Raw genomic sequence first — 112,231 nt, forward strand, 5'->3', positions numbered from 1 at the left:
TTTGGGCCACCCACTCAATCGCCTGAGGCGAGAGCTTGGTTCGTGTCCCGGTGGCCGCCCGGTTTCCCTGGCGACTTGGAGAACTTTACATGGCCGAAAACCCCCCAAAACAGGGGGGTCCCTTAACTCGATCTTCCCAGGTCAAACCCCGTGTTATCTCCGGAAACGGCCCGCCGCGGCCCCGAACACCTCGTCCAGCCGCCTCGTCGGCCGGCGGAAAACATTGCTCCGACCACATTGCGGCGTATTGCACCGATCCAAAGCTCTGCCTACCGTCAGCCCCATGCCCACCCTCCACACCGGCCACGGCACCGTCCTCACCTACGACGACCGAGGCACCGGCGACCCGGCGCTGCTCCTCGTCCACGGCCACCCCTTCAACCGCTCCATGTGGCAGCCCCAGACCGAGCACTTCGCCGAACGGGGCTTCCGCGTCGTCGTTCCCGACCTCCGCGGCTACGGCGAGAGCACCGGCCCCGCAGTGACCGGCCTCCGCGACTTCACCCGCGACCTCATCGCGCTGGCCGACCACCTCGGCCTCGCCACGTTCGTCCTCGGCGGCCTCTCCATGGGCGGCCAGATCGCCATGCAGACCGTCGCCGACCACCCCGAGCGCGTCCAGGCGCTCCTCCTGGCCGACACCTTCCCCACCGCCGAGACCCCCGAGGGTCGCCAGAACAGACGAGCCGCCGCCACCAGGATCGAGCGACAAGGGATGAGCGACTACGCCGACGAGCTCCTCCCGAAGATGGTCTCCCCGCAAACTCGCGCGAAGAACCCCGAGGTCACCCAGCACGTCCTCACGATGATGCGCACCACGCCACCCGCCGGCGCCGCCGCGGCGCTTCGGGCCCGTGCGCTGCGCCCCGACTACCGGGTGACCCTCGAACAGGTCGACGTCCCCACTCTGGTGACAGTCGGCAGCGAAGACGAGTTCACCCCCGTGTCCGACGCCCAGCTCATGCACGGACTCGTGGCCGGTTCCGCACTGGCGGTGCTGGAAGGCGCGGGCCACCTGCCTAACCTGGAGTCCGCGGCCGGGTTCAACGACGTGTTCGGCCGGTTCCTGAACGCACTCCGGCCCCGGCCGGACCACCAGGCGGAAGAACGGTGACCCACCCCATGAAGACCGTATTCGTGACCGGCGCGAGTGCCGGGTTCGGTGCCGCGATCACGCGCCGGTTCGTGGCCGAGGGCTCGCGGGTCGTCGCCACGGCCCGCAGCGCCGACCGGCTCGCCGCGCTGACCTCGGAGCTCGGCGAGTCCGTGCTGCCCGTGGTGCTCGACGTGCGCGACAGCGACGCGATCGTCGCGGCCGTCGGCGCGCTGCCCGGCGACTGGGGCCGGATCGACGTGCTCGTGAACAACGCGGGCCTGGCCAAGGGCCTCGAGCCGGCGCAGGAGGCCAAGCTCGAGGACTGGGACCAGATGATCGAGACCAACGTGACCGGTCTCGTGCACCTCACCCGCGCGGTGCTGCCCGGCATGGTCGAGCGTGGCAGCGGCCACGTGATCAACATCGGCTCCATCGCCGGCACCTACCCCTACCCCGGCGGCAACGTCTACGGCGCGACCAAGGCGTTCGTGCACCAGTTCAGCCTCAACCTGCGCAGCGACCTGCGCGGCACCGGTGTGCGCGTGACCAACATCGAGCCCGGCATGGTCGGCGGCACGGAGTTCTCCAACGTCCGCTTCGGCGACGACGACAAGGCGGCAGGCGTCTACGCCGGCACCACCCCGCTCACGGCCGACGACATCGCCGAGTCCGTGTTCTGGGCCTCCGCGCAGCCGCCGCACGTGAACGTGAACGTCATCGAGATCATGCCGGTGGTGCAGAGCTTCTCGGCCCTGACCATCCACCGCGAGAGCTGAGCCTCGAAAATCTAGGGCGCGAATCGCTCCAGCCCGAACAGGTCGAACAGCGCCTGCTGGGCCGGGTCGCGGTCGGTGAGGATGCGGCGGCTGCGCGGCCGCCCGCCGGTGGACGGGTAGCGCAGCACCGTCTCGCCGATCCCGCATAGCTGATCGAGCAGCTCGCCCACGGACAGGTTCATCCCGTCGCGGTCGGCCTCGCGCCGCATGAGGTGCGTGACGGTGGCGGCGAGCACCGAGACCAGCGCGTGCACGGCGACGCGGTGCGGGGTCCACTCCCACCGCGGCGTCGGGCCGACCGCGGCGGGGCCGGTGAGCCAGCGGAACGTCGACTCCAGGTAGGTCCGCGCGCGGTAAGCGGTGACGATCTCGGCCACCGGCCAGTCGCGGTCGGTCACGAGGATCTGCTTGCCGAAGTACTCGTCCACCAGCCGCGCGACGGCCGCCTCGTCGACCCGGCGCGTCAGCCGGATCTCCCCCGGCCGGGTACCGGTGAGCGTCGCTTCCAGGACCCGGCCGACGCGGCGGCCGCGCGTGACCCGCGAGATCTCGGCGTGGACCTGCGTGCGGTCGCCGCGGTGGGTGCCGGCTTCCAGGGCCGCGGCCAGGCCGTCGAGCTCGCGGATCGCGGTGCTCAGCTCGTCGGTGAACGCGCGGTACTGCGCGGCGTACAGCGTGGCCGAGTGCGTGAGGATGACCCGGCGCCGCACGCCGTCGACGGTCGCGCGGGTGTCGATCGCGGTCAGCCCGGCGAAGCGTTCCGGGTCCACGCGCCGGCGGGCCGAAGCGGGCTGCGTGAGCAGGTCCGGGTGGTCGGCCGGCAGGAGCGAGCCGACGAACCCGCGCCGCGCGCCGAGGTCGAGCTGCGCGGCCTGCCCGGCGTGGAAGACGAGCGTGACGTCCGTGGCCGGGTAGCGCTCGCCCAGCTCCCCCGCCAACGCGCCGAACGTCGGCGCCGCGCCGCTGTCCCTGCGGTACACCCGCGACGCGAGCGGGATCGCGCCGTCGCGCGTGACCACGAGGCCGAGTCCGGCCAGCGCATCCTGGCAGGCCGAGGGCACCGTGCAGTCGGCGGCGGTGAAGGCCGCGAACTGCGGGACGTCCACCGCGAGCGCGGAGGTGCCGTCGTCGCCGAGCAGGTCGAGCACGGCTTCGGCGACCGCCGTTTCGACGCCGGTGATGCGCTCCGGCGTCAGGCGCTGCAACGCCCGCCAGTGGGCCGCCGTGGTGACGGCGGCCTTCGGCGGACGCGGGCGCACGAGATCCTGCGCCGCGCAGCCGGCCCACCACTGTTCGAAGCTCACACCGGCGCCGGTCGCGCGGTGCAGCACGGCGAGCGCGACGTGGAACCCGAGCGTGGTCTTCGCGCGCTGCGGGCCCGCCACGGCGTCGACCCGACGGACGAGATCGAGGCGCTGGATCGTGCCCCACACGGCGGCCACATCACCGAACGTGCGGTGCCGCGCGCCGCCCGGTTCCGCGCCGCCGGGCAGCGCGCCGGCGATGTCTTCGGCCGTGCCGAGGTACCGCTGCGTCACCACCCGCGGCGCGCCGTCGACCCGCGCGGATTCGGCCAGGTAGTAGTACGTCCGGCCGCCGATGCGCTTCCCGATCACCGATGCCACACTTTAGGTAATACACGTTCCGCGGGTGATCGACAACCTTTCCACGCCTCTGACCAGCGCGGATGATCGTCTCTTCCGAACGGGTGAGCACGTGGCGGACAACGCACTGGCCCACCTCTGCGAGCTGGTCCTAGCGTGACGGGAATGGCACCCGAACCCGAGTTGACCGCCCCCACCCCGTCGGCGATGCGCCGCGCGCTCGCGCGGGCCAGGGACGGGAAGACGCTCGACCTCGCCGAGGCCACCGTGCTGCTGCACGCGCGCGGCGACGACCTCAAGACGCTGTCCGAGCACGCCTCCCGAATCCGCGACGCCGGCCTCGAAGCCGCCGGGCGCGCGGGCGTCATCACCTACAGCCGCAAGGTTTTCATCCCGCTGACGCGGCTGTGCCGCGACCGTTGCGGCTACTGCACCTTCGTGACCGTGCCGGGCCGGCTCGAGTCGCCGTTCCTCTCGCCCGACGAGGTCCTCGAGATCGCCCGCAAGGGCGCCGAGATGGGCTGTAAGGAAGCCCTGTTCACACTCGGCGACCGGCCCGAGGACCGCTGGACGGCGGCGCGCGACTGGCTCGACGCCCACGGCTACGACGACACGCTCTCCTACGTCCGCGCGATGGCCATCCGCGTGCTGGAGGAAACCGGCCTGCTGCCGCACCTGAACCCCGGCGTGCTGAGCTGGCAGGACTTCCAGCGGCTCAAGCCGGTGGCGCCGTCGATGGGCATGATGCTCGAGACCACGGCGACGCGGCTGTGGAGCGAGAAGGGCGGCCCGCACTACGGCTCGCCGGACAAGGATCCCGCCGTCCGGCTGCGCGTGCTGGAGGACGCAGGGCGCAGCTCTGTGCCGTTCACGACCGGCGTCCTGATCGGCATCGGCGAGACGCACGAGGAGCGGGCGGACGCGATGTTCGCCATCCGCAAGACCGCTCGCGAGTACGGCGGCATCCAGGAAGTCATCATCCAGAACTTCCGCGCGAAGCCGGACACGAAGATGCGTGCGACGCCCGACGCCGATCTCGAGGAGCTCGCGGCGAACATCGCCGTGGCGCGGCTCGTGCTCGGGCCGAAGATGCGCATCCAGGCGCCGCCGAACCTCATCGGCAACCAGTACGACCTGATGATCCGCGCCGGCATCGACGACTGGGGTGGCGTCTCGCCGCTGACCCCGGACCACGTGAACCCCGAGCGTGCCTGGCCGCAGATCGACCAGCTGGCCCGGCAGACGGAGAAGGCCGGCTTCACGCTGCGCGAGCGGCTGACCATCTACCCCGAGTTCGTGAACATCGGCGAGCCGTGGCTCGACCCGCGCGTGACGCGGCACGTGGCCGCGCTCGTCGACCCCGCGACGGGGCTGGCGCGCGAGGACGCGATGCCCGTCGGGATCCCGTGGCAGGAGCCGGACGGCGGCTGGCAGCAGTCGGGCCGCACCGACCTGCACACCGAGATCGACACCACCGGCCGCACCGACGACCGTCGAGGCGACTTCGACTCCGTCTACGGTGACTGGAAGGAAATCGGCCGCAAGATCAAGACGGGGCCGCAGAAGTTCGACACGGACATCCTGGAAGCCTTGCGCAGCGCGGAAAAGGACCCGGCCGGCCTGTCGGACGACGCCGCGCTGGCCCTGCTGCACGCGGACGGACCCGAACTCGACGCCCTCGCGCGGATCGCCGACGACCTGCGGCGCGAGACGGTGGGCGACGACATCACGTTCGTGGTCACCCGCAACATCAACTTCACCAACGTCTGCTACACCGGCTGCCGCTTCTGCGCGTTCGCCCAGCGGCGCACCGACGCCGACGCGTACACGCTCTCGCTGGAGCAGGTCGGCGACCGCGTGGACGAGGCGTGGGCCGCGGGCGCGACCGAGATCTGCATGCAGGGCGGCATCCACCCGGATCTGCCCGGCACCGCGTACTTCGACCTCGCCGCCGAGGTCAAGCGCCGCCGGCCCGACATCCACCTCCACTCCTACAGCCCGATGGAGGTCGTGAACGGCGCGTCGCGCACCAACCTGTCCCTGCGCGACTGGCTGATCCGGGCCAAGGAGTCCGGTGTGGACTCCCTGCCGGGCACCGCCGCCGAAATCCTCGACGACGACGTGCGGTGGGTGCTCACCAAGGGCAAGCTGCCGACGTCGGCGTGGATCGAAGTCGTGACCACCGCGCACTCCGTGGGCCTCCCGACGACGTCGACGATGATGTACGGCCACGTCGACAACCCCAGCCACTGGGTCGCGCACCTGAAGCTCCTGGCGCGGTTGCAGCGCGAGGGCATGGAACGCAACGGCCGGCGCGGGTTCACCGAGTTCGTGCTGCTGCCCTTCATCCACCAGAGCGCGCCGATCTACCTCGCCGGCCTGGCTCGCCCCGGCACTTCCTTGCGGGAGAACCGCGCGGTCCACGCACTGGCACGGCTGCTCCTGCACGGCACGATCGACAACATCCAGAGCTCCTGGGTGAAGCTCGGCGAGGAAGGCAGCCGGGCGGTGCTGCAGGGCGGCGTCAACGACATCGGCGGCACGCTGATGGAAGAGACGATCTCCCGCATGGCAGGCGCGTCGAACGGCTCGTACAAGACGATCAGCGACATGCGCGCGATGGTCGAGCCGCTGGGCCGGCCGTTGCGTCAGCGGACGACGGGGTACGGAGTGCCGTCGGCTGAGCGCATTGCCGCCGCGGAGGCGTCGGACGGGGTGGCGACGGCGGTGCGGAAGCCGTTGTTGCCGTTGTTGACTTCCTGAGTTTCGGTGGTGCTGCGCCCCGGGCCGAGTTCGGTCCGGGGCGCATTCATGCGCACTGTCTCCACTCGATCGGGTGTGGACAACTGGCCTCGAGAGGGCCTGCGAGCCGGGAATTGTCGGTGGTCGCCGATAGACTGGACGTGGGACGCCCCCCTCGGGAGGGCGGGGTCTGTCCGGCGATTCCCGGGGCCGGGCACAGTCCCGGGTGGTCGAGAGCTAGGTTTCCTCGCCATGGGGATCTTCAAGGCGTTGCCGGTCGTTGTCGTGGCCCTCGCGGCCGTCGGGTGCGGTTCAGGGGAGCCGTCGGCGCCGGTCACCCAGGCGCCGGTGAGCTCGTCGCGAGTCGTGCCGCCGCCGGCGTTGGTGGTCTCCGCGGGGATCGTCGAGGCCGGGCTCGGGCATCGGGCGTCGGTGCTGACGCTGACCAACAACGACGCCGAAGCGCACACGCTGAATGGCTATCCCACCGTGCGGATCCTCGACGGAACCGGGAAGGCGCTGGATGTCCAGGTGCACCACGGGGTCTCGTACTTCTCGCCGGACCCCGGGCCGAAGCCGTTCACGTTGGCACCGCACGAAAAGCTGCTGAGCGTGGTGTCGTGGTCGGCCACGGTGACCTCGGGTGACACGACGACCGGCGCCGCGGTGGGCGTGGTCGCGGCGCCGGGTGAGGCCGAGCAGACCGTGCCGCTCGAGACCGACCTCGGGACGACCGGGGAGATCACCGTGACCGCCTGGATGAAGGACCTCCCGAAGTAGGCCTCAGCCGAGGATCCGCCGCAGCCACGGTGCCCGCGCCGCGCGAGCCTGCACCGAAAGCGCCGCGTCCGGGGCCGAGCCGTCGAAGCCGTGGTAGGCGCCGGGCCAGACGTGCAGCTCGGCCTGGACGCCGGCTTGCCACAGGCGCGTGGCGTAGGTGACGACCTCGTCGCGGAAGGTTTCGGCGGTGCCGACGTCCAGGAAGGCCGGCGGGAGGCCCGACAGATCCGCGGCGCGGGCCGGGGCGGCGTAGGGCGAGACGTCGGGGCCGCCGCGGGCGGAGCCGAGCAGCGCGGTCCAGCCGATGTCGTTGGCGGTGCGGTCCCAGACGCCGAGGCCTGCCATCTGGAACGACGACGGGGTGTCGTTGCGGTCGTCGAGCATCGGGTAGAGCAGGAGCTGGCCGAGCAGCGCCGGGCCGCCGCGGTCGCGCGAGAGCAGGGCCACGGCGGCCGCCAAGCCGCCGCCCGCGCTGGCGCCGCCGACGACCACGCGAGCGGCGTCGATGCCCAGCGAACCGGCGTGCTCGACTGTCCACTTCAGACCCGTGTAGCAGTCTTCGACCGGCGCGGGATGCGGGTGTTCCGGGGCGACGCGGTAATCGACCGAGACGAACGCGAGGCCGAGCGAAACCGCGTACTCCTTGAGCACCAGCAGATCACGGCCGCGGTGCCCGCCGAGGATCATGCCGCCGCCGTGCATCCAGTAGAGCACCGGAGCGTCGGCGGTCGCGTGGGTCGGGCGGCCGATGACGAGCGGCACGCCGTCGGCGTCCACTTCGGACAGGGTGACAGTGCCGTCGGCCGCAACGTCGGCGAGCGAGAGCTCACGCGTGGCGCGCTCCTCGCGCAGGGCCGGGATCGCGGCGGCCGAGTCGAGCGCCGGCCGCTCGGCCCGCATCTGCTCCAGCACCACCTCGAGCTCGGGGTCGAACGGCAGCGGCGGCCCCACCTTCGGACGGGTCGCGGTCATCTCGGTACCTCCCAGGACGTCGTGGCTCTCGCCTGATCATCCTGGCCCGGCCGGGCCTCGCGCCACCTCCGCCAGGTGGCGGGAAATCCGTGAGCCGAACGAGCCATGACGTCGGATGTCGAAAATTTGCGTAAGTCCGTCCGACTATTGCGATTTCCTGTCGGTAATTCGTATGATCCAGCTCACACACTGTCCCCACCAGTGCACCCGACCCCGACGAAAGGCGAGTGCTGCTCCGTGTCTCCCCTAGGTGTCTTCAGCGCGCCCGAAAAACGACGACCCACCTCGAGAAAGATCGCCGCGCTCGGCAGCGCCGTGCTCGCGGCCGCCGGCCTCACCGCCCTGACCGTGATCGCGGCTCCCGGCAGCCCGGCGACAGCCACTCCGAACGCCGCCGTCGCCGGCCGCGGCGCGACCGTCCCGTTCATCGAGCAGGAAGCCGAGAACGCCGCCACCAACGGCACCGTGATCGGCCCCGACCGCACCGCCGGCACCCTTGCCGGCGAGGCTTCCGGCCGCAAGGCCGTCACCTTGACCGGCCAGGGCAAGTACGTCGAGTTCACCCTCAGCGCCCCGTCGAACTCGCTCGACTTCCGCTACAGCCTCCCCGACAGTGCCCAGGGCACCGGGATCAACGGCACGATCTCGGTCTACGTCAACGGCACCCACAACCGCGACCTGAACCTGACCTCCCGCTACGGCTGGTACTACGGCGGCTACCCCTTCAGCAACGACCCCGGCCAGGGCAAGGCGCACCACTTCTACGACGAGGTGCGCACGCTCTTCGGCACCAGCTACCCTGCCGGCACCAAGATCAAGCTGCAGATCGACGCCGGCGACGTCACCCCCGCGACGGTCGACCTCGCCGACTTCGAGCAGGTCGCCGCGCCCGCGACCAAACCGGCCAACGCCGTGAGTGTCACCGACTACGGCGCCACCGCCGGCGACACGAGCGACGACGCGGGTGCGTTCGACGCCGCCGCGGCCGCCGCGAAGAGCCAGGGCAAGCAGGTCTGGATCCCGGCGGGCTCGTTCACGCTCAACCACCACATCACCGTCGACCAGGTGACGATCCGGGGCGCCGGACCGTGGTACTCCGAGCTGCACGGCGCCCGCGCGGGCATCTTCGGCAAGGGCGAGCCGGCCAGCTGCTCCACCCCGACGTACCCCGGCAACGCGGCGGTGCCCGGGAGCAGCACGAACGTCGGGCTCTATGACTTCGCGATCATCGGCGACGTCCAGGCCCGGGTCGACTGCGACCAGTCCAACGCCATCGGCGGCGCGCTCGGCGGCGGTTCGGTCGTGCAGAACCTGTGGCTGCAGCACACGAAGGTCGGGCTCTGGCTCGACGGGCCGTTCGACGGGCTCACCGTGCGCGGCAACCGGATCCTCGACCAGACGGCCGACGGCCTCAACCTGCACCAAGGCATCAGCAACACGCTGGTGACGAACAACTTCCTGCGCAACACCGGCGACGACGGCCTCGCCATGTGGGCCGAGCACGACGCCGACCACCACAACACGTTCTCGTTCAACACGGTGCTGCTGCCGATCCTCGCGAACAACATCGCGATCTACGGCGGCCACGACAACACCGTGTCCGACAACGTGGTGGCCGACAACCAGGACCAGGGCGGCGGCATCCACGTGGCCAACCGGTTCAGCGCCGTGCCGCTCTCGGGGACCACCACCGTCACGCGCAACACCGCGATCCGCACCGGCGTGCTCGACTCCAACTGGCAGTTCGGCGTCGGCGCGCTGTGGTTCGACGGTCGCGACTCGGCCATCACCGGCCGCATCGACGTGGTGGACAACGACCTGCTGGACAACAACTACGAGGGCGTGCAGTTCATCGACGGCGCCACCACCGACGTGCACTTCGACGGCCTGCGGATCACCGGCGCAGGCACGTTCGCGTGGCAGCTGCAGTCCAAACCGAGCGGTACGGTCAAGAACGTCGTCGCGACGAACGTCGGCCGCGCGGGCGTCTACAACTGCATGGGCCCGGACGCGCTGACGGGCCTGGCCGACCAGGGCGGCAACTCGGGCTGGACCACGACGTTCTGCGGTTCGTGGCCGACGCCGGTCTACAACGGCGACAACGGCGGCACGACTCCCCCGACGACGCCGACCACACCGACGACACCGACGACGCCCACGCAGCCGCCGACCGGAAACCTGGCGCTGCACAAGGCAACCACGGCCAGCGGCTCCCAGGGCGGCTTCCCGCCGGCCAACGCCGCGGACGGCAATGCGAGCAGCTACTGGGAAAGCAGCAACAACGCGTTCCCGCAGACGCTGACCGTCGACCTCGGCAGCGCCCTGAATGTCAGCCGGCTCGTGCTGAAGCTGCCGCCTTCCAACGACTGGGGCGCCCGCACCCAGACGCTCACCGTTCAGGGCTCCACCAACGGCTCGTCGTTCAGCACGCTCAAGTCCGAAGCCGGCTACCGCTTCGACCCGGCGAGCGGCAACACCGCCACCGTCTCACTGAGCCCCACGAGCACGCGCTACCTGCGGCTGAGCTTCGCCGGCAACACCGGCTGGCCCGCCGGGCAGCTCTCCGAGCTCGAGGCCTACGCGTCCTGATCCTCTCCGGAAAATCCCCAGAAAGGACAAAGATGTCCCCCACCTCAGCACGACCCAGGGCGGCCTTGCTGGCCGCGGCGCTGGTGTCCTCCGGGCTGACCGTGTTCGCGGTCGGCTCGGGCACGCCCGCCGCGGCGGCGACCTGCCCGGCCACGGCGTCCGGCGGTGCGAGCGTTCCGTTCCGGACCGTCGAGGCCGAATGCAGTGCCACCAACGGATCCGCCGTCGGCCCCGACTACACGCAGGCCACGGTGGCCTCCGAGGCGTCCGGCCGCCAGGCCGTGCGGCTCGGGCAGGGCCAGTACGTGGAGTTCACGCTGCCGGCCGCGGCCAACTCGGTCAACGTCCACTACAACCTGCCCGACGGCAGCTCCGGCCGGATGTCGGTGTACGTCAACGGGACCAAGCTCGGCAGCGGGCTTTCCGTGACGTCGCAATACACCTACACCGACACCCCCGGCATCCCGGGCGCGAAGACCCACCACTTCTTCGACGACGCCCGTCTGCTGTTCGGCCAGAACGCCGCCGCGGGCGCGAAGGTCAAGGTGCAGCTGGACTCCGGCGACGTCGGGCAGGCCACGATCGACCTCGCCGACTTCGAGCAGGTCGGGGGCGCCGGCGCGCAACCGGCCGGCTCGCTGTCGGTCACCGACTACGGCGCCACGGCCAACGACGCCGGCGACGACACGCAAGCTTTCCGCAACGCCTTGCAAGCCGCCCGGCAGCAGGGCAAGGAAGTGTGGGTGCCGAGCGGCCGGTTCGAGATCGGGTCGGCGCTGCAGATCGACCAGACCACCGTGCGCGGCGCCGGGCAGTGGTACACCGTGCTGCACGGCAACAACATCTTCAACAACGGCAGCGCTTCCGGGAACATCAAGCTCTACGACTTCGCCGTGTTCGGCTCGGTCTCCGAGCGCAACGACTCCAGCCCGGACAACGCGTTCCACGGCGTGCTCGGCAACGGCTCGGTCGTCTCGGGGCTGTGGATCCAGGACACCAAGTGCGGCCTGTGGCTGATGAACGGCGCGTCCTCGAACCTCACGATCGAGAACAACCGCATCCTCGACACGCAGGCCGACGGCGTGAACTTCGACGGCGCCGTGACCAACTCCGCCATCCGCAACAACTACCTGCGCAACAACGGTGACGACGCGCTCGCGCTGTGGTCCAACGGCCAGGCCGACGCCGGCATCACCATCGCGAACAACACCGTGGTGCAGCCGAACCTGGCCAACGGCATCGCCCTCTACGGCGGCTCGAACAACACCGTCAGCGGCAACCTCATCCAGGACACCAACGCCCTCGGCGGCGGCTACCTCGTGGCCAACCGGTTCAACTCGGTGCCGCTCTCGGGCACGGTCACGCTGACGAACAACACCGCGCTGCGGGCCGGGGCACTCGACCCCAACTGGCAGTTCGGCGTCGGCGCGCTGTGGTTCGACGCCCGTGACCAGGCCATTTCCGGCGTGACCATCCGCGTCAACGGCTTCACTGCCATCGACAGCCCCTACGAGGCCATCCAGTTCATCGACGGCAACGGCGCGGGCAAGCAGGTCAGCGGCATCACGATCGACGGCGTGACCGTGCGCGGCGCGGGCACGTTCGTCGCGCAGTCGCAGACGCAGGGCACGGTGTCGATCAGCAACCTGACGGCGTCGGGTGTCGGCGTGGTCGGCACGTACAACTGCCCCTACCCGAGCTCGATCCCGAAGATGACCTTCACCGGTTCGGGCAACAGCGGCTGGACCGGCACCTGGAACGACTGCGCCGGCTGGCCCGCGCCGAACTCCGGCCCGCCTCAGCCGCCGCAGTCGGGCGCGAACATCGCGCGCGGCAAGGCAATCACGGCGAGCGGCTCGCAGGGCGGCTTCCCGCCGGGCGATGCCGTGGACGGCAACGCGAGCTCCTACTGGGAGAGCACGAACAACGCGTTCCCGCAGACGCTGACCGTCGACCTCGGTGACCCGGCGGCGATCAACAAGGTGACGCTGAAGCTGCCGCCCTCGGGCGACTGGGGCGCCCGCACCCAGACGCTCACCGTGCAGGGCAGCACCGACGGCGGCTCGTGGACGACGCTGGTCGCCTCGCGCGGCTGGAACTTCAGCCCGTCGTCCGGCAACACCGCGTCGGCGAGTTTCGGCACGACGACGCAGCGCTTCGTGCGCGTGACGATCACCGGCAACACCGGCTGGCCGGCCGGGCAGGTCTCGGAACTGGAGGTGGCCGCGGCGTGATCTGACGGAGAAGGGCTCCCCGGCCGGCGGTGTCGACGGCAGGGAGCCCTTCCTGTCACACCGCGGGAGCCGGTTCCAGCTCGGCGACCTCGGCCGTCCGCCGAGCCCGCCGTCCCAGGTAGAGGATCAGCACCGCGCACCCCAGCATCGGCCCGGACAACGCCAGGAAGATCGCCGCCGGGGACCAGGAGGCGGCCACCGCGGCGCCGACGACGAGCGGGCCGAGGATCCCGCCGAGGCGGCCGATGCCCAGCGCCCAGCCGACGCCCGTCGAGCGGATGTTGACCGGGTAGACCACGGCGGCCAGCGCGATCAGCGCCTTCTGGCCACCGCTGACCCCGCAGCCGACGAGGAACATCGCCGCCAGGAGGATCCACACCGGCGCGTGGAACGCCGGCCCGGTCACCGCGAGGAACACCGCGCCCACCACGAACAACGCACCCAGCGAACCGAACGCGCCCAGGCGGTCCATCGCCGGCCCCACGACGAGCGCGACGACGATGCCGCCGACGGTCGTGAGGCTCGTGGCCGTGACCACCGTGCCGTTCGCGAAACCGAGGTTCGTGAGCATCGTCGGCAGCCAGCTCTGCAGCGCATAGAACTCGCCGAGGTTGACGGCGAAGACCACCCACAGCAGCACTGTGCTCAGCACCCCGCCGTTGGCCAGCAGCGCCTTCAGCTTCACGCGGCCACCGGCTTCGGCCACGTCGACGCTCACCGGCTGTGTCTCCGCGGGCAACGCCGGGTCGATGCGGCGGCACAGCCGGTACGCGCGTTCGGAGTTCGCGCCGCGGCCCACCAGGAACACGAGCGACTCCGGCAGGAACTTCAGCATCAGCGGGATGATCACCAGGGGCGCCAGCGCACCCACGAGGAACACCGAACGCCAGCCGGCCGTCGGCACGAGCCAGCCCGACACCACCCCGGCCACGACGAACCCGAGCGAGAATCCACAGTAGATCGCCAGGACGAAGCTCGCCCGCAGGCGTTTCGGGGTGTACTCGGCGGTGAGCGCGACCGCGCTGGGCGCCGCCGCGCCGAGACCGATGCCCGTGATGAGCCGCAGCACCACGAGCTCGGCCACGCCGCCGACCCAGACGGACACGAGGCTCGTCAGCGCGAACAACGCCGTGCCCGCGATCACGAGCCGCCGGTGGCCGAAGCGGTCGGACAGCGGCGAAAGCACGAGGTAGCCGATCATCAGGCCGACCAGGGCCGAGGAGAAGATCGGGCCGAGCACCGCGACCTTCAGCCCCCAATCTTTGGCGATGTGCGGAGCGAGGTAGTTGATGGCCTGCGTGTCGAAGCCGTCGAAGAACATCACGAGCCCGCACAGCACCACCGTGCCGTACTGGAACGGGCTGACGCGCTTGCCGTCGACGAACCCGGTCAGGCGGACGCCCGCCGTCACCGGGTGCCGGCCAGCAGGTCGGCCACTTCACGCGGGTGCGTCAGCGGGGCCAGGTGCGGGGCGTCGAGGCGCACGACGTGGTCGGCGCCCGCGGCCATCTTCTCCTGGTCCACGGGGAATATCGCCTCGTCGCGCTCGCACACAACGTAGGTGACCGGGTGCGTGCGCTCGGGTTCGGTGGCCGGCTGGGTGAAGGTGACGGCCGCGTGCGCGCGGCGCTGCCCGTGGACGCCGGCGAACGCGGCTTCGTCGAGGTCGGGGGCGAGCACCTTGCGGGCCAACTCGTGGTCGTCGGTGACGTGCAGCGTGCCGTCTTCGCGGGGGACGATCCACTCCTCCGGGTGCGGAGAGCGGATGTCGAGCAGGTTCTCACCGCGGCGCGGGCGGAACGCGGACAGGAAGACGCTGTGACGCACGCGCGGGTGGTCGGAGAGCTCGCCGACGACGATGCCGCCGTAGGAATGCCCGACCAGCACGACGTCACGGCCGAGGCCGTCGATGAGTTCACGCACGTGGGCGACGTCCGTAGACACGTCGCCGAACGCCGCCGGGTCCGGTCCCCCGCTGGGCAGCTGCTCCACGACGTGCACCTCGTGGCCCTGCTCACGCAGCGCGTCGGCCACTTCCCGCCAGCTCCAGCCGGCGTACCAGGCGCCGTGGACGAGCACGAAGTCCATGGGATTCTCCTTTGAATCGTGGTGGGGTCTGACGGAAACGCAGTACGGAAACGCAGTACGGAAAGCGGTCAGGCGGGAATGCGGGGCTCGGCGGCGGGCACGAACGAGTCGGCCAGGAAGCTCTCGGCCGGCAGCCCGCCGCGGCCGGTGAGCAGGTCGTGGGCGTCGGTGGTCATCGCTTCGCTGCCGCACGCGTACGTGCGGTGGCCGGTCAGCTCCGGGTGGTCGGCGAGCGCGGTGTGCTGGACGTGGCCGGTGGCGCCGGACCAGCTCTTGCCCGGGCGGGAAAGCACCGGCGTGTAGTCGAACCAGCTGTGCCGGGCTGCCCAGCGCTCCGGGAGCTCGGCCAGGTAGAGGTCCGCCTCCGTGCGCGCGCCCCAGTAGAGGTGGACGGGCCGGGTGCTGCGGCGGGCGATGAGGTCGAGCACGATCGACTGGATCGGCGCGAAGCCGGTGCCCGTGGCGAGCAGCAGAATGGGTCCGGCGCCGTCGTCGAGCACGAACTCGCCGAACGGCGTTTCGACGTCGAGCGTGTCGCCGGGCCTCAGTGCCCCCACCGTGTGCTCGGAGAAGCGTCCGCCCGGTTCGGTGCGGACGTGCAGCTGCACCGCGTCGTTGTGGTGCGGCGGGTTCGCGAGCGAGTACGGGCGCGGTTCGTCGTCCGGCAGCTGCACTTCCAGGAACTGCCCGGCGCGGAACGGCGCGCGCCGCCCGATCGGGAACCGCAGGTCGAGCACGGTGACGCGGGGCGCGGGATGGCGGATGCGGTGCACCACCGTGGTGAGCTTCTTGCGCCGCGGCGGCTCGCTGCGTTCGATGCGGCGCGGCCGGACCACGACCGGGCCTTGTGGTTCGGCGCGGCAGAGCAGCACGCCGTCGGCCGGCCCCGTCAGCTCACCGCGGCCGCGCACCACCACCGAACCCGCGACGAGCGAGCCGGTGCACGACGTACAGACCCCCTTGCGGCACGAGTACGGGATCGCCCAGCCCGCGTTCTCGGCGGCTTCGAGCACGGTTTGCCCGTCGTCGCACGGGATCTCGACGTCCGTGTCCGCCACGGTGATCATGCGGTGGTCTCCTTCGTTCGTCCGAACAGGCCCAGCGCGCGCACCACGGCCGTCGGGTCCGCGACACCGCGCCCGGCGATGTCGAACGCCGTGCCGTGGCCGACGCTGCAGAACGGCACGCCGGCGCCCACGGTCAACGCGGTCGAGGTGCGGCCGGCGAGCAGCTTGACCGGAATGTGGCCCTGGTCGTGGTACAGCGCGACGAACCCGTCGTGGCCCGGGGTGGTGAGCGCGACGTCGGCGCCGGTCGGGCCGACGGCGTCGATGCCTTGCGCGACAAGGGAAGCCACGGCCGGCGCGGTGACGCCCTCGTCGTCGGTGCCGAACAGGCCGCCTTCGCCCGCGTGCGGGTTGATGCCGAAGACACCGATGCGCGGGACGGCGACGCCGAACGTCCGCAGGGCTTCCCACAGCGCTTTCCCGGCAGCGGTGACGAGCTCCGGGGTGAGCCGGGCGAGTGCGTTGGCGAGGCCTTCGTGCAGGGTCGCGTGCACGATGTTCAGGCCACCGCCCGACAGCAGCAGGAACACGCGGTCCTCGGGCACGCCGGTGAGCCGCGCGATCACCGGCGGGTAGCCGCGGAACGGAATGCCCGCGGCGTGTACGGCCGTCTCCGAATGCGGGCAGGCGACCACGCCGCGGTAGCCGCCGCTGAGGGCGAGCGTGACGGCGGTGCTGACGTACCGGATCGTCGCCGCGCCCGCCTCGGCGCTGAGCACGCCCGGGCGGAACTCGTCCGGCGGCAGGTGCCCGACGTCCACGAGGTCGAGCAGACCGTCCTCCGCCGGGGCGCCGGGCGCGTGCTCACGCAGCCGGAAACCCTTCGCGGCGGCCAGATCCGCGAGAACATGATGGTCGCCCACCAGCACCGGCGGGTCCTCGGCCTGCGTGGCGGCCGCGACCGCGATCTCGGGCCCGATGCCGTTGGGGTCGCCGATGGCCAGCAGCACCCGGCTCACAGCGGCAGCGCCAGGAGCGTGTCGATCTCCTTGCTGTCGCACACGACCACGCGTTCGCGCAGCAGAGCCTGATCGCCCTCGACGCGGTAGCGGTCGACATAACGACCGCTGGCGAACAGGTCGGTCGGCCCGCCGCCGGTCACGCGCAGCACGAAAAACGGCGTCTCGCTCTCGACGTCACCACCGGACTCGGTGAGGATCGCGGGCTGGCCGAGCATGTGGCGGTACACGTGCGGCTCGTAGATGTTGGCTTCCTTCAGCGCCGACACGCGGTCGGTCAGCATGCCGCGGGTGTCGGCCCAGATCAGGCCGGCGGGCAGGCCGCGGGCGTAGTTGTCGGCTGTCGTCACGCGGTAGTGGCAGTCTTCGGTGAAGAACGTGGGCCAGTCCTCGAGCGGCCCGTCGTCGATGCAGCGGGCGTAGTGCGCCTGGGCGCGGGCGATGGCGACCTGGTTGTCCATCAGGCACGCACCACCCGGGTGCGTTCGTGCTTGCCGATCTCGGGCAACGGCGCGTCGTCGTCGGGCACGAAACCCATCGACTGGCGGTAGGCCAGCCAGAACCCGCGGACCGACGCCTCCGTGACCCGGCTTTCGCTCGACTCCGCGGTGTCGCCGCCCATCTGCAGGGTGGCGTACTCGTCGGACGCACCGGCGATGCCGCGCTGCACGAAGCCGCCGATGCCACCGTCCTCCATGGACACGTAGCCGGCGGGACCGACCAGATTGGACTGTTTCATCCGGACGAGCCGCTGCTCCTCGGTGTCGGACTCGAAGCCGAGGTAGGTCCAGTTGAGCAGCGTGTCGTCGGTGCCACGCGGGAGAATCTGACGCACGGCCACGGAGTTCTGGATCTGCTGCAGCACGAACCCCGGGTAGACGGACAGGATCTGCAGCGTCACGTCGTCGCCGACCTCGCTGAAGCCCTGCAGCAGCGACGGGTCGGCCAGGCGGTATTCGGACTCGGACCGGATGTTCTGATCGCGGTACTCGGTGGTCTCGGTGGCGCTGCGGTCGATGGCCGAGTAGCTCACGTGGTGGCCACCGGACTCGTCGACGATGATCGCGCCGCGCTGCGACAGGCGGTTGATCCCGAACGTCGTGAAGAACAAGTGCAGGATGCTGGCGTGGTAGGAGTCGCGGACGTTCTCCGCGTACAGCTTCCAGTTGTTCGGCAGCCGCTGCGCGAACCGGCCGAGCACCACGGGCTTGCGGCCGCCGAGCACGCGGTCGATGCGGTCGAGGATCTCCTCGCCCAGGTACTCCTCGATGTCGGGCAGGTCGTTGGACAGCGTGCCGAACACCAGACCGTGGACCACGGCGATGCGCAGCTTGCGCGGCCCGTGGTCGGACAGGCAGAAGCTCGGCGGCATCCCGCCCTTGCCGCCCACGCCCTCGGCGAACGCGACAGCCGTGAGATCGCCCTGCAGGTTGTAGGTCCAGGCGTGGTAAACGCAGGTGAAGTCGCGGGCCTTGCCGTGGTCGGCCATCGCGATCAGCGCGCCGCGGTGGGCGCAGCGGTTCTCGAACGCGTACACCTCGCCGTCGACGTCGCGCGTCACCAGCACCGGCTGCTCGCCGATGAAGGTCGCGCAGAAGTCGCCGGGCTCGGCCAGCTCGGCCTCGAGGCACAGGTAGCTCCAGTGCGGACCGTGGAAGATCCGGTCCTGCTCGGCGCGGTACACCGCCTCGTCCTGGAAAACCCAGTACGGCACCCGGGTCAGCGACCGCGGCCAGCTGCGGTCGGGTGCGCGGCCCGCAGTGGTCCCCGTGAGGCGATCCATCGTCGGTTCCTCCTCGCCCGGGGTGCCGCTCGACAGCTAGCGGCACCCCTGATAGTGTTCGAATAACGAACGCAGTTTCACTTGCCGAACACATTGAAGGCAAGCGAGGGCCTGCCGTCAAGACCCATCTCCGGGGAGAGCCGTGCCCGCAGCCGAAGGAATGGCCGGTTTGGCCAAGGGATTGGCGATCCTGGAGCTGTTCGGCGAGGCGTCTCCGAAGCTCGCGATCAGCGACGCGGCGCGCCTCACCGGCCTCAACCGCGCCGTGGCCCGCCGCTGCCTGCTCACGCTCGTCGACCTCGGATACCTCACCCACGACGGCAAGCACTTCCTGCCCACCCCGCGCCTATTGCGCCTGGGCGACGCGTACGTCGAGTCGACAGCGCTGCCGCAGCTCGCGCAGCCACACCTGGCGGCGGTGCGCGAGCACGTGCAGGAGTCGGCATCGCTGGCGGTGCTGCAGAACGACGAGGCGCTGTTCATCGCGCGCAGCGAGGTGAAGCGGATCGTCAACACGGGCGTGCGCATCGGGGCGAGCGTGCCGGCGTACGCGTCGGCGACCGGGCACGTGCTCCTTTCCGCACTGTCCACGGAGGACTTGACGGCCTATCTCGACCGGTCCGAATTCCACCCCAGGACCCCGAAAACACCGGTGACCGCCGACGAGATCCGCCGTCGGGTGGACCTCGTACGAGAGGAAGGCGCGGCGTTCACCGACGAGGAGCTGGAATACGGCCTGCGCTCGCTCGCCGTACCCGTGCTCGACTCGCGCGGCCGCACCGTCGCCGCGATGTCGGTGAGCGCCACCGCCGGCCGCATCTCGATGGACCAGCTGCGCGACGAGTTCCTGCCGGTACTGCTCGACCAGGCGGAGCAGCTGGGGCGCAAGCTGTAACCGGTGGCTCAGCGTGTCAGCACCCTCGCGCCGTGAAGTCGAGATTTTGCGAGCCGTTGCAGTAAAGTTTCAGCCATGACGCGTCGACTTGCCGAAGTGGCCCGACAGGTGGGGGTCAGCGAAGCCACGGTCAGCCGGGTACTCAACGGCCGGCCCGGGGTTTCCGCGAGTACCCGGGCCGCCGTTCTCACCGCGCTGGACGTGATGGGCTACGAACGCCCCACCCAGCTGCGCGGGGAACGGGCCCGCCTGGTGGGGCTCGTGCTGCCCGAGCTGCAGAATCCGATCTTCCCCGCGCTGGCCGAGATCATGGGCAACGCGCTGGCCCAGCAGGGGTTCACGCCCGTGCTGTGCACGCGCACCGCCGGCGGGGTGTCCGAAGCCGAGTACGTGGAGCTGCTCCTGCAGCAGCAGGTGTCCGGGGTGGTGTTCGCCGGCGGGTTGTTCGCCCAGGCCGACGCCGTGCACACGCACTACCACCACCTCGTGGAGCGCAAGCTGCCGACGGTGCTGATCAACGCCGCCGTCGACCACCTCGGGCTGCCGCAGGTCTCGTGCGACGACGCGGTGGCCGTGGAGCAGGTCGTAGGGCACCTGAGCTCGCTCGGCCACGAGAAGATCGGCCTGGTCCTGGGCCCGGCCGACCACGTGCCGTCGCAGCGCAAGCTCGCGGCTTTCCGCTCGTACGCGGCAAAACTCGGCCTGCCCGTGCTCGACGAGCTGGTGGAGCACGGCATGTTCTCCATCGAGGGCGGGCACGCCGCGGCCGCTCGCCTGTACCCGCGCGGGGCCACCGCCGTGCTGTGCGCGAGCGACCTGCTGGCCCTCGGCGCGATCCGCGCCGCGCGGCGGCAAGGCCTCTCGGTGCCGGACGACATCTCCGTGGTCGGCTACGACGACTCCGCGCTCATGAACTGCACCGACCCGCCACTCACGACCACGCGCCAGCCGATCGAGGCGATGGGCCGCGCCGTGGTGGAGCTGCTCGTGAAGCGGATCAACGGCGGCGAGGTCGCGGCCGAGGAACTGCTGTTCGCTCCCGAGCTCGTGGTGAGGGGGTCGACCGCGCGGCACCGGGCGTGATCACGTCCTGTTCGTAACTTGCAAATCCTCGTCGGGTTATTGCGGCGTTCTGGTCTCACACTTTAGAGTGACGGCCATCACGACACAGCCGTCGCGACCGCGAGAAGAGGCTTGAGATGAGCAGTCCCTGGTCCCGAGCAGCGAGGTCCAGCCGCACCCCCAGAACCGTGATCGCCCTGCTCACCGCGGGCGGCCTGGCCGTGAGCCTCGCCGCCTGCGGCTCCGGCTCCGAGGGCGGAGACGCCGGCGGAAAGGTCCAGATCACCGTCACCGGGCAGCCGCCGACCACGCAGCCGTTCGAGCGCAAGGTGTTCGACGCCGACGTCGCCGAGTTCGAGGCTTCGCACCCGGACATCGACATCGTGCCCCACGAGGGGTTCATGGACCCCAAGACGTTCTCGGCCAAGCTCGCCGGCGGCCAGCTCGAAGACGTGTACTACGTGTACTTCACCGACCCGGCTCAGATCATCGCCCGCCACCAGGCCGCCGACATCACGGAAGCGGCGAAGAGCGTGCCGCATGTGAACGACATCCAGCCGCAACTCCTGGACAACTTCCGGGACGCGCGCGGCAAGCTTTACGGCCTCCCGACGGCGAACTACACCATGGGGCTCGTCTACAACCGCAAGCTCTTCCAGCAGGCCGGGCTCGACCCGGACAAGCCGCCCGCCACCTGGGACGAGGTGCGGGCCGACGCGAAGAAGATCTCCGCACTGGGCAACGGGGTCGTCGGGTACGCCGACTACAGCAAGAACAACCAGGGCGGCTGGCACATGACCGGCTGGCTGTACTCGATGGGCGGCGACATCGCCCGCAAGGACGGCGACAAGTGGGTCGCCGACTTCGACAACGACAAGGGCCGCGCCGCGCTGGACTACCTGCACGCCATGCGCTGGGACGACAACTCCATGGGCAGCAAGCAGCTGCTGCAGGACGTCGACGTGCAGCGCATGATGGGCGCCGGCCAGCTCGGCATGTACATGGCCGCGCCGGACAACGTGCCCGTGCTGGTGAAGCAGTTCAACGGCAAGTACGAGGACTACGGCATCGCCGGTATGCCCGGCACGCAGGGCACCCTGCTCGGCGGCGAGGGCTACATGATCAACCCGAAGACATCGGCCGCGAAGATCAAGGCCGGTCTCGAGTGGATCCAGTGGAAGTACCTCAACCCCGACCGCTTCGACAAGCACGTGAAGCAGTACGCCGACGGCAAGCAGCCCGTGGGCCTGCCGACCGAGCCGACGCCGGACATCTGGCAGGGCGCGGTACGCGACCAGCAGCTGGCCGTGAAGAAGAAGTACGCCAACGTGCCCGCGGAGAACTACCAGTCCTACGTGGACACCGCGGACAAGATCAAGGGCAGCATCGAACCGCCGAACGCGCAACAGATCTACGCGGCGCTCGACAGCGTGATGCAGGCCGTGCTCACCGACCGCAACGCGAACATCGACCAGCTGCTCGGCTCGGCGCAGTCGAAGGTCAACAGTGTCCTCGCCCAGGTCAGGTAACGTGCTCGACTGGCCCGCGGTCACCCCGCGGGCCGGTCGGCCTGCCGCCTCGCCCGCCGAACGCCGGCGCGCCCGGCTCAAGCGGCGCCTGCGCGAGAACCTCACCGCGTACACGCTGTTGTGCGCCGCGCTCGTGGTGTTCGCGATGTTCTCCTGGTATCCCATCGTGCGCGGAGTGCTGCTGAGCTTCCAGCAGGTCGACTTCGTGAACCCGCCGACGTGGGTCGGGTTCGACAACTTCGTGCGCCTGTTCGCCGACCCGCTGTTCGGGGTCGCGTGGCGCAACACGTTGCTGTTCACCGGGTTCGCCCTCGTCTTCGGGTTCCTCGTACCGTTCCTCGCGGCGGTGCTGCTCAACGAACTGCGCCACGCGCGGGCGTACTTCCGGCTCGCCGTCTACCTGCCGGTGATGCTGCCGCCCGTGGTCACGGCGCTGATGTGGAAGTGGTTCTACGACCCGGGTCCCGGGCTGTTCAACTCGGCGCTGAACGCGGTCGGCCTGCCCGGTCTGCAGTGGCTCGACTCTTCGACGACCGCGATGCTGTCGCTGGTGTTCGTGTCCACCTGGGCCAACATGGGCAGCACCACGTTGATCTACCTCGCAGCGCTGCAGACCATCCCGGGTGAGCTGTACGAGGCCGCGGAGCTCGACGGCGCGGGGATGTGGCGGCGGCTGCGGCACGTGACCTTCCCGCAGACGCGGTTCGTGCTGCTGGTGCTCCTGCTGCTGCAGATCGTGGCGACGATGCAGGTGTTCACCGAGCCGTACGTGATGACCGGCGGTGGCCCGGACGACTCGACGGTGACCGTGCTCCTGCTGCTGTACCGCTACGCCTTCGTCTACAACGACTTCGGCTCGGCCAGCGCGATGAGCCTGCTGCTGTTCGTGGCGCTGGGCGTGTTCTCGGCGATGTACGTGCGTCTCACGAGGAGGGTGGAATGACAGCCGCGCGGACGCTGGTCTCGCCTTCGCAACTGCGTACACCGGGCGGCAAAACCGTCTACGTGATCGTGTTCGTGTGCACGTTCGCCTTGTTCACCTTGGCGTTCCTGTTTCCGTTGTACTGGGCGGTGACGGGGGCGATGAAGTCACCGGCGGAGCTGGCGGCGACCCCGGCGACGATCGTGCCGCGCGAGTGGCATCCGGAGTCGTTTTCCGAGGCCTGGGACCAAATGGACCTCGGAAAGTACTTCCTCAACACGGTGGTCGTAGCGGGTGGCGCGTGGCTGGTGCAGCTCGCGGTGGACGTACCGGCCGCGTTCGCGCTGTCGAAGCTGCGGCCCAAGTTCGGCAATGTCGTTTTGGGATTGATGCTCGTCACGCTCATGCTGCCGGCCGCGGCGCTGCTGGTGCCGACGTACGTGACGGTGACGGACCTGCCGCTGCTGCACTTGAACCTCATCAACTCGCCCGCCGCGATCTGGCTGCCCGCGGCGGCCAACGCGTTCAACATCTATCTGCTGAAACGGTTCTTCGACCAGATCCCGGACGAACTCATCGAAGCCGCGCGCCTCGACGGCGCCGGTCCGGTGCGGACATTGTGGACGATCGTCCTGCCCATCTCGCGCCCGATCCTCGCCGTGGTCTCGATCCTCACGATCGTGGCCGCGTGGAAGGACTTCATCTGGCCACTGCTGGTGTTCCCCGACACCGGCAAGCAGACGCTGAGCGTGATGCTGCAGCGGGTGGCCATTGACATGCCACTGAACCTGCTCGTGGCGGGGATGGTGCTGGCGAGCGTGCCGATGATCGTGCTGTTCCTCGTGTTCCAGCGCCAGATCCTCGCCGGGCTCACCGCCGGTTCGATCAAGGGCTGACACACCGACCGTGTACACAAACGACTCTGGGAGGACTACGCAGTGACCGAACTGTCTTCGGCTTGGTGGCGCAGCGCGGCGATCTACCAGGTGTACATCCGCAGCTTCGCCGACGGAAACGGCGACGGCATCGGCGACCTCGCCGGCGTCCGGTCCCGTTTGGACCATCTCGCCGAACTGGGGATCGACGCCATCTGGTTCACGCCTTGGTACCCATCGCCCATGGACGACGGCGGCTACGACGTGGCCGACTTCCGTGACATCGAACCGCTTTTCGGCACCCTCGCCGAGGCCGAGGAGCTCATCGCCGAAGCGCACGAGCGCGGCATCCGCGTGATCATCGACATCGTGCCGAACCACTGCTCCGACGAGCATCGGTGGTTCCAGGCGGCACTCGCCGCCGGGCCGGGATCGGTCGAGCGGCAACGGTTCTGGTTCCGCCCCGGCCGCGGCGTCGACGGTTCGGAGCCGCCGAACAACTGGAAGTCTCGCTTCGGCGGGCCCGCCTGGACCCGCGTCGAGGACGGCGAGTGGTACCTGCACCTGTACAGCTCCCGCCAGCCCGACTTCAACTGGGACAACGCCGACATCCGCGCGGAGTTCGAGGACGTGCTGCGATTCTGGTTCGACCGCGGCGTCGACGGCTTCCGCATCGACGTCGCCGACGGGCTCGTCAAGGACCCGGCACTGCCCGACGTCGAGAACGGGGACGAGACGCCGTTCTCCGACCAGGAGGGGCTGCACGAGATCTACCGGTCGTGGCGCAAGATCGCCGACTCCTACGCGGGCGAACGCGTGCTCGTCGGCGAGATGTGGCTGCCCGACATGTCACGCGCCGCGCGCTATCTGCGCCGCGACGAGCTGCATTCGGCGTTCAACTTCGACTTCCTGGTGTGCCCGTGGGACGTCTCGCGCTTCCGCGACGTCATCTCGCGCACGCTGCGGGCCCACGACGAGGTCGGCGCGCCCGCGGCGTGGGTGCTGTCCAACCACGACGTGACGCGGCACGTCACGAGGTACGGCCGCTCCGGCGACACGGGCTTCTCGTTCGCCGACCGGCTGCACGGCACGCCGGTTTCGCTCTCCTTGGGCACCCGCCGAGCGCGGGCGGCGGCACTGCTGACATTGGCGCTGCCCGGCGGGGTGTACGTGTACCAGGGCGAAGAGCTGGGGTTGTGGGAAGTCGAGGACATCCCTTCGGAGCTGCGGCAGGACCCGGTGTGGGCGCGGACCGACGGCGCGGACCCGGGCCGGGACGGGTGCCGGGTGCCGCTGCCGTGGTCGGGTCCTGCCGCACCATTCGGCTTCGGCACGGGGACGCCGTGGCTGCCGCAGCCGTCATCGTGGGCCGAGTACACGGCTTCGGCGGAGGCGGCGGACCCGGCGTCGATGCTGTCGCTGTACCGCGACGGCCTCCGGATCCGCGCGGAACAGGCTGCGCTCGGCGCGGGCGCGCTGGAGTGGCTTTCGCGCGGTGACGGCGTGCTGGCGTTCACGCGGGAGCCGGGGTTCACGTTCGTGCTGAACTTCTCCGCCACGGCGGTTCCGTTGCCGGCCGGGGAGATCCTGCTGGCGAGCGGTCCGGTCTCCACGGAGATCCCGACGGACACCGCAGTGTGGCTGCGGTCCTGATCGTCGGTGGAGGGTGTCGAGGGGGCACCCTCCACCGGCGTCGGTCAGCTCCGCGAGTGGCGCGGAACAGCCGGCGGCCACCTCCCGTCTCGGCCGCCGGGCAGCCGCTCAGAAATTTTTCGAGCGACGGTGTCGATTGGTGTCGAGCGGGTTCGTAGGCAGGGTGAGGGGCCGCCTGGCCCCGAACCTCACTCAAGGAGCACACCATGACCGCCACCTACACCTTCGACGTCTTCTCCAGCCTCGACGGTTACGGCTCCCACACCGGCGACTGGGGTGGCTACTGGGGCAAGCAGGGCCCGGAGCTGCTGGCGCGCCGCCTCGAGCTGTACGGCGAGGGGCAGCGGATGGTGTTCGGGAAGACCACGTTCCGGGACAACGTGGAGATGTTCACCGAGTTCGGCGTGGAGAACCTCGACCCCTGGGTCGCCCGGATGCGGAACCTGCCGGCCACCGTCGTGTCCACCACCCTGCGCGGCCCCTTCGACTGGCCGGACGTGACGGTCCTCAGCGGCGACGCCGTCGACGTCATCGCGCGCCTCAAGAAGGAGTCCGACGCCCCGCTGCGCTCGCACGGCAGCCTGGCCATGAACCGCGCCCTGATGGCCGCCGGCCTGGTCGACCGCGTGCAGCTGACGGTCTTCCCCGTGCTCACCGGCCGAACCGGCGCCGCCCGCATCTTCGAGGGGGCCGAGGACTTCGACCTGGAGCTCCTCGAAAGCCGCACCTTGGACGGCCACACGCAGGAACTGATCTACCGGCCCACGCGGCATTGATCCGGCTGCTTCCACGCAGCCGCACGGCTGGCAGACTCCGTCTCGTGGCAAAGCTCAAGGCAACGGTGACCCGATGGGTGGACGAAGAGTTCCCCGGCATCGTGGAATTGCGGTTCGCCGAGGCAGACGGCACCGTCGTCCTGATCACGGAGAAGGTGCCCGTCCTGACCGCGGAGGACTGGGACTCGAGCACTCCGCTGCCCATGCCGTTCGGCCTTGACTGCGAAGTGCTGCGGCGCGAACAGGATCCCCACGGCGGCGCCACCGCGGTCGTCGAACTGAGCTACGGAGTCCAGGACGACGACGGCCGGGGACAGTTCACGGTGCCGGCGGACCAGGTGCGCTGAACCTCAGACCGCGCGGGTGCGGGGCCGCTCAAAGGTGTTCGGGCGGCCCCGCGACCGGACCTCAGGCAGTCAGCTTCAGGACATCCACGCCACGCACGTTGTCCGCCACATACACATACCCGTCATGCCAATACGGCGCCCACGAGCTGGCGTCCGCCGGGCGGAAGTAGGCGATCTGGCGCGGGTTGGTCGGGTCGCTGACGTCGAGAAAGCGCGTGCCCTGGGAGTAGAAGGACTGGACGAGTACGTGGTCGCGCAGGTCGAAGTAGTGGGCGGAGCAGTCGTCGGAGGCGGGGTCGCTGCCTTCCTGGCCGGCGACGCTCCAGGTGCCGATGCTCTGCAGACGGAAGGGATCCGACGCGGTCGAACGCCAGCCTTCGCCGTGGTACGAGCCGGCCAGGGACGAGATGGTGAGCACGCCGTCGCCCGCGCAGCCGTCGAGGAAGTTCTCCTCGGTGGCGTACACGAGGTCGTGGCCGCGCCAGGCGCCGGCGTCGCGGGGGCCGACCGGGTGGAAGCTGTTGTGCAGGAACTTCGACGGCGCGGCGGTCTCGTCGACGCCGCCGCCGGCGTACGGGATGGGCGCCAGCGCCGTGGCGCGGTGCACGCCGCCGCGGACGGGGTCGCGGTGCTGGCCGCTGGTCCAGTAGCCGCGGACGCCGCCGCGGCCCGACACCCACGCGACGCCCGCGGAGTCGACCTGGACGTCGTGGACGTAGTCGGTCTGGCCGTCGTTGCGGGCGAGTTCGATGGGGTCGGGGTGCACGACAGGGTGGCGCGGGTCGCGCACGTCGGTGACCCAGATCGGGCGCCCGCCCCAGTCGGCCGGCTGGTCGTCGGCCTTCGCGGGGCCGCCGGTCCACAGGTAGCGGCAGCTGTCGACGCAGCTGGTGGTGTGGCCGGCGGGCACGCGCACGTAGCTGAGGATCGTGGGCTTCTCCGGGCGCGAGACGTCGACGACGTAGATGCCGGACTCGCCGCTGTGCGTGTTGCCCTCGAACGCGCGCGGGTCGCGCGAGAGGAACACCAGCTTGCGCTGCGCGTCGACCTCCGTGTCCTCGGTCTCCCACAGGCCGGGCAGGCTGAGCTGCCCAATCGCCTTCGGTGCGGCGGGGTTGCGCGTGAGGTCGTAGACCTTGAGGCCGAACTCGCCGGACACCACCATCACGTCGCGGCGGCCGTAGGACAGGAAGTTGGCGGAGATCGCGCCCGCCGCGTCGGGCACGTTGCCGACGGCGCGCACGCCCTTGACCGCGCCCGGATCACCGGCGGTGTGTTTGGCCTGAACCGCAGGCTTGTCGTCCTCCCCGCACGCGGCCGCGGGCAGCTCGGTCGCGATGAGCGTCGCGGCTACAGTGGTCAGGGCCAAGCAAGATCGAACCCACCAGCGGCGCACACGAACCTCCCAGAACGCCCAGCGTGACCGTTGCACTCTAAGACGGTGACCAACCGGACACAACCGCCTTTCGTCCCTTTCCAACTGGTATTAAGACAGCATGCGCCTGCCCGCCCTGCTCGCCGCCGCGGTGGCGGCGTTGTCCGCGCTCGCCGGCTGTTCGTCCGACGAGCCGGCGCGCCCGGGCGTCGTCACGGTCGGACTGCAGGAGCCGGGCACGCTGCTGCCCGCCGACGTCGACGATCAGGCCGGGCGCTTCGTCACGGGCGCGCTCTGGACGCCGCTCGCCGACTACGACCCGGCCACGGGCAAGCTCACCCCGCGCGCCGCCGCGTCGATCACGAGCACCGACCGCGTGACGTGGACCGTGAAGCTGCGACCTGGCCTGATGTTCCACGACGGCACCCCAGTCACCGCACAGTCCTATGTGGACACTTGGGAGGCGATCGCCGGCGAGAACTGGGAGGTCACGCCGGTGCTGACGAAGTCGTTGCGGGCCAAGCAGATCACGGCCCCCGACGCGGCGACGATCCGGCTCGTGCTCGACCGTCCGAGCAGCCAGGTGCCGGCGTGGCTCTCGGCGCCGGGGCTCGTGCCGATGCCCGCCTCCGTGCTCGCTTCGCACGACTGGAACGGCTTCGCACGCCACCCCGTCGGCGACGGCCCCTTCCGTCTCGCCGACGGCTGGGCCCCCGGCACCGGCGGCACGCTCCTGCGCGTCACCCCGGCCGGCGAGCGGGCCACCGAGGTCGACCTGCGCGTGGGCGACCCGGTGGAGCAGTACGACGCCGTGCGCGACGGTTCGCTCGACCTCGTCACCTCCGTCCCCGGCGAACGCCACGAAGCCATGCACACCGACTTCGCCGACCGCCACACCACTTGGCCCCTGCCCGAGGCCGGCTACCTCGTCTTCCCCACGGCTGACCCCCGCTTCGCCGACGCGGCCGTCCGCCACGCCTTCGCCCTCGCTGTCGACCGCTCAGCGCTGGAGGCCGGTCCCCTCGCGCACCAGGTCGACCTCGCCCACGCCCTCCTGCCACCCGCCGACGCCCCCGGCGAACGCACCGGCACCTGCCGCCCCTGCTCCTTCGACGCGGCCGCCGCCAAGTCACTGCTGGGCCAGTCCGGCTTCACCGGCCCCACCACGGTCTACTTCGACCCCGGCGCGGGCCAGTGGACGCGCCCACTCGCCGCGGGCTTGACCACGGCACTGGGGGTTCCGGTGACCGCCGCCCAACGGCCGGACGGGCAAGCGGACGGTCCGTCTACTGTGGACTTGAACCTCGCCTCCGCCAGTCCGGCGGACTTGCTGTCGGCCCTGGCTTCCGCTTCGGGCTACTCCGACCCCGGCTTCGAGCAGGACCTCGCGGCGGCGGAGTCCGCGGCTACCGCCGCGGAAGCCGGGCAGCTGTACCGGGTGGCCGAGAACCAGCTGCTACGCGACCTCCCGGTGGCTCCTTTGTGGACGGGCCACGGGCACGCCGTGTGGTCGCCCCGCTTGCACGACGTGACGGCGGCGGCGTTCTCGGGTATCGACCTGGCCAGGCTTTCCGTCTGACGTTCACACCCTCGCGTGCCGCGCGAGGATCTCGACGAAACCGCTGGTCAACGGATCCGGCCCGGGGCGGTTGTAGGCCGTGAGCACCCGGCGCACCGGCTTCGACGGGCGCAGCACGCGGCCTTCGAAATTCGGCGGCAGCACGTTGGCGGGCACCAGCGCCGGGCCCAGGCCGGCCGCCGCGAGGATGGGGGCGGTGGCCGTCTGCTCGGTGCGCACGGCCGGGCGCGGGCGGAACCCGGCGTCGGCGCAGGCGGCGTCGAGGATCTCGGCCAGGCCGTGGCCGGGGGCGTAGTGCACCCAGGCGCAGTCGGCGAGGGTGGCCAGGTCGACGGTGCCGCCGTCGCCCTCGGTGGCGCCGTCGGCGGGGAGGACGACCACGAATTCCTCGACGCCCAGCGAACGCACCGGTCCTTCCCAGCCCGCGGGCTCCGGGCCGATCGCGACGTCGGCTTCGCCCGCCGTCATGGCTTCGCGGAGCTCGTCGGCGTGCCGGAATTCGAACAACCGCACGTCGACCCCGGGATGGCCGCGTCGCCAGACGCGCAACGCGGCGGGCAGCACGCCGAGGCTGACGGAGTACACCGTCGCGACGAGCAGCTCCCCCGCCATCAGCCCGGACGCCTGCCGAGCGGCGCAGCGGGCGCGTTCGGCGTCGGCGAGGGCGGCGCGGGCGTGCGGGAGCATCGCGCGGCCCATCGGCGTGAGGCGCACCGAGCGCGGCAGCCGTTCCAACAACGGCCCGCCCACGTGCTGCTCCAGCGCCCGGACCTGGTGCGACAGCGCGGGTTGCGTCACGTGCAGCTGCTCGGCCGCGCGCGTGAACGAGCCGGTGTCGACGACCGTCACGAGGTACTCCAGCTGCCGCAGGCTCGTCATGACCGCAGTTTATCGCTGACCAAAGAACTATGCCTTGGACTTATGCAGAGCCCGGTCGCAGGATCGAAGGCATGAGCACCCCACGCAAAGCCCTGGTCGCCGGCGCCAACGGGATCATCGGCCGCACGCTGACCGACCACCTGCGCGGCCTCGGCGGCTGGGACGTCGTCGGCCTCTCACGGCGCGGCGGGCCCGGCGCGCTCGCCGTCGACCTGCTCGACGCCGCCGACACCCGCGCCAAGCTCGCGGACCACCGCGACGCGACGCACCTGTTCTACGCCGCCTACCAGGACCGGCCGACGTGGGCGGAGCTCGTCGCGCCGAACGTCGCGATGCTGGAGAACCTCGCCGACGGACTCGACGGCGGTGCGCTGGAGCACGTGAGCCTCATGCAGGGCTACAAGGTCTACGGCGCCCACCTCGGGCCGTTCAAGACGCCCGCGCGGGAGTCGGACGCCGGGCACATGCCGCCCGAGTTCAACGTGGACCAGCAGGAGCTGCTGGAGCGCCGGGCCCCCAGCTGGTCGGCGATCCGGCCGTCGGTCGTCGGCGGCACCACACTCGGCAACCCGATGAACCTCGCGCTCGTGATCGCGGTGTACGCGTCGATCTCGAAGGAACTCGGGCTGCCGCTGCGGTTCCCCGGCAAGCCCGGCGCCTACGACAGCCTCCTGGAGATGACCGACGCCGGCCTCCTGGCAGAAGCTACGGTCTGGGCCGCGACCTCCACCCGCAACGAGGCCTTCAACATCGCCAACGGCGACCTCTTCCGCTGGAGGGAGCTGTGGCCGAAGCTCGCCGCGTATTTCGAGCTCGACACGGCGCCGCCGCTGCCCATGTCGCTCGCGACCGTGATGGCGGACAAGGAGCCGCTGTGGTCCCGGATGTCCGCGAAGTACGGCCTCAAACCGGCCTACCGAGACGTGTCCGCCTGGCCCTTCGGCGACTTCGTGTTCTCCTGGGACTACGACATGTTCGCCGACACGTCGAAATCACGCCGCGCGGGCTTTCACTACTATGTGGACACCGAGCAGATGTTCTACCGGCTCTTCGATGAGTTCCGGCGAGACAAGGTCATTCCCTGACCCAAATCAGGCGTTCGGGTCCAGACCGACGTCGGCGGGCTTCGCGGTGGCGAGTGTGCCGTTGAAGCGGTCGTCCGTCAGCTTGAACGTCGCGTCGCCGAAGTCGGCGGAGGTGAGCTTGTCGCGGATGCCCGAGGGGTAGTTGTCCCAGCCCACGAGGCCCTTGACCTGCCACACGCCCTCATCGTTCTCGGGTGGCTCGTCACCGTTGCCGTCCTTGGGGAAGCGGAAGTCGTGCGTCGTGACGCCGTCCTTGTGGTACACGGCCTTCGGGTGGCTGTCCTGGAACGGGACCTCCGACGCCGGCTTCGTCTCGTAACCCTGGTGCTGGGAAACGGAAATGTACTTCGCCTGGTCGTCCTGCACCCACACGACGATGTGTTCCCAGTCGTGCTTGTGGCCGGCCGACACGGGGCCGTCGGAGACCTGGTCCTTCTCGAAGTAGTACCCGTAAAGATAGGCGCACCAGCCGTTGTTGCACTTGGCCCTGGAGTAGACGTTGGTGTTGGCCAGATCGGGCTTGTCGTGGCAGTTTCCGTTCACGGCGCCGCCGAGGTCGAGGCCCGGGTTGAGCGTGCCGTCGGGGCCGATGGCCGGGGTGTTGTAACAACCGTCCTTGTCGAAGTCGAGCGCGGGCTGCCACTTGGCGTCGGCGGCGGGCGCGGCGGCCGGCAGGGCCGAGGGCGGGTCGGCCCACGCGGTCGCCGAACCGAAAGCGACGGAGCCGAATGTCACCGTGGCGATCGCCAGCGGTACGACGGCCAACCTACGCAACGTGCGGTGCTTCATCGAGCGGGTCCCTTCTCGTGATCGCACGCCCAGCGTGGTCGCGGGACACCAGCACCGCAGTGTGGATCAGACCACTCGAAGATCCTTGCCCGAACGGGTAACTCCGGCAGTACGGAAGGGTCAGCCCCTCCCGATGAACGGCATGGTCGTGGCCGTGATGGTCAGGAACTGGACATTCGCGTCCAGCGGCAGCCCCGCCATGTACAGCACCGCGTCGGCCACGTGGCTCGCGTCGAAGGTGGGCTCGGCGAGCACGCGGCCGTCGGCCTGCGGGATACCGCCGGACATGCGTTCGGTCATCTCCGTGGCAGCGTTGCCGATGTCGATCTGTCCACACGCGACGTTCCAGGCGCGGCCGTCGAGGGAGATCGACTTGGTCAGGCCCGTGACGGCGTGCTTCGTGGCGGTGTAGGCGACGCTCGCGGGACGCGGCGCGTGCGCGGAGATCGAGCCGTTGTTGATGATCCGCCCGCCCATGGGTTCCTGGTCCTTCATCAGGAGCACGGCCTGCTGCGCGCACAGGAACATTCCGGTGAGGTTCGTGTCGACCGTCCGGCGCCAGCGTTCCACGGACAGGTCCGCGACGGTCCCGCCCGCCGACACCCCGGCGTTGTTCACCAGCAGATCCAGACGGCCCCACCGCTCCCGCACCGCCGCGAACAACGCCGCGACGGCCTCGGGCGAAGCGACGTCCGTGGGCACGACCAGCGCCCCCTCGGCACCGTCCGCCGTCTCCTCCAGCGCTTCGGCCCGGCGCCCCGCCAGCGCGACCTGGTAGCCGGCGTCCAGCAATGCCCGCGCCACCCGCCGGCCGATACCCGAACCCGCTCCGGTGACCACCGCGGTCTTCGTCGTCATCCCACCCCTCCTCGGCTTCGCCGCCCAGTACACAGCAGGCCAGCACGCTGCCACACCATCCGGGCCACCACAATCCAGGTCGTGGACTCGCGGCCGTCACGAGGGCAGACTTGCGGAAATGGGACCACGAGACACTCTGCTCGCCGGGCTGGCGCGGCAGCTCGGCAACCCCAGCGGGCTGCCTGGCCGGGCCGTCGGGCGGCTGCTGAACCGCGCCAATCGCGGCAACATGACGGCGGCCGTCGAAGCACTCGACCTGAAACCCGGGGAGACCGCGCTCGACATCGGCTTCGGCGGTGGCCTGGGCCTCGACCTGCTGCTGCGCGCCGCGGCGGGCGGCACGGTGCACGGCGTCGACATCTCCGACACGATGATCGCCAAGGCCCGCGCCGCGTTCCCCGCCAACATCGCCGCCGGCCGGTTGCGCCTGCACCGCGGCACGATGACCGCGCTGCCGCTGGAAGACGCGTCGATGGCCGCCGCGATCACGCTGGACACGGTGTACTTCATCGACGACCTCGACCTGGGGTTCGCGGAGGTCGCCCGCGTGCTCACTCCGGGTGGCCGGTTCGTGCTCGGCATCGGCGACCCGGAAGCCATGAAAGCCATGCCGTTCACCGAACACGGCTTCCGGCTGCGCCCGGTCGCCGACGTCGAGACGGCGCTGGGCGAGGCGGGCCTGCGCCTGGACCGCCACCAACGCATCGGCGAGGGCACCCGCGCCTTCCACCTGCTGATCACGAGCAGGTGAGCCGGCGGCCCCGATCAACCCGGGGCCGCCGGAACCGCACCTAGCTCTGCGGCACGCCCAGCGCGTCCAGCGCCGGGCCCGCCATGATCACGCCGGCGCCCGTCACGGCGTCGTACCCGGGCGCGCCCAGGTCGATCGCGCTCGACACCAGGGCCGAGCGGATCTCCGCGGGTGTCGCGGTGGGCTTGCCCGAGAGCAGCAGCGCCGCGATGGCGGCCGCGTGCGGGGCCGCCGCGGACGTGCCGTAGAACGGCTGGAAGCCGGCCACTGACGTGGCGACGCCGTCGGCCGCGGTGATGTCCGGCTTGGCGCGCGTGGCGCCGCCCGTCGAGGAGACGTTGCCCGGGGTGAGCTCGGTGCCGTCGGGGTTGAAGAACACGTGGCGCTCACCGTCGGAGGTGAAGCGTTCCCACTTGCTCGCCGCAGTGAACTGGCCCGGGTACGGGCCGGCCGGGTTCGCCGGGTCGCCCGTCTCGAGTGGACGGCCGAACGCCGTCGCCGCCGGGGCCGCCGCCACGCTGAACGCGTCGGCCGCGGCCGAGTGGCCCGAGGTGACGCCCGCCGTGCTGAACGCCTTGAGCGAGCCCGAGTCCACGAACCGGCCGCGGATCACGTTGAGCGCGAGGAACCGGTCGGCGCCGCTGTACTTCACCACGGCCACGCGGTAGCCCGAGCCCGTGGTCGGCACCGAGGCGATCTCGTACGGGTTCTGCGAGCCGGTCTGCGGGTTGTCGCTGGAGGACACGACGCTGCCGGACGCGTTGAGGATGAACAGGTCGTAATCGTTGCCGGACTTGCCCCACGGGTCCGACCAGAACAGCGTGACGGGCTTGCCGAGCGAACCCGCCGACAGCGGGTCGGAGGTCTGCACCGCCGAGCCCGGGTCGAAGTCGTGCGGCGTGCCGCTGATGCCCGGCAGCGTGGAGGCCGAGGCGCGGAAGTCGCCCTCGTAGTAGCCGCTGGTGCCGTCGGTGAAGTTGCCGGAGTTGCCGGCGGAGGAGAAGTACAGCGTGCCCGCGGCGGTCACGTCGTTGACGGCCTGCGCGACCTGCGTGTCCTGGAACGGCGACTCGTCGAAGTAGGCGACGTCGTCGACGATCACGGTGCAATGGCCGGTGGTGCGCAGGGCTCGGATGTTGGCGGCGAAGCTCGCTTCGCTGGTGAACGCCGTGGCGAAACCGAGCGTGGCGCCGGGCGCGAGGTCGTGGACGATCTCGAGCATCGCCGTGCCCTCGTCACCGCTGCCGGCCTGGCCCGCCAGCACGTCGACGGCCGGCAGCTCACCCGCGGCCTGCGACTTCGACAGGGAGTTGACGCCGTCGGACAGCACGCAGACCTTGATGCCGGAGCCGGTCACGCCGTACTGCGCGCGGGCGGTGTCGGCGCCGTGGGCCTTGTCGCCTTCGGACACCTGCGTCACCGCCTGGGCCACCAGCTCACGGCGCGGGTCCTGCTCACGCCACGTCATCGCCTGCGCGGCCGGCGCGACGGCGGCCACGTCACCGCGCGCCGCGATCTTGTCCACGGCGGCGAGCGGCAGGTCCGCGCGCACCGCGCCGTCCGGCGAGGCGTAGCGGACGGTGCCGCCGGCCGCACGCACGGCCTGGGCCACGGCGGTGCCGGCGACGCCTGTGATGTCGACGGAGACCGCACCGGTCTTAGCCACGGGCAAGCCGGTGCGGTAGTCGGGCAACAGCGCGGCGAGCGCGTGGTCGGCACGCAGGCGCTTCTCGATCACCAGCCGGCTGTCCTGTTTGCGCTCCGAGGGCGTCAGCGACTTCTTGATGCCCTGCAACGCGCTGATGCCGGCCTCGGTGCGCTGCGCGACGACGTCGGCCGCGGACGGCTGCGCGCTCGCCACGCCGGCGCCCAGCAGCACCACCCCCACCGCCAACGGCACCGACCGAGTGGCGGCCCGGCTGAATCTCCGCATCGACTCTCTCTCCCTGCTTCGCCCGCCCCACCGGCGGTAGTCAGAAGAATCTAGAGAGTCACCACCGCGCAGTACACCGACAAAAGTTTGAATCGTCCGATGTGTCCACTCCGTGGACGCGGTGGTCAGCGTAGCGGCCCGTCCCCCGCTCGTGGACTCTCTCCAGGCAGACGGGTGATGAACCGGCGGACAACGACGCCGGACCGTCCGCAGTGGACGATCCGGCGTCGTGGCAGGAAGACCTCAGAAGTTGATCATGTGCCCGGCCAGCCCGTGGATCGCTTCCTTCACCGCCTCGCCCAGGGTCGGGTGGGCGTGGACGTTGCGGGCGACCTCGTGCACCGTCAGGTCCCACTGCTGGGCCAGCGTGAGCTCGGGCAGCAGCTCGGTCACGTCCGGGCCGATGAGGTGCGCGCCGAGCAGCTCGCCGTACTTGGCGTCGCTGAGGATCTTGACGAAGCCGCCGGCGTCGCCGAGGCCGTGGGCCTTGCCGTTGGCCGTGAAGGGGAACTTGGCGACCTGCACGTCGTAGCCCTTGTCGCGGGCCTGGGCCTCGGTCCAGCCGAAGCTGGCGATCTGCGGCTGGCAGTAGGTCGCGCGCGGGATCATCACGAAGTCGAGCTCCATGGTCTCCGCGCCGGCGATCGTCTCGGCCGCGACGATGCCCATGGACTCCGACGCGTGCGCCAGCATCAGCTTCGCCGTCACGTCGCCGATGGCGAACAGGTGGGGCACGTTGGTGCGGCCGCGGCCGTCCACCGCGATGGCGCCGCGCTCAGTGAGCTCGACGCCGGTGTTCTCCAGGCCGTAGCCCTTCACGTTGGGCGCGAAGCCGATGGCCTGCAGGACCTTGTCGGCTTCGAGCACGTCCTGCTTGCCGTCCTTCGACACCGTCACACGAACCTTCGCGCCCGAGACACCGGGGTCCTCGATGGCCTCGACCTTGGTGCCGGTCAGCACCTTGATGCCGAGTTTGCGGTAGCGCTTGGCCAGCTCCGCCGACACCTCGGCGTCCTCGAGCGGCACCATCCGGTCGAGGAACTCGACGATGGTCACGTCCACGCCGTAGTTGCGCAGCACGTACGCGAACTCCACGCCGATCGCACCGGCGCCCGCGATGACGATGCTCTCGGGCACCTCGCTTTCGAGGATCTGCTGTTCGTAGGTGACCACGCGGTCACTGCGGGAAGTCCCGGGCAGCAGACGCGCCGTGGCGCCGGTCGCGATGACGCAGTGGTCGAAGGTGATCCGCTCGCCGTTGACCTCGAGGGTGTGGTCGTCGACGAACGTGCCGTGGCCGTCGTACTCCGTGATCTTGTTCTTCTTCATCAGGAAGTGCACGCCCTTGACGCGGCCGTCCGCGACCTTGCGGCTGCGCTCGTAGGCGGCCGAGTAGTCGAAGCGGATCTCGCTGTCGGAGGAGATGCCGTAGGTGGCGGCTTCTTCCTTCACCGTGTGCGCCAGCTCTGCGTTGCGCAGCAGCGCCTTCGACGGGATACAGCCGACGTTGAGGCAGACTCCGCCCCAGTACTTCTCCTCGACGACCGCCGCGCTCAGACCGAGCTGCGTGGCGCGAATGGCGGCCACGTAGCCGCCGACTCCGGCCCCCAGGACCACGACGTCATAGTGTGCACTCATACCATCCAAATTACCCCGAACCGGCTGGCGGGGCGGGGTGACGGTGCTCGCCTCACGGACGGTCGCCGGGGGGCTCTTCGCCGCGGATCCCGGCCAGCAGATCCGTCACCGCGCGCATGATCCGGGCGGTCGCTTCTTCGAGCACCTCGCGGGTCGGCGCGCCGTTGCGGAGATCCGAAAGGTCCACCGGCGGGCCGGCCACGAGCTCGACGGTCTTGCGCGGGATCCCGTGCGGGAACCAGGCCCCGGCGGGCAGCAGGTGGTGCGTGCCCCAGTTCGCGACGGGCACCACCGGCACGCCGGTCTCCAGCGCGATCCGCGCGACGCCCGTCTTGCCCTTCATCGGCCAGCCGCCGGGGTCGGCCGAGAACGTGGCCTCCGGGAAGATCGTCACGCACTCGCCGGCTTCCACCGCCTTCACGGCGTCGCGGTACGCGCCCGCCGCCGTCGGCGCGCCGCGGTACACCGGGATGTGCTGCCCGGACCGCATCACCGAGCCGACCACCGGCAGGTCCCACAGGCTCGACTTGGCCAGGTACCGCGGCACGCGGCCGGCGGCGAGGCAGAACGCCGTGAGCGTGGTCGGGTCGGCGAACGACAGGTGGTTCGACGCCACCAGCACCCCGCCCGAGGCCGGGATGTGGTGCGCGCCCCGCACGCGGAAGCGGCTGAACAGCACGAGGAACTGCCAGACCACCTCGATCGCGAAGCTGTACCAGGCACCACGGCCGGCGCGGGCGAAGCGCCGGCCGTAGGCCTCCATCTGACGGAAGGTGAGCAGATCCCCCTCGTTCTCGAGCGGGGTCCAGCGGTCGCGCGACCGGTTTCGCAGGGCCATGAGCGTCATTCGTAGCCGAAGACCACCCGGCTCGGTGACCCCGGGTCCCGGACGCGGCGCGAATCACACCCGCTCGAGGACCACCACGGGGATCTCGCGGTCGGTCTTCTTCGCGTACTCGTTGTAGTCCGGCCACACCGCGGCGAGCTTGTCCCACAGCCGGGTGCGCTCCTCGCCGGAGACCGTGCGGGCCCGGGCGGTGAACTTGTCGGCCAGCACCTGCACGCCGGCCTCCGGGTTGGCCTCCAGGTTGAGGTACCAGCCGGGGTGATTCGGCGCGCCACCCTTGGAGGCAACGATGACGGGGTTGCCGTCCACCTCCTGGTAGATGAGCGCGAACTTGCGGTCCTCACCGGACTTGCGGCCCTTGGTCGTCAGGACCAGTGTCGGCACGCCGGGCTGCCACTCGTGGCCGACCTCGCCGTCGGTCTCCTCGTAGCGGCGGACGTGCTCGTCACCAAAAAGCATCCGTGTGTTTCCTCTCGGCTCGTCGATCTCGCGGTCGTCCCAGCCTGCCGCGAACCGGTCGGTCGTGCTGATCAGCTCGTGCAGTGTCCGGGGCTCGTCGAAGGCGTGACCGGCGTCGGAGATCATCTTCAGCTCCGCGCCGGGCAGGACCTGCGCCAGCTCCCACGCCGTGGTCGCGGGAGTGACCACGTCATACCTTCCCTGCACGAGAACGCACGGGATGCCCGTGAGCTTCCCGGCCTCGCGAATGAGCTGGTCCTCGGCCAGCCAGCCGCCATGGCGGAAGTAGTGGTTCTCGATGCGCGCGATGGCGAGCGCGAACTCCGGCTCGGTGAACGCCGACACCACTTCCTCCTGCGGCGTGAACTTCACCGTCTCGCCCTCCCACCGGCTCCACGCGATCGCCGCCGGTCCGTGGACTTCGGGGTCCGGGTGGTGCAGCAGCTCGTGATACACCTCGAGCAGGTTGTCGCTGCGGCGCGCGTACGGCACGGGTGCGAGGAACCGCGACCACGCCTCCGGGAACAAGCACGCGGCGCCACCGCCGAAAAGCCACTGGATCTCTTTCACCCGCAGCGTCGCGACTCCGCGCAACACGAGCTCGCTGACGCGGTTCGGGTACTGCTCGGCGTACGCGAGGGCAAGCACGCTGCCCCAAGAGCCCCCGAACAGCTGCCACCGGCCGATGCCGCGGTCTTCGCGCAGGAGCTCCATATCGGCGACCAGATGCCAGGTGGTATTCACCGACAAGTCCGCCTCGGCCGTGCTGCCGTGAGGTGTGCTGCGGCCGCAACCGCGCTGGTCGAACAGCAGGATCCGGTACCGCTCGGGGTCGAACAGCCGCCGGTGCCGCGCCGACGCGCCGCCACCGGGACCGCCGTGCAGGAACGCCACCGGCTTGCCCGCGGGGTTCCCGCACTCCTCCCAGTAGATTACGTTGCCATCGCCCACCGGCAGCATCCCGTGGTCGTAGGGTTCGATTTCCGGGTACAGACCGAGCATGGGGCCACTATGCCCGAGGAACCACCATGGAGGAGCGATGAAGTCCGGGCCGCACGTGACCCTGGCGGACGTGGCACAAAGCGCCGACGTGTCACTCGCCACGGCTTCGCGGGTGCTCAACGGCACCGCATCCGTCCGCACGGACCTGCGCGATCGCGTGATGTCGGCCGCGGCTGAGCTCGCGTACGCACCGAACGCACACGCGCAGGCACTCGCCGGAGGGACACATCGGACGGTCGGGGTGATCTGTCACGATGTGTCCGATCCGTACTTCTCCGCGGTCGCCGGCGGGGTCATGAAGGTGGCCAACGGCAACGGCCTGCTCGTGATGCTCGCCGACACCTTCCGCGACGCCGACCGCGAAGTGGCGTACGTCTCGGCGCTGCGTGCGCAGCGGGCGTCGGCGATCGTGCTGATCGGGTCCGCGTTCGAGGACCGCTCGTGGGAACGCGCGATGGCCGCGGAGCTCGACCCGTACCGCCGTGGCGGCGGCCAGGTCGCCGCCGTCAGCCGGCACCGCGGGCTCAAAGTGGACACCGTGCAGCCCGACAACCGCGGCGGCGCGGCCGCGCTGGCTAAGGCGCTCGTCGGGCTGGGCCACAAGCGATTCGCCGTGCTGGCCGGGCCGACACGGCTCACCACGGTGTGCGACCGGCTCGACGGGTTCGCCGAAGAGCTCGCCGCCCAGGGCGTCACGCTGTCCGACGAAGACGTCCTCGAGACCGCCTTCACCCGCGACGGCGGCTACGAAGCGGCGAAGCGGCTTCTGGAGCGGCCGAAGCGCAAGCGCCCGACGTGCGTGTTCGCGGTCACAGACCTGATGGCGATCGGTGCGCTGGCCGCGTTGCGCGAGGCCGGCGTCGCCGTGCCGGGCGAGATCTCCGTGGCGGGCTTCGACGACATCCCGGTGGTCCGCGACCTCACGCCGGCGCTCACCACTGTCGCGCTTCCCCTGGAACAGCTGGGAGAACGCGCGATGGACCTCGCGCTCAAGGGTTCCGGCGCGCGAGCGCGCACGGTCCGGGTCAACGCCGAGGTCGTGCTGCGCGAAAGCACCGCGCGCCCGAGGCGCTGAGAACCGTCCTTTGTAGACGTAACCGGGTTCCGCGGATTTCCCGGCACGCCCCTGCCAGGGTGTTGGTTAGGCTGCTCCCGTGGCCAAGGTGCTGGTGGTGGAGGACGACGTGACGATCGGCGGCGTCCTGGAGTCGTCGCTCGCGCGCCACGGCCACGAGGTGCGCTGGTGTCGCGACGGCCGCAGCGCCCTGAACGAGGCCGGGGCCGAGCTCGTGCTGCTCGACCTGGGCCTGCCCGACCTCGACGGCGTGGACGTGTGCCGCCGCCTGCGCACGAGCATGCCGGGCGCCGTCGTCGTGATCCTCACCGCGCGGACCGACGAGATGGACGTGGTCGTGGGCCTCGACGCGGGTGCCGACGACTACCTCACCAAACCCATCCGCCTCGGCGAGCTGCTCGCCCGCGTGCGCGCCCACCTACGCCGCGGCGCGCCCGCGAACCCCGCGGTGCCGGTGGTCACCGTCGGCTCGCTCGTGGTCGACGCGGCGAGCCGGCGCGCGGTCGTCGGCGGACGGGAGGTGGACCTGCGGGCGCGGGAGTTCGACCTGCTGGCACGCCTCGCCGAGCAACCGGGCGTGGCGGTGAGCCGGGAGCGGCTGATGGCCGACGTCTGGGACGCGAACGCGCACGGCTCGACCAAGACGCTCGACGTCCACATCGCGGCCTTGCGGCGCAAGCTCGCGGACGCCGCGCCCGAGCCGGCCGACTTGCCCCGGATCGCCACCCTGCGCGGGCACGGCTACCGCCTGGAAGAGGCCTGAGCGTGCGCCGCCGGATCGTGACGCTCACGGTGCTCGCCGCGGTGGTCGCCACGGTGCTGTTCGGGCTGCCGCTGGCCGTCGCGGCACTGTGGTACTTCCGTGAGGACACCGGCTCCGAGCTCGAACGCGCCGCCGACGGCACGGCGCTGGAGGTGTCCGACGCGCTCGCCGCCGGGCGCGTGCCCCGCCAGCCGGTGCAGGGCAGCGCGACCGTCGGGATCTACGACCCGCGGGGACAGCTGGTCTCCGGCGCCGGCCCGGAGACCGCCGACGCGGTGGTGCACCAGGTGTCCGGGGCGGACGTCGACGTGGCGTCCGGACAGGTCGGCGGCGAGGACGTGCTGGCGGTGCCCGTGATGGACGGCGCGCGGCTCGCGGGCGTGGTCCGGGCAGCGATGCCGCACACCGTGCTCCTGCGCCGCGTCGGCCTGACCTGGCTCGGGATGATCGGGTTCGGCGTCGCCGCCGTGGCCGCGAGCTGGCTCATCGCGCGGCGCATCGCGGGTCGGCTGTCGAGCCCGCTGGAGGAGCTGTCGTCCGCCGCGACCCGGCTCGGCGACGGTGACTTCACGGCTCGCAGCCCCCGCGCGGGCATCGCCGAGATCGACCGGGTCGGCGCGGCGCTGGACGTGACCGCGGAGCGGATCGGCGAGACGCTCGATCGCGAGCGCGCGTTCTCGGCCGAGGCGTCGCACCAGCTGCGTACGCCACTCGCCGGCTTGCGGCTGCAGCTGGAGGCCGCGCTGGAGACGCCCGGGCTCGACCCGTACGAGGCGATCCGCGCCGGCATCGACTCGGCCGACCGGCTCGAGCGCACGATCGACGACCTGCTCGCGTTGTCCCGCGAACGCCGGGCACCGCGCGCGGAGCTCGACCTCGACGCGGTGCTGGCCGAGCTGCGCGAGGCCGGCGCTCCGCTGCTCAACGGCCGCGGGCTTCACGTCGACGTCCTGGACCCGCCCACCGTCCGGGCTTCGGCGGCGGCCGTGCGCCAGGTACTCGCGGTGCTGCTCGACAACGCGACGACGCACGGCCGTGGGCCGGTCACCGTTGTCGCGCGCGACGCGGGGGGCGCGCTCGCGATCGACGTGGCCGACGACGGCCCGGATCTCGGCGACACCGACCCGTTCGCCCTGGCCCGCACCGCGCCGCCGGGGCACGGCATCGGGTTGCGGCTGGCCCGCAGCCTGGCCGAGGCCGACGGCGGGCGGCTGCGGCTGTCGAGCCCGCACCCGCCGACGTTCACCCTGCTGCTGCCCGCGAGCGACGACCCGGCGGAGCCGGCCGCACCCGCGGAGCCGGCTGAAGCGGCCCAGCCGGCCGAGCCGTCGCCCGCCGTCGCGGAGTGAACAGATCACCGTTTCCGACCGTGAAAGTGCAATGAAACACCCAGATCTCATCTGAACGCGCAACGTTTTCCAGTTTTCGGGGCACACTTCGCTCGATACCGTGGCTCGCACCCGATCTTCATCGCAGCCGCGACGACGAGGAGTAGCCAGGTGACGTCCACCCCGACCCGCGTGCGGTTCGGCACTGCGCTGGGGCGCCGCAAACCGGTCGCGGACCTGGTGGCCGAAGCCGGCCACGGCCCGTTGAAACGGTCGCTCGGCCTGGGCCAGCTCACGATGCTGTCCATCGGCGCGACACTGGGCAGCGGCATCTTCGTGGTGCTCGGCGAGGCCGTGCCCGTGGCCGGGCCCGCCGTGGTGCTCTCGTTCGTGCTCGCCGGGGTCACGGCGCTGTTCTCCGCGCTGTCCTACGCCGAGCTCGCGGGCCTGATCCCGCTGTCGGGCTCGTCGTACTCCTACGCGTACGCCACGCTCGGCGAGCTGGTGGCGTGGGTCTGCGGCTGGTGCCTGATCCTGGAGTACGGCGTGTCCGTGGCGTCGGTGGCCGTCGGCTGGGGCCAGTACGTGAACGAGCTGCTGCGGCTGGCGTTCGGATTCGCGCTGCCCGAGTCGATCAGCGGCCCGCCCGGCGACGGCGGGCTGGTGAACCTGCCCGCGATCGTCGTGGTGCTGCTGGCGATGGTGCTGCTGCTTTCGGGTGCGAAGGAGAGCGCGCGGGCCAACGCGATCATGGTCGTGGTGAAGATCGCGACGCTGGTCCTGTTCTGCGCCATCGCGTTCACCGCGGTGCAGGCCAAGAACTTCACGCCGTTCCTGCCGCTGGGCCTCGCCGGCATGAGCGCGGGTGGCGCGAAGCTGTTCTTCTCCTACATCGGGTTCGACGCCGCGTCGACCGCCGGCGAGGAGGCCCGCAACCCGCAACGCGACCTGCCGCGCGCGATCCTGCTCTCGCTCGGCATCGTCACGGTGCTCTACTGCCTGGTGGCCGTCGCGGCGGTCGGCGCCCTGCCGTGGCAGCGGTTCGACGACCAGCAGGCGGCCCTGTCGCACGTGCTGACCTCGGTGCTGGACAGCCCGTTCTGGGCCGGCGTGCTCGCCGTCGGCGCCATCGTGGCGATCTCCAGCGTGGTGCTGACCGTCCTCTACGGACAGACGCGGATCCTGTTCGCCATGTCGCGCGACGGGCTCGTACCCAAGGCACTGTCCACAGTGCACCCGAAGACCGGCGTACCGCGCACGAACACCCTGGTGGTGTCGGCGTTCGTCGCCGTGCTCGCCGCGTTCGTACCACTGGGCAAGCTCGCCGACGCGACCAGCATCGGCACACTCTTCGCGTTCGGGCTGGTGAACATCGCCGTGCTCGTGCTGCGCCGGCGCCGCCCGGACGACACGCGCACGTTCCGCGTGCCGTTCTCCCCCGTCACACCGATCCTGGGCGTGCTCTGCTGCGCGTACATGATGTTCAGCCTCGACGGCGCCACCTGGGTCGTGTTCGGCGGCTGGATGCTGCTCGGGCTGGTGCTGTACTTCGGTTACGGCATCCGGCGTTCACGGCTGGCGACGGCGAAATGATCGTCGCCGTCCACCAAGGGCCGTACGAGGAGCTGCCCACCGCGCTCGCCGCCGCGGCCGAAGGCGGAGCCGCGCTCGTCGTCACCGCGGAGATGATCACCACGGGGTACGCCATCGGCGCCGCCGCGGTCGCCGAACGCGCCGAGCCGGCCGACGGAGCGCTGGCTCAGGAACTGGGCGCGCTCGCGGCCGAGCACGGCGTCGCACTGGTCTACGGCTACCCCGAACGCAACGGCGACGCCGTGTACAACTCCGTGCAACTGCTGTCCGCACAAGGGGAACGGCTCGCCAACTACCGCAAGACGCACCTGTTCGGCGACCTCGACCGCGGCCAGTTCTCCCCTGGCGCGGACCTGGTGGTGCAGGCGGACCTCGGCGGGCTGCGCGTGGGACTGCTCATCTGCTACGACGTGGAGTTTCCCGAGCCGGTGCGTGCGCACGCCCTCGCCGGCACCCAGTTGCTGCTCGTGCCGACCGCCTTGATGCGGCCGTACGAGCGGGTCGCGGACGCGCTCGTCCCCATCCGGGCGCACGAAAGCCAGCTGTATGTCGTGTATGCGAACCGCTGTGACACCGAGGGCGAGCTGTCCTACTGCGGCCACTCCACCGTCGTCTCGCCCGACGAGACCGTGGCGAAAGCCGGCGAAGGACCCGAGCTGATCTTCGCCGACGTCGACCCGGCCGTGCCTGCGCGTCCGGAGAACACCTACCTGGCCGATCGCCGGCCCGCGTTGTACCGATCCCTGACCGAAGAAGGACCCCAGGCATGACCTCCGCCGTCCCGACCGCGATCCCCACGGACGAGCCGGCCGGGCGCCCGATCACCATGTTCGGCCCCGACTTCCCCTTCGCCTACGACGATTACCTCGCCCACCCCGCCGGGCTCGGCACCGTGCCGGCGGAGCACCACGGCACCGAGGTCGCCGTGATCGGCGGCGGGCTCTCCGGTGTCGTCACGGCCTACGAACTCATGAAGCTAGGGCTGCGCCCGGTGGTGTACGAGATCGCCGAGCTGGGCGGACGCCTGCGCACGCACCGCTTCCCCGGCTTGCCCGACGACGTGGTCGCCGAAATGGGCGCGATGCGCTTCCCGCCGGCGTCCACCGCGTTGTTCCACTACATCGACAAGGTGGGCCTGAAGACCTCACCGTTCCCGAATCCGCTCGCGCCCGCGACGTCGAGCACGGTCGTGGACCTCAAGGGCCACAGCCATTACGCGCGCACGCAGGACGATCTGCCGCCGGTGTTCGGCGACGTCGCCCAGGCGTGGCAGCGCACGCTCGACGAGCACGCGTCCTTCGCCGAGATGCAGACCGCGATCCGCGACCGTGACGCGAAAACCGTGAAGCGGATCTGGAACGAGCTCGTGCCGCGCCTGGACAACCAGACCTTCTACGGCTTCCTGTGCGATTCGCCCGCGTTCGCGTCGTTCCGCCACCGCGAGATCTTCGGCCAGGTCGGTTTCGGCACGGGCGGCTGGGACACCGACTTCCCCAACTCGATCCTGGAGATTCTGCGCGTCGTCTACACCGGCGCCGACGACGAGCATCGCAGCATCACCGGCGGCAGCAGGCAGCTGCCGGTGCGGTTGTGGGACCACGCACCGGAAACGCTCGCGCACTGGCCCGCCGGCACCAGCCTCGCCACTCTGCACGAAAACGGCCGGCCGCGGCCCGGCGTCACGCGGCTGCACCGCACGGCGCCGAACAACGTGACCGTCACCGACGCGTCCGGGCACATCCGCACCTTCCGCGCCGCGGTGTTCACCGCGCAGAGCTGGATGCTGCTGTCCAAGATCGAATGCGACGAGGCACTGTTCCCGATCGACCACTGGACGGCCATCGAGCGCACGCACTACATGGAGTCGTCGAAGGTGTTCGTGCCGGTGGACCGGCCGTTCTGGCTCGACCGCGACCCCGTGACCGGGCGCGACACGATGAGCATGACGCTGACCGACCGGATGCCGCGCGGTACCTATCTGCTCGGCGACGACCCGGGCAAACCCGCCGTGATCTGCCTTTCCTACACGTGGGCCGACGATTCCCTGAAGTGGCTGCCACTGAGCGTCTCCGAGCGCGTGGAGGTGATGCTGCAGTCGCTGCGCGAGATCTACCCCGGCGTCGACGTGCGCAAGCACCTCGTGGGCGACCCGGTGACCGTGTCGTGGGAAGCGGAACCGCATTTCATGGGCGCGTTCAAGGCGAACCTGCCCGGCCACTACCGCTACCAGCACCGGCTGTTCACGCACTTCAAGCAAGACGCGCTGCCCGAGCGCTACCGCGGGCTGTTCCTCGCCGGCGACGACGTGTCGTGGACCGCGGGCTGGGCCGAGGGCGCGGTGCAGACGGCGCTCAACGCGGTGTGGGGCGTGCAGCGGCACTTCGGCGGCGAGTCGGCGCCGGCCAACCCCGGTCCTGGTGACCTGTTCGACGACCTGGCGCCGATCGAACTGCCGGACTGACTCCGCGGCCAGTCAACCCGTACCCGGCGGTAGCCAACCAATGGTGTCCCCGGGCGCGACACCGCCGGAGATCGGTCGGCCCGGCTGAACCGATCATGCGAAAATATTACGTATGAATACGGAGCCGGCGCCGAAGTGGCGGAGACTGGAACCGGACGAGCGCAGAGAACAGATCTACGCCTGCGCGGCGCGCCTGTTCGGCGAACGGCCCTACTCGGCGGTGTCCACTTCGGACATCGCCGCGGCCGCCGGGGTCGCGCGGGGGTTGATCAACCACTACTTCGGCACGAAACGCGAGCTGTACCTGGAAATCGTGCGGCGCGCGCTGACCGTGCCGCGGCTCGCGATCGAGATCCTGCCCGACGGGCCGCTCGAGCTGCGCGCGGACGTGGCCATCGACTGGTTCCTCGACATGGTGCGCTCGCAGGAGAAGACGTGGCTCGCCGCGATCGCGCCCGAGGGCATCGGGCGCGACGCGGAGGTCGACCGCATCCTCGAAGAGGCCGACCGCGAATCGGCCGACCGCGTGCTGGAGGCCGTCGGCCTTTCGCGCGACAGCGAGCACGGTGAGGAGCTGAACGCGGCCGTGCGCGCGTTCGCCGGCATGGTGAAGGCGGCGGGACGGGAGTGGCTCGTGCGGGGTTCGCTGAGCCGGGACCAGGTGCACACGCTGCTGAGCAAATCGCTCGTCACGCTCATCGGTGAGGTGTTCCCGCTGATCCAGGGCGAAGTTCCCGGGGAATGACGGAACCCCCGGCACCACGAGGGGGGAGGAAAGTGCCGGGGGCCCCGGCCGGAAGCCTCACGACCCCCGGCTCCTTGCCACGTTACCCCTGGTCGACGTGGGTTCGCTGTCAGTTTCCCCCGGATTTCACCGGGGTGGTCACACGTTCGGCCCACGCCGGAAGGCTGCTGCCACCCGATCAACCCCGCGGGTCGGCCTCGAGCTCGGCCAGGCGGTGCGCCAGCCCGTCCACGCAGCGGCGCACCGCGTAGTCGTACAGGCGGGCGTACCAGCCGGCCGCCAGCTCCGGGTCGGCCATCAGCTCCCGCATCGCGCGGCCCTGCGCGGCCATGCCGGGCAGGTCGGCACGGTCGTGATAGGTCGCGTACTCCTCGGTGTTGTCCAGGCGCAACGCGAGCGTGCTGTCGCGGTCGTCCTCCATCGCGACGAACTGGCAGGCCGTGGCGACGAGCACGTTGTAGGCCAGCACGCTCTCCTCGCCGAAGCCGGCGGCGAGCAGCACGCCGATCCCGCGGTCGATCGTGCGGATGGCGGCCGACACCGACGGCCCGAACAGCACCAGCCGCCGCGCCGTGCCGGGGTGCGCTCGCAGCACCGTGCGCAACTCGGCCAGCAGTTCGGCGAACCAGTCCTGCCACGGCAGGTCTTCGTCGGGCAGGCTCAGCAGGCCGACGACGCGATCGAGCACCTCGGCCACGACCGCGTCCCGGTCGCCGACGTGGTGGTAGATCACCGCGGGGTAGGCGTCCACGGCCGCCGCGAGCTGGCGCAACGTCCAGTTGTCGAGGCCGCGCTCGGCGGTCAGCGCGACCGCCGCGTCGACCACCTTCTCGGCGGTGACGGCCGGCAGTCCCGCTGCCGCGCGCGAGCGCGGACGGTTCCCGGCCCGCGAGGACGAAGACGGCATGCGATGTACCGTATCCGGATAACGACGGCGCGTGCCAGGATTCGGGGATCTAGGGCAGGATCAGGGCATGCCCCGTGCCCTGGCCAACGGCCTCGAACTCGAGTACGACACTTTCGGCGACGCCGCGAACCCGCCACTGGTGCTCGTGATGGGCCTCGGCGCCCAGATGGTGACGTGGGAGACCGGGTTCTGCGAGCTGATCGCGAGCCAGGGATTCTTCGTCGTCCGCTTCGACAACCGCGACATCGGCCTGTCGGCCTACCTCGACGAACTCGGCGCGCCCGACCTGGCGGGGATCTCGGCCGGGCAGGCCTCGGCGCCGTACCTGCTCTCGGACCTCGCCGACGACACCGTCGGCCTGTTCGACGCGCTCGGCTTCGCGAAGGCCCACGTGGTGGGCGCGTCGATGGGCGGGATGGTCGTGCAGCAGCTCGCCATCGACCACCCGGACCGGCTGCTGAGCCTCACGTCGATCATGTCCACGACCGGCGACCCGACCGTCGGGCACACCTCGCCCGCCGCGCTGGCCACACTGACGCGCCCGCCCGCGGCGACGCGCGAGGAGGCCATCGAGCAGAGCATCGCCTCCTACCGCACCACCGGCTCGCCTGGTTACCCCGCGACCGACGACTACCTGCGGTTCAAGGCGGCGCGGGGCTACGACCGCGCGCAGCACCCGATGGGCACGCTGCGCCAGGCCGCGGCAGTTGTCGCGTCGGGCGACCGCACGGAGGCGCTGCGCTCGCTGCGGCTGCCGACAGTGGTCGTGCACGGTGACTCCGACCCGATGATCGACGTGAGCGGCGGCAAGGCCACCGCCGCCGCGATCCCCGACGCCGAGCTGGTGGTCATCCCCGGCATGGGCCACGACCTGCCCGAACCGCTGTGGCCGGAAATCGTGGGCGCGATCGTGCGGGCCACGAGCCGCAGTTACTAATCGGGCCAAAAGTAGGCCGGCCCCCACGCGGTACGTAACCGTTGCTACGAAGCCATTCGGCCGTGACTGTGGTCGGGTTGGTAACGATCGGCACAGTTAAGGAGACGTCAAGAACACCGCTCGGGCTGTAGGGAAAGCGTCCGCGCCTCTCGTGCGGTGCGGGTGGGCGCGCTGAGCTGGACCCATGGGCATCACCGGTGGTTTCGGTTTCCCGCTCGGCTGCGCGGCCGTGGTGGCCGCCGCGATCGGGGCGGACATCGCGGGGGCGACCGCGCACCCGCTCTACGCGCTGGTGCCGCTGGCGCTCGTCGTGGTCGCCGCCGCTGCGACCACGGCCCCGGCCGCGGCGGCGGGGATCGCCGTCGTGGCCTGGGCCGTCGACTCCGGCTTCATCCTCGGCCGCGAAGGCCACCTCCTCTTCGACACCGCGAGCGGCCGCGCCGCCCTCGTGCTCGGCGCGGTGCTCGTCGTGGGCTTGCTGTCTCGGCTCGTGGTGACGGCGGCGGTCCGCGCCCGCCGCCGCGTTCACCCCCGGCCGCACCGGTTCGTGGCGTCCGTCCCCTCGCCGCGAACCGCAGGACAGCGGCGGACCGATCACGCAGCCTCCGCTTGATCGGTCCGGCCGGTACCCCGTCCGGAGCGGCCAACCCATCGTCGTTGGCCGTTCCCGGACGGGGTACCGGCGCGTCCGCGGCTGGTCGAGCGTGGTTGGCTGTGGGGGTGTGAGCGTGTCCCTGTGTGTCGAAATCGACTCGCGTCGGGCTCCCGGCGGTGCCAGGCTGGGACGGTCACACGTCGTCACCTTCGGAGGTAAGCATGAGTGATCCGCAACCGTCGCCCAGCGGCGAGGAGGACGACGTCAAGCGCAAGTTTCGCGAGGCGCTGGAGCGCAAGCAGGCCCACGCCCGCTCCGGCTCCGCCCACGAATCCGGCGGCGGCAAGAACCAGCACGCCCACGGGCCCGCCGCGAACAAGCGCACGTTCCGCCGCAAGAGCGGCTGAGCGTCACCCACCGGCGAAGGCCCTCTCACCGCGGTGAGAGGGCCTTTCTCATGCCTCCAGCAGCCGGGCCAGCCGCGCGGTGTCGCGCAGGTACTGCTCGTACGGGAAACCGGCTTCGAGCAACGCCGTGCGCAGCTCGTCGTAGAGCGGTTTCCCGTTGTCGTGGAAGGCTTTCGCGCCAACCTCGGTGATCGTCACGAGCCGGCGCCGGGCGTGTTCGGGGTCCTGGCGCACCTGTACGAGCCCGGCCGTCTCCAGCGGGCGTAGCGCCCGGCTGATCGCCGGGTCCGACACCGAGAGCGCCTGCGCCAGCTGGTGCTGGGTCACCGGCTGGATGTCCTCCAGTGTGCCCAGCAGCCGCATCTGGCTGTAGCTCAGGCCCCCGGCACCACCGGAACTGTCAGCACGCCGGCGCGCGGCCTCCCCCAGCAGGAACACCACGCGATGCAGCAAGTCAGCGAGATCGTCGTCCACGCCACAAGTCTACCTTGAGTCTTGCAAGGTTAATATTAACCATGCAAGACTCAAGTCATGACCACGATCGAGTACCTCGCCCAGTCCGCCGTTCCCCTGCTCTTCGTCGTGGTGCCGGCCATCGGCGCCTTCGTCCGCACCCTGCACAGCCCCTCCCGCCAAGCCGCACTGGAGACCTGGCAACGATGGTGGGCCATCGGCGCCCTCGGCTGCTCGAGCCTCTGGATGACGCTGGCGTTCCTCGGTGCCCCGGACGTGATGTCCACGGCGATCGGCTTCACCCGGACCCCGTTCGAGTTCGAAATCGCCTTCGCCAACCTCGGGCTCGCGATCATGGGCTTCCGCGCCGCGTCGGCGTCGGCCCGGGAACGCATCACGATCGGCCTCGGTGCCGGGATGTTCCTCTGGGGCGCGGCCGCCGGCCACCTCTACCAGTGGTTCGCCAACGGCGACCACGCACCGGGCAACACCGGCGGCGTCGTGATCACCGACCTGCTCATCCCGGCCGTGCTGATCATCCTCGCCCGCCGCGCGCAGCGACTGTCCACAGCGGAACCGGCCACGCCGGCGCTGGTCTGAAAACCTTCCTACACAAAGAAAATCCTGAACAAATAAAAGCGGGCGCACGGGAACACCGTGCGCCCGCCGTCGTGAAAAACTCAGACCGTGAGGATCGAACGCAGCCGGCCGACGTCGGCCATGCGGCGCTCTGCGAGGCGGTCGGCCGCCGCGGCGGGCGGGACGCCGTCGGCCTTGGCCAGGGCGTACACGGCCTTCGTGGTGTCGAAGATGGCCGTGGTCTTGCGCTGGGCGCGGGCGAAGTCGAAGCCGTGGCGTTCGTCGTCGACCTGGATGACGCCGCCGGCGTTGACCAGGTAGTCGGGCGCGAAGAGGATGCCGCGGTCGTCGAGGAGCTTGTCGACGCCCGGGTGGGCGAGCTGGTTGTTCGCGGCACCGCACACGATGCGGGCTTGCAGCGCGGCCACCCTCTCGTCCGTGAGCACGCCACCGAGAGCGCACGGGGCGAAGACGTCGAGGTCCGTGCGGATCAGGGTGTCCACATCGGACACGACCTCGACGCCCGGGTACGCGGCGCGCGTGCGCTCCAGCGCGGGCGCCGACACGTCGGTGATCACGACCTGCGCGCCGGCTTCGACGAGGTGGCCCACCAGGATGTGCCCGACCTTGCCGACCCCGGCGACGCCGACGCGGCGGCCGGCCAGCTCGGGCACGCCCCACACGTGGTCGGCCGAAGCGCGCATGCCCTGGTAGACGCCGTACGCGGTGAGCACCGAGGAGTCGCCCGCACCGCCGTCTTCGGGTGAGCGGCCGGTGACGAACTTGGTCTCGCGGGCCACCACGTCCATGTCGTGCACGTACGTGCCCACGTCGCAGGCCGTGATGTAGCGGCCGCCGAGGGACTGCACGAAGCGGCCGTATGCACGCAGCAGCGCTTCGGACTTCATCGTGGCCGGGTCGCCGAGGATCACGGCCTTGCCGCCGCCGAGGTCGAGTCCGGCCAGCGCGTTCTTGTACGCCATCCCCTTGGAGAGCGCGAGCACGTCGTCGAGCGCGTCGTCCTCGGTGGCGTAGGGGTAGAAGCGAGTGCCGCCGAGCGCCGGGCCCAGTGCGGTGGAGTAAATGCCGATGATGGCTTTGAGGCCGCTGGCCTCGTCGTGGCAGTACACGACTTGTTCATGGCCGCTGTGCCGGCCGAACACTCCTTCGGTCACGGTGGTGACTCCCTTGTCTGACCGCTCGCGGTTCGTGGCCGCGCGCTCCGGAAGGTGGTGTGCCGGACGGAGGTCGTCCACCCCGCACACCGCCAACCTAGAGCCATCCGCGCGAACCGACCACCGCAGGTCGTCGATCAGCCGGCGACGACCTTCCCGAGTGTCGCCATCGCTGCTTCCAGCTGGGCATCCGACAGGTACGGCGCCGGGCCGAACCGCAGGTAGGAGCCCCTGCTGTCGGTCCGGACGCCGTGCTCGGCCAGCGCGTTCTGCAGGTCGCCGGCCGAGGGGCTGCGCAGCGACAGGAACCCGCCGATCATCCCCGGCGGCGTCTCGCGGTCCCTCGACACCACGTCGGCGGGCAGGCCGAGGTCGTCGAAGCACTGCGCGAGCAGGCCGACCTGGTGCTGCGACACCGTGCGCAGGAACTCCGGCGTCAGGCCGTGCTCGGCGAAGAACCGCTGCACGCGCACGCCGCGGTAGTGGCTCGACGGGTCGTAGGTAGCGCCGGCGAAGCGGTCGCCGCCGGTGGCGTAGGCGACGCGGTCCGGGCGCTGCCGGTCGGCGAGCGCGCCGAACTCCGCGTACCAGCCGGTGACGACCGGGCGCAGCTCCTGCGCGTGGGCCGGCAGGCGCAGGAAGCAGTTGCCCTCGCCGAGCTGGAGGTACTTGTAGCCGCCGCCGACCACCCACGCGTTGGTGAGTCCCAGGTCGTGCAGCGAGAACGGCACGACGCCCAAGGCGTGGTAGGCGTCCACGACCAGTTCGACATTGCCGGCGCGGCAAACGTCGGCCAGGTGCGCGAGCCCGGGCACGAGCCGCGCGGTCTCGAACAACACGGCGGACACGAGCACGGCCGCCGTGTTCTCGTCGACCTCCGCGGCCACGCGTTCGGCCAGCGTCGGCACGGGGTCCACGGGCACCCGCACGACTTCGACGCCCTCTTCCTCCAGCCGTGCGAGCTGGCGGCGCAGGGTGTGGAACTCGCCGCCGGTGGTGACCAGGCGCGGGCGGGACCGCAGCTCGATCGCCGAGAGGAACCGGATCACGAGCTCGTGGGTGTTGGCGCCCAGGGCGTACTCGCCGTGCTGGTCGGACAGCAGCGCGCGGAAGCCGGCGCGCAGCTCGTCGGCCTTGGCGAACGCGGCGGTCCACTTCTCGTCGACGTCGCGGGCCGCGTCGGCGAACGCCTCGGCCAGACCTTCCTCCGCGACGTCGGGCCAGGCCTGGTGCGAGTGCGCCGAGAGCAGCAACCGGTCGGCCACTCGGAAGCGCGAGTAGTGCGGCGCGAGCGCGTTGTCGTCCGCGCGCAGAGAATCCAGCGTCGTCACAACTTGCTCCGCACGGCCCACAGGTCCGGGAACATCGGCTGGAAGAGGGTGGTCCGCAGGTACGTCGCGCCCGACGACCCGCCCGTCCCGGTCTTGTCGCCGATGGTCCGCTCGACCATCTTCACGTGCCGGTAGCGCCACTCCTGCATCCCTTCGTCGAGGTCGACGAGGCACTCCGCGACCACCGAGGCGCCGCCGTCGTCCTGGTAGACCTTCAGCAGTACCGCCTGCAGTTCCGCCGACGGTGCCACCGGCCGGGTGACGTCTCGATCACGGTCCACGGCATAACCGCTGTTCGCGAGGTATTTGAGGAACGAGTCGAAGACCGATGGCCGGGCCATCGCGGCGGCGATTCGGGCGCGCTGCTCGCCGCCTTCCGGGTAGTGCGCGAACACCCGTTCGTCGCGGCGGCCGAGTACCGCCTCCAGCTCGCGGAACTGGGCCGACTGGAAGCCGCTGGACGCGTCGAGGCGCGCGCGGAAGCTCGTGAACTGGCTGGGCGTCATGGTCTCCAGCACGTCGAGCTGCGCGACGATCACCTTCAGCACCGTAAGGATCCGCCGCAGCGTGCGGATCGCGTGCGCGGTGTTGCCGGCTTCGAGGTTGGCCTGGAGGAACTCCGCCTCGTGCAGGATCTGCTTGAACCACAGCTCGTACACCTGGTGGATCACGATGAACAGCAGCTCGTCGTGCTCGTCGGAACGCGGGCGCTGGGCCTGGAGCACCTCGTCGAGCGCGAGGTACGACGTGTAGCTCAGCGCGGCCTGCGTGTCGTCGGTCTGGGTCATGGGTTCCTCACCTCGTCGAAATCACTGGTCCGCACGGCACGATCGAAGTGCCGTTGCGCCGCGGGCGCCAGCGCGGCGTACAGGTCGTGGAAGAGCTCGACGGCCGCCGCGCGCCGGCCGGGCGCGGGAATCAGCTCGCCGGGCAGCTCGGGATCGAGCGACGGGAACACGCGGAACTCGTGCACCAGTCTCGTTCGCACCGTAAACGCTTGCGCGTCGGGCAGATCGTGCGGGCTGCCACCGAACTCGGTCACGAACGCGTCATAGCGGGCCGACAGCTCGTCGAGGTCCCAGGCCCGCCCGGCGAACCGGCGGACGTCCAGCGCCGCCGACGGGGTGCCCAGCATCAGGCCGGCGTGCTCGGTCACGCCGAGCTCGGCGAGCAGGCCCAGCACCTCGGCCTCGCGGTCGTGGGGCGCGATCCACGTGCCGTCCTGCATCGGGCCGAAGCCGAGGAACCGCAAGCGCCGCACGAGCGTCTCGCGGGCCTGGCGGCGGGTCTCGGGGATGTTCTGCCACAGCACCGTCCACGGGCCGGCGGGCCGGTCGCGGCGGCCGAGGCTGAAGATGCGCCGGTCGCCGTCGGCCAGGACCGCGATGGTGCGGCTCGTGAGCGAGTAGTGCACCAGCCGGCCTTCGCGGTGGCGCGCCAGCAGGTCGCGGTTGACCAGCCGGGTGAGCGCGATGCGGGCGGCGCCGTCGGAGAAGCCCAGCTCGGTGAGCAGCGACACGAGGCCGCCCGACCACACGCGCCGGCTCTCGCGCGGCCGCACGTAGCTGCCGAGCAGCGTGATCACCAGCTCCTGCGGTCCGGTGGGCGATGGTTCGGGCACGGCATGACTCTATACACCCCAGTCCGCTGCGGTGTAGCTTTCGAGCGAGCAGGTTGTCAGGAGGCTGGATGAAACGGCTGGTGGTCGTCACTGGCGGCACTCGCGGCATCGGCGCGGCGATCGCGGAACGGTTTACGGCGGCGGGTGACACAGTGCACGCGCCGGGCAGACGTGAGTGCGATGTGACCGACGAGCAGGCCGTGCGCTCGTACTTCGCCGATTTGGGCCCGGTCGACGTGCTCGTGAACAACGCCGGGATCTCGTCGAGCGCTCCCACCGCGAAGACTTCGCTGGAGGACTGGCGAGCGCAGTTCGAAGTCAACGCCACCGGCGCGTTCCTGTGCACCCGCGAAGTGCTGCCGGGGATGCGCGCGCGTGACCGCGGCCGGATCGTCACGGTGGCCTCGACCGCCGGGCACGTCGGTTACCGTTACACCACGGGCTATACGGCCTCGAAGCACGCCGCGGTGGGGCTGATGCGCGCGGTCGCCGCGGAGATCACCGGGACCGGGGTGACGGCCAACGCGGTGTGCCCGGCGTTCGTGCGCACCGACATGACGGCCGACTCGGTCGCCCGCATCCGCGAACGCACCGGCCGCGACGAAGCCGACGCCGAAGCGGCTTTGGCGGCCGCGTCGCCGTTGGGGCGGTTGCTCGAACCCTCGGAGGTCGCCTTCGCGGTGGCGTTCTTCGCCGCCGAGGAAGCGGCCGCGATCAATGGACAGACCCTCGTACTCGATGGTGGAGGAATTCAGAAATGAGCCCGTTCCGTGCGACTGCCCCGATCACGAAGTCGTGGGACCACTTCGAGTTCACCGTGGACGACGGCGTGGCCACGTTGACGTTCAACCGCCCGGAGAAGCTGAACGCGCTGACGTTTGACGTGTATGCGGATTTGCGGGACCTGGTCACGGAGCTGCCCCACCGCGGCGACGTGAAGGTGCTCGTGATCACCGGCCAGGGACGGGGCTTCTGCTCGGGCGGGGATGTCGAGGAGATCATCGGCGAACTCCAGAAGATGGAGACCGCGGAGCTGCTCGAGTTCACGCGCATGACCGGCGCGGTCGTGAAGGCGTTGCGGGAGACTCCCATTCCGGTCATCGCCGCCGTCAACGGCGTGGCGGCCGGTGCCGGGTCGGTCATCGCGTTGGCGTCGGACTTCCGCGTGCTGGCGAAGTCGGCGAAGTTCGCGTTCCTGTTCACGAAGGTCGGCTTGGCCGGCGCGGACATGGGCTCGGCCTACCTGCTGCCCCGTCTGGTGGGCCTCGGCCGAGCCACGGAACTGCTGATGCTGGGCGACAAGCTGGAGTCGGCCCGGGCCGAGGCGATCGGGCTGGCGACGTCGGTCGTGGAGGACTCCGAGCTGGCGTCGACGGCCGCTGCGCTGGCCCGCCGCCTCGCTGACGGGCCCGCGTTGGCGTATTCGACTACGAAGGTCCTGCTGACCCGTGAGCTGGACATGGACCTGGGGTCGTCGATCGAACTCGAGGCGATGACGCAGGCGTTGCTGATGACGGCTCACGACCACAAGGAGTTCTACGCCGCTTGGTCGGCGGGGCGTAGTCCACAGTGGACTGGTCGGTGACCGGCGGCTTGGCGGCGGCTATTCCGTCGCCAAGGTGACGCTGCCCAGGCCGGGAATGTCGGCCGCGAGACTTTCGCCGCCAGTGAACGGCGTCGGCGCGCACAGGGTGCCGGTGAGGATGAGCGCGCCCGCCGGGATTTCGTCGCCCGTCGTGGCGAGGTGGTTGGCGAGCCAGGCGATGGCGGCGGCGGGGTTGCCGTTCAGCACCGCGGTGGAGGCGCCCGGAACGACGCGGTCGCCGATGGTGAGGGTGCAGGTGATGGCCGAAAGGTCTTGCGGCACCGGGACCTGGGCGCCGAGCAGGGCATAGGCGGCGTTGGTGTTGTCGGCGGCGAGCATGGGCAGCGTGGTGGGGCCGCCGGACCAGCGGGAGTCGACGATTTCGAAGGCGGGGGCGATCGCGGCCGTCGCGGCGAGGACGTCCTCGGCGGTGGTGTCGGGGCCGGAAAGCGGGCGGCCGAGGATGAAGGCGATTTCGACTTCGGCGCGAGGGGCGAACAGGTCCGCGGTCGACAAGGGTTGTCCGGGGTCCAGCACGGTGGAAGCCAGGACGTAGCCAAGGGCGGGCTCGGCGGCGCTGTAGGTGGCGCGGGCCGGCTCGGACGTGAGGCCGATTTTGTAGCCCGCGAGGCGGTCGCCGGCGGCCAGGGCCAGGTCGCGGGTCGATCGGGAGACGCGGTAGGCGTCCGCGAGATCGGCCAGGGGTTCGGGGGCGACGGCGGGGCCGCCGTGGGTGGCCTTGTGCAGGCGCCCGGCCAGGTCGTCGTCCGCCACCGTGTGCTCCTCAGGGGTCCGGGATGGGTCCCGGTCATCTGATCACACCTCGGTGTGCGCGATGGCATTGCCCTCCAGCGAACCGAACCACAGGCGACCGGCGTGCTCGCGGACGCCGACGAGCATGTGGAAGCCCGGGATCTCGCCCCACCGCTCGTGCTCCACAGCGCCGTCGGCGGCGATGCCGAGCACACCGACCTTGCGTTTCGGGGCGGGTTGCAGCGCAGCCGGCAGCGAGCGCACGGCGGCGCGCAACGAGGCGGGCAGGCTGCGGACGGCGTCGAGGGCGGGCACGCGTACGGAGGCCTGCGTGACCCAGATCAAGCCGTCGCTGCCGGTGGCGATGTTGTCGGGGAAGCCGGGCAAGTCCGCCACGAGGGTGTCGCGCTGGCCCTGGCGGGTGCCGTGGAGCCAGAAGCGGGTGACGCGGAACTCGCCGGTTTCGGCGACGGCCACGAAGGATTCGTCCGGGGGCAGGGCGACGCCGTTGGCGAACTGGAGGCCGTCGGCGATCAGATCGATGCTGCCGTCCGGGGCGCGGCGCAGAAGACGGCCACCGGCGGTCTGTTCGATGAGGTCGTCGCGCCAGCGGTCGATGCCGAAGCGGCGCGAGGAGTCGGTGAAGTAGATCGTGCCGTCGGTGGCGACGGCGGCGTTGTTGCAGAACACCAGGTCGAGGCCGGCGGCGGAGGTCGCGAGCGTGCGCACCGCTCCCCCGGCCAGCGGCATCGTGAGCAGGCCTGCGCGGGCGTCGCAGATGAGCAGGTCGTCGCCGTAGAGCTCCAGGCCCAGCGGACGGCCGCCGGTGTCGCCGAGGACGTCGATGCGACGGCCGTCGGGAGCGACGCGCAGGATGCGGCCGTCGTCGACGCCGGTGTAGACCCGGCCCTCGGCGTCCACCACCACGTCTTCGGGTGCGTGCCCGTTGACCGGGACCACCGTGACGTCACCGAAGTCCATCACGAACCTCCTACCGGTAGGTGAGCAGCTGCGCCGCCTCCGCTTCGAAGTGCGGGTGTTCGTTGAACGTCAACAGGTTCACGCCGCCGCGGCCCGAGGTGAGCTTGGTGATGCCGGTGTTCACGGTGACGCGGTTGAACTTCAGCAAGCCGACCTCGGGCACGCCCAGCACCGCGCCCGCGATCGTGCCGATCACGCCCCCGGAGGTGAACACCAGCGCGTGCTCGCCCTTGCCGAGTGACTCGACGAGGTCGGTCAGCCCGGCCGTGCAGCGTTCGAGGAACGCCGGCCACGTCTCGGCGCACGGCCCGTCGGCGCCCGCCGCCACCCACGCACCGAGCGCGGCGTCGAGCAGGCCCTGGTACGCGCGGGAATCCTCCTGCGGGGCGCCGCCGGCGTGGTGGCGCGAAATGTCCACGTGGTCGTATTCGTTCCACCGCGGGTCCTCGACCACGGGCACGTCCGAGCCGAGCGTCTTCAGCGCCGTCGCCGCCGTGTCGCGCTGGCGGGCGAGCGAGCCGGAGCGCACCTGCGCGAACTCGACGCCGCGGCGCGCGAGCTCACGACCGACCACAGTGGACTGTTCGAAGCCGCGCTCGGACAGCGCGTCGTAGTCGGCCGCGCCGAACGAGGCCTGACCGTGACGGACGAGGTAGATCGCACCCAACGCATTTGCTCCTTTTGGCTCGTCAGGAGAACTTGGCCAGCAATCCGGCGGGCAGCACGCGCATGACCGCACTGAGCGGCACCCACGGCCACGAAGGAACGTACGCCATTTTCGGCTCCGCCTCGATCGCCTTGGCCATCGCGCGGGCCCCCGCCTCGGCGCCGGTCAGCAACGGCGTGGTGCCGCTGCGGTCGGTCATTTCGGACGCGATGTAGCCGGGGCGGATCTCGGTGACGCTGATGTCCGTGCGGCGCAGCTCGACCCGCGTGCCCGCCACGAACGCGGAAATCCCGGCCTTCGAAGCGGCGTACGCGGTGAGGTTCTTGGGCAGGCCGCGGATCGCGCTGAACGACGAGACCACGGCGAGGTGCCCTTCGCGCTGCTCGCGGAAGATGCCGACGGCGGCCTCGATCTGCGCGGCCGCGGCGACGAAGTTGGTCTCCAGCGTCTGGCGGTTGGCGTCGAAGCGGCCCTTGCCCACGGGCTGGCCCTTGCCGAGCCCGGCGTTCACGATCACACGGTCGAGCGAGCCGAGCTCGCCGCGGAACTCTTCGAAGACGGTGAACACGCGTTCGTGGTCGTTCACGTCGAGCGGGCGGGTGACGACCGTGATCCCGGGGAAAGCGGCTTTGAGTTCGGCCGCGAGCTCGTCGAGGCGGTCGGTACGCCGCGCGCAGAGGGCGAGGTTGCGGCCGCGCGCCGCGAACTGGCGCGCCATGCCTTCGCCCAGCCCCGAACTGGCGCCGGTGATCAGGATGTTCTTCCGCAGGACCATGGGCCGGATCCTACCGGTTGGTAACCACCGTGCCGCGGCCCTTGACCGGTGGCCCGGCGCTGGGGGCATCGCCGGGCCACCGGTACCGGGTACGGCCGCCGGCCGTGCGCGGGGCGCGGACCGCGGGCCGGGGCCGAAGTAGCTGCGCCGCAACCGGGATCGCCGGTGCGGGGCTCGATGGCCATACAAACGCGACCCCGCAGGTCAGGGCAATGGTTCACAGTTGCCAGTACTAGCCCGTTCGCCCCAGTGGTGACGCGGAGTGCCTGGTCGGCTGCTGATACGGTCTGGAGTGTCGGTTCGGACACTGTGGGTTTTCGGACACTCCGTTTGGAGGACCACGGGTTTTCGGACACGGGTTTTCACGGGTTTTCACCACGAACCGGTGCGGTGCGAGACCACGGGCGGGGGCATGGCTGGTGGAACTGCGGACGAGTCCGGGGCCGACGGCGCCCGGACCGCGTTCGCGAGCGCGCTGCGCGCGGCGATCACCGCCAGCGGCCTGTCGCTCGACCGGATCCAGGCGCGGCTGCGCGCCCGCGGCGCGGCCGTCAGCGTCACGGCGCTGAGCTACTGGCAGTCGGGCAAACGCCAACCCGAACGCTCGGGTTCGCTGTCCGCGGTGCGCCTGCTGGAGGAGATCCTCGACGTCCCGGCCGGCTCGTTGCTGGGCCTGCTGCCGCCGCCCCGCCCCCGCGGCGCGACCCGCCGCGACCGCGTCGGCGAAGAGCCGTTGACGTTCACGCGCGAGACGCTGCAACCGCTGCTGGACCGCGTCGGCGCGTCGAACATGCTCGACCAGCAGCAGCACCTCAAGCTCGTCGGCCTGCACGACCGCTGCGAGATCGCCGCGGACGGCGGCCAGCAGGCCGTCACGTCCCGCGCCGTCTTCCAGGCCGGCGCCGACGGCCTCGACCGCTGGCTGCTCGTCTACGCCCAGGACGACGCCGCGTCCGTGCCGCAGGTCCACGCCGTGCGCAACTGTCGCGTCGGCCGCTTCGAGGCGGATTCCTCGCACGGGATCCTGGTGGCGGAACTGCTCTTCGACCGCCCGCTGGACCGCGGCGAGACGAACCTGATCGAGTACTCGCTGACCAACGCGGGCCCGCCCTACCCGCAATGCCGCGCCACGCACTACCGCGAGTTCCGCCGCCCCGTGCGCGAATACCTGCTGGAAATCCGCTTCGCCCCGGAAGCCGAGCCCGCGCGTTGCTGGCAGTACTCCCGCGGCGGCGACACCACCCCGTCCCGCCGCCGCCTCCGCCTCGACTCGGCCCACGGCGTGCACGCCGTGGCGCTCGACTTCGGGCCGGGGATCTTCGGCATCGGGTGGGAGTGAGTCAGCTCAGCTTGGAGCGCAACACCTTCCCGGTCGCATTGCGCGGAAGCTCGTCCAGGAACTCGACGTCGCGGGGCACCTTGTAGCGGGCGAGGTTCGACTTCACGTAGTCGCGCACCCCGTCGGCGTCGAGGGTGGAGTTCTCGCTGCGCACCACGAACGCCTTGAGCCGCTGGCCGAACTTGTCGTCCTCGACGCCGATCACGGCGGCCTCGATCACGTCTTCCCGCTCCACCAGGAGGTTCTCCACCTCCACCGGGAACACGTTCTCGCCGCCGGAGACGATCATCTCGTCGTCGCGGCCGTCGATGAAGAGCAGGCCGTCGTCGTCGAAGTGGCCGACGTCGCCGCTGGAGAGCAGGCCGTCGATGATCTCCTTGTGGCGGCCGTCGGTGTAGCCGCCGAAGCTGAGTCCGCTGCCGACGAAGACGCGGCCCGTCACGTTCGGCTCGGTGATCTGGCGGCCGTGCTCGTCGTACAGCGCGACGCGGCAACCCACGGGGGCGCGCCCGACGGTGCCCGGCGCCTTGCGCCAGTCTTCCGGCGTGGCGACTGTCGCGACGGCGACTTCCGTTGAGCCGTAAAGGTTGTGCACGACGTCGCCGAACTGCTCGTTGGCCCGGTTGCCCAGATCCGGCGACAGCGCGGAGCCCGCGACGAAGATGATCCGCAGGCACGAGGTGTCGTACCGGTCGCGCACCTCCTGCGGCAGGTCGACGATGCGCTGCAGCATCGTCGGCACCAGCACGAGCGTCGTGCAGCGGTGCTCTGCGACACCTTTCAAAGTCTGCTCCGGGTCGAACTTGCGCCGCATCACCACCTTGCAGCCCAGCGCGAAGCTCAGGATGAACTGCGAAAGCCCGGTGCCGTGAAAAAGCGGCGCGCCCATGTACGTGGCTTCGCCCGCGCGCAGCGGGATGCGGTCGAGGAACTGCGCGGACGCAAGCGGCGACGTGTGCGGCCGCGGCGCGCCCTTGGGCGTGCCGGTGGTGCCGCTGGTGAGCAGCACGAACCCGCCGGGCTTGGCGGGCGCGGGCAGCGGGCGGTCGTCGGTGCTGGCGATGATCTCGTCGAGCACGGGCACGGAGTGATCGCCCGGCTCGTCGACCCACGCGAGGTAGCGCTCGACGTCACCGGGGATCGCGTCGAGCAGGCCGGTGAACTCCTGGTCGTACACGAGCGCGGTGACGCGTTCGCGCTTCGCGACGTCGGCCAGCTGCGGCTTCGCGAAGCCGGTGTTCATCAGCAGCAGGCGCGCGCCGAGCTTGCCGGCGGCGGCCATGGTGAGCACGAGGCCGCGGTGGTCGCGACACAGCGCGGCGATCACGGTGCCCTCGCCGAGTCCGCGCTCGGACCACGCCCTGGCCAGCGCGTTGGACCGGTCGTCGAGCTGTTTGAACGTGAGCGGGCCGAGCTCGTCGACGATCCCGACGGCCGCGGGGTCGCGGCGCGCGGCGATGTGGTTGGCGCCGGCGAACGGGCCGTACTTCCGGATGGCCACGACCGAGCGCACACCCTCGTCGAGCCGCGGGAACGGCACGAGTCCCGCGCGGCGCATCACGTCGATGCTGCGCACGGTCTCGGCCACCTTGTCCGTGACCTGGCTGGCGAGGCCGAACACCCCGGCCGGGTTCCTCATCCGGGCACCTCCGTTGCTGCTTCGGGGGAAAGCCGCCCGTACCGCCGGTATGGGTGGCTACTCGACAGTAGACCAAGCCGGGCGCGCGTGCACCAGACCACGGCGGCCGCGTTCGGTGACCGAAATTGTCGGTGCCCCCGCGCACAATGACGGCGTGCAGGTGATCACCGGCCAGGAGGAGGACTCCGGCTACACGATCTCGACGCCGGCGGGCACCTCCCGCGGGCTGTCGAGGGCCGGCTGGGTGGCCGAGGTGCGCCGGCTCGAGGAGGCCGAGGCGCCGCGCTGGGTGCTGCCCTCGGTCGACGCGCTGTACCCGAAGCTCATCGAAGCGGGCGTGCGGCTGGGGCGCTGCTACGACCTGGGCTTGGCGGAAGGCCTGCTGCTCGCGTACGAGGGGCGTGAGAGCGAGTCGCGCAGCCTGCGCGCGGCGTGGGCGCGGGCGCAGGGCGAGGAGCCGCCCGACGACGGGCCCGCGTTCGGCGAGGCGGCGCAGCCCACGCTGTTCTCGCCGCGCGGACCGGGGCTGCCTTCTGGTGTGACGGTCGCCGACGCGGTCCGTCGCGTGCTGGTCGAGCAGGAGAAACGCGTGGCTTCCGTCGCTTCGCCAGGTCGGATGCGCGTGCTGCTGGCGGCGGAGTCGGCGAGCGCGCTGGCCGCGGCGGAGATGTCGGCGGCCGGGTTGCCGTGGCGGGCGGACCTGCACCGTGCGCTGCTGGAGTCCCGGCTCGGTCCTCGCGTGCCGTCCGGGCAGCGGCCGAAAGCGCTGGTCGCTTTGGCCGCGCAGATCACCGACGCGTTCGGCGGGCGGCCGGTGAATCCCGACTCGTCGCCGAGCGTCATCCGCGCTTTGGCCCGCGAGGGCATCGAGGTGCCGGCCGCGCGCAAGTACCTGCTGCGCGACATCGACCATCCGGCCGTCGCGCCGTTGCTGGAGTACAAGGAACTTTCCCGCCTGCACTCGGCCAACGGCTGGGCCTGGCTCGACGAATGGGTCACCGACGGCCGTTTCCGCCCCCACTACGTGGTCGGCGGCGTGGTCTCCGGCCGCTGGGCCACCCGCGGCGGCGGGGCGCTGCAGATCCCCAAGGTGCTGCGCACGTGTGTCCGCGCGGATCCCGGCTGGAAACTCGTCGTCGCCGACGCCGCGCAGCTGGAACCACGCGTCCTCACGGCGTTGTCCGGCGACCGCCGGCTGGCCGAGGTCTCGGCGGCCACCGACCTGTACGCCCGGCTGGGTGAGGCTCTCTTTTCGGGCGCCCGCTACGTTCCCCCACCGTCCGGTTCCTCGGACGACCGCTCCCGAGCCAAGATCGCCATGCTGTCCGCCATGTACGGCGGCACCTCCGGCGAGGCGGGACCCCTCCTGGCCCTGCTCCGCCAGCGCTTCCCCGACGCCGTGTCCTATGTGGAACAAGCCGCGGCCGCCGGCGAACGCGGCGAACGCGTGCGGTCCCGGCTGGGCCGCACCTCCCCCGCGCCGTCCGCCGCTTGGCGCGCCCTCACCGGCGGCCTCGCCGACGACGAAGCCACGGAAACCCGCGCCCGCCTCGCCTCCCGCGGCTGGGGCCGCTTCACCCGCAACTTCGTCGTGCAAGCTTCGGCGGCCGACCTGACCGCCGTCCTGCTGGCCACGCTGCGCGGCCGCCTCCCCGCCCCCGCCCACCTCGTCTTCTTCCAGCACGACGAGGTGATCGTCCACACCCCGGCCGAACTGGCGCCCGCCGTCTCGGCCCTCATCGAGTCCACCGTGACGGAGTCGGCGCAAATGCTGTTCGGCGAGGCGTGCCCGGTGCACTTCCCCATGCAGGCGGCCGCGGTGGACACGTACGCGGACGCGAAATAGCTCAACCCGACCTACGACAAAGGACACCTGATGGGCAATCTGTATTACTACTTCGCCGCGAGCTCCGACGAACTGGCCGCCACGGTGCTGGAATCCCCCACCGTCACCAACTTTCCCGTGGTCGAGCTGAAAGACATCGATCCGATCATCCAGCTGAGCCGCGCCGAAGCTCTCCTCACGGGGACGGGTTTCGACACCGTTTGCGCGAACCCCAGATCGGATCACCTGATCGCCGAGCTCGACGAATCCGTCTGGGTCACCACTCTCACCGACGAACTCCGCGACGCCCTGGCCTCCGCCGACGAAACGCACCGCCGGCAGGTCGCCGAGCTTTGGGCGCGTTCCGAAGAATTCGATGGCGACATCGACCCGACAGATGTCCTCCCTGTGGTCGACGAACTCGCCGACCTCGCGCGCCAGGCAAAAGCGGCCGGAGATCGCCTGTACTGCCGGACCTGCCTGTGACTCCCGAAGCGTCAGCCGCCGACGCGAAGTAACCGCGTCATCCGTCAAAAGATCGAGTTCACCCGGCCTCAGAGGCCGGCCAACAAGGAGGTTCAATGGGAGCGTCAGGCTGGGACTACCGCGCACCGTACGCGGGCAGCGTCGAAGCAACACACCTCGCGGTGCAGGAACTACTCCTGGCCAGCGGCGAGTTCCTCTGGCCCTGGGAAGACATCAACCCCGAATACGTCGACGAAATGGTCCCCCGCCCGTCGTCGTTGGCCGACCTCGAGGCGGCGAAGGACGCCGAGGAGTTCTGGGACGCGGGCACCCACACGATCCTCGACACCCACGAGATCACCGAGGCTGACGGCGTCGGCACCGTCCGCCCGTTGAGCTCCGCGGAGCTCAACGGGGTGTTCGGCACCGACCGCCCGTCCGCCGCCGACTTCGAAGGCGTGCGCCGGCCCGGACCGTCAGGCCCCCTCGCCGACCTGATGGGCGACAGATGGACCGGCCGAAGCCTGGTGATCTACAAGAACGGCGCCCCCGACGAGGTCTACTTCTGGGGTTACTCCGGCGACTAGCCGGGCAGTCCGTCCACTTCCCCAGGCCGTCCCCGTCGACACGTGCGCACAACAGTTCGGCTTTGTCGCGGGGTCGGCCTGTGGTTGAGTCACACCATGCTCTACAGCTACTTCACGGCGAATTCGGACGAAGCAGCCGTAACGTCCCTCGAGGCGCCCGAAGGGCCGGCCGCGTTGTTCCCCATGGCCGCCTTCAAGCACCTCGACCCCTACCTGCAGGTGCCCCGGGCCGAGGCGTTCCTGACGGGGATCGGCGAGGAGGCGGCCGCCGACAACCCGCGGGCGATGAAGCTGCTCGCGGAGGTCGGGGAGGGCGACGTCGTGGTCGTCACGCTCACCGACGAGTTCCGTGACGCGATCGCGGCCACCGACGAAGCGCGCCGCCGGGAGCTGGCCGGATTCTGGTCGAGCGACGAGAAGCTCGAGGGCACAGCCGGGGACCTGCTGCCCGTCGTGGACGGGCTCGCAGCCCTCGCGAAGCAGGCGAAGCCCTCGGGCGGCCGGCTGTACTGCCACATCGCCGGCTGAAGCTCAGTAGCGCACCGAGTTCTGCAGCAGCGGCGGGTAGACCGCGTGCTCCTGCCCGTTCACGGTCGCGCCGGCGTAGCGCAGCATCGGGGCCATGCCGCGGTTCAGCTCAGCCGGGAAATTCAGCCGCGGCGCGGAAACCTCGTCCAGCGCGGCCACCTGCTCCGCGCTCAACTTCAAATCCAACGCCGCCAGATTCTCCGTCAGGTGCTCGACCCGCCGCGGCCCGATCAGCGTCGACGTGATCCCCCGCCGGCCCTGCACCCACGCCAGAGCCACCGCCGCCGGGCTCACCCCCAACTCCTTCGCGATCCCCACCACCACGTCGATCACCCGGAACTGCTCCTCGGTCGGCCCCACCCCGAACGCCGCCCCGCGCCGCGTATCCGCAGCCGCGCCGTCGCGGGTGTACTTGCCCGACAGGAACCCGCTTTTCAACGGACTCCACGGCAGCATCGCCATCCCCGCGTCCTCGGCGAGCGGCAGCAGCTCGCCCTCGATAGTGCGTTCCAGCAGCGAATACTCCATCTGCAACCCGGCCACCGGCGCCCACCCGCGGAACTGGGCGATCGTCTGCGCCTTGGCCGTGAACCACGCCGGAGTATCCGAGAACCCGACGTACCGGATCTTGCCGGCCCCGACAAGATCCTCGAGGGTCCGCAGCGTCTCCTCGACGGGCGTGTGGCGGTCGTAGTTGTGCAAGTAGTAGAGGTCGATGTAGTCCGTCCCGAGACGCCGCAGCGAATCGTCCAGCTGGTGCAGAATCGCCTTCCGACCGGCACCACCGCCGTTGGGGTCGCCGGGGTGCAGGTTGACGAAGAACTTCGTCGCCAGCACCACCCGGTCACGCAGCCCCGGCGTCGCGGCGAGGAAATCGCCGACGATCTTCTCCGAGTGGGTGTTGGTGTAGAAGTTGGCGGTGTCGATGAAGTTGCCACCGCGGTCGAGGTAGGTCTGCAGGATCCTCTCGGACTCTTCGACACTGCAGCCGACGCCGGTGTCCTCACCGAAGTTCATGGCACCGAGGCAGAACGGGCTCACGACGAGGCCGGACCGGCCGAGGTGGACGTAGGAATCAAGGCTCACGGGGATTCTCCTGGCTCATCACGGGATTTCGTTGCCGTTCAATGACACCAGCGCCGGGCATGGCACCGTGAGCCCGAAAGTCGTAGCCTCTTGCCTGATCCTGTCACGATCGCCAGTTGCCCCAGCGGGCGCAGCCGTGGTCGAATCGAAGCGTGTCCCTCTCCGAGCTGCGCACGCTGATCACCCGCTACGCCGGCCGCACCGACCTGCCCGGCGGCCTGATGCTGTCGTGCGAGCGCGCGCCCACCGACCCGGCGGCCTCGCTGACCGGCCCGGTGCTCGCCGTCGTCGCGCAGGGCCGCAAGCGCATCGGCACGGGCGAGCGCACCTACGAGTACGGCGCCGGCCAGTACCTCGTGGTCACCGTCGACATGCCCGTGACCGGGCACTTCGTGGAGGCCAGCCCCACGGAACCGTTCCTGGGCGCCGGCCTGGTCCTCAAGCCGGAAGCCGTCGCCGCCCTCCTGCTCGAGACGGGCACCACGAACTCAGCCCCGTCCGCCCCGTCGGCCATCACCGTGAGCGACGCACCCGCCGAGCTGCTCGACGCGTTCGTCCGCCTGCTGCGGCTGGCCGACCACCCGGCCGACCGCCGCGTGCTCGCGCCGCTCATCGAGAAGGAGATCCTCTGGCGCCTCGTCACCGGCGCCCAGGGCGCGACCATCCGCCAGATCGGCCTCGCCGACAGCAGCCTGTCACACGTCGGGCGCGCCATCCGCTGGATCCGCGACCACCACGCGGAGTCCCTGCGCATCTCCGACCTCGCACGCCTCGCCGCGATGAGCGAGTCGTCGTTCCACCGCCACTTCCGCGCCGTGACGGCCATGACGCCCATCCAGTACCAGAAACACATCCGCCTCCAGGAGGCCCGCCTGCTCCTCCTGTCCCGCACCGACGACGACGTCGCATCCATCGGCTACACCGTGGGCTACGACAGCGCGTCCCAGTTCAGCCGCGAATACCGCCGCCAGTTCGGTGTGCCGCCGGGCCAGGATTCGACGAGGCTGCGGGCACACCACGGCTGACTTCCCCACCTCGCCGACTTCGGACTTCAGTAGTCCACGGTTACCTGCATGCGCACCGTGGTGCCGGGATGGGACCGGATATATGCCTGCAGCCAGCCGCTGCTCGCCGTGCATCCGGCGCTTGTCACACCATTCTCGGAAGTGGTATTCAAGACGACGGAACACCGAGCAAGATATTCATTTGCATCCGGCCGCAGAACATAAAATGTCGCGGATCCGGCGCCCTCGCCGCCGAGATTGCGAAAAATCGCGCTCATGGAGCACCAGGAGTCACCGCATGGCCCATCCCATTGTGAGGAGGTCACCTGGAACCTAGGTGAGGCCGGGGCGGTGGTTTCCGTTGACTCGTCGGCGTCTTCGGGGGACGATGACGAGTCAACGGCCGGTTCCTCGTCCACTTCGCTCGATCTCTGCGGCGGATCGTCGATCGGCGCCTCTTCCGGAGTCGTCGAGGGCGATATCCGGCTCGTTGCCGACTCCGAAGCCGGAGCGCCACCAGACTGGGACGTGAGTTCTTTCAACGGATTCCAGCCGGTCAAGCCGTTGATCGCCACCAGCACGGCGACGCCGCTGCCGATTGTAGCGACGACAACGTTCCATTTCTTATAGGCAGGCTCGTCGTCGGATTTCCCCGGCTTGTCCGGCTCTTCTGGCACGAGCGGCATTCTACTAGATCAACGCACACCGCGGGCGAGATTGCCCTAACCCGGATAAGGGCGTTCGCCCACCCGTTGACCTGGTCATTTGCCCACCGCCGAAGCGCTTGACCGGGACGATCAGTCCTCACACCGGCGCGTCATCCAAAGCTTTCGTGATGCGTTTCAGCGACACCGGATACGCCGTCCCGAGCGTCTGGGCGAAGAAGGACACCCGGAGTTCCTCGATCATCCACCGCACCTCCGACAGCGCGGGCGACGAAGTCCCCGCAGGCAGCGCGGCCAGAGCCGACCGGTACTCCTCCGTGATCCACGCGATGTCGGCCGTCCGCTGCAGGTCGCGGGTGGGCTCGGAGACGAGTTTGTCCAAGCGGCGCGAGATGCCCCTCAGATAGCGCTCGACATCACGCAGCCGCGAAGCGCCCGATTCCGTCACGAAGCCCGCGTGGACCAGGCCGGCGAGCTGGGCGCGCATGTCCGCCAACGACTCGGCCGGGCCGCGGGTGTCCGGTAGGACCGACTCCACGTCGATGGTCGCGCGCAGGATCCGCTCGACGTCCGTCAGAACCGCGAGCACAGCGGGGTTCAAGCCGGCGCGGACGTGCTCCAGCAGCGAAGCGAAACTCGCCTCATCCCAAGCCGGGCCGCCGTACGACGTCATCAACGAATCCACCGCGCAGTCGACGCAGTCGTCCAGCAAGGCGGCGACGCTGCCGTGCGGGTTGCGGTTCAGCACGAGCTTCGAGGAGTTCGACAGCGACCGCGTGATGAACTTCATCGGCGAGTTCAGGTTCAGCCGCAGCATGCGCCGGGTGCCGGCCCACATCGCGTGCTGTTGTTGCGCCGGGGTGTCCAGCAGGCGGACGGCGACCGAAGCACCCTCGTCCACCAGAGCCGGGTACGCCTTCACGTCGTGGCCGCGCTGCGTGGAGGCGAAAACCTGAGGCAGGGAGCCGAAAGTCGGCCTTACCAGCCCCGCCTTCTCGATGCTGTTGGCGGCCTTCGAAATCGTCTCGCGCACCTTCGGGGCGAGGCTGAGCTTCAACGCCTCCAGGTCCTTGCCCTCGGCCACCTTGCGGCCGCGGTCGTCGACCACGCGGAACGTCACCCGCAGGTGGTCCGGCACGGAAGACAGGTCGTAGGCCGACAGTGGAACGTCGATGCGGCGAAGCGTGAACAGCTCGTCGGACAGCACCTCGACGAGGGGATCGTCCGAAGGCGACACTCGCGAAAGGACATACGCGGCCGTGTCGGGAGCCGGGACGAAGTTGCGCCGCAAGGCTTTCGGCAGCGACTTGATCAGCGCGGTGACCAGTTCCAAGCGCAGCCCCGGCACCTGCCAGTCGAACCCGTCCGGCGTCACCTGGTTCAGCACGGGCAGCGGGATGTGCACGGTCACGCCGTCGGCATCCGCACCGGGCTCGAACTGGTAGGTGAGCCCGAAGACCTGCGAGCCCTGCGTCCACGAGTCGGGGTAGTCCGACTCGCGCACGCCTCCCGCGGTCTCGTTGATGAGCATGGACTTCTCGAACGACAGCAGGTCCGGGTCGCCGCGCCGCGCCTTCTTCCACCAGCTGTCGAAGTGGCGCACCGACACCACGTCGGCCGGCACACGCTGGTCGTAGAACTCGAACAGCGTCTCGTCGTCCACGAGGATGTCGCGGCGGCGGGCGCGGTTCTCCAGGTCCTCGACCTCGTCGAGCAGCGCGCGGTTCTCGGAGAAGAACTGGTGGTTGGTGTGCCAGTCGCCTTCCACCAGCGCGTGGCGGATGAACAGCTCACGCGACAGCTCGGGATCGATGCGCCCGTAGTTCACGCGTCGGTCGGCGACGAGCGGCACGCCGTAGAGCGTCACCTTCTCCACCGCCATCACGGCGCCCTGCTTGCGCTCCCAGTGCGGCTCCGAATACGACCGCTTCACGACGTGCGCGGCCAGCGGCTCGACCCACTCCGGCTCGATGCGCGCGTTCACGCGCCCCCACAGCCGCGAAGTCTCCACCAGTTCCGCCGACATCACCCAGCGCGGCTGCTTCTTGAACAGCGCCGAGCCCGGGAACACCGAGAACCGCGCGCCGCGCGCGCCGAGGTAGTCGCCCTTGGCCGGGTCCTTGAGGCCGATGTGCGAGAGCAGCCCGGCGATCAGCGACGTGTGCACGTGCTGCGGGTCGGCCGGCGTGGTGCTCAACGAGATGTCGAGCGGCTTGGCCAGCTGGCGCAGCTGACTGAAGATGTCCTGCCACTCGCGGATGCGCAGGTAGTTGAGGTACTCGTTGCGGCACAACCGGCGGAACTGGTTGCCCGTCAACGCTTTCTGCTGTTCGCTCACGTACTCCCACAGGTTGAGGTACGCGAGGAAATCCGACGTCGGGTCGGCGAAGCGCGCGTGCTGCTGGTCGGCCGCCTGCTGCTTCTCCGCCGGACGCTCCCGCGGGTCCTGGATGGACAGTGCCGCGGCGATGATCATCACCTCACGCACGCACCCGTTGCGCGCGGCCTCCAGCACCATGCGCCCCATCCGCGGGTCCACCGGCAGCTGCGCGAGCTTGCGGCCGATGTCCGTCAGCTTCGACGCGTCGTCCACCTCGAACGCGCCGAGCTCCTGCAGCAGCTGCACACCGTCGGCGACCTGGCGCCGATCCGGCGGCTCCACGAACGGGAACGCCGCCATGTCGCCCAGCCCCAGCGAGGTCATCTGAAGGATCACCGACGCGAGGTTGGTGCGCAGGATCTCCGGGTCCGTGAACTCCGGGCGCGACTCGAAGTCCTCTTCGGAGTACAGTCGGATGCAGATGCCGTCGGACGTACGGCCGCTGCGGCCTTTGCGCTGGTTGGCCGAGGCCTGCGAGATCGCCTCGATCGGCAGCCGCTGCACCTTCGTGCGGTGGCTGTAGCGCGAGATGCGCGCGTTGCCCGGGTCCACGACGTACTTGATGCCCGGCACGGTCAGCGACGTCTCCGCGACGTTCGTCGCGAGCACGATCCGGCGCCCCGTGTGGCGCTGGAACACGCGGTGCTGGTCGGCCGACGACAGCCGCGCGTACAGCGGCAGCACCTCGGTGTTGCGCAGGTCGAGCCGGTTGAGCGCATCCGCCGTGTCGCGGATCTCGCGCTCGCCGGAGAGGAACACCAGCACGTCGCCGGGGCCGGCGCTCTGCAGTTCCATGACGGCGTCGAGGATCCCCTGCGTCTGGTCGCGATCGGGGTCGGCCTCGGGGTCGTCGGGGTCGATGATCGGCCGGTAGCGGACCTCGACGGGGTAGGTGCGGCCGGAGACCTCGACGATCGGCGCGTTGTCGAAGTGCTTCGAGAAGCGCTCCGGGTCGATCGTGGCCGAGGTGATGATCACCTTGAGGTCGGGCCGGCGCGGCAGCAGCTGCTTGACGTAGCCGAGGATGAAGTCGATGTTGAGGCTGCGTTCGTGGGCCTCGTCGATGATGATCGTGTCGTACTGGCGCAGCATCCGGTCGGTCTGGATCTCGGCGAGCAGGATGCCGTCGGTCATCAGCTTCACGAGCGTGTCCTGGCCGGACTGGTCGGTGAAGCGGACCTTGTACCCGACGGCGTCGCCCAGCTCGGTCTTCAGCTCGCTCGCGATGCGGTCGGCGACCGTGCGCGCGGCCAGCCGCCGCGGCTGCGTGTGCCCGATCTGCCCGCGGATGCCGCGGCCGAGCTCGAGGCAGATCTTCGGCAGCTGGGTCGTCTTGCCCGAGCCGGTCTCGCCCGCGACGATCACCACCTGGTTCTCGGCGATCGCCTTGCCGATCTCGTCCTTGAGCTTGCTGACCGGCAGCTCTTCGGGGTACTCGATCTTGGGCACGCTCTCGCGCCGGCGCTGCACGCGCAGCTCGGCGGCGGTCACGTCGGTGGCGAGGCGCTCGGCCACGGCTTGCTTGTCACGCGACCGGCGCGCGCCGTCGAGCCGACGGCGCAGGCGGTGCTCGTCGCGCGACATCAGCTCGGGCAGCCGCGCGCGCAACGCCTCGAGGGGGGATTGAGTGGACATACTTGTATCGAGGATAGCGGTGCGTGACGGGCCTGGCTCCTGAATATGCCCGGCGTCTCCCGTCACACCCGTTGCCGGGTCAGCCGGGCCGGCAACAGCCAGGTCAGCCGCTCCGAACGCACCACCGCGAGCGGCCCGATCACGGCGAGGAGCAGCACGTATCCCGCGACGAACGGGGCCACGCGCTCGTCGAGCCCGGCCGCCACCGCGAGCGTCGCGAGGACCAGCGAGAACTCGCCCCGCGTGAGCACGGTCAGGCCGATGTTCACCCCGGCCTGGCGATCGAAGCCGTGCAGCCGGGCGGCGAACGCGCCGGCCGCGAGGTTCAGCACGAGCGTCAGCGCGACGGCCGCGAGAACGGGGACCACGACCGTCCCCACGGCGCCCGGGTCGATCGAGAGGCCGAAGATGAAGAAGAACAACGCCCCGAACGCGTCGCGCAGCGGCAGCACCAGCTTGTGCACGCGCGGCGCGACCTTCGAGCCGCCGAGCATCATGCCGACCATGAACGCGCCGATCGCGTCGGACACGCCCACCTCCTCGGCGACGGCCGCGCCCAGCACCGCGACGCCGACGAAACACACGGTGAGCAGCTCGTCGTCGGCCGAGCCGAACAGCTGCGACACGAGCCGGCCGCCCCAGCGCGCCAGCGCCGCGAGCAGGAGCAGGAAGCCGAGTGCCTTGCCGAAGTCGGCGAGCGCCGCGCCGAAGCCGTCGGCGCGGCTGAGCACGGGCTGCAGCAGGGCCAGGTAGAGCGCGAGGAACAGGTCTTCGAGCACGATCACGCCCATGATCAGGCGTGATTCGGGATTGGCGGTGCGGCGGGTTTCGAGCAGCAGCTTGGTCACGATGGCCGACGACGAGATGCCGATCGCCCCCGCGATCACCAGCGCCTCCCGCGTGCCCCACCCCAGCGTGAACCCGAACGCGAGGCCGCCGCCGACGTTGAGAACCAGGTAACCCAGCCCCGCCGCGGCCAGGCGTCTGCCGCCGCGCGCGAGGTCGTCGAGCGAGAACTCCAGGCCGAGGTAGAACAGCAGGAACACCAGGCCGAGGCCGGCCAGCACGCCGAGCTCGGCGGGGTCGTCCACAAGCGACAACCCGGGCGTGTGCGGGCCGAACACGAAGCCGGCCAGCATGAACAACGGGATCGTCGGCAGCCCGATCCGCGCCCCGACGCGCGCGACGACACCGGCCGCCAGGAACGCACCGCCGACGGCCAGCAAGGCATGACCGTTGGTCATGGGAAACCTCCAACAGCTGAGTACGGGTGAGTGGGCGACGTACTCAGCCGGCAGGAGGTGCCCGGGCGGGTGCTTTCGGGTCGGACCGGTGCTTTGCGGTGGTGCTTTTGTCGACGGTCGTGGCGCTTGACGCGGCGGGCCACTGCTTCGCTTGCTCCGGCGGTGTGGCTTCCGGGATTGGTTGCGCGGCAACGAAGTGCGGCGACTGCTGGGCAACCAGCACCGGCTTCGGATCGTCGTGCGACAGGCCCGGGTGCACCGGCCCGGGCGCGGCGACGCCGAGGAGCAGCAACGCGGCGAGCAGGACACTGAGCATGAACCGGTGCCGTGGCGCGGTGGCGGCGGCAGCGGTCATCGTGGCGTCAGTTTACCATCGCTTTAATATTGACCCGGCGATCCACAGTGGACCTTCACTACGGGGAGTGGCTGAATATCGTTCCTTTCATGTCCACCGACTCCTGCAGATGCATGGTCTGCCTCGACTACGGCGACCGCGACCACCTCGGCTCCGTCGACGCCGGTCTGTTCGAACACGTCGCCGACCCCGGCTGGGGTCTGCTGGCGATCCCCGAAGACGAGGTCAGCGCGGGCTGGACGTTCACAATCGGGCTGTGGCACTCGTTCCGCGTGCCAGAGCTCGCCGTGTTCGGGCTGGAGCCGGCGCCCGGGATGGGGCTGCTCAACGTGATCGGCGAGCAGGTGGCCGCGGGCCGGCGACCTGCCGCCGGTGACGAGCTGGACGACGTCCTCGAGTCCGGCCGCCTGGCGCTGCGGCCGGTCGACGAGGGCTGGCACGACGTTTTCTTCGGGACGGCACAACGCTTCTACCGCGCCACGCGGCCCGCCGCCCCCTTCCTGCAGGTGCTCTGGCCCGATCGCGACGGCCGTTTCCCGACGCAGGACGAGTTCGCTCCTGACCTCGCGCTGAGGCAGCCTCAGCTGTGGCGCAGCCCGTCCGGGCACCCGAAGGGGCCCTGGACCGCCGACCTCTGAGCCGCCGTCACGCCGAGCGTTCCGCCGCCACCTGTTCGCGGACGTCCGGGATGGTCTCGGCGATGAACACGTGCGATGCCCGGTCGTCCGCGCCGGAGAGCACGAAGGTGTCGAAGCCGCCGGCCAGGGCGAAGTCGGCGAGTTCCGAGGCGGTCGGGGTGGCGCCGACGTTGAGGACGCGGCGGATCGACGCCGGGTCGCGGCCGGCGTCGAGGGCGGCGGTGTCCACGGCGGAGGCCATGCGGAGGGCTTCGGCGGGGTCGTCGCGGAGGCTGACGACCCAGCCGTCGGCCAGGCGGCCCGTGAGGCGCAGCGCGCGGGGGCCGTACGAGCCGAGCCAGAGCCCGATGGGACGCGCCGGCACCGGGCCGGAGTGGGCACCGGCCAGAGTGTGGAAGCGGCCGTCGAAGCGGAGGTTGCCCTCGCCGCTCCAGATCTTGCGAATGACGTTGATCGCCTCCTCCTCGGCGGCGAGCGCGTCGCCCGGGGTCCGGCGCGGGCCGCCGTAGGCGACGATCGCGTCCCAGAACGCGCCGGCGCCCAGCGCGAGGTCGAAGCGGCCGCCCGACAGCAGGTCGAGGCTGGCGGCGGCCTTCGCGAGCACGGCGGGGTTGCGCAGCGGCAGGTTGGCGACGTCGGGGAACACCCGGATCTTCGTCGTCGCGCCGAGTAGCACGCCCATGAGGGAGAAGGTCTCCACGTACCGGCGCTGGTACGGGTGGTCCTGCACGGCGAGGTGCTCGAACCCCGTCCGCTCCAGCTCGCGCGCGTGCTCGACCAGGGGGTCGGCCGCGTTCGGCACCAGGAAGTAGCCCGTCGAGATGTCCCGCCCGAAGTCTGTCATCACCACTCCTTCGCGGTGGTCAACGACGCCGGACGAGCGGAGATTCCGGCCCCGAAGTGACCCGGCGGTAACCTCGGGGCCAGACCTTCGGGAGGCACGCGCATGGCCGACTACGACCTGGTGCTGTTCGGCGCCACCGGCTTCACCGGCACGCTCACGGCGGAGTACCTCGCGCACTCCGCCCCGCCCGGCTGCCGCTGGGCGCTCGCGGGCCGCAATCGCGCCAAGCTCGAGGACCTGCGCACGCGGCTGGCGGCGATCGACGAGCGCCTGGGCACGTTGCCCCTGCTCAGCGCCGACATCGCGGACCCCGACTCGCTGCGCGCGGTCGCCGCGTCGGCGAAGGTCGTGGCCACCACGGTCGGCCCGTACCTGCACTACGGCGAGCCGCTGGTCGCCGCGTGCGCCGCCGAGGGCACCGATTACGTCGACCTCACCGGCGAGTCCGAGTTCGTCGACCGCATGTACCTCGCCCACCACGCGAAGGCCGCCGAAACCGGCGCCCGGCTCGTGCACAGCTGCGGCTTCGACTCGATCCCCCACGACCTCGGCGCCTGGTACACCGTGCGCCAACTGCCCGAGGACGTCCCGCTGCAGGTCGACGGCTACGTCCGCGTCGGCGCCATGCCCTCGGGCGGCACCTTCCTCACGGCGATGACGGCGTTCTCCCGCCAGCCCGCCGCCAACCGCGCGGCCAAGGACCGCGCCGCAGCCGAACCCCCGCTCGCCGGCCGCCGCGTGGGCACCCCGGTCGGCGCCCCGCACCGCGTGCCCGGCACCGGACAGTGGGCCGTGCCGCTGCCGACGATCGACCCGCAGGTCGTGGGCCACTCGGCGCGGGCGTCCGCACGCTACGGCCCGGACTTCCGCTACCGCCACTTCGCGGCTTTCTCCGGCCTGCCGTCCGTAGCGGCCGCGACAGCCGGCGCGGGCGCGCTGTTCGCCGCCGCCCAGCTGGCCCCCGCGCGCGAGGCGCTGTCGAAGCTGCTCGCGCCGGGCCAGGGACCCAGCCTCGCGCGCCGCGCGAAGTCCTGGTTCACCGTCCGCTTCACCGGCTCAGGCGGCGGCGAGCACGTGACGACCGAAGTCTCCGGCGGCGACCCCGGCTACGACGAGACGGCGAAGATGCTGGCGGAATCGGCTCTGTGCCTGGCTTTCGACGAGCTGCCCACCACTGCCGGCCAGGTCACCACGGCGACGGCGATGGGGGATGCGTTGATCGAGCGGCTCATGCGGGCGGGTATGTCGTTCAGGACGTTGTAACCAAATGTCCTTTGTGGACTTACACTGGTTCACAAAGGACTTCATACAGCGCGCCGTCCTCCAGTTCGCACCGGGCACAAACAGTTTCCCGATCACCGGAACCCTGTACCACCCTCCGGGCAACAAATCCCACCGCGTGTTCACATCCGCGAAAACCCGATCTGCCCCTTGCCGCCGGGATCACGCGCGGTTATCGTTGCGCTACGCCGCAGCAGCACCGGAGCCGTGTTTACCGTGGTACGCCAGGGAATTCCCGGCTTCGTCCGCCTTGCCCACCTGTCATGGCCATGCCCTGACAATTCTGCGGAAAGGGAATTCCCCCATGCGCAAGACGATGCGGCCTGCCCTTGTTGCCGGTCTCACCGTGGCGTCGGCTCTCACCGTCGTCCTGGCCACACCGGCTCTCTCGAGCGCCGCCCCGACCCCCACACTCAGCAACGCAGCCTCGATCCTCGCTTCCGGCGGCGACCTCGCCTCGCCGGAGAAGAAGGACATCGCGATGCAGCTCGTCTCCAGTGCCGAGAACTCGAGCCTCGACTGGAAGGCCCAGTACAGCTACATCGAGGACATCGGCGACGGCCGCGGCTACACCGCCGGCATCATCGGCTTCTGCTCGGGCACCGGCGACATGCTCGAGCTCGTGCAGGCCTACACCAATTCCGTGCCGAACAACCCGCTGGCGAAGTACCTGCCGGCGTTGAGGAACGTCAACGGCACCGACTCGCACACCGGCCTCGGCCAGGCGTTCGTGGACGCGTGGAAGGCCGCGGCGAAGACGTCGCAGTTCCAGGCCGCGCAGAACAGCGAGCGCGACCGCGTGTACTTCAACCCGTCGGTGAACCAGGCGAAGTCCGACGGTCTCGGCGCACTGGGCCAGTTCATCTACTACGACGCCATCGTGATGCACGGCCCCGGCAACAGCTCCGACAGCTTCGGCGGCATCCGCAACTCCGCCATCAAGAAGGCGAAGCCGCCGTCACAGGGCGGCAACGAGACCACCTACCTCAAGGCGTTCCTCGACGCCCGCAAGGTGATCATGAAGCAGGAGGAGGCCCACGCCGACACCTCGCGCGTGGACACCGAACAGCTCGTGTTCCTCAACGCGGGCAACCTCGACCTCCACACACCCCTGAAGTGGAAGGTCTACGGCGACTCCTACACGATCAACTGAGCAAGAACCCGGGCCGCCGATTTCCCCGCGGCGGCCTGGGTTCTTGCCGTAAGCTCTCGCGCCATGAGAACCGTTCTCGGGACGCTGGTCTGCGTCGCACTGGGTACGCTCGCAACCGCCGCACCGGCTTCGCCCGCCCAGAGTCCTGCGCAGAATCCCCCGTTGCCTTACCACGGTTCCGCCGGCCAGATGGTCACGGTCACCGCCCCGGACCCGTCGTCGACCACCGCGACGCTGATCGCCTGGCAGCGCAAGGGTTCCCACTGGGTGCGGGCCCTCGGGCCGTTCCCGGCGTTCGTCGGCACGCAGGGCATCGGCGAAGCGAGCGAAACGACGTCGCACACCCCCACGGGCGTCTGGACGCTCACCGAAGCGTTCGGCATCCAGCCCACCAACGGCACCCGGCTGCCCTACCGCCAGGTGACCGAGAACGACTGGTGGGTCTCCGACGTCAAGTCGCCCTTCTACAACACGCACCACTCGTGCGCGCCCGGCACCTGCCCGTTCAACGAGGCGGCCGGCGAAGACCTCGGCAAGGCCGGTCCCGTCTACGACCACGCCACCGTGATCGACTACAACCGCTCGCCCGCCGTGCCGGGCATGGGTTCGGCGTTCTTCCTGCACGTCTCGTCGGGCAAACCGACGGCGGGCTGCGTGTCCGTCCCGGGCGCGGACCTCGACGCCGTGATGCGCTGGCTCGACCCGGCCGGGCATCCCGTGATCAACATCGGGATCAGTCCACAGTAGACTAGACGAGCTCGTCCGCCGGCCGGGTGTTGATCACGCGATCCGCGGTGAGACCGACCTTTTCGGCACGTGCGCACCCGTAGACCTGCCAGTCGAGCTGGCCGGGTGCGTGCGCGTCGCTGTCGATGGCGAACTCGCAGCCCAGCTCCACGGCCATTCGCAGCAGCGGCATGGGCGGGTCGAGCCGCTCCGGGCGCGAATTGATCTCCACCGCCACGCCGTGGTCCCGGCAGGCGGTGAACACCTTCTCGGCGTCGAACGTCGACGGCGGCCGCTCGCGAGGACCGCGCACCAGCCGGCCGGTGCAGTGGCCCAGCACGCGCACGTGCGGGTTCGCGACGGCCGCCAGCAGCCGCGGCGTCAGCTCGCGCGAGGGCATGCGCAGCTTCGAGTGCACGCTGGCGACCACGAAATCCAGCCGCTCCAGCAAGTCCGAACGCTGGTCGAGCGCGCCGTCGTCGAGGATGTCGACCTCGATGCCGTGCAGCAGCCGGAACGGGGCGAGTTCGGAGTTGACGCGCGCGACCTCGTCCATCTGCTTGCGCAGCCGCTCGGGCGAAAGACCGTTGGCCACGGTCAGGCGCGGCGAGTGGTCGCTGAGCACGATCCATTCGTGGCCGAGGTCGCGCGCGGCCTCGGCCATCTCCTGGATCGGGCTGCCGCCGTCGGACCAGTCGGAGTGCGTGTGGCAGTCGCCGCGCAGCGCGGCGCGCAGTTCGCCACCGTCGGGCAGATCGGCTTCGGCGACCTTCGCCGCATACGCGGGCACGCGGCCGAGCCACGCGTCCTCGATGACCCCGGCCGTCGCCTTGCCGATGCCTTTGAGCGCCTGGAGCGTGCCCGAGCGCACGCGGCTCTCCAGCTCTTCCTGCGACAGGTGATCGACCACCGCCGCCGCCTGCCGGAAGGCGCGGACGCGGTAGGTCGGCTCAGCCGCGCGTTCGAGCTGGAACGCGATGTCGCGCAGTGCGCGTGCCGGGTCCATGCGTCCTGTTTACCCGTTCAGGCGCGCCGGGGCAGCTCGTGGAGCTCGACGTCGGTGAGTTTCCCGGCGCGGATCTCGGCGGTCTGGTACGTGCAGAACTCCTGGCGCCGCCGGTCGGTGGGCGAGCCGGGGTTGAGCAGGCGCAGGCCGCCGGGTGTCACGGTGTCCCAGGGGATATGGCTGTGGCCGAACACGAGCACGTCGGTGTCGGGGAACTGCGCTTCACAACGCGCTTCGCGGCCCTTCGCCTCGCCCGTTTCGTGGATCACGGCCAGGCGCACACCACCGAGCGTCACGCGGGCGACCTCGGGCAGCCACTCGCGCAGCTCGGGTCCGTCGTTGTTGCCGTAGACCGCGACGAGCCGTTTGCTGGCCACGGCGAGCTCGTCGAACGCGTCGAGATCGACCCAGTCGCCCGCGTGCACGACGACGTCGGCCCGCTCCACCTCGGCCCAGACCTCGTCAGGCAGCTCTTTGGCGCGTTTGGGCAAGTGGGTGTCCGCGACGAGCAGCAGCCGCACGGTCGTTACGCCCCCTCGTCCGGGATCGCGGCCAGCACTCGCTCGAGGAACGCGCCGATGTGCTTGCGCAGCAACGCGGCCGCGCCCTCGGCGTCACCCTTCTTCGCGGCGCCGAGCACAGTCTTGTGCTCGGTCCACTCCTTGCGCCAGCTGGGGTTCGTGTCCCAGCCGACCACGGTGATGAGCGCGGCGCGGTCCTTGAGGTCGTCGAGCATCGAGACCATCAGCGGGTTGCCGCAGCCGGCGTAGAGCGCGCGGTGGAAGCGGCGGTTGAGCAGGCTGAGCGCGGTGTGGTCCTTGTCCGCGAGCGCCGCCTGCGCCTCCTTCAGCGCTTCGGCCGCGTCGTCGAACGACGCCCCCGCCGCCACCGAACGGCGCAGCGCCTCGGGCTCCAGCACCATCCGCACGTCGTACACCGAACGCGCGAGCTCCGCGTCGACCACGCACACCGACGCGCCGCGGTACGGGCTGAACGTGACCAGCCCGGAGTTCGACAGCACCTTCAGCGCCTCGCGCACCGGCGTCTTCGACACGCCGAGGCGCTGCGCCAGCTCGGCCTCCACCAGCGGCTGGCCCGGGAGCAGCTCGCGGGTCAGGATGCCGCGCCGGATCTCCTCCAGGACCACTTCGGTCCGGGAGGCGGGCAGGCTGAACGTCGGTGGCATCGGACACTCCAGGCTCGCGCGGTCTGCCGCGGTGAACAGACCGACATTCAACCAGGCGGGCGCGGACGGTGCCCGCGACCCGCGCGGCGAGCTGTGATCATATATCAGATGCCATACTGCTCGTAGCGACGAAAGGCGGCCCGGCCATGAAAACACCGGAGGACCTGCGCAGCCACCGCTGGTTCGGTGGCGACGAACTGCGCAACTTCAGCCACCGCGCCCGGGCCCGCCAGCTCGGTTACGACCCCGGCGAACACCTGGGCAAACCGGTGATCGCCGTGCTCAACACGTGGAGCGACATCAACCCGTGCCACATGCACCTGCGAGAGCGCGCCGAGCAGGTGAAGCGCGGCGTCTGGCAGGCCGGTGGGTTCCCGCTGGAGTTCCCGGTGGCGACGCTGTCGGAGACGTACCAGAAGCCCACGCCCATGCTGTACCGCAACCTGCTGGCGATGGAGACCGAGGAGATCCTGCGCTCCTACCCCGTCGACGGCGCGGTGCTGATGGGCGGCTGCGACAAGACCACGCCCGCGTTGCTGATGGGCGCGGCGAGCGCCGGGCTGCCGGCGATCTTCGTGCCCGCCGGGCCGATGCTGCGGGGCCATTGGCGCAACGAGGTGCTGGGTAGCGGCACGGACATGTGGAAGTACTGGGACGAGCGCCGCGCCGGCACGATCGGCGACGAGGAGCTGTCCGAGCTCGAACGCGGCCTGGCCCGCTCCCCCGGCCACTGCATGACGATGGGCACGGCGTCGACCATGACGTCGGCCGCGGAGGTCCTCGGCGTGACGCTGCCGGGCGCTGCGTCGATCCCGGCCGTGGACTCGGCGCACCACCGGATGGCCGCGGCGAGCGGCGCGCGGATCGTGGACATGGTGTGGGAGGACCTCACGATCACCAAGGTCCTCGACGAGCGCGCGTACGCCGACGCCATCACCACCGTGCTCGCGCTCGGCGGCTCGACCAACGCCGTGATCCACCTGATCGCGATGGCCGGGCGCAGCGGCCTGTCGCTGAGCCTGGCCGATTTCGACGAGATCGCGCGCCGCGTGCCCGTGCTCGCCAACATCCGCCCGGGCGGCGCGTGGCTGATGGAGGACTTCTACTACGCGGGCGGCCTGCCCGGGCTGCTGTCGCGCCTGACGGACCTGCTGCACACCGAGCGGCTGACCGTCTCCGGCCACACCCTGGCCGAGACGCTCACGACCGCGCAGGTGCACAACGACGACGTGATCCGCCCACGCGACAACCCGCTGGCGGCCGAAGGCGGCGTCGCCGTGCTGCACGGCAACCTGGCGCCCTCGGGCGCGGTGATCAAGCACATCGCCGCGACGCCGGAGCTGCTCACCCACACCGGGCCCGCCGTCGTGTTCGACGACTACGCCGACCTCAAGAAGCGCATCAACGACCCGTCGCTCCGCATCACGGCCGACTCCGTGCTGGTGCTGCGCGGCTCCGGCCCGCTCGGCGGCCCGGGCATGCCCGAGTACGGCATGCTGCCGATCCCCGACCACCTGCTCGCGCAGGGCGTGCGGGACATGGTGCGCATCTCCGACGCGCGCATGAGCGGCACGTCGTACGGCGCGTGCGTGCTGCACGTCGCCCCGGAATCGCACATCGGCGGCCCGCTCGCCCTGGTCCGCGACGGCGACCTGATCACGCTCGACGTGCCCGCCCGCGTGTTGCGGCTGGAGGTGCCCGACGACGAGCTGGCGCGCCGGCGGGCGGACTGGCTCGAGCCTGCGCCGCGCTTCGAACGCGGTTACGGTGCCCTGTACGCCGAGCACATCACCCAGGCCGACGAGGGCTGCGACTTCGACTTCCTCGCGCGCGCCGGCGCCAACCCCGAACCCGACGCTCGCTGACCGGTTTGTTCCGCAAGGGGCACTAGTCCGGCATGTCCGGCTCAGGCCGTACGCTGTGGCGCGGGACGCAGCAAACGGAGGGTCGAACAGGTGCCGTACGAACCGCACTGGCCGGAGTCCGAGGACGAGCAGACGGTCGTGCTGCAGGCGGTTCCCGCCGAGCCCGAATCGCGCCCTCGCCTGCGCAAAGCCCTGTGGGTCTCCGGCGGGGTGCTCGCCGCGCTGCTGGTCGTGTACCTGATCGACCTGCTCACCAGCCAGGGCAGCGTGCCACGCGGGACCACGGTGGCGGGCGTCGACGTCGGCGGCCTCGACCGGCCGGTGGCCGAGCGGGAGCTGCGGGGTCTCATCGAGCCGCGTCTGACGCAGCCCTTGACGGTGACCGCGGGCGAGGTCCGCACCACGCTGTCGCCGACGTTGGCCGGCTTGCGCCTCGACTGGTCCGCGACGCTCGACCAGGCGGGCGACCAGCCGCTGAACCCGTTCACGCGGCTGGCGTCGTTCTTCTCGACGCACGAGATCGGCGTCGTCTCTCATGCCGAGGGTGACCGGCTGGATCCGGCCCTGGAGGACCTGCGCGGGCGGGTGGATCGTGCCGCGGTGGAGGGCACGGTGCGGTTCGACGGCACCACGCCGGTCGCCGTGGCACCGCAGCCGGGGCAGAAGCTCGACGTCGCCGCGGCGAAGGCTGCCGTGCTGAGTCAGTGGGCGACGGGTTCCGAGCTGGCTTTGCCGGTGGTGCCGGCGCCGGTGCGGACCACTGCTGCCGGGGTGCAGGCGGCTTTGGAGCAGTTCGCCCGGCCCGCGGTGGCTTCGCCGGTGACTGTCGAGGGTGAGGGCGCTGCCGCTGTTCTGGAGCCGCGTGACATCGCCTCGGCTTTGACTTTCGCGCCCGCTGACGGCGGCGGGCTCGTGCCGGTTGTGGACCAGAAGAAGCTCGTCGCGGTTGCCGGCCCGCAGCTGAAGTCCACCGAGAAGGAGGGCAAGGAGGCGACCGTCGGGTTCAGCGGCGGGAAGCCGGCCGTCGAGCCTTCGGTGGACGGCAAGACCGTCGATTGGGAGCCGAGCCTGAAGCCGCTGCCGGACGTGCTGAAGCGCGCCGACGGTCGTTCGCTGAAGGCCGTGTACAAGAACAGCCCGGCCAAGGTGACGACCGAGCAGGCCAACGCGATGGGCGTGAAGGAGGTCGTCGGCGAGTTCACCACCGGCGGCTTCGCCCCCGACTCGGGCGTCAACATCCGCGTCGTCGCCCAGAAAGTCAACGGCGCCATCGTGAAACCCGGCGAAACCTTCAGCCTCAACGGCTTCACCGGCCCCCGCGGCAAACCCCAGGGCTACGTCGAGGCCGGCGTCATCGAGAACGGCGCCCCGGCCCGCGAAGTCGGCGGCGGCATCTCGCAGTTCGCGACCACGCTGTACAACGCCGCGTACTTCGCGGGCATGAAGGACGCGGGGCACAAGGAGCACAGTTACTACATCAGCCGTTATCCGGCGGCGCGCGAGGCGACGGTTTTTCAGAACCCCAACGGGTCCAGCGTGATCGATTTGAAGTTCACGAATGATTCGTCCACGGGGATTGCCATTCAGACGATTTGGTCGCCTTCGTCGTTGACGGTGAAGCTGTGGGGCACGAAGCGGTATTCGGTGGAGTCGATTCCCGGGGAGCGGATCAATCCGACGCCTCAGCCGACGAAGCCGGGTCCGGCGGAGAACTGCCACGCCTCCAATGGCGCGCCTGGGTTCACGACCACGGATACCCGGGTGCTGAAGGACGCGGCCACGGGGCAGGAAGTCTCGCGCCACACCCGGACGGTGCGGTACAACCCGCAGCCGAAGATCACCTGCGGGGCGTAGGTGCTTGTGGTCAACATGGTGGAGAAGTTCGGCGCGGACGAATTCCTCGAACGGGAGTGGGATCTGCCGGCGGAGGTCGTCGAGCCGTTGCGCGGGCAGGTCGACATGACGCCCGAGGGCTGGATCATGCACGTGTGGCGGATAACGGCGGAGATCGCCGCCATCGTGCAGCCTTGGGTCGACGAGCCCATCGACGTCGAGTCGGGCGCCTGGTACGTCAGCTCGGCGCAGGTCGACTGAAGCGGCGACGGCTCGGCCGGTGCGTTTCGCCGTGAAGATCGCAGGCTGGCATCCTTCTGACTGAGCTTCAGGAGGATGCCTTGGCGACTGTGCTGATCCCCGTCCCGGCCCGGGACTCGGACCCGTCCGAAGTGGCCGTCAGCCGGGCGGTGCTCGGCGGGCACACGGTGGTCTTCGCGACCCCCGAGGGTGTGCAGGCGACCTGCGACGAACTCATGGTCACCGGCGAAGGCCTCGACCTGTGGAGCCGCGTGCCGGGTCTGCGGAAGCTCACCGCCGTCGGCCGGATGCTGCGGGCGGACGCGGCCGCGCGCTCGGCGCACACCGCCCTGCTCGCCGACCCGGCGTGGCGCGCCCCGATCCGCTGGGCCGACATCAAGCTCGACGACTTCGACGGCCTACTGCTCCCGGGCGGGCATCGCGCCCGTGGCATGCGCGAGTACCTCGAAAGCCCAGTGTTGCAGGACGTGGTCGTCTCCGCGTTCCGGCGGGACCTGCCGGTCGGCGCGATCTGTCATGGCGTGCTGCTCGCCGCGCGCAGCGTCGACCCGGACACCGGCCGCTCGGTCCTGCACGGCCGCACGACGACGGCGCTGACCTGGCAGCTGGAACGCACCGCCTGGCGGCTCGCGCGGCGGACCCGGTTCTGGGACCCGGACTACTACCGCACCTACCGCGAGGAACCGGGGCAGCCCGCCGGGTACATGTCGGTGCAGCAGGAGGTCACCCGCGCCCTCACGCGTCCGGAGGACTTCCGCGACACGACGGACCGGGTCCAGGCGAGCGGCCGCGCCCGCGACACGTTGGACAACGCCCGCCCGGCGTTTGTCGTCGAGGACGGTAACTACGTGTCGGCTCGGTGGCCGGGTGACGTGCACACGTTCGCGAAAACATTTGCCACGCGCCTCTGATTCACGCGGGCGACCAGCACACCGTGGCGAGCTCCCGGCCCGAAGACCCCAGATCGGGCGGTAACGCCGGATCGACACCCAGCTCCAGCAGGGCGTCGGCCACCTCACCTGAGCGCGCGACGGGCAGGCACAGCCGGCGCCGCGTCACGTCGACGAGGTCGGCGAACGTCTCGTGCTCGGCCTCGTCCGGGCGGCGCCACAGCGTGGTGTGCGGTTCGACGCCGAGTTCGACCAGCGCGGCGCAGAAGTCCTGGGCGGTCGGGCCGGCGGGGCGGCGGACGCCGTGGAACCGCGCCCACAGCTCGTTCAGCTCAGTCAGCGGGTGCTTGAGCGCGGTCTCGACCACCACGCGCCGGCGGGCCCGCTTCGTGAGGGCGCGAACGAACGGCTCGAGGTCGGGCACGTTGTAGATCACGTTCCCGCACAGCACCAAGTCGGCGTCGGCCACCTGCTCGGCGACGCCGGGCCAGTGCCCGAGCACCGTCTCCGCGGGCACGCCGAGACGCGCGGCCCGGGCGGCGAACGACGCGAGCAGCTGCTCGTCCCCGTCGACGCCGCACACCGCCGTGACGCCGGCCCGGCCCACCAGCGACAGGCTCGTCGCGCCGGCCGCGGCGCCGACGTCGAGCACGGTGCCCGGCTCGGCCAGCACCGCCGCCGCTTCGGCGAAAGTCCAGCCGATCGGCGCCGCGATCTGCGCGTCGGCGCGGCGCTCGAACACCCGCCGGGGCAGCACCCACGGCGGGTCCGCGACGGCGTCGGCGATCTCACCGGGCACCGCCCACGCGGCCAGCTGCTCTGCCCATCTGCGCACCGCCGACACCCGCATCGCCTCCCACTCGGATTCGTCACTGGAATCCTCCCGCAAACATCGCGCACACCTCCCCCAACCCGCGTAATCTCCCCATCCAGACCACGGAAGGGGGCACTCGTGGCCGAAAACGGCGCGGACGCCGCAATGGGCCTGTACGGGCTCACCAAACGGTTCGGCACCACGCTCGCAGTCGACAGTGTCACCTTGGAGGTCCCGAGGGGATCGTTCTTCGGGCTCGTCGGGCCGAACGGCGCGGGCAAGACCACGTCGCTGTCGATGGCGGTCGGGTTGTTGCGGCCGGACCAGGGGCAGGCGAACGTGTTCGGCGTCGATGTGTGGCGGGAGCCGGAGCGGGCGAAAAGTCTGATCGGTGTGCTTCCGGACGGACTGTCCATTCCGGAGCGCCTCACGGGCCGCGAGTTGTTGACCTACATGGGACTTCTCCGGGGTCTTCCGTCGAACACGGTCGCGGAGCGGGCGCAGGAGTTGCTCGGCGTGCTGGAGCTGCTGGAGGCCGAGCGCACGCTCGTGATCGACTACTCCGCGGGGATGCGCAAGAAGATCGGGCTCGCGATGGCGCTGCTGCACGGGCCTCGGCTGCTCGTGCTGGACGAGCCGTTCGAAGCGGTGGACCCGGTGTCGGCGTCGACGATCCGGACGATCCTGCAGCGGTTCGTCGCCTCGGGTGGCGCGGTGGTGCTCTCGAGCCACGTGATGGCGCTGGTCGAGCAGCTGTGCAGCCACGTCGCGGTGATCACGCGCGGCCGGGTGGTCGCGGCGGGCGCCGTGGACGACGTGCGGGGTGGCGGGAGCCTGGAAGACGCGTTCGTGCACATCGTGGGCGGGCGCACCGGCGGAGCGGAAGGGCTGTCGTGGTTGGCGTCCTCGTCCGACTGAAGCTGCGCGTCCTGCGCAATTCCCTGCGCGGCGGCCGAGTCGCGGGCATGGTCGTCGGCGGGGTGATCGGGCTCGTCGCGGCGGTGCTGACGATCGTGCTGGGCCTAGTGCCGATCCGTGGCGGCGACGGGGTCACCGTCGACCTGCTGGCCACGGTCTACGCGGGATGGGCGGCCGGCTGGGTGCTCGCGCCCATCGCCACTGGCGGCGGGGACGACACGTTGCGCCCGGAGCACTTCGCGCTGCTGCCGATCGGCCGGCGCAAGCTCGCCGTCGGGCTGCTGGCCGCGAGCTTCGTCGGCGTGACGACGCTGGTCAGCCTGGTCGCGTTCCTCGGCCTGTTCTTCTACGGCCTGCGCCTCGGCGCGGGCGCGGCGCTGGTCGGGCTCGTGTTCACGGTGCTGCAGCTGGCGTTCGTGGTGCTGCTCTACCGCGTGGTGATGGCGGCGCTCGGCGCGCTGCTGACGTCACGCAAGGGCAAGGAGCTCGGCATCATCCTGGTCGCCCTCACCGGTCTGTCCGGCGTCGGCGTGAACCTGGCGATCAACAGCCTCGGCCCCGCGATCATCAACGGCCGCGTGCCGGGCTTCGTGAACGTGATGCACGTGCTGCCGTCCGGCTGGGGCACGGTCGCGGTGCACGCGGCGGGCACCGGCGAGTGGGGCACCGCGCTCGGGTTGCTGGTCGCGATGCTCGCGCTGATCGCCGTGCTGATCGCGGCGTGGGGCGCGCTGCTCGCACGGCAGGTGACGAGCCCGTCGTTCCGCGGCGCGTCGCGCACGAAGGTGCGGGCCGAGGGGGCGCGCGTGCGCCGCAGCCTGCTGCCCGCGACGCCAGTGGGTGCCGTGGCGCGCAAGGAGCTGTTCACGTGGTGGCGCGACGCCCGCCGGCGCGTCGCCCTGCTGTCGACGCTGATCGTCGGCGTCGTGGTCACGGTCCTCCCGGCGCTGTCCGGCGGCGGCCGGCCGGCGATCGTGCCCTACCTCGGGGTCGCGGTGGTGTTCTTCGCGTGCATGCAGTCGGGCAACCTCTACGGCTTCGACGGCAGCGCGCTGTGGCACACGCTCACCGTGCCCGGCGCCGAACGCGCTGACGTGCGCGGCCGGCAGCTCGCGTGGGCGTTGATCGTGGCGCCCGTGGCGCTGGTGCTGGCCGCGGTCCTGCCGGGCGCGGTCGGCGAGAGCGGCGCGTACCCGTGGGTGTTCGGCCTGGTGCCATCGCTGCTGGGCGCCGGCGCGGGCGTGCTGATGCTGCAGTCGGTGTACCTCGCGTACCCGCTGCCCGACCAGCGCAAGAGCTCGAGCCCCTGGTCGTCCGGCGGTCGCCCGGGCTGCGCGCGGCTGCTGCAGATGTTCGCGACGATGCTGCTGGTCGCCGCCGGGGCGCTGCCGGTGCTGGCGCTGTGCATCGCGGGCGCGGTGCTCGGCTCGCCGGTGCTGCAATGGCTCGGTGTGCCGGTCGGGATCGTGGTCGGCGCCGTGCTGGCGTGGTGGTGGGGCGGGCTCGCGCGGCAGCGTCTCGCGACGCGTGGCCCCGAGCTGCTGGCGACGGTGTCGAAGGAGCGGTGAACCGCGGGCCGCGGGTCCGGGTGACCCGCGGCCCGTGGCGTCACGGCAACTCGGCCAGCGAAGTGGCGAGCACGTCGTCGGACAGCTCGTTGTCCACCATCTCGCCCGAGAGGTACGCGCCGTACGCGGGCAGGTCGAGGTGCGCGTGGCCGCACAGCGCCGTGAGGATCACCTTCTCCTCCCCGGTTTCCTTGCAGCGCAACGCTTCCTGGATGCACGCGGCCAGCGCGTGCGTCGGCTCGGGCGCCGGGACGATGCCCTCCGCGCGGGCGAAGCGCACGCCCGCGGCGAAGCACTCCTGCTGTCCGACGGCCAGCGCCTCCATGAGGCCCAGCTCGTAGATGTGCGAGATGAGCGGCGACATCCCGTGGTAGCGCAGGCCGCCCGCGTGGATCGGGTCGGGGATGAAGCCGTGGCCGAGCGTGTGCATCTTCAGCAGCGGGGTGAGGCCCGCCGTGTCGCCGAAGTCGTACGCGTACGTGCCGCGCGTGAGCGTCGGGCACGCCAACGGCTCGACGGCGCGGATGACCGGATTCATCCGGCCCGCCAGCTTCTCACGCAGGAACGGGAACGCGAGCCCGCCGAAGTTGGAGCCGCCGCCGGTGCAGCCGACGAGGATGTCCGGGGTGTCGCCCGCGAGCTCGAACTGCTTGAGCGCCTCCTCGCCGATCACCGTCTGGTGCATCAGCACGTGGTTGAGCACGCTGCCGAGCGCGTACCGCGCGTTCGGGTCGGCCGCGGCCTGCTCCACGGCTTCGCTGATCGCGATGCCGAGGCTGCCGGTGGAGTCGGGGTCGTCGGCGAGGATCTTCCGCCCGGACTGGGTGAGCGCCGACGGGCTCGGGTGCACGGTCGCGCCGTACGTCTCCATCATGAGCTTGCGGTAGGGCTTCTGGTCGTAGGAGGCGCGGACCTGCCACACCTCGCACTCGAGCCCGTACTGCGCGCACGCGAACGCCAGCGCGCTGCCCCACTGGCCGGCGCCCGTCTCGGTCGTCAGGCGCGTGACGCCCTCCGCGGCGTTGTAGAACGCCTGCGGCACCGCGGTGTTCGGCTTGTGCGAGCCGACGGGGCTCACGCCCTCGTACTTGTAGTAGATGCGCGCCGGCGTGCCCAGCGCCTTCTCCAGCCGGTGCGCGCGGTAGAGCGGCGAGGGGCGCCACAGGCGGTAGACGTCGCGGACCTCCTCGGGGATGTCCACGTAGCGCTCGGTGCTCACCTCCTGTGCGATCAGCGCCTGCGGGAACAGCGGCGCCAGGTCCTCGGGCCCCACGGGCTCGCGCGTGCCCGGGTGCAGCGGCGGGGGCGGCGGCTCCGGCAGGTCGGGCACCACGTTGTACCACTGCGTCGGGAGATCGGCTTCGTCCAGGATGTACTTGGTGCGCTCCGCCATCACGCCTCCTGAGTTCTGGAAAACTCAACATAGATCGCCGGAGGCCGGTGGGCCAGCCCGTCGTGATTGTCCACAGTGGATCTATTTTGGGAGGAAACTTGCCCACTCGTGTCGATCGCCTGCAGCTCGCCGACGGTCCCGTCGACCTGCCCGTGTGGCTCCCCGCCGGCGGCCACGGCCCCGGCCTGGTGCTGATCCAGGAAATCTTCGGCCTGGACGCTTATCTCTCCGGCGTTGCCGCGGACCTCGCCGAGCTGGGTTACGTGGTCGCCGTGCCCGAACTGTTCCACCGCTTCGCGCCGGGCTGGTCGTCGGCCCATGACGAGGCCGGGGTCGCCCGGTCGATGGAGATCGCCGGTCAGCTCGACCACGCGCTCGCTCTGTCGGATGTCCTGGCGACCCTCGCGCACCTGCGCGGTGTGAGCTCTGGTGCCGGTGTGCTGGGCTTCTGCTTGGGCGGGTCTCTCGCGTTCGCTGCTGCTGCCGCGGGCACGCCGGACACGGCGGTGTCGTTCTACGGGTCGACGGTGGCTGGGGAGATCGCTTCGCTGGACGAGGTGAGTTGCCCGATCCAGTTCCATTTCGGTGGCCAGGACCCGTTCATTCCGCGGTCGGACGTTTCTGTGGTGGAGGCGGCGGTGGCCTTGCATCCGGGGGCGGAGATTTTCGTGCAGGAGGACGCCGGGCACGCGTTCCACAACCGCGTGGCGCCGATGTTCTACCGACCTGAGGCGGCGGCACGTGCTTGGGAGTTGACGAAGGAGTTCCTGCGCCGGACTCTGCCGGTATAGAGGCGGCGTCACGACCTCCGTTCCCGATGGCGGACACCTTGAAGCACGCCTACCCAGATCGATAAGTGCGTTTCCACACTGAGCGCACCATCTCCTGGCTGCTGCGCGTCAAACCGTTCGGAGGCGGAGCCCGCTGACCGTAAGATCATCGACGTGGTGAGCCCACTGGTGAGCAGGAACCTGGTAGTCGTCGGCGCCGGTATCGTCGGCGCTTCGGTGGCCTATCACGCCGCTCGGGCCGGCGCCGGCGTGACTCTGGTCGACGGCGGGCGGCCGGGCGCCGGAGTGACGGCGGGCTCGTTCGCCTGGATCGGAGCGGCCGGTGTGCGCACCGGTCCGGCCGCCGGGCTGCGGGTGACCGCGGCGGAGGAGTACCGCCGGCTCGAGGCCGAGCTGCCGGGACTCCCCGTGACCTGGTCCGGCTCACTGTCCTGGGGCGCGGCGGACACCGTGCCGGAGGCTGGGCCCGGGCAGGAGATCGTGGACGCGGCCACCGTGGCAAAGCTTGAGCCCACCCTTACGCAGCCTCCGGAGTGGGCCGTCTGGGCACCCGGTGACGGCGCCGCCGACCCGGTAGGCGTGAGCGAGCGGCTGGTCGCGGGCGCCCGCGCCCACGGCGCCCGGGTGCATCCGGACACCCCGGTCATCGCGGTCCGACGGGACGCCGCGGGTCGGGTCGCCGGGGTCGAGACGGCCGCGGGACCCCTCGCCGGTGCGACTGTGGTGCTCGCGGCCGGAGTGGCCACGGCCGCGTTGGCCGCGCCGCTCGGCGTTCGCGTCCCGGTCGACCCGTCGCCGGCGACGCTCTTCCGGCTCCGCGCCCCCGCCGGTAGGGTCCGCACCGTGGTCCACAACCGGGACTTCGATCTCCGGCAGGTCGCCACCGACCGGCTCCACGCCGCTGCAGACTCGCCAGAACGGACTCTCGCCGCCGTCCGGTCCACCTTCCGCGGCGCGGCGAACGTCGAGCTACTCAGCACCCGGGTCGGCGTACGCCCCATGCCGGCCGACGGCGAGCCGATCATCGGCCCGGTCCCCGAGGTGCCCGGCCTCTACCTGGCGGTGATGCACTCCGCGGTCACGCTCGCCGCGGCCGTAGGCCACCTGGTCGCGCGGGAGCTGGTCGACGGCACCGTCGAGCCCTCGCTGGCGGGCTGCCGCCTCGACCGCTTCTAGTCCGAGTCGCCGCTCACGGGCGAAAGCGACACGGCGAGTTCTGAGATCAGGTCTTGGTATCGCTGGATTTCATTGAGGGAAACGGCATTCGCGCCCGGACTTCGACGGCCGCGGCCTCCGCGGCGGTTTGGAGTCCACCGCGCAGGTCGCGCCAGGTGAACGAAGCGCACTCCGCCTCGGTAGCGAGGATCCATTCTCCCCGCCCGGCAGCCGCTGCCCGTGCGTGGGAGTTGACGACGGAGTTCCTTCAGCGGACCTTGCCGGCCTGAAAGCACGTTCAGCCTGCTGAGCGTCGAGCCAAGTTCGCCTGATGCGGGCCCGCGAGCCAATCCTGTTCGAGACGCACGTCGACCGGTTCCTCGCCCCGCCGCAGCGCGTCGATATACGCACGATCGGCGGCAATTCGGGCCGCCACCTCGGGCCCTTCGGCGACGGCGCCGTGGCCGGGGACCAGGACGTCGACGTGCTGGGCGGCCTCGGCCAGCCGGTCGAGTGCTGCTTCGTAGGCGTCCACCTGGCCGGGGCGGCGAGGGTCCAGCAGCGGGATGAGGACATCGGAGAGCATGTCGCCGGCGAGCAGGACGCCCCGGTCCGCGAGGAGGACCGCGGCGTGCCCGGCGGCGTGCGCCTCGTGCTCGACGAGCTCGCCCGGCACCGGTCCGCCGTCCGCGGGCAGCGGGGTGAGCAGCGCGACCAGGTCGAGCGGGATGCCCGACGCGCTCTCCGCGGCCATCGTCCGCGCCCGCTCCCGGGCTCCGCTCGCGACCTCGGCGCAGGCGGCGGTGGCGTAGCGCGGCACGTCGCCGAACCGGGAGTGCCAGAGCAGGTGGTCCCAGTGGGGATGGGTCGCGAACCCGGCGACCACCGGAACGCCGAGCCGCTCCACGTCGTCGGCGAGCTCGTTCAGGTCGGCACCGCCGATGCCGGGGTCGACCAGGACCAGCCCGCCGTCGGCGCGCACCACGATGGCGTTGCTCCAGACCCACTCGCTCTGCCGCACCCAGACGCCGTCGGCCACCTGACTCAGCATCGGTCCACTGTGTCAGGTGTCCCCGCCCGACGCGAGGGGCGACGGTGAGGCGAATACCGGAGCGGTGCCGGCCGCCGGGGTGGAGAATTCCGGGGTGGACATGGCGGAGGTCGGTGCGCGGTTGGCGGGGCGGTTCGGTCCTGAGGTCGAGGATTGGCTCTCTGAGGTCCCGGCGTTGGCCGCGAGGCTGGCCTCCCGGTGGGGCCTCGTGCTCGGTGAGGTTTTCGCGAGTGGAGCGTCGTCCGTGGTCATGCGCTGTCGATGGCACGACGGGACCCGAGCGGTTCTCAAGCTCAGTCCGGATCGGGCGTTGTTGACCAAGCAGGTGGAGATGCTGCGCGTGTTCGCGCCCTCGGGGCGGGTGCCGGTCATCTTGGCCGCCGATGCGGAAGCCGGGGTGATGGTGCTGGAGGAGATCGTCCCCGGCACCGAGGCCGAAGACCTGCCGCAGCCGGCCTTGCCGCGGTGGTGGGGTGAGTTGCTTGGCGCGCTGCACGCCGTGACCCCGCCCGCGCACTGGCCATGGCACTTGCGCGGTCGGTGTGACGAGGCCTTCGCCCGGATCGGCCGGAGGCTCTCCGACCCGGCCATCGGCGCACGGATCGATCAGGCCACGTGGCGGCGGGCGATGCGGCGCTGCGAGACATTGCTGGCCACGCAGACCAAGCTCGTGCTGGTGCACGGCGACCTGCATCTCGGCAACGTCCTCGACGGCGGCCCGTCGCGGGGGCTGGTCGCGATCGACCCGAAGGCGTGTCTGGGCGATCCGTGCTTCGATGCCGTCGACTACGTGGTAGCTGGTGCCGGGCACGAGGGTGTCGCGGCCCGTTGCCGGCGGGTGGCGGCCGCGTGCGGGCTCGACGGGAACCGGCTGTACGCCTGGAGTCAGGTGATCGCACCGATGGCAGCCATCGCGCGCCTCACCTACGGCGGACCGGAGCCCGTGATCGAGGAACTGCTCGACCTGGCTCGGTGATCAAGCCGCCCGCTCACAGCCAGCCGCGGCGTTCCGCCAGACTGCCCGCCTGAAACCGCGTCGACGCGCCCAGCTCGGTCATCAGGCGCTGAAGCCGGCGGTACGTCGTCCGGGTGCTCCAGCCGTTCACGCGCGCGATGGCCGTGTCGGTGAGGCCCGCCATCATCATCGTGAGCAGGGCGCGGGTTTCGTCGTCCGGCCGGGGACCGCCACCAAAAGGACCCGGCGTCACCGCGGACGCGTCGAGCGGGGCGGCCTGGGCCCATTCGCCCTCGAAGAGCGCCTCGAGGGCGGTGAGGAGCGGGGATCGGCGGACGAGGTAGGCGACCTGCAGGCCGCTGTGGCTGAGGTCGAACGGGATGAGGGCGTCCTGGTCGTCGCGGATGATGAGTTTGATGGGCAGCGTCCGGCGGGTCCGGGCTTCTTCGCCGCCGCGGACGGCGGGCAGGATGTCGGTTTCCAGCTTCTGGGGCCAGGCCACCGCGTCGAGGCTGTAGATCACGCGGTGCGCGACGCCGTCGTTCTGGTGGCGCGCGATCTGCGCCTGGGTGTTGCGGGCGGCGCCTTCGCCCCCGGGCGACTCGTAGTACGGCGGTGTGTCGAACACGCGGACCTGGTGCAGCGCCTCGGATTCCAGGTGCGCGACGGCCGCGGCGATCGTTTCGCGGTCGGTGAGCTGCTCGATCACGAGCTCGGGGCTCGTGCGGTGCGCGCTGCGGTGGATCTCCGAGAGCGAATGCACTTTCGCGCGCGCCGCGCTGAGTTCGCGTTCCCGCTGCTGCACGAGCTGGTTGATCGCGATGTCCGGCGGAGCGGCCAGGTACCGCGCCGGGCTGCCGCTGGCGGCCACCAAGTGCTTGTCGACGAGAGCGTCGAGCGTCCGCTGCAACGGGCCCGCCGGGCCCGACAGGTGGTCGGCAAGCGCCGCAACCGTCGACCCGGGCAGGGCGACGAGCGCTTCATAGACCCGCTCCTCGTCGGCGGACAACCCCAGGACAGCGAGCTCCATGCGAATGTCCTACCCGAGTTGTCGGGATTGTGCCAGGTGGCAGTGAGCAGCCACTCGGGGATCTTGTGACGGGTTCCGGCGGCTGGCACTGTTCGGCCGTTCCGGTGTGGCAGTTGCGCCCGCCGGTCTGCCCCTGCGCAGGAAGGAATCCCCTCGTTGAGAACTTCACGCAAGCGTCGGGCCGTCGCGGCGGCCGCGTGCCTCGCGTCGTCGCTCAGCTCGATTCTGGTCGCCGGTCCGGCCTCGGCCGCTCCCGGCAGAGCGTCGGGGCCCGCGGCCCCGACAACCCACACCGTCACCCTGGTCACCGGTGATGTCGTCACGGTGAACACGACCGGCGACGCCGGTGACAGCGGGGGGACGATCTCGGTCAAGGGGCCGGACGGCGGCCCCTCCGACGCGCGGATCCTCGAGTCGGCAGGCGACGTGTACGTCTACCCGTCCTCGGCGATGTCCTACCTCGCCAAGGGGATCCTGGACCGCCGCCTCTTCGACGTCACGGACCTGATCGCCGCCGGCTACGACGACGCGCACCGCGCCGACCTGCCCCTGATCGTCTCCTACACCAACCCTTCCCCCGGATTCCAGGCGAACACCGCGCCCCGCGGCTCGGCCCTGGTCCGGCCGCTGGCGAGCGTCGACGGCGCCGCCGTCACCGAGAACCACGCGCAGGCGCGGGACTTCTGGGCCGCGGTGACGGCTGGGGCGCCGTCCTCCTTCGCGGCGGCACCGGCGTTCGCCAACGGCATCAAGCAGATCTGGCTCGACGGCAAGGTCTACGCCGACCTGGCCGAATCGACCGCGCAGATCGGCGCGCCCGAGGTCTGGACCGGTGGTGACACCGGGCAGGGCGTCGACGTCGCGGTCCTCGACACGGGCGTGGACGAGGGCCACCCCGATCTGGCGGGACGCATCGTCGACACGCGCAGCTTCATCCCCGGCGAGGACGTCAAGGACCTTCACGGCCACGGCACCCACGTCGCCTCCACCATCGCCGGCACTGGCGCCGCGTCCGGCGGCACAGAGAAGGGTGTCGCCCCGGGCGCTCGCCTGCACATCGGCAAGGTGCTGGCGAACTCCGGCTCCGGCAGCGACTCCGAGATCCTCGCCGGCATGGAGTGGGCGGCGGTCGACGAGCACGCCAAGATCATCAACATGAGCCTGGGCACGCAGGAGCCCTCCGACGGCACGGATCCGATGTCGCAGGCGGTGAACCGGCTCAGCGCGCAGACCGGTGCCCTGTTCGTCATCGCCGCGGGCAACACCTCCGGCCCCGGCACTGTCAGCTCGCCCGGCGCCGCCGACGCGGCGCTGACCGTGGGCGCGGTGGATGGCACCGACCACCTCGCCGAGTTCTCGAGCCAAGGCCCCCGGGTCGGCGACGGCGCACTCAAGCCGGAGATCACCGCCCCCGGCGTCGACATCCTGGCCGCGCGGTCGCAGTACGCGTCCGAAGGCGAGGGTTTCTACCAAACGCTGAGCGGCACGTCGATGTCCACGCCGCACGTGGTCGGCGCCGCCGCGCTGCTCGCCGCGGAGCACCCCGAGCTCACTGGCGCCCAGCTGAAGGACCTGCTGACCAGCACCGCGAAGCAGACCCCCGACTACACCGCGTTCCAGGCCGGCAGCGGCCGCGTGGACGTGGCTGCCGCCGCCCGCGCCGGGATCTTCGCCTCGGCCACCGCGTACGCCGGGCAGGACGGGTCCGGCGCCGTCAGCCGCCCGGTGACGTACACCAACTTCGGTGCCACGCCGGTGAACCTCGCCCTGTCGATCGCCGCGCCCGGCGTGCCGCAGGGGATGTTCACGCTCTCAGCCGACCGGGTCACCGTGCCCGCGCACGGTACCGCCGCGGTCACCGTGACCATCGACCCGCACGCCGCGCCCGGCCCGTCCGACGGCTTCACCGCCCAGATCCTGGCCACCGGAGGAGACGGTGCGCTCGCCGCGCACACCGCCGTCTCGCTCGGCGCGCCGACGCACCTGCTGACCATCAACGTCAAGGACTCCGCCGGCCAGCCCGCGTCCGCCTTCGTCATGGTGCTCCGGGCGGGCGATCCGAACCCGATCCCGGTGCCGGTCGACGGCAGCGTGAGCTTCTACACGCCGGACGACCAGTACTCGGCGCTCGGTTACCTGACCGTGCCCGGTGTCCACGGCCCGAATTCCCAGGGCGTGGCGCTGCTCGGCGATCCTGACTTCACGTTCGACGGGGACCGCACGATCACCCTCGACGCCGGACACGTCCGGCTGGTCGACGAGACCACTCCGCAGCCCGGCGTCCCCAGCTACCTGCGGCTCGAGTACTCGCGGATGCTCAACCAGGACGGCCGCTGGCACGACTTCGGTCTGGCGAACACCGGCGTCGACAGCCTGTGGATCCAGCCGCAGGGCAAGGTGACGCACGGCGACTTCACCGTCGGCGCGCGGTGGCGCAAGGAACAACCGGCGTTGACAGTCTCCGACCGGGGTACCGACTACACCGACGTCCTGCGGCAGGCGGGCGTCACCCCGCTGTCCGACGGAACCCGGAACCTGCCGCTCGTCTTCGCCGGCAATGGCGCGCCTTCGGACTACGCCGGCCTCGGCGCGAGGGGCAAAGCGGTGGTCATCCGGCGCACCGCGTCGGCGACCCCGGCCGCGCTGGCCAAGGCGGCGGCCGACGCCGGCGCCAAGCTGCTGCTGGTCGCCAACGATCAGCCCGGACGGCAGAGCCTGTTCTTCGGCACGGACTCGCTGCACCCGAGCCCGATCGACGTCGGGCTCCTCAGCCCCGACGAGGGCGCCAAGCTGATCGCCCAGGCCCGGCAGCGCAACGCGACGCTGCACACGGAGTCGCACCCGGCGCCGGCGTACCTCTACGACCTCATGCACACCTGGCAGAACGACCTGCCCAAGGACATGGTCGTCCACGCGTCGGGCAAGAACCTCGCGCGCGTCGACGAGACGTTCGCCGGGTCCGTTCCGAACGGCGGCGGTGAGGAGTGGCGGTACGACTTCCCGTCGTACTCGGAGTGGGGCATCGGGAACTACGTCGCCATGGCCGCCAGCGGCCACCGCACCGACTGGGTCACCACCGACGGCGCGAACCGGTGGGGCCACGAAGTCACCGACGGCGTGCTGGGCGAATGGGGCGTCGCGCGGACGTACCGGCCCGGCACCGTGTCGAGCGACGACTGGTTCACGCCGATCCAGCGGCCGTACCTCAACAACAACTACCTCGGCCCGACGCGCACCGGTGACCAGATGCGGATCGACGTGCCGGGCTACGGCAACGCCGACCACGTCGGCGCCAGCTCCGACGCGCGCCAGACCGTGACCCTCTTCCAGGGCGACACCCAGCTGGGCAAGTCCGACAACGGGCTCATCATGTACCCCACCGCCCCCAGCTCCGGGCCGCGGCAGTACCGCCTGGTCGTGGCGAACGAGCGCGACACGAACCCGTACTCGTCCTCGACCACGACGGCGTGGACGTTCACCTCGGCCGCCCCGAAGGTCTTCGGTGAACAGGATCTGTTGCCCCTGCTGCAGATCCGCTACGACCTCGACCCGAACGCCTCCGGATCCGTACCGCGTGACTCGAAGTTCGGCGTCACCGTCGAACAACGCGCCCCGGTGTCCGTGGGCCTGACCCCGGTCTCGATCGCGGGCGGCGGCACCGTTCGCGCGCCCCGCGTCGAGATCTCCTACGACGACGGCACCACCTGGACCCGCCTCTCCGACGACCACCGAGGCGACTACCGGCTGGACGCACCGAAAAAGGCGCGGTTCGCCTCGCTGCGGGTGACCGCTTCCGATTCCGCGGGCAACTCCGTCACGCAGACGATCGTGCGGGCTTTCGGGCTTCGCTGATCGTTTCTTGCGGCCCGCCCCTCTTTCGGGGCGGGCCGCAAGAGCGCACCCTCGCTCCTCTGCGCCTACGCTCGGTGGACGACGCCGGACCCGGACGCGGAGGAACTCGCCATGCCCCACACCGTCGACTTCGTCACCGTATCGACCGACGGCCTGGAGTCCTCACCGGTCGCCGCCGCGCTCGCCGGCCTGCGCGCGAACGAGGCCCGGTACTTCAAGAACAAATACGACCACGTCTTCACGGTCGAGCCCGCCGCCGACGCCGCGGCGACCGTCGACTGGGTCCACCGGATCCTCTCGGAAGAACGCGGCATCGTCATCGCCTCCCGCCCTCTCGAGGCGACGGCGTTCCAGGTCGAGAACGTCCGGATGGCCTACGTCTTCTACGAGGACGGGCTGTCGATCAACGTCATGTACACCCTCGACGAAGCCGGGAAACGGGCCGTCGGGTTCAAGCTGTCCGACGGGATGGAGGTTCCCGCGGAGCTCGGCGCGTTCAAGTTCGCTCGCCAGAAGTCGAAGCTGGCGGGAACGATCCGAGGGTCTTACTTCGTGATCAAGAACGAGTACTGACCCGCGTCACCGCCGGCTGCAGAGATCCTGTTCCCCCGCCGCGCACGCGTAGTACTCGAACCCTGCCATCGCATTCCTCGCCTCGGGCGTCAGCAGATAGTCCCGAAACGCCGCCGCCAACGACCCCGACTCCAAAGGCCCCCGGCTGAAGACATACTCGACAGTCCAAAACGGATAGCCGCCGCGGATGTCGTCGAGGGTGGCGTTGCGGCCGTCCAGGCTGATCTTCTTCACGGCGCTCGACTGGGCCACGTCGGAGACGTCCGCGTAGCCGATGGCGTCGCCGAGGGTGGCGATGCGGTCGATGAGGTCGCCGGTCGAGCCTTGTTCGCAGATGATCGGGGACGAGGCGGCGACGCCGGGGCGCAGGTCGCGACAGGAGTCGGACGTGGCTTGGGCCTGGCCGACCGGGGCGGAAGGCGTGCCGAGGAGGTACTTCTCCAGCGTGCGGCGCGTGCCGGACGAGGTGGAGCGGCCCGCGACGCGGATTTCGCCGGTGTCGCGCGGGTTGCCGGTGATGTCGCTCCAGACGCGGGCGCCGCCGGTGAAGATCTTCCGCACGTCTGCCACGGACAAGCTGTTGACGGGCACGTTTTTGCTCGCCACCAACGTAAACGGGACGATCGCGAGCTTCTGCGGCACGAACTGCGCGAAGTCGGGCTCGTCGAACTTGCCGTCGGACAGGGCGAGGTCGATGGTGCCGTCGTGCAGGCGCTGCAGGCCTTCCACGCTGCCGGGCGTGCCGACCTTCACCGCCGCCCCCGGGCAGTACGCCTCGTACGAGCCGGCCAGCTCCGTCGCCGCCCGGCCGAAGGCGCTGGACCCCTCCACGCTCAGCGAACCAGCCTCGCACGCCACGCCTCGCGGCAACTTGGTGAACGGCGCGACGTTGTTGAGCAGCAACACCACCGCGAGCGCACCGGCGCAGATCGCCGTGAGACCGCCCCACGCGAGCGTGCCCGGGCCGACCTTTTCCTTGCCTTCGCGGGTGGTGATCCGGCCGTCGCGCAGGAGCCCTTCGACGGCGATCTGGTGCTTCTCCCCCGGCCTCGTCCCGGAGAGCACGATCACGAGCTTGTACGAGGCTTCCCGTTCGAGCGGGACCTTCGGCAGCTGCACCCGGTCTTCCTCGATCGTGAAACCGGGCAGCTTGTTGATCACCCGTTGCAGCTCGCCGGGCTCGAACTCGGTAGCGTCGACGGAGATCACCTGCCGGCCCGGGAAGTGCAGGGCGAGCGGGGACACGTAGTCCGCCGCCGTGATCGTCGAGCCGCCGGTGTTCTTCACCCGCACCACGACGACACCCGGGTCGGTCACGGTCGTGTGTTCGCCTTCCAGGCGCACGGTTTCGCCGATGTCGACGCCGAACGGCGCGTCGATCCGCACCCGGCACGACAGGATCTGGCGCCGGCGCACCCGCACGTAGCTGACGCTCGTGGCCAGCGCGGCCACCACCGCCGCGATCGACAGGCCGAGGATGCCGTCGCCGCTGATCGCGGTCTCGGCAACCCATTGCCGCTCCGCGATCCCGAGCACGAGAGCCACGAGCACCACGACGGCCAGCACCACCGCGGCCGCGATGCGCGGCCCCCGGCGCGGCTTCGGTGCGGCGCGGTTGATCACCGCGTCGGTCAGCGGGCGGGCGCCCGGCGAGGTCGAGGGGTCGGCCTGCTCCGCGCGGCCGATCCGCTCGACGGCCACCGACACCTGCTCCTCGACCCAGTCGGGATCGTCGGTCCGCTCCGGGTAGGCCGCCTGGTACAGACTCCTGGCGATCTCGTCGACGGTCTGCGGCGGCTGCGGGTCATTGGCGGGCATTGATTTTCCCCTCGCCCTTCGCCGCTGTTTCTTCGCACACCGGGCACTTTCCGGACATTCCGTCCAGGACGTAGGAGGCCTCCAGCACGGCCTGCCACATCGCCTGACGCGGCCCGTGGGTGCGATCGGACTCGGCAGCGTTGAGGAACTTCTCGACGATGATCTCCCAGTGGTCCTGCGCGCGAGCCCAGTCTCCGTCGTGGCGCAGGGCGAACCGGATGCCGAAGTAGTGCGGCACCTCGAACCCGTGCCGGCGGTACTGCAGGCGGTCGAGCAGCGGGATGAGGGCGATGCGGCGCGCGTTCCCCCGGCCGCGCATCCGCCCGATATTGCGGTTGTCCGTCACCTCGGTCACCACGTAACCCGCCACGGCGCCCGCGAAACCGGTCACCACGAGCCAGCCGGAGAGTGACAACGGCAGGGCGAGCGCGGGGCTCGAGGTGTCCCACGGCGAGTCGATCTGCACGGTCACGTCGTAGGCGACCCGGCCCCCGATGACCACGGCGTTGACCACGAACAGTCCCGCGAACGCGGCGAGGAAGTAGTAGCCGCGCACGCGCAGCCAGTACTGGATGCCTCTGAACCGGCCGACACCCCGGCGTCGACGCCGCAGCAACGCCCGCAGCGACTCGCGCGGCGGCGGTGGATCGACCTTGCTCGTTTCGGTGATTTGCCTGGTCATGTGCCGCGCGGCCACGCTCGAGCTGAGCGAGGTCCCCCTCCGCCACCCATGACCGAAAATCTACCGGACAGCGGCGGTCAGTCAAAGAAGCGTGGCAGGAGGCTGCCACCCGCGAATACCGAGCAGGAATGGAGAAGCACTGGTCACGGGTGCGCGCCTACCGTTCCAGCCATGACCTCAATCGACACGATCACCCTCGAAGTGACCGATCCCACCGCCGCCGAACGCTTCTACGCCGACGCCTTCGGGCTCGGCTCCCGCCTGCGTCTGCGGGCGTCGCAGAAACCGTCCGACGGCTTCCGCGGCTTCACGCTCTCGCTGACGGTTTCCCAGCCCGCCAACGTCGACGCCCTCATCTCCGCTGCTCTGAAGGCCGGCGCCACGACGCTCAAGGCCCCCGCGAAATCCATGTGGGGCTACGGCGGCGTCGTCCACGCGCCCGACGGCACGATCTGGAAGGTCGCGACCTCGGCCAAGAAGGACACCGGCCCAGCCGCGCGGGAGTTCGACGCCATCGTGCTCCTGCTCGGCGTGGACGACGTGGTGGCGAGCAAGAAGTTCTACGCCTCGCGCGGGTTGAGCGTGGGGAAGAGCTTCGGCCGCATGTACGTCGAGTTCGAGACGGGCCCGGTGAAGCTGGCCCTGTACCGCCGCCGCGCGCTGGCGAAGGACGCCGGCGTGGCCCCCGCGGGGACGGGTTCGCACCGGATCGCGGTGGTCGGCGGAGAGGAAGCTTTCACGGACCCGGACGGTTTCGCGTGGGAAACCACCGCGTCGGCCGAGGTGTCTTGATGTGCCGCTACCGGTTGTACGCGATGGCCCGGCCGGGGTCTGCCGAGGAGAAAGATCCTTGAAGAGATCGCGCCGACGAACGCGTTATGGCGGCCGGCCGGGTCGAGGAACCGAACCGGGCGACCCGTCTCGACGGAGAAGAGGAAGTCCCGGCTCAGGCCGCCGTTATGTCCACTTCGGACAGCGTGCTGCCCTGACCGGCCCACGATTCCCGCGAGGCGCCCGGAAAGACATCGTCGAGCATTGCGCCCACCACCCGGCCCGGGGCCGAAACCCCGGGCCGGACAGTTTCACTTCACCAGCTCGTCGAACATCCCCGCCTCGTACGACCCACCCGGGTTGCGCACGATCACGTTCATCCGGTTGGCCGCGTTGATCATCGACACCAGGCACACCAGCGCCGCGATCTGGTCGTCGTCGAAGTTCTTGCGGACGTGGGACCACGTTTCGTCCGAGACGCCCGCCGAGTCGGCCATGCGGGTGGCCTCCTCGGTCAACGCGAGGGCCGCGCGCTCGGCTTCGGTGAACACGGTGGACTCGCGCCACGCCGCCACCAACGCGAGGCGCACCGCGGTTTCGCCGGCGGCCGCGGCGTCCTTGACGTGCATGTCGACGCAGAAGCCGCAGCCGTTGAGCTGGCTGGCGCGGAGGTTGACCAGCTCCTGGGTGGCCTTGGGCAGGGCCGAGGATTCGAACAGGAGGCTCGCGGAGGCGAAGCGCTTGGCGAACTTCGTGGCGAACTCGTTCTCGAACAGGTTCATGCGGGTCATGGAGTCGTCCTCACTCGTCGTTTCGTGAACTGATGCCCACCAGATGCCGGCGACGCCGCCGTTGTGACATGTCACGAAACACAGCCGGGCGGCGTCTGGTGGGGGACGCTGTCGATACCGAAGGGGGAAGCGCATGGCCGACCGCAGCACGGAGCTGTTCCTCACGCACCGCAACCTGCTGTTCACCATCGCCTACGAGATGCTCGGCTCGGCCGCCGACGCGGAGGACGTGCTGCAGGAGACGTGGCTGCGGTGGGTGGACGTCGACTTCGACGCGGTGCAGAACCACCGTGCGTACCTGGTGCGCATCACCACGCGCCAGGCGCTGAGCCGGCTGCGGACGCTGGGGCGCCGCAAGGAGTCCTACGTCGGGCCGTGGCTGCCGGAGCCGTTGCTGACCGCGCCGGACGTTGCCGAGGACGTGGAACTGGCCGACAGCGTGTCGATGGCCATGTTGCTCGTGCTGGAGACGCTCACGCCGACCGAACGCGCGGTGTTCGTGCTGCGCGAGGTGTTCGACCTGGGCTACGGCGAGATCGCCGACGCCGTCGGCAAGAGCGGCGCCGCCGTGCGGCAGATCGCGCACCGCGCGCGGGAGCACGTGGCCGCCCGCCGGCCGCGCGGGCCCGTCTCGCGCACCGCCACCCGCGATGCCCTCGACGCCTTCCAGCACGCGATCGAAACCGGCGACCTGCAGCACCTGCTCGACATCCTCTCCCCGGACGTCGTCTTCCTCGGCGACGGCGGCGGCGTCAAGCAGGCCGTGCTCAAGCCCGTGGTCGGGGCCGAACGGGTGGCGCGCATCCTGGGCGCCGGCCTGGGCCACCTCGCCACGTCCACCCGGCTGCCCGCGCAGGTCAACGGCTACCCCGCCCTCACCGTCCACTTCGACGGCGCCCTCGACACCGTCCTGGCCCTGCGCATCGACGACGGACTCGTCACCGGCATCTACGCGGTGCGGAACCCGGAGAAGCTGTCGCACATGGACAAGGAGTGGAGCCTGCAGCGATAGGCGAGGCCGGAATGTTTGCCCGGCCACCGGATTTTGTCGGTGCCCGCGGGTAAGTTCGATGACATGGCAACAATGGTGACGTTCCACGCCCACCCCGACGACGAGTGCATCGTGACCGGTGGCGTGATGCGCAAGGCCGCCGACGACGGGCACCGCGTGGTGCTGGTGGTCGCGACGCGCGGCGAGGTGGGCGAGGTGCCCGACGGGTTCCTCGGCGACGGCGAGCAGCTGTGGGAGCGCCGCGTGCGCGAGACCCACGCGGCGGCCGAGGTGCTCGGCGTCAAGCGCGTGGAGTTCCTGGGCTACCGCGACTCCGGGATGATGGGCGAGCCGACCAACGACGCGCCGGGCGCGTTCTGGCGGGCGTCGATCGAGGAGGCGGCCCAGCGGCTGGCCGAGATCCTGCGTGAGGAGGACGCCGAGGTCCTCACGGTCTACGACGACTACGGCAACTACGGCCACCCCGACCACATCCAGGTCCACCGCGTCGGCCTGCGCGCCGCCGAGCTGGCGGGCACGCCGCGCGTCTACCAGGCGACCGCGAACCGCGACCACATGCGCCGCGGGATGGAGCTGGCGGTGGAGATGGGGGCGATTCCGCGGGAGGCGGTGCCGGACGTCGACGCGCAGGAAAAGTTCGGCAAGCCCGAGGAGGAGATCACGGCGGCGGTCGACGTCAAGCCGTTTCTCGCCGCGAAGCGCGCGGCCATGCGGGCGCACCCGAGCCAGATCAGCGAGGAGTCGTGGTTCCTCGCGATGCCCGACGAGGCGTTCGGCCACGCGTTCGGCATCGAGTGGTTCATCCGCGCCGGCCACGGTCCGGGGATCACGGAGACGGACCTGATGGCGGGCCTATGACACGGCGGCGGTGACGTCGAGCTCCACCAGCTGGCCCGGATAACCGAGGCACGTCACGCCCAGCAGCGTGCTTGCGGTGCTGAACGCCGGCCCGATCGCCGAGCCGGTGAACCGGTCCCAGACGGCGGAGAGCACGGCGCGCTCGGCCGTGGCCACGTAGATCACCGCGCGGACCACGTCGTCGGCGGTGGCGCCCGCGGCCGCGAGCGCGGTGGCCCTGTTGGCGACGACCTGGTTCACCTGCGCAAGCACGTCGCCGCCGACGACGGCGCCGTCCAGCCCGAGCGGGCACTGGCCGGCGAGGTGCACGGTCGTGCGGCCCGAGACCGTGGTCACGTGGTGGTAGCCGGGCGTCGCGTGCAGGGTCGGCGGGTTCTGCCGTTCAATGGTCACGGGGCCGCATGGTGGTGCACCCGCCGCCTGGCCGGCCAGCGATTTTCGGGGGCTCGGGAGGACAGATGCGCAGGACCGTGGACTGGGCCGAGGGCGCCGTCGTGATCATCGACCAGGTCGCGCTGCCCGGCGCGTACCGGACGCTGGAGCTGCGGACGGTCGACGAGCTCGTCGACGCGATCCAGCGGCTCGCCGTGCGAGGTGCTCCCGCGCTGGGCGCCGCCGGGGCGCTGGGTGTCGCGCTGGCGGCGTTCGCGGGTGGCTCGGACGACGCTGTGCGGGCCGAAGCCGAACGCCTCGCGAGCGCCCGCCCGACGGCCGTCAACCTCCGCTGGGGCGTCAGCCGTGCCCTCGGCAAGCTCCACGACGGCCCCGAAGCCGTGCTCGCCGAGGCCCTGGCCATGCTCGACGAGGACGAACACCTCAACCGCACCGCGTCGGGCCACGCGGCGGAAGTCGTGCTGCGCGAGACCACCCGCCGCCCGCTGCGGCTGCTGAGCCACTGCAACGCGGGCCACCTCGCCACCGTCGCGTGGGGCACGGCGCTCGGCGTCGTCTGGCACCTGCACGAGCGGGGCCTCGTCGAGTCGGTGCTGGTCGACGAGACCCGCCCCCTCCTGCAGGGCTCCCGCCTCACCGCGTGGGAACTCGCCCAGGCCGGCGTCCCCCACCGCGTCCAACCCGACGGCGCCGCCGCCCTCGCGATGTCCCGCGGCCTCGTCGACTGCGTCCTCGTGGGCGCCGACCGCATCGCCGCCAACGGCGACGTCGCCAACAAGATCGGCACCTACAGCCTCGCCATCGCCGCCGCCCACCACGGGGTGCCGTTCGTGGTCGTCGCCCCGGAGTCCACTGTGGACGCCTCGATCGCCACGGGCGCCGACATCGAGATCGAAGAGCGCCGGGCTTCGGAGCTCACCGACTTCGGCGGCGTCCGCATCGCTCCCGACGGCGCCGAGGTCTTCAACCCGGCCTTCGACGTGACGCCGGCCGCGCTCATCACGGCGGTGGTGACGGAAAACGGCGTCCGACTCCCTCAGCCGACTCCGTAGACCGCGACGGTTCCCTTGCCCTGCAAAACGATCCGGTCGCTCGTCGCGGCAGTTACCCCACGAGCGACCGGTACAACTCCAGGTGCGCCCGCGCGGCAGCGGCCCACGTGTGGCGCTCAGCCAGAGCCACACCCGCCGCGCGGTCTTCCGGTCCGGAATCCAGCGCTGCCTCGATCGAGGCGGCGAAGCCGTGCGGCGTGGCAGCGAACCGGGCCACCCCGCCGAAAACCTCGCGCAGCACCGGGAGATCACGCGCCACCAAAGGCACTCCCGCAGCCAAAGCCTCCATCGCCGCCAGACCGAAGCCCTCCTTCGTCGAGGGGAAGGCGAACACCGCGGCCGACCGGACCAGCGACGGCAGCGAGTCGTGCGCAACCGGCCCCAGCACCACCGGATCCACACCCAGCGCGGCCGCCCGCTTGTCCCAGCGCTCGCGGTAGTCGCGGTAGTCGAAGAGCGTTTCGCCGCCCGCGATCACCAGGCGCACCGCGGGGTCGAGCAAAGCGACGGCCTCCAGCAGGTCCAAAGAACCCTTGCGCGGCTCGATACCGCCGACCGCGAGCACATACCGGCCGAACCGCGCCCGCCAATCCCCGTACGGCGCCGAAGAAAACCGCGCAGCATCAACGCCGTTGGGAATCACGGTGGCTTCGATCCCCCAGCCCGCGCGCACCTCGGCGGCCACCGACGCCGACACGCACACGTGCGCGAACGGCCGCGTGATCGCCCGTTCGTGACACGCGGCCAGCTCGGGCGTGGTGAACGTGTCGAGGTGGTGCACCGTCCGCACGCACCGGTCCACGGCGTTGGCCGAGATGCAGTCCTGCGCGTGCACGATGTCGTACTCGCCATCAGGGAAAGCCGCCCCCAAAACCGCGATCGAGCGCACGATCCGGGAGCCCACCGACTCACCCGGCACCTCGGGAAACGGCACGACCATCGTCGTCACCCGCGGATCCACCGGCCGGAAGAACCCACTGTCACCACCACGGCCCAGGGTCCACACCGTCACGTCCGCACCGAGCGCGGCCAGGGCCTCCGCCAGCGCCAGCGTGTGCACCACGCCGCCGCGGGGTTTCGTCGAATAGCTCAGCAACGCGATGCGCAACGTCAGCCCTCCCGGTACGCGAAAGGTTTGCGTTCCCCCAGGTGGTGCAGCACGCGGCGGGCGTTCGCGACTTCCCCCGCCACGTCGACCTCGGCCACCGCGAGCCCCGCCTTCGACCAGGTGCGCGCCAGGATCTCGCCACCGGGGCCGACGACCTTGGCCTGGCCGAGGAACCGCATGCCACCCATCGCGCCGGTCTGGTTGGACGACACGAGAACCACCTGGTTCTCCGCGGCGCGCGCCTGGTCGTACAGGTCGAACAGCCGCGACTGGCGGTCCTGCGCCATCCGCGGTGCCCGGTCGGTGATGCTCGTCGGCCACGCCGAGAGGCACGCGACGATCTCCGCGCCGTCCACCGCGAGCGAGCGCGCCGACTCCGGGAACGTCTTGTCGTAGTCGATCAGCATCCCGACGCGCCCGGCGGGGGTGTCGAACGCGGTGAAGGAATCCCCCGCGTCGTACGCGACGCTCTCTCCCGGCGGCTGGTGCACCTTCCGGTGGTGGCCGAGCACACCGTCGCCCGTCACGCACACGGCCGCGTTGTAGCGGCGCGCACCGTCGGCCTCGCAGTAACCCACGCACACGGTCATCTCCGCGGCCAAAGCCTGCACCGTTTTCAGCTCGGGGCAACCGGGTTCGAGCGCCGGCGGCAGCGCGTCCGGGTCGGGGTGGCGCAGGTCGGCGAGGTAGCCGCCGAGCGCCGCGTCGGGCAGCACCAGCAGGTCGGCGCCGCTCTGGCGCGCGTGGTCGATCAACGTGGCGATGCGCCGCAGGTCGAACTCGAGGTCACGCCCGAAGTGCGCGGCCACGGCGGCGATCCGGAGCCGGCTCATTCACCCACCCACGGCATACGCGGCGGGCCGGCGGTCGGCCAGGTGCGCCATCGCCCGGCGCGCGCCCGCCAACGCAGCGGCGACGTCCAGCTCGGCGATCGCCAGCCCCTCGCCCACGCCCGTGTCGGCCAGCACCTCACCACCCGGGTCGACGATCTTCGCGCTCGCCACGAACCGCAGGTCGCCGAAGGTGCCCGACTGGTTGGCCGAGACCCACACGATCTGGTTCTCCAGCGCGCGCGCCCGGTCGAACAGGTCGAACCGGCGCTTCCACCGGTCCTCGGCGAGGTCGGCACTCGGGTTGGTCCGGCTGCCCGGCCACGCCGACATGCACACCACCACCTGCGCGCCATCGAGCGCCAGCGCCCGCGCCGACTCCGGAAACGCCTTGTCGTAACAGATCATCATGCCCAGCCGGCCCACCGGCGTGTCGAACGCGGCGAACCCGCTGCCCGCGCCGTAGCTGGCGTCCTCCGACAACGGCTGGTGCACCTTCCGGTGGTGCCCCAGCACGCCGTCGCCGGTCACGCACACGGCCGAGTTGTAGCGCCGGTCGCCGTCGCGCTCGCAGTACCCGGCCGTGACCACGAGGTCGCCCGCCAGCTCGGCCAGGCGGCGGATCTCCGGGCCCGCCGGGTCGAGCGCGGGCGGGCCCTCCGCGTCACCGTCGAGGTTCGCGAGGTACCCGCCGAGCGCCGCCTCGGGCAGCGCGAGCAGCCCGACGCCCTCTGCCCTGGCCTCGGCGATCAGCTTCTCGATCCGCGCGAAGTCGCCCTCGACGTCGCGGTCGAAGGGCGCCGCCACCGCGGCCATCCGCACCGTGCTCATGTTCTCTCCTCGGTCATGCTGCCTCCCCCAACCCTGTGACCCCGCCGTCCACGACGGTGGTCACCTCGCCGTCCGGCCACCGCAGCCGCACGCCGGATCCCGCCACGAGCTCGCCGCATTCGGCGGTCACGGCGGCGCGGGCCGGAGCGGGCGCCCCGGCCGTGAGCATCGCGAAGCCCGGGAAGCAGGTGAACCAGTCGCCCACCGTCGTCCCGGCCGGGCGCGGCACCTTCGTGACGTCCAGCACCGCGCCGCAGCCCGACGCCTCGGCGAGCATCCCGAGCGTGCCGGCGAGGCCCGCCATCGACACGTCCTTCGCCGCCGCGGGCCGCGCCCGGGCGACGGCGCCGAGCTGGTCACGCAGCTCGGGTGTGCGCCGTGAGCTCGTCGAATCCCATTGCCGCCCGGTGTAGCCGGGCCGCCAGCGGCCTTCGAGGTCGGCGGTCAGGTACACCGCCTGGCCGGGTTGTCCGCCGCCACCTGGCACCGGCTCGGCAGCGCGGCCCAGCGCGGTGACGGCCAACGACGCCGGGACGCCGAACTGCGTGTGCCCGCCGAGCACCGGCACCCCGTACGCGGTGCTCGCCTTCCGGAGTCCGGAAAGGACTCTCGCCGCGAACGACGCGTCCCGCGCGCCCAGAGCGTCCAGCAGCGCAACGGGTTCCGCACCCATCGCCGCCAGGTCGTTCACGTTCACCAGCACCGAGCACCAGCCCGCCCACTCCGGATCGCGCTCGACCATCGACGGCACGATCGCGTCGCACGCCGCGACGAGATCGCTGCCCGGAATCGGCACGCCGTCGTCGCCGAAGAAGCCCGGGCTGCCGGTGAGGCCGGGCAACAGTGTCCCCAGTGGACGTTTGGTGGCCTGCGCC

Annotated in this window: 103 protein-coding genes (1 of these 103 cut by a window edge); 55 read left to right on the plus strand and 48 right to left on the minus strand. The window is 70.7% G+C overall.

The annotated features are described in order from the left end of the window. The first annotated feature begins 283 nt into the window (after nucleotides 1-283). Both AB0H62_RS36425 and AB0H62_RS36430 read left to right on the plus strand, forming a co-directional pair. A complete protein-coding gene (locus AB0H62_RS36425) occupies nucleotides 284-1,114 on the plus strand; it encodes an alpha/beta fold hydrolase (RefSeq protein ID WP_360591150.1) in 831 nt (276 codons plus the stop codon). An 8-nt stretch (nucleotides 1,115-1,122) separates the two neighbouring features. Continuing rightward, a complete protein-coding gene (locus tag AB0H62_RS36430) occupies nucleotides 1,123-1,872 on the plus strand; it encodes an SDR family oxidoreductase (protein ID WP_220243043.1) in 750 nt (249 codons plus the stop codon). Nucleotides 1,873-1,883: 11 nt separating this feature from the next. Here AB0H62_RS36430 and AB0H62_RS36435 read toward each other — a convergent pair whose 3' ends face one another. Next, nucleotides 1,884-3,488, minus strand: a complete 1,605-nt coding sequence (locus AB0H62_RS36435; RefSeq protein ID WP_360591153.1) for a transposase — start codon at nucleotides 3,486-3,488, stop codon at nucleotides 1,884-1,886. A 153-nt stretch (nucleotides 3,489-3,641) separates the two neighbouring features. Between AB0H62_RS36435 and AB0H62_RS36440 the strand changes: the two genes are divergently transcribed. Beyond that, entirely contained in the window at nucleotides 3,642-6,239 is a 2,598-nt protein-coding gene (locus tag AB0H62_RS36440) for a bifunctional FO biosynthesis protein CofGH (protein ID WP_220243045.1), read from the plus strand. Between the two features lie 231 nt (nucleotides 6,240-6,470). After that, the gene (locus tag AB0H62_RS36445) at nucleotides 6,471-6,998 is read left to right on the plus strand and encodes a DUF4232 domain-containing protein (RefSeq protein WP_220243046.1); all 528 of its coding nucleotides are present in this window, start codon (nucleotides 6,471-6,473) and stop codon (nucleotides 6,996-6,998) included. Nucleotides 6,999-7,001: 3 nt separating this feature from the next. Here AB0H62_RS36445 and AB0H62_RS36450 read toward each other — a convergent pair whose 3' ends face one another. Next, the gene (locus tag AB0H62_RS36450) at nucleotides 7,002-7,970 is read right to left on the minus strand and encodes an alpha/beta hydrolase (RefSeq protein ID WP_360591156.1); all 969 of its coding nucleotides are present in this window, start codon (nucleotides 7,968-7,970) and stop codon (nucleotides 7,002-7,004) included. Nucleotides 7,971-8,318: 348 nt separating this feature from the next. Between AB0H62_RS36450 and AB0H62_RS36455 the strand changes: the two genes are divergently transcribed. Further along, nucleotides 8,319-10,559, plus strand: coding sequence for a discoidin domain-containing protein (locus tag AB0H62_RS36455; protein ID WP_360591397.1), 2,241 nt, complete (start codon nucleotides 8,319-8,321; stop codon nucleotides 10,557-10,559). A gap of 32 nt (nucleotides 10,560-10,591) precedes the next feature. Next, on the plus strand, nucleotides 10,592-12,793 hold the full coding sequence (locus AB0H62_RS36460; RefSeq protein ID WP_360591157.1) for a discoidin domain-containing protein: 2,202 nt from the start codon (nucleotides 10,592-10,594) through the stop codon (nucleotides 12,791-12,793). Between the two features lie 55 nt (nucleotides 12,794-12,848). Here AB0H62_RS36460 and AB0H62_RS36465 read toward each other — a convergent pair whose 3' ends face one another. The 6 genes from AB0H62_RS36465 to AB0H62_RS36490 all read right to left on the minus strand — a co-directional run bounded on the left by AB0H62_RS36465 (nucleotide 12,849) and on the right by AB0H62_RS36490 (nucleotide 18,690). Then, nucleotides 12,849-14,204 (minus strand): MFS transporter, encoded by a 1,356-nt coding sequence (locus AB0H62_RS36465; protein ID WP_220243049.1) that lies wholly within the window; start codon nucleotides 14,202-14,204, stop codon nucleotides 12,849-12,851. Continuing rightward, nucleotides 14,201-14,881 carry an alpha/beta hydrolase gene (locus tag AB0H62_RS36470; RefSeq protein WP_360591160.1) on the minus strand — a complete coding sequence of 227 codons (681 nt, stop codon included), beginning with the start codon at nucleotides 14,879-14,881 and terminating at the stop codon, nucleotides 14,201-14,203. Before AB0H62_RS36470 ends, AB0H62_RS36465 begins: the two co-directional genes overlap by 4 nt. Before the next feature lie 68 nt (nucleotides 14,882-14,949). Beyond that, nucleotides 14,950-15,948, minus strand: a complete 999-nt coding sequence (locus AB0H62_RS36475) for a 2Fe-2S iron-sulfur cluster-binding protein (RefSeq protein ID WP_360591162.1) — start codon at nucleotides 15,946-15,948, stop codon at nucleotides 14,950-14,952. Next, nucleotides 15,945-16,907 carry a 4-hydroxythreonine-4-phosphate dehydrogenase PdxA gene (locus AB0H62_RS36480; RefSeq protein WP_360591164.1) on the minus strand — a complete coding sequence of 321 codons (963 nt, stop codon included), beginning with the start codon at nucleotides 16,905-16,907 and terminating at the stop codon, nucleotides 15,945-15,947. The genes AB0H62_RS36475 and AB0H62_RS36480 overlap by 4 nt, the downstream gene beginning before the upstream one ends. Further along, nucleotides 16,904-17,368: an aromatic-ring-hydroxylating dioxygenase subunit beta gene (locus AB0H62_RS36485; RefSeq protein ID WP_220243053.1), complete on the minus strand. Its 465-nt coding sequence runs from the start codon at nucleotides 17,366-17,368 to the stop codon at nucleotides 16,904-16,906. Before AB0H62_RS36485 ends, AB0H62_RS36480 begins: the two co-directional genes overlap by 4 nt. Then, on the minus strand, nucleotides 17,368-18,690 hold the full coding sequence (locus AB0H62_RS36490; protein ID WP_220243054.1) for an aromatic ring-hydroxylating dioxygenase subunit alpha: 1,323 nt from the start codon (nucleotides 18,688-18,690) through the stop codon (nucleotides 17,368-17,370). The genes AB0H62_RS36485 and AB0H62_RS36490 overlap by 1 nt, the downstream gene beginning before the upstream one ends. Before the next feature lie 142 nt (nucleotides 18,691-18,832). Between AB0H62_RS36490 and AB0H62_RS36495 the strand changes: the two genes are divergently transcribed. The 8 genes from AB0H62_RS36495 (at nucleotide 18,833) to AB0H62_RS36530 (ending at nucleotide 26,749) form a co-directional block, all read left to right on the plus strand. Next, nucleotides 18,833-19,585 carry an IclR family transcriptional regulator C-terminal domain-containing protein gene (locus AB0H62_RS36495; RefSeq protein WP_360591166.1) on the plus strand — a complete coding sequence of 251 codons (753 nt, stop codon included), beginning with the start codon at nucleotides 18,833-18,835 and terminating at the stop codon, nucleotides 19,583-19,585. Between the two features lie 75 nt (nucleotides 19,586-19,660). Then, nucleotides 19,661-20,668, plus strand: coding sequence for a LacI family DNA-binding transcriptional regulator (locus AB0H62_RS36500; protein WP_220243056.1), 1,008 nt, complete (start codon nucleotides 19,661-19,663; stop codon nucleotides 20,666-20,668). 116 nt (nucleotides 20,669-20,784) lie between these two features. After that, nucleotides 20,785-22,176 carry an extracellular solute-binding protein gene (locus tag AB0H62_RS36505; RefSeq protein ID WP_360591169.1) on the plus strand — a complete coding sequence of 464 codons (1,392 nt, stop codon included), beginning with the start codon at nucleotides 20,785-20,787 and terminating at the stop codon, nucleotides 22,174-22,176. Further along, nucleotides 22,154-23,119 (plus strand): sugar ABC transporter permease, encoded by a 966-nt coding sequence (locus tag AB0H62_RS36510; RefSeq protein ID WP_360591171.1) that lies wholly within the window; start codon nucleotides 22,154-22,156, stop codon nucleotides 23,117-23,119. The genes AB0H62_RS36505 and AB0H62_RS36510 overlap by 23 nt, the downstream gene beginning before the upstream one ends. Further along, complete coding sequence (locus AB0H62_RS36515; RefSeq protein WP_360591172.1) at nucleotides 23,116-23,994, plus strand: carbohydrate ABC transporter permease; 879 nt, start codon at nucleotides 23,116-23,118, stop codon at nucleotides 23,992-23,994. Before AB0H62_RS36510 ends, AB0H62_RS36515 begins: the two co-directional genes overlap by 4 nt. Nucleotides 23,995-24,036: 42 nt before the next feature. Then, on the plus strand, nucleotides 24,037-25,626 hold the full coding sequence (locus AB0H62_RS36520; protein WP_360591174.1) for a glycoside hydrolase family 13 protein: 1,590 nt from the start codon (nucleotides 24,037-24,039) through the stop codon (nucleotides 25,624-25,626). 206 nt (nucleotides 25,627-25,832) lie between these two features. After that, nucleotides 25,833-26,402: a dihydrofolate reductase family protein gene (locus AB0H62_RS36525; RefSeq protein WP_360591176.1), complete on the plus strand. Its 570-nt coding sequence runs from the start codon at nucleotides 25,833-25,835 to the stop codon at nucleotides 26,400-26,402. Nucleotides 26,403-26,446: 44 nt separating this feature from the next. After that, on the plus strand, nucleotides 26,447-26,749 hold the full coding sequence (locus tag AB0H62_RS36530; protein WP_360591178.1) for a hypothetical protein: 303 nt from the start codon (nucleotides 26,447-26,449) through the stop codon (nucleotides 26,747-26,749). Between the two features lie 61 nt (nucleotides 26,750-26,810). Here the strand turns inward: AB0H62_RS36530 and AB0H62_RS36535 are convergent, their stop codons facing one another. Then, entirely contained in the window at nucleotides 26,811-28,112 is a 1,302-nt protein-coding gene (locus AB0H62_RS36535; RefSeq protein ID WP_360591398.1) for a hypothetical protein, read from the minus strand. 133 nt (nucleotides 28,113-28,245) lie between these two features. Between AB0H62_RS36535 and AB0H62_RS36540 the strand changes: the two genes are divergently transcribed. Then, nucleotides 28,246-29,703, plus strand: coding sequence for an ABC transporter substrate-binding protein (locus AB0H62_RS36540; protein WP_360591180.1), 1,458 nt, complete (start codon nucleotides 28,246-28,248; stop codon nucleotides 29,701-29,703). Between the two features lie 3 nt (nucleotides 29,704-29,706). Here AB0H62_RS36540 and AB0H62_RS36545 read toward each other — a convergent pair whose 3' ends face one another. Then, entirely contained in the window at nucleotides 29,707-30,582 is an 876-nt protein-coding gene (locus AB0H62_RS36545) for a LysR family transcriptional regulator (RefSeq protein WP_360591182.1), read from the minus strand. Between the two features lie 71 nt (nucleotides 30,583-30,653). Here AB0H62_RS36545 and AB0H62_RS36550 point away from each other — a divergent pair, with 71 nt between their 5' ends. Then, the gene (locus tag AB0H62_RS36550) at nucleotides 30,654-31,667 is read left to right on the plus strand and encodes an SDR family oxidoreductase (protein ID WP_360591183.1); all 1,014 of its coding nucleotides are present in this window, start codon (nucleotides 30,654-30,656) and stop codon (nucleotides 31,665-31,667) included. A gap of 6 nt (nucleotides 31,668-31,673) precedes the next feature. Here AB0H62_RS36550 and AB0H62_RS36555 read toward each other — a convergent pair whose 3' ends face one another. Both AB0H62_RS36555 and AB0H62_RS36560 read right to left on the minus strand, forming a co-directional pair. Next, nucleotides 31,674-32,432 carry an NPP1 family protein gene (locus AB0H62_RS36555; protein WP_360591185.1) on the minus strand — a complete coding sequence of 253 codons (759 nt, stop codon included), beginning with the start codon at nucleotides 32,430-32,432 and terminating at the stop codon, nucleotides 31,674-31,676. A gap of 144 nt (nucleotides 32,433-32,576) precedes the next feature. Next, nucleotides 32,577-33,314 carry an SDR family oxidoreductase gene (locus AB0H62_RS36560; protein ID WP_360591187.1) on the minus strand — a complete coding sequence of 246 codons (738 nt, stop codon included), beginning with the start codon at nucleotides 33,312-33,314 and terminating at the stop codon, nucleotides 32,577-32,579. Nucleotides 33,315-33,432: 118 nt separating this feature from the next. Here AB0H62_RS36560 and AB0H62_RS36565 point away from each other — a divergent pair, with 118 nt between their 5' ends. Next, a complete protein-coding gene (locus tag AB0H62_RS36565) occupies nucleotides 33,433-34,065 on the plus strand; it encodes a class I SAM-dependent methyltransferase (RefSeq protein ID WP_220243068.1) in 633 nt (210 codons plus the stop codon). A gap of 40 nt (nucleotides 34,066-34,105) precedes the next feature. Here the strand turns inward: AB0H62_RS36565 and AB0H62_RS36570 are convergent, their stop codons facing one another. The 4 genes from AB0H62_RS36570 to pip all read right to left on the minus strand — a co-directional run bounded on the left by AB0H62_RS36570 (nucleotide 34,106) and on the right by pip (nucleotide 39,944). Continuing rightward, nucleotides 34,106-35,998: a S8 family serine peptidase gene (locus AB0H62_RS36570; protein WP_360591190.1), complete on the minus strand. Its 1,893-nt coding sequence runs from the start codon at nucleotides 35,996-35,998 to the stop codon at nucleotides 34,106-34,108. 243 nt (nucleotides 35,999-36,241) lie between these two features. Continuing rightward, entirely contained in the window at nucleotides 36,242-37,636 is a 1,395-nt protein-coding gene (gene lpdA / locus AB0H62_RS36575) for a dihydrolipoyl dehydrogenase (RefSeq protein WP_220243070.1), read from the minus strand. Nucleotides 37,637-37,688: 52 nt separating this feature from the next. Then, a complete protein-coding gene (locus tag AB0H62_RS36580; RefSeq protein ID WP_360591192.1) occupies nucleotides 37,689-38,474 on the minus strand; it encodes a lysophospholipid acyltransferase family protein in 786 nt (261 codons plus the stop codon). Nucleotides 38,475-38,537: 63 nt separating this feature from the next. Next, nucleotides 38,538-39,944 carry a prolyl aminopeptidase gene (pip, locus tag AB0H62_RS36585; RefSeq protein WP_360591194.1) on the minus strand — a complete coding sequence of 469 codons (1,407 nt, stop codon included), beginning with the start codon at nucleotides 39,942-39,944 and terminating at the stop codon, nucleotides 38,538-38,540. Nucleotides 39,945-39,981: 37 nt separating this feature from the next. Between pip and AB0H62_RS36590 the strand changes: the two genes are divergently transcribed. The 7 genes from AB0H62_RS36590 to AB0H62_RS36620 all read left to right on the plus strand — a co-directional run bounded on the left by AB0H62_RS36590 (nucleotide 39,982) and on the right by AB0H62_RS36620 (nucleotide 47,909). Beyond that, on the plus strand, nucleotides 39,982-41,019 hold the full coding sequence (locus tag AB0H62_RS36590; RefSeq protein WP_220243073.1) for a LacI family DNA-binding transcriptional regulator: 1,038 nt from the start codon (nucleotides 39,982-39,984) through the stop codon (nucleotides 41,017-41,019). 79 nt (nucleotides 41,020-41,098) lie between these two features. Beyond that, on the plus strand, nucleotides 41,099-41,782 hold the full coding sequence (locus AB0H62_RS36595; RefSeq protein ID WP_360591196.1) for a response regulator transcription factor: 684 nt from the start codon (nucleotides 41,099-41,101) through the stop codon (nucleotides 41,780-41,782). 2 nt (nucleotides 41,783-41,784) lie between these two features. Then, nucleotides 41,785-43,131, plus strand: a complete 1,347-nt coding sequence (locus AB0H62_RS36600; protein ID WP_220243075.1) for a HAMP domain-containing sensor histidine kinase — start codon at nucleotides 41,785-41,787, stop codon at nucleotides 43,129-43,131. Nucleotides 43,132-43,281: 150 nt separating this feature from the next. Then, entirely contained in the window at nucleotides 43,282-44,703 is a 1,422-nt protein-coding gene (locus tag AB0H62_RS36605) for an amino acid permease (RefSeq protein WP_360591198.1), read from the plus strand. Beyond that, complete coding sequence (locus AB0H62_RS36610; protein ID WP_360591200.1) at nucleotides 44,700-45,473, plus strand: carbon-nitrogen hydrolase family protein; 774 nt, start codon at nucleotides 44,700-44,702, stop codon at nucleotides 45,471-45,473. Before AB0H62_RS36605 ends, AB0H62_RS36610 begins: the two co-directional genes overlap by 4 nt. Further along, nucleotides 45,470-47,164, plus strand: coding sequence for an NAD(P)/FAD-dependent oxidoreductase (locus AB0H62_RS36615; protein WP_360591202.1), 1,695 nt, complete (start codon nucleotides 45,470-45,472; stop codon nucleotides 47,162-47,164). Before AB0H62_RS36610 ends, AB0H62_RS36615 begins: the two co-directional genes overlap by 4 nt. Before the next feature lie 112 nt (nucleotides 47,165-47,276). Beyond that, nucleotides 47,277-47,909, plus strand: coding sequence for a TetR/AcrR family transcriptional regulator (locus AB0H62_RS36620; protein WP_220243078.1), 633 nt, complete (start codon nucleotides 47,277-47,279; stop codon nucleotides 47,907-47,909). Between the two features lie 178 nt (nucleotides 47,910-48,087). Here AB0H62_RS36620 and AB0H62_RS36625 read toward each other — a convergent pair whose 3' ends face one another. Then, nucleotides 48,088-48,816: a TetR family transcriptional regulator gene (locus AB0H62_RS36625; RefSeq protein WP_220243079.1), complete on the minus strand. Its 729-nt coding sequence runs from the start codon at nucleotides 48,814-48,816 to the stop codon at nucleotides 48,088-48,090. 67 nt (nucleotides 48,817-48,883) lie between these two features. Here AB0H62_RS36625 and AB0H62_RS36630 point away from each other — a divergent pair, with 67 nt between their 5' ends. The 3 genes from AB0H62_RS36630 to AB0H62_RS36640 all read left to right on the plus strand — a co-directional run bounded on the left by AB0H62_RS36630 (nucleotide 48,884) and on the right by AB0H62_RS36640 (nucleotide 50,755). After that, nucleotides 48,884-49,753, plus strand: a complete 870-nt coding sequence (locus AB0H62_RS36630) for an alpha/beta hydrolase (protein WP_360591204.1) — start codon at nucleotides 48,884-48,886, stop codon at nucleotides 49,751-49,753. A gap of 184 nt (nucleotides 49,754-49,937) precedes the next feature. After that, nucleotides 49,938-50,366: a hypothetical protein gene (locus AB0H62_RS36635; protein ID WP_220243081.1), complete on the plus strand. Its 429-nt coding sequence runs from the start codon at nucleotides 49,938-49,940 to the stop codon at nucleotides 50,364-50,366. 203 nt (nucleotides 50,367-50,569) lie between these two features. Then, nucleotides 50,570-50,755 carry a DUF5302 domain-containing protein gene (locus tag AB0H62_RS36640; protein WP_220243082.1) on the plus strand — a complete coding sequence of 62 codons (186 nt, stop codon included), beginning with the start codon at nucleotides 50,570-50,572 and terminating at the stop codon, nucleotides 50,753-50,755. 48 nt (nucleotides 50,756-50,803) lie between these two features. On the opposite strand, the gene AB0H62_RS36645 is transcribed toward AB0H62_RS36640, so the two are convergent. Further along, nucleotides 50,804-51,229: a MarR family transcriptional regulator gene (locus tag AB0H62_RS36645; protein WP_360591207.1), complete on the minus strand. Its 426-nt coding sequence runs from the start codon at nucleotides 51,227-51,229 to the stop codon at nucleotides 50,804-50,806. Nucleotides 51,230-51,286: 57 nt separating this feature from the next. Here AB0H62_RS36645 and AB0H62_RS36650 point away from each other — a divergent pair, with 57 nt between their 5' ends. Further along, nucleotides 51,287-51,808, plus strand: coding sequence for a DUF6790 family protein (locus AB0H62_RS36650; RefSeq protein WP_360591209.1), 522 nt, complete (start codon nucleotides 51,287-51,289; stop codon nucleotides 51,806-51,808). Between the two features lie 80 nt (nucleotides 51,809-51,888). Here AB0H62_RS36650 and AB0H62_RS36655 read toward each other — a convergent pair whose 3' ends face one another. The 4 genes from AB0H62_RS36655 to AB0H62_RS36670 all read right to left on the minus strand — a co-directional run bounded on the left by AB0H62_RS36655 (nucleotide 51,889) and on the right by AB0H62_RS36670 (nucleotide 55,914). Continuing rightward, on the minus strand, nucleotides 51,889-52,962 hold the full coding sequence (locus tag AB0H62_RS36655; protein ID WP_220243085.1) for a Glu/Leu/Phe/Val dehydrogenase dimerization domain-containing protein: 1,074 nt from the start codon (nucleotides 52,960-52,962) through the stop codon (nucleotides 51,889-51,891). Nucleotides 52,963-53,099: 137 nt separating this feature from the next. Beyond that, the gene (locus tag AB0H62_RS36660) at nucleotides 53,100-54,293 is read right to left on the minus strand and encodes a kynureninase (RefSeq protein WP_220243086.1); all 1,194 of its coding nucleotides are present in this window, start codon (nucleotides 54,291-54,293) and stop codon (nucleotides 53,100-53,102) included. Beyond that, nucleotides 54,290-55,081 carry a tryptophan 2,3-dioxygenase family protein gene (locus AB0H62_RS36665; protein ID WP_360591212.1) on the minus strand — a complete coding sequence of 264 codons (792 nt, stop codon included), beginning with the start codon at nucleotides 55,079-55,081 and terminating at the stop codon, nucleotides 54,290-54,292. The genes AB0H62_RS36660 and AB0H62_RS36665 overlap by 4 nt, the downstream gene beginning before the upstream one ends. After that, nucleotides 55,078-55,914, minus strand: a complete 837-nt coding sequence (locus tag AB0H62_RS36670) for a PaaX family transcriptional regulator C-terminal domain-containing protein (protein WP_360591214.1) — start codon at nucleotides 55,912-55,914, stop codon at nucleotides 55,078-55,080. The genes AB0H62_RS36665 and AB0H62_RS36670 overlap by 4 nt, the downstream gene beginning before the upstream one ends. Before the next feature lie 68 nt (nucleotides 55,915-55,982). On the opposite strand from AB0H62_RS36670, the gene AB0H62_RS36675 reads away from it, so the two are divergent. Together AB0H62_RS36675 and AB0H62_RS36680 are read left to right on the plus strand one after the other, a co-directional pair. Next, complete coding sequence (locus AB0H62_RS36675; protein ID WP_360591216.1) at nucleotides 55,983-56,675, plus strand: SDR family oxidoreductase; 693 nt, start codon at nucleotides 55,983-55,985, stop codon at nucleotides 56,673-56,675. Next, complete coding sequence (locus tag AB0H62_RS36680; protein WP_360591218.1) at nucleotides 56,672-57,499, plus strand: enoyl-CoA hydratase family protein; 828 nt, start codon at nucleotides 56,672-56,674, stop codon at nucleotides 57,497-57,499. The genes AB0H62_RS36675 and AB0H62_RS36680 overlap by 4 nt, the downstream gene beginning before the upstream one ends. An 18-nt stretch (nucleotides 57,500-57,517) precedes the next feature. Here AB0H62_RS36680 and AB0H62_RS36685 read toward each other — a convergent pair whose 3' ends face one another. The 4 genes from AB0H62_RS36685 to AB0H62_RS36700 are packed head-to-tail and all read right to left on the minus strand — an operon-like array spanning nucleotide 57,518 to nucleotide 60,675. Next, nucleotides 57,518-58,273 carry a fumarylacetoacetate hydrolase family protein gene (locus AB0H62_RS36685; protein WP_360591220.1) on the minus strand — a complete coding sequence of 252 codons (756 nt, stop codon included), beginning with the start codon at nucleotides 58,271-58,273 and terminating at the stop codon, nucleotides 57,518-57,520. A gap of 42 nt (nucleotides 58,274-58,315) precedes the next feature. After that, the gene (locus tag AB0H62_RS36690; RefSeq protein ID WP_360591222.1) at nucleotides 58,316-59,233 is read right to left on the minus strand and encodes an SMP-30/gluconolactonase/LRE family protein; all 918 of its coding nucleotides are present in this window, start codon (nucleotides 59,231-59,233) and stop codon (nucleotides 58,316-58,318) included. 10 nt (nucleotides 59,234-59,243) lie between these two features. Continuing rightward, nucleotides 59,244-59,900: a histidine phosphatase family protein gene (locus AB0H62_RS36695; protein ID WP_220243092.1), complete on the minus strand. Its 657-nt coding sequence runs from the start codon at nucleotides 59,898-59,900 to the stop codon at nucleotides 59,244-59,246. Between the two features lie 22 nt (nucleotides 59,901-59,922). Then, nucleotides 59,923-60,675, minus strand: coding sequence for an SDR family oxidoreductase (locus AB0H62_RS36700; RefSeq protein ID WP_360591224.1), 753 nt, complete (start codon nucleotides 60,673-60,675; stop codon nucleotides 59,923-59,925). Nucleotides 60,676-61,087: 412 nt separating this feature from the next. Here AB0H62_RS36700 and AB0H62_RS36705 point away from each other — a divergent pair, with 412 nt between their 5' ends. Further along, the gene (locus AB0H62_RS36705) at nucleotides 61,088-62,014 is read left to right on the plus strand and encodes a hypothetical protein (protein WP_220243094.1); all 927 of its coding nucleotides are present in this window, start codon (nucleotides 61,088-61,090) and stop codon (nucleotides 62,012-62,014) included. Between the two features lies 1 nt (nucleotide 62,015). Here the strand turns inward: AB0H62_RS36705 and AB0H62_RS36710 are convergent, their stop codons facing one another. Continuing rightward, nucleotides 62,016-63,653, minus strand: coding sequence for an acyl-CoA synthetase (locus AB0H62_RS36710; protein ID WP_220243095.1), 1,638 nt, complete (start codon nucleotides 63,651-63,653; stop codon nucleotides 62,016-62,018). A gap of 154 nt (nucleotides 63,654-63,807) precedes the next feature. Between AB0H62_RS36710 and AB0H62_RS36715 the strand changes: the two genes are divergently transcribed. From AB0H62_RS36715 to AB0H62_RS36730, 4 genes are all read left to right on the plus strand, one after another. Further along, nucleotides 63,808-65,499: a bifunctional 3'-5' exonuclease/DNA polymerase gene (locus AB0H62_RS36715; RefSeq protein WP_360591227.1), complete on the plus strand. Its 1,692-nt coding sequence runs from the start codon at nucleotides 63,808-63,810 to the stop codon at nucleotides 65,497-65,499. 30 nt (nucleotides 65,500-65,529) lie between these two features. Then, a complete protein-coding gene (locus AB0H62_RS36720; RefSeq protein WP_360591229.1) occupies nucleotides 65,530-65,964 on the plus strand; it encodes a hypothetical protein in 435 nt (144 codons plus the stop codon). Nucleotides 65,965-66,059: 95 nt separating this feature from the next. Further along, nucleotides 66,060-66,530 carry a hypothetical protein gene (locus tag AB0H62_RS36725; protein WP_220243098.1) on the plus strand — a complete coding sequence of 157 codons (471 nt, stop codon included), beginning with the start codon at nucleotides 66,060-66,062 and terminating at the stop codon, nucleotides 66,528-66,530. Nucleotides 66,531-66,626: 96 nt separating this feature from the next. After that, the gene (locus AB0H62_RS36730; protein WP_220243099.1) at nucleotides 66,627-67,058 is read left to right on the plus strand and encodes a hypothetical protein; all 432 of its coding nucleotides are present in this window, start codon (nucleotides 66,627-66,629) and stop codon (nucleotides 67,056-67,058) included. 3 nt (nucleotides 67,059-67,061) lie between these two features. Here AB0H62_RS36730 and AB0H62_RS36735 read toward each other — a convergent pair whose 3' ends face one another. After that, on the minus strand, nucleotides 67,062-68,144 hold the full coding sequence (locus tag AB0H62_RS36735) for an aldo/keto reductase (RefSeq protein WP_360591231.1): 1,083 nt from the start codon (nucleotides 68,142-68,144) through the stop codon (nucleotides 67,062-67,064). 152 nt (nucleotides 68,145-68,296) lie between these two features. On the opposite strand from AB0H62_RS36735, the gene AB0H62_RS36740 reads away from it, so the two are divergent. Then, nucleotides 68,297-69,169: an AraC family transcriptional regulator gene (locus AB0H62_RS36740; RefSeq protein ID WP_255638313.1), complete on the plus strand. Its 873-nt coding sequence runs from the start codon at nucleotides 68,297-68,299 to the stop codon at nucleotides 69,167-69,169. Nucleotides 69,170-69,195: 26 nt separating this feature from the next. Here AB0H62_RS36740 and AB0H62_RS36745 read toward each other — a convergent pair whose 3' ends face one another. The 4 genes from AB0H62_RS36745 to AB0H62_RS36760 form a co-directional block, all read right to left on the minus strand. Next, entirely contained in the window at nucleotides 69,196-69,825 is a 630-nt protein-coding gene (locus AB0H62_RS36745; RefSeq protein ID WP_360591233.1) for a hypothetical protein, read from the minus strand. 127 nt (nucleotides 69,826-69,952) lie between these two features. Next, complete coding sequence (gene hrpA, locus AB0H62_RS36750; protein WP_360591235.1) at nucleotides 69,953-73,828, minus strand: ATP-dependent RNA helicase HrpA; 3,876 nt, start codon at nucleotides 73,826-73,828, stop codon at nucleotides 69,953-69,955. Between the two features lie 62 nt (nucleotides 73,829-73,890). Then, nucleotides 73,891-75,072 (minus strand): cation:proton antiporter, encoded by a 1,182-nt coding sequence (locus tag AB0H62_RS36755; RefSeq protein WP_360591237.1) that lies wholly within the window; start codon nucleotides 75,070-75,072, stop codon nucleotides 73,891-73,893. A 43-nt stretch (nucleotides 75,073-75,115) separates the two neighbouring features. After that, the gene (locus AB0H62_RS36760) at nucleotides 75,116-75,427 is read right to left on the minus strand and encodes a hypothetical protein (RefSeq protein ID WP_360591239.1); all 312 of its coding nucleotides are present in this window, start codon (nucleotides 75,425-75,427) and stop codon (nucleotides 75,116-75,118) included. A gap of 89 nt (nucleotides 75,428-75,516) precedes the next feature. Here AB0H62_RS36760 and AB0H62_RS36765 point away from each other — a divergent pair, with 89 nt between their 5' ends. Beyond that, nucleotides 75,517-76,065, plus strand: coding sequence for a DUF4262 domain-containing protein (locus AB0H62_RS36765; protein WP_220243105.1), 549 nt, complete (start codon nucleotides 75,517-75,519; stop codon nucleotides 76,063-76,065). Nucleotides 76,066-76,072: 7 nt separating this feature from the next. Here the strand turns inward: AB0H62_RS36765 and AB0H62_RS36770 are convergent, their stop codons facing one another. Next, on the minus strand, nucleotides 76,073-76,909 hold the full coding sequence (locus AB0H62_RS36770) for an LLM class flavin-dependent oxidoreductase (protein ID WP_360591241.1): 837 nt from the start codon (nucleotides 76,907-76,909) through the stop codon (nucleotides 76,073-76,075). Nucleotides 76,910-77,011: 102 nt separating this feature from the next. Between AB0H62_RS36770 and AB0H62_RS36775 the strand changes: the two genes are divergently transcribed. The 3 genes from AB0H62_RS36775 (at nucleotide 77,012) to AB0H62_RS36785 (ending at nucleotide 80,090) form a co-directional block, all read left to right on the plus strand. Beyond that, nucleotides 77,012-78,172, plus strand: coding sequence for a saccharopine dehydrogenase NADP-binding domain-containing protein (locus tag AB0H62_RS36775; protein ID WP_360591243.1), 1,161 nt, complete (start codon nucleotides 77,012-77,014; stop codon nucleotides 78,170-78,172). A 322-nt stretch (nucleotides 78,173-78,494) separates the two neighbouring features. Then, nucleotides 78,495-79,343 carry a chitosanase gene (locus AB0H62_RS36780; RefSeq protein WP_220243108.1) on the plus strand — a complete coding sequence of 283 codons (849 nt, stop codon included), beginning with the start codon at nucleotides 78,495-78,497 and terminating at the stop codon, nucleotides 79,341-79,343. A 63-nt stretch (nucleotides 79,344-79,406) separates the two neighbouring features. Then, nucleotides 79,407-80,090: a L,D-transpeptidase family protein gene (locus AB0H62_RS36785; protein WP_220243109.1), complete on the plus strand. Its 684-nt coding sequence runs from the start codon at nucleotides 79,407-79,409 to the stop codon at nucleotides 80,088-80,090. Between the two features lies 1 nt (nucleotide 80,091). Here the strand turns inward: AB0H62_RS36785 and AB0H62_RS36790 are convergent, their stop codons facing one another. From AB0H62_RS36790 to AB0H62_RS36800, 3 genes are read right to left on the minus strand one after another with little or no spacing between them, the layout of a single operon-like run. Beyond that, nucleotides 80,092-81,075: a PHP domain-containing protein gene (locus AB0H62_RS36790; protein ID WP_360591245.1), complete on the minus strand. Its 984-nt coding sequence runs from the start codon at nucleotides 81,073-81,075 to the stop codon at nucleotides 80,092-80,094. A 17-nt stretch (nucleotides 81,076-81,092) separates the two neighbouring features. Next, the gene (locus tag AB0H62_RS36795; protein WP_220243111.1) at nucleotides 81,093-81,596 is read right to left on the minus strand and encodes a metallophosphoesterase; all 504 of its coding nucleotides are present in this window, start codon (nucleotides 81,594-81,596) and stop codon (nucleotides 81,093-81,095) included. Between the two features lie 5 nt (nucleotides 81,597-81,601). Continuing rightward, nucleotides 81,602-82,261: a GntR family transcriptional regulator gene (locus tag AB0H62_RS36800; protein ID WP_220243112.1), complete on the minus strand. Its 660-nt coding sequence runs from the start codon at nucleotides 82,259-82,261 to the stop codon at nucleotides 81,602-81,604. 146 nt (nucleotides 82,262-82,407) lie between these two features. On the opposite strand from AB0H62_RS36800, the gene araD reads away from it, so the two are divergent. The 4 genes from araD (at nucleotide 82,408) to AB0H62_RS36820 (ending at nucleotide 87,131) form a co-directional block, all read left to right on the plus strand. Further along, the gene (araD, locus tag AB0H62_RS36805; protein ID WP_220243113.1) at nucleotides 82,408-84,126 is read left to right on the plus strand and encodes an L-arabinonate dehydratase; all 1,719 of its coding nucleotides are present in this window, start codon (nucleotides 82,408-82,410) and stop codon (nucleotides 84,124-84,126) included. Between the two features lie 90 nt (nucleotides 84,127-84,216). After that, a complete protein-coding gene (locus AB0H62_RS36810) occupies nucleotides 84,217-85,980 on the plus strand; it encodes a VanW family protein (RefSeq protein ID WP_220243114.1) in 1,764 nt (587 codons plus the stop codon). A 15-nt stretch (nucleotides 85,981-85,995) separates the two neighbouring features. Beyond that, nucleotides 85,996-86,220 carry a hypothetical protein gene (locus tag AB0H62_RS36815; RefSeq protein WP_220243115.1) on the plus strand — a complete coding sequence of 75 codons (225 nt, stop codon included), beginning with the start codon at nucleotides 85,996-85,998 and terminating at the stop codon, nucleotides 86,218-86,220. An 89-nt stretch (nucleotides 86,221-86,309) separates the two neighbouring features. Continuing rightward, a complete protein-coding gene (locus tag AB0H62_RS36820) occupies nucleotides 86,310-87,131 on the plus strand; it encodes a DJ-1/PfpI family protein (RefSeq protein WP_255638731.1) in 822 nt (273 codons plus the stop codon). 1 nt (nucleotide 87,132) lies between these two features. On the opposite strand, the gene AB0H62_RS36825 is transcribed toward AB0H62_RS36820, so the two are convergent. Beyond that, nucleotides 87,133-87,945, minus strand: a complete 813-nt coding sequence (locus AB0H62_RS36825) for a class I SAM-dependent methyltransferase (protein WP_360591249.1) — start codon at nucleotides 87,943-87,945, stop codon at nucleotides 87,133-87,135. A gap of 144 nt (nucleotides 87,946-88,089) precedes the next feature. On the opposite strand from AB0H62_RS36825, the gene AB0H62_RS36830 reads away from it, so the two are divergent. Together AB0H62_RS36830 and AB0H62_RS36835 are read left to right on the plus strand one after the other, a co-directional pair. After that, nucleotides 88,090-88,842, plus strand: a complete 753-nt coding sequence (locus AB0H62_RS36830; RefSeq protein ID WP_360591401.1) for an ABC transporter ATP-binding protein — start codon at nucleotides 88,090-88,092, stop codon at nucleotides 88,840-88,842. Further along, nucleotides 88,818-90,410 carry a hypothetical protein gene (locus tag AB0H62_RS36835; RefSeq protein WP_360591251.1) on the plus strand — a complete coding sequence of 531 codons (1,593 nt, stop codon included), beginning with the start codon at nucleotides 88,818-88,820 and terminating at the stop codon, nucleotides 90,408-90,410. The genes AB0H62_RS36830 and AB0H62_RS36835 overlap by 25 nt, the downstream gene beginning before the upstream one ends. A gap of 40 nt (nucleotides 90,411-90,450) precedes the next feature. Here AB0H62_RS36835 and AB0H62_RS36840 read toward each other — a convergent pair whose 3' ends face one another. Further along, complete coding sequence (locus AB0H62_RS36840; RefSeq protein ID WP_220243118.1) at nucleotides 90,451-91,803, minus strand: TrpB-like pyridoxal phosphate-dependent enzyme; 1,353 nt, start codon at nucleotides 91,801-91,803, stop codon at nucleotides 90,451-90,453. Between the two features lie 98 nt (nucleotides 91,804-91,901). Here AB0H62_RS36840 and AB0H62_RS36845 point away from each other — a divergent pair, with 98 nt between their 5' ends. Both AB0H62_RS36845 and AB0H62_RS36850 read left to right on the plus strand, forming a co-directional pair. Beyond that, nucleotides 91,902-92,594, plus strand: coding sequence for a dienelactone hydrolase family protein (locus AB0H62_RS36845; protein ID WP_220243119.1), 693 nt, complete (start codon nucleotides 91,902-91,904; stop codon nucleotides 92,592-92,594). Between the two features lie 153 nt (nucleotides 92,595-92,747). Further along, a complete protein-coding gene (locus AB0H62_RS36850; RefSeq protein WP_360591254.1) occupies nucleotides 92,748-93,770 on the plus strand; it encodes an FAD-dependent oxidoreductase in 1,023 nt (340 codons plus the stop codon). Between the two features lie 277 nt (nucleotides 93,771-94,047). Here AB0H62_RS36850 and AB0H62_RS36855 read toward each other — a convergent pair whose 3' ends face one another. Next, entirely contained in the window at nucleotides 94,048-94,800 is a 753-nt protein-coding gene (locus AB0H62_RS36855) for an MBL fold metallo-hydrolase (protein WP_360591256.1), read from the minus strand. A 100-nt stretch (nucleotides 94,801-94,900) separates the two neighbouring features. On the opposite strand from AB0H62_RS36855, the gene AB0H62_RS36860 reads away from it, so the two are divergent. Continuing rightward, nucleotides 94,901-95,776 carry an aminoglycoside phosphotransferase family protein gene (locus tag AB0H62_RS36860; protein WP_360591403.1) on the plus strand — a complete coding sequence of 292 codons (876 nt, stop codon included), beginning with the start codon at nucleotides 94,901-94,903 and terminating at the stop codon, nucleotides 95,774-95,776. Between the two features lie 13 nt (nucleotides 95,777-95,789). Here AB0H62_RS36860 and AB0H62_RS36865 read toward each other — a convergent pair whose 3' ends face one another. Continuing rightward, complete coding sequence (locus tag AB0H62_RS36865; RefSeq protein ID WP_220243122.1) at nucleotides 95,790-96,785, minus strand: helix-turn-helix domain-containing protein; 996 nt, start codon at nucleotides 96,783-96,785, stop codon at nucleotides 95,790-95,792. Nucleotides 96,786-96,941: 156 nt separating this feature from the next. Between AB0H62_RS36865 and AB0H62_RS36870 the strand changes: the two genes are divergently transcribed. Both AB0H62_RS36870 and AB0H62_RS36875 read left to right on the plus strand, forming a co-directional pair. Beyond that, nucleotides 96,942-100,637: a S8 family serine peptidase gene (locus AB0H62_RS36870; RefSeq protein ID WP_360591258.1), complete on the plus strand. Its 3,696-nt coding sequence runs from the start codon at nucleotides 96,942-96,944 to the stop codon at nucleotides 100,635-100,637. Between the two features lie 111 nt (nucleotides 100,638-100,748). Next, nucleotides 100,749-101,210, plus strand: coding sequence for a phage tail protein (locus AB0H62_RS36875; RefSeq protein ID WP_220243124.1), 462 nt, complete (start codon nucleotides 100,749-100,751; stop codon nucleotides 101,208-101,210). Between the two features lie 6 nt (nucleotides 101,211-101,216). On the opposite strand, the gene AB0H62_RS36880 is transcribed toward AB0H62_RS36875, so the two are convergent. After that, on the minus strand, nucleotides 101,217-103,028 hold the full coding sequence (locus AB0H62_RS36880) for a substrate-binding domain-containing protein (RefSeq protein ID WP_220243125.1): 1,812 nt from the start codon (nucleotides 103,026-103,028) through the stop codon (nucleotides 101,217-101,219). Further along, complete coding sequence (locus AB0H62_RS36885; RefSeq protein WP_220243126.1) at nucleotides 103,015-103,710, minus strand: DUF6313 family protein; 696 nt, start codon at nucleotides 103,708-103,710, stop codon at nucleotides 103,015-103,017. Before AB0H62_RS36885 ends, AB0H62_RS36880 begins: the two co-directional genes overlap by 14 nt. 171 nt (nucleotides 103,711-103,881) lie before the next feature. Between AB0H62_RS36885 and AB0H62_RS36890 the strand changes: the two genes are divergently transcribed. Next, nucleotides 103,882-104,502 carry a glyoxalase gene (locus AB0H62_RS36890; RefSeq protein WP_360591261.1) on the plus strand — a complete coding sequence of 207 codons (621 nt, stop codon included), beginning with the start codon at nucleotides 103,882-103,884 and terminating at the stop codon, nucleotides 104,500-104,502. 290 nt (nucleotides 104,503-104,792) lie between these two features. Here AB0H62_RS36890 and AB0H62_RS36895 read toward each other — a convergent pair whose 3' ends face one another. Further along, entirely contained in the window at nucleotides 104,793-105,272 is a 480-nt protein-coding gene (locus AB0H62_RS36895) for a carboxymuconolactone decarboxylase family protein (RefSeq protein WP_220243128.1), read from the minus strand. A gap of 133 nt (nucleotides 105,273-105,405) precedes the next feature. Here AB0H62_RS36895 and AB0H62_RS36900 point away from each other — a divergent pair, with 133 nt between their 5' ends. Further along, complete coding sequence (locus tag AB0H62_RS36900; RefSeq protein WP_220243129.1) at nucleotides 105,406-106,284, plus strand: RNA polymerase sigma-70 factor; 879 nt, start codon at nucleotides 105,406-105,408, stop codon at nucleotides 106,282-106,284. Nucleotides 106,285-106,347: 63 nt separating this feature from the next. After that, on the plus strand, nucleotides 106,348-107,142 hold the full coding sequence (locus AB0H62_RS36905; protein WP_220243130.1) for a PIG-L family deacetylase: 795 nt from the start codon (nucleotides 106,348-106,350) through the stop codon (nucleotides 107,140-107,142). Here the strand turns inward: AB0H62_RS36905 and AB0H62_RS36910 are convergent. Further along, the gene (locus AB0H62_RS36910; RefSeq protein WP_360591264.1) at nucleotides 107,137-107,535 is read right to left on the minus strand and encodes a RidA family protein; all 399 of its coding nucleotides are present in this window, start codon (nucleotides 107,533-107,535) and stop codon (nucleotides 107,137-107,139) included. The two genes, AB0H62_RS36905 and AB0H62_RS36910, sit on opposite strands and share 6 nt — an antisense overlap. A gap of 65 nt (nucleotides 107,536-107,600) precedes the next feature. On the opposite strand from AB0H62_RS36910, the gene mtnA reads away from it, so the two are divergent. Beyond that, nucleotides 107,601-108,587: an S-methyl-5-thioribose-1-phosphate isomerase gene (gene mtnA / locus AB0H62_RS36915; protein ID WP_360591266.1), complete on the plus strand. Its 987-nt coding sequence runs from the start codon at nucleotides 107,601-107,603 to the stop codon at nucleotides 108,585-108,587. Between the two features lie 52 nt (nucleotides 108,588-108,639). Here mtnA and AB0H62_RS36920 read toward each other — a convergent pair whose 3' ends face one another. The 4 genes in view from AB0H62_RS36920 to AB0H62_RS36935 are tightly spaced (at most 13 nt apart) and all read right to left on the minus strand, a layout consistent with a single transcriptional unit that may run on beyond the window. Beyond that, the gene (locus tag AB0H62_RS36920; RefSeq protein ID WP_220243133.1) at nucleotides 108,640-109,695 is read right to left on the minus strand and encodes an MSMEG_0565 family glycosyltransferase; all 1,056 of its coding nucleotides are present in this window, start codon (nucleotides 109,693-109,695) and stop codon (nucleotides 108,640-108,642) included. Between the two features lie 2 nt (nucleotides 109,696-109,697). Then, nucleotides 109,698-110,528 (minus strand): carbon-nitrogen hydrolase family protein, encoded by an 831-nt coding sequence (locus AB0H62_RS36925; protein ID WP_360591268.1) that lies wholly within the window; start codon nucleotides 110,526-110,528, stop codon nucleotides 109,698-109,700. Continuing rightward, complete coding sequence (locus tag AB0H62_RS36930) at nucleotides 110,529-111,356, minus strand: carbon-nitrogen hydrolase family protein (protein WP_220243135.1); 828 nt, start codon at nucleotides 111,354-111,356, stop codon at nucleotides 110,529-110,531. A gap of 13 nt (nucleotides 111,357-111,369) precedes the next feature. Then, nucleotides 111,370-112,231: the 3' portion of an MSMEG_0567/sll0787 family protein gene (locus AB0H62_RS36935; RefSeq protein ID WP_220243136.1), read on the minus strand. The gene runs 512 nt beyond the window's last position; 862 of the gene's 1,374 nt are visible here — the last part of the coding sequence; its start codon lies beyond the right edge, outside the window; it ends in the stop codon at nucleotides 111,370-111,372.

This window comes from Amycolatopsis sp. NPDC050768 (genome assembly GCF_040654155.1).
In the GTDB taxonomy this organism is placed as follows: domain Bacteria; phylum Actinomycetota; class Actinomycetes; order Mycobacteriales; family Pseudonocardiaceae; genus Amycolatopsis.

What these genes read in the sequence shown, in the direction of transcription:
- AB0H62_RS36525 (WP_360591176.1), top strand. Translation starts at nt 25,833, where the DNA reads ATGACCGCCACCTACACCTTCGACGTCTTCTCCAGCCTCGACGGTTAC.
- AB0H62_RS36720 (WP_360591229.1), top strand. Translation starts at nt 65,530, where the DNA reads ATGGGCAATCTGTATTACTACTTCGCCGCGAGCTCCGACGAACTGGCC.
- AB0H62_RS36730 (WP_220243099.1), top strand. Translation starts at nt 66,627, where the DNA reads ATGCTCTACAGCTACTTCACGGCGAATTCGGACGAAGCAGCCGTAACG.
- AB0H62_RS36875 (WP_220243124.1), top strand. Translation starts at nt 100,749, where the DNA reads ATGCCCCACACCGTCGACTTCGTCACCGTATCGACCGACGGCCTGGAG.
- AB0H62_RS36620 (WP_220243078.1), top strand. Translation starts at nt 47,277, where the DNA reads ATGAATACGGAGCCGGCGCCGAAGTGGCGGAGACTGGAACCGGACGAG.
- AB0H62_RS36580 (WP_360591192.1), bottom strand. Translation starts at nt 38,474, where the DNA reads ATGGCCCTGCGAAACCGGTCGCGCGACCGCTGGACCCCGCTCGAGAAC.
- AB0H62_RS36900 (WP_220243129.1), top strand. Translation starts at nt 105,406, where the DNA reads ATGGCCGACCGCAGCACGGAGCTGTTCCTCACGCACCGCAACCTGCTG.
- lpdA (WP_220243070.1), bottom strand. Translation starts at nt 37,636, where the DNA reads ATGAGTGCACACTATGACGTCGTGGTCCTGGGGGCCGGAGTCGGCGGC.
- AB0H62_RS36665 (WP_360591212.1), bottom strand. Translation starts at nt 55,081, where the DNA reads ATGACCCAGACCGACGACACGCAGGCCGCGCTGAGCTACACGTCGTAC.
- AB0H62_RS36625 (WP_220243079.1), bottom strand. Translation starts at nt 48,816, where the DNA reads ATGCCGTCTTCGTCCTCGCGGGCCGGGAACCGTCCGCGCTCGCGCGCG.
- AB0H62_RS36515 (WP_360591172.1), top strand. Translation starts at nt 23,116, where the DNA reads ATGACAGCCGCGCGGACGCTGGTCTCGCCTTCGCAACTGCGTACACCG.
- AB0H62_RS36650 (WP_360591209.1), top strand. Translation starts at nt 51,287, where the DNA reads ATGACCACGATCGAGTACCTCGCCCAGTCCGCCGTTCCCCTGCTCTTC.
- AB0H62_RS36890 (WP_360591261.1), top strand. Translation starts at nt 103,882, where the DNA reads ATGACCTCAATCGACACGATCACCCTCGAAGTGACCGATCCCACCGCC.
- AB0H62_RS36905 (WP_220243130.1), top strand. Translation starts at nt 106,348, where the DNA reads ATGGCAACAATGGTGACGTTCCACGCCCACCCCGACGACGAGTGCATC.
- pip (WP_360591194.1), bottom strand. Translation starts at nt 39,944, where the DNA reads ATGCTCGGTCTGTACCCGGAAATCGAACCCTACGACCACGGGATGCTG.
- AB0H62_RS36710 (WP_220243095.1), bottom strand. Translation starts at nt 63,653, where the DNA reads ATGAGGAACCCGGCCGGGGTGTTCGGCCTCGCCAGCCAGGTCACGGAC.
- AB0H62_RS36815 (WP_220243115.1), top strand. Translation starts at nt 85,996, where the DNA reads ATGGTGGAGAAGTTCGGCGCGGACGAATTCCTCGAACGGGAGTGGGAT.
- AB0H62_RS36690 (WP_360591222.1), bottom strand. Translation starts at nt 59,233, where the DNA reads ATGGACTTCGGTGACGTCACGGTGGTCCCGGTCAACGGGCACGCACCC.
- AB0H62_RS36895 (WP_220243128.1), bottom strand. Translation starts at nt 105,272, where the DNA reads ATGACCCGCATGAACCTGTTCGAGAACGAGTTCGCCACGAAGTTCGCC.
- AB0H62_RS36490 (WP_220243054.1), bottom strand. Translation starts at nt 18,690, where the DNA reads ATGGATCGCCTCACGGGGACCACTGCGGGCCGCGCACCCGACCGCAGC.
- AB0H62_RS36635 (WP_220243081.1), top strand. Translation starts at nt 49,938, where the DNA reads ATGGGCATCACCGGTGGTTTCGGTTTCCCGCTCGGCTGCGCGGCCGTG.
- AB0H62_RS36790 (WP_360591245.1), bottom strand. Translation starts at nt 81,075, where the DNA reads ATGGACCCGGCACGCGCACTGCGCGACATCGCGTTCCAGCTCGAACGC.
- araD (WP_220243113.1), top strand. Translation starts at nt 82,408, where the DNA reads ATGAAAACACCGGAGGACCTGCGCAGCCACCGCTGGTTCGGTGGCGAC.
- AB0H62_RS36830 (WP_360591401.1), top strand. Translation starts at nt 88,090, where the DNA reads ATGGGCCTGTACGGGCTCACCAAACGGTTCGGCACCACGCTCGCAGTC.
- mtnA (WP_360591266.1), top strand. Translation starts at nt 107,601, where the DNA reads ATGCGCAGGACCGTGGACTGGGCCGAGGGCGCCGTCGTGATCATCGAC.
- AB0H62_RS36840 (WP_220243118.1), bottom strand. Translation starts at nt 91,803, where the DNA reads ATGGCGGAGCGCACCAAGTACATCCTGGACGAAGCCGATCTCCCGACG.
- AB0H62_RS36430 (WP_220243043.1), top strand. Translation starts at nt 1,123, where the DNA reads ATGAAGACCGTATTCGTGACCGGCGCGAGTGCCGGGTTCGGTGCCGCG.
- AB0H62_RS36445 (WP_220243046.1), top strand. Translation starts at nt 6,471, where the DNA reads ATGGGGATCTTCAAGGCGTTGCCGGTCGTTGTCGTGGCCCTCGCGGCC.
- AB0H62_RS36440 (WP_220243045.1), top strand. Translation starts at nt 3,642, where the DNA reads ATGGCACCCGAACCCGAGTTGACCGCCCCCACCCCGTCGGCGATGCGC.
- AB0H62_RS36610 (WP_360591200.1), top strand. Translation starts at nt 44,700, where the DNA reads ATGATCGTCGCCGTCCACCAAGGGCCGTACGAGGAGCTGCCCACCGCG.
- AB0H62_RS36800 (WP_220243112.1), bottom strand. Translation starts at nt 82,261, where the DNA reads ATGCCACCGACGTTCAGCCTGCCCGCCTCCCGGACCGAAGTGGTCCTG.
- AB0H62_RS36615 (WP_360591202.1), top strand. Translation starts at nt 45,470, where the DNA reads ATGACCTCCGCCGTCCCGACCGCGATCCCCACGGACGAGCCGGCCGGG.
- AB0H62_RS36505 (WP_360591169.1), top strand. Translation starts at nt 20,785, where the DNA reads ATGAGCAGTCCCTGGTCCCGAGCAGCGAGGTCCAGCCGCACCCCCAGA.
- AB0H62_RS36590 (WP_220243073.1), top strand. Translation starts at nt 39,982, where the DNA reads ATGAAGTCCGGGCCGCACGTGACCCTGGCGGACGTGGCACAAAGCGCC.
- AB0H62_RS36865 (WP_220243122.1), bottom strand. Translation starts at nt 96,785, where the DNA reads ATGGAGCTCGCTGTCCTGGGGTTGTCCGCCGACGAGGAGCGGGTCTAT.
- AB0H62_RS36475 (WP_360591162.1), bottom strand. Translation starts at nt 15,948, where the DNA reads ATGATCACCGTGGCGGACACGGACGTCGAGATCCCGTGCGACGACGGG.
- AB0H62_RS36560 (WP_360591187.1), bottom strand. Translation starts at nt 33,314, where the DNA reads ATGACGACGAAGACCGCGGTGGTCACCGGAGCGGGTTCGGGTATCGGC.
- AB0H62_RS36780 (WP_220243108.1), top strand. Translation starts at nt 78,495, where the DNA reads ATGCGCAAGACGATGCGGCCTGCCCTTGTTGCCGGTCTCACCGTGGCG.
- AB0H62_RS36885 (WP_220243126.1), bottom strand. Translation starts at nt 103,710, where the DNA reads ATGACCAGGCAAATCACCGAAACGAGCAAGGTCGATCCACCGCCGCCG.
- AB0H62_RS36755 (WP_360591237.1), bottom strand. Translation starts at nt 75,072, where the DNA reads ATGACCAACGGTCATGCCTTGCTGGCCGTCGGCGGTGCGTTCCTGGCG.
- AB0H62_RS36705 (WP_220243094.1), top strand. Translation starts at nt 61,088, where the DNA reads ATGGCTGGTGGAACTGCGGACGAGTCCGGGGCCGACGGCGCCCGGACC.
- AB0H62_RS36550 (WP_360591183.1), top strand. Translation starts at nt 30,654, where the DNA reads ATGAGCACCCCACGCAAAGCCCTGGTCGCCGGCGCCAACGGGATCATC.
- AB0H62_RS36880 (WP_220243125.1), bottom strand. Translation starts at nt 103,028, where the DNA reads ATGCCCGCCAATGACCCGCAGCCGCCGCAGACCGTCGACGAGATCGCC.
- hrpA (WP_360591235.1), bottom strand. Translation starts at nt 73,828, where the DNA reads ATGTCCACTCAATCCCCCCTCGAGGCGTTGCGCGCGCGGCTGCCCGAG.
- AB0H62_RS36765 (WP_220243105.1), top strand. Translation starts at nt 75,517, where the DNA reads ATGTCCACCGACTCCTGCAGATGCATGGTCTGCCTCGACTACGGCGAC.
- AB0H62_RS36700 (WP_360591224.1), bottom strand. Translation starts at nt 60,675, where the DNA reads ATGGTCCTGCGGAAGAACATCCTGATCACCGGCGCCAGTTCGGGGCTG.
- AB0H62_RS36725 (WP_220243098.1), top strand. Translation starts at nt 66,060, where the DNA reads ATGGGAGCGTCAGGCTGGGACTACCGCGCACCGTACGCGGGCAGCGTC.
- AB0H62_RS36630 (WP_360591204.1), top strand. Translation starts at nt 48,884, where the DNA reads ATGCCCCGTGCCCTGGCCAACGGCCTCGAACTCGAGTACGACACTTTC.
- AB0H62_RS36470 (WP_360591160.1), bottom strand. Translation starts at nt 14,881, where the DNA reads ATGGACTTCGTGCTCGTCCACGGCGCCTGGTACGCCGGCTGGAGCTGG.
- AB0H62_RS36680 (WP_360591218.1), top strand. Translation starts at nt 56,672, where the DNA reads ATGAGCCCGTTCCGTGCGACTGCCCCGATCACGAAGTCGTGGGACCAC.
- AB0H62_RS36675 (WP_360591216.1), top strand. Translation starts at nt 55,983, where the DNA reads ATGAAACGGCTGGTGGTCGTCACTGGCGGCACTCGCGGCATCGGCGCG.
- AB0H62_RS36570 (WP_360591190.1), bottom strand. Translation starts at nt 35,998, where the DNA reads ATGCGGAGATTCAGCCGGGCCGCCACTCGGTCGGTGCCGTTGGCGGTG.
- AB0H62_RS36485 (WP_220243053.1), bottom strand. Translation starts at nt 17,368, where the DNA reads ATGGACAACCAGGTCGCCATCGCCCGCGCCCAGGCGCACTACGCCCGC.
- AB0H62_RS36545 (WP_360591182.1), bottom strand. Translation starts at nt 30,582, where the DNA reads ATGACGAGCCTGCGGCAGCTGGAGTACCTCGTGACGGTCGTCGACACC.
- AB0H62_RS36460 (WP_360591157.1), top strand. Translation starts at nt 10,592, where the DNA reads ATGTCCCCCACCTCAGCACGACCCAGGGCGGCCTTGCTGGCCGCGGCG.
- AB0H62_RS36930 (WP_220243135.1), bottom strand. Translation starts at nt 111,356, where the DNA reads ATGAGCACGGTGCGGATGGCCGCGGTGGCGGCGCCCTTCGACCGCGAC.
- AB0H62_RS36565 (WP_220243068.1), top strand. Translation starts at nt 33,433, where the DNA reads ATGGGACCACGAGACACTCTGCTCGCCGGGCTGGCGCGGCAGCTCGGC.
- AB0H62_RS36775 (WP_360591243.1), top strand. Translation starts at nt 77,012, where the DNA reads ATGGCCGACTACGACCTGGTGCTGTTCGGCGCCACCGGCTTCACCGGC.
- AB0H62_RS36500 (WP_220243056.1), top strand. Translation starts at nt 19,661, where the DNA reads ATGACGCGTCGACTTGCCGAAGTGGCCCGACAGGTGGGGGTCAGCGAA.
- AB0H62_RS36425 (WP_360591150.1), top strand. Translation starts at nt 284, where the DNA reads ATGCCCACCCTCCACACCGGCCACGGCACCGTCCTCACCTACGACGAC.
- AB0H62_RS36785 (WP_220243109.1), top strand. Translation starts at nt 79,407, where the DNA reads ATGAGAACCGTTCTCGGGACGCTGGTCTGCGTCGCACTGGGTACGCTC.
- AB0H62_RS36860 (WP_360591403.1), top strand. Translation starts at nt 94,901, where the DNA reads ATGGCGGAGGTCGGTGCGCGGTTGGCGGGGCGGTTCGGTCCTGAGGTC.
- AB0H62_RS36770 (WP_360591241.1), bottom strand. Translation starts at nt 76,909, where the DNA reads ATGACAGACTTCGGGCGGGACATCTCGACGGGCTACTTCCTGGTGCCG.
- AB0H62_RS36540 (WP_360591180.1), top strand. Translation starts at nt 28,246, where the DNA reads ATGCGCCTGCCCGCCCTGCTCGCCGCCGCGGTGGCGGCGTTGTCCGCG.
- AB0H62_RS36760 (WP_360591239.1), bottom strand. Translation starts at nt 75,427, where the DNA reads ATGACCGCTGCCGCCGCCACCGCGCCACGGCACCGGTTCATGCTCAGT.
- AB0H62_RS36450 (WP_360591156.1), bottom strand. Translation starts at nt 7,970, where the DNA reads ATGACCGCGACCCGTCCGAAGGTGGGGCCGCCGCTGCCGTTCGACCCC.
- AB0H62_RS36855 (WP_360591256.1), bottom strand. Translation starts at nt 94,800, where the DNA reads ATGCTGAGTCAGGTGGCCGACGGCGTCTGGGTGCGGCAGAGCGAGTGG.
- AB0H62_RS36925 (WP_360591268.1), bottom strand. Translation starts at nt 110,528, where the DNA reads ATGAGCCGGCTCCGGATCGCCGCCGTGGCCGCGCACTTCGGGCGTGAC.
- AB0H62_RS36640 (WP_220243082.1), top strand. Translation starts at nt 50,570, where the DNA reads ATGAGTGATCCGCAACCGTCGCCCAGCGGCGAGGAGGACGACGTCAAG.